The 113,917-nt window shown below is 50.5% G+C and carries 117 protein-coding genes and 3 pseudogenes (2 of these 120 running past the window's edge); 92 read left to right on the top strand and 28 right to left on the bottom strand.

What is annotated here, in order from left to right; translation table 11 throughout:
• Positions 1-159: the 5' portion of a hypothetical protein gene (locus Q0757_RS03970; RefSeq protein ID WP_298784975.1), read on the bottom strand. Its footprint begins 117 nt before the window's first position; the window shows 159 of its 276 coding nt (coding positions 1-159); its start codon is at positions 157-159; the stop codon falls past the left edge of the window.
• A gap of 117 nt (positions 160-276) precedes the next feature.
• On the opposite strand from Q0757_RS03970, the gene Q0757_RS03975 reads away from it, so the two are divergent.
• Positions 277-486: a hypothetical protein gene (locus Q0757_RS03975; RefSeq protein WP_298784978.1), complete on the top strand. Its 210-nt coding sequence runs from the start codon at positions 277-279 to the stop codon at positions 484-486.
• 203 nt (positions 487-689) lie between these two features.
• On the opposite strand, the gene Q0757_RS03980 is transcribed toward Q0757_RS03975, so the two are convergent.
• Both Q0757_RS03980 and Q0757_RS03985 read right to left on the bottom strand, forming a co-directional pair.
• Positions 690-2,069: an acetamidase/formamidase family protein gene (locus Q0757_RS03980; RefSeq protein ID WP_298784980.1), complete on the bottom strand. Its 1,380-nt coding sequence runs from the start codon at positions 2,067-2,069 to the stop codon at positions 690-692.
• A gap of 425 nt (positions 2,070-2,494) precedes the next feature.
• Positions 2,495-3,619, bottom strand: coding sequence for an NADH-dependent flavin oxidoreductase (locus tag Q0757_RS03985; RefSeq protein WP_298784983.1), 1,125 nt, complete (start codon positions 3,617-3,619; stop codon positions 2,495-2,497).
• 195 nt (positions 3,620-3,814) lie between these two features.
• Here Q0757_RS03985 and Q0757_RS03990 point away from each other — a divergent pair, with 195 nt between their 5' ends.
• Both Q0757_RS03990 and Q0757_RS03995 read left to right on the top strand, forming a co-directional pair.
• On the top strand, positions 3,815-4,330 hold the full coding sequence (locus tag Q0757_RS03990) for a DoxX family protein (protein WP_298784985.1): 516 nt from the start codon (positions 3,815-3,817) through the stop codon (positions 4,328-4,330).
• 183 nt (positions 4,331-4,513) lie between these two features.
• Positions 4,514-4,660 carry a hypothetical protein gene (locus Q0757_RS03995; protein WP_298784986.1) on the top strand — a complete coding sequence of 49 codons (147 nt, stop codon included), beginning with the start codon at positions 4,514-4,516 and terminating at the stop codon, positions 4,658-4,660.
• 54 nt (positions 4,661-4,714) lie between these two features.
• Here Q0757_RS03995 and Q0757_RS04000 read toward each other — a convergent pair whose 3' ends face one another.
• The 3 genes from Q0757_RS04000 to Q0757_RS04010 form a co-directional block, all read right to left on the bottom strand.
• On the bottom strand, positions 4,715-5,044 hold the full coding sequence (locus Q0757_RS04000; protein WP_298784988.1) for a DUF3243 family protein: 330 nt from the start codon (positions 5,042-5,044) through the stop codon (positions 4,715-4,717).
• A gap of 188 nt (positions 5,045-5,232) precedes the next feature.
• A complete protein-coding gene (locus tag Q0757_RS04005) occupies positions 5,233-5,982 on the bottom strand; it encodes a GNAT family N-acetyltransferase (protein ID WP_298784989.1) in 750 nt (249 codons plus the stop codon).
• A gap of 38 nt (positions 5,983-6,020) precedes the next feature.
• Positions 6,021-6,728 carry a Na-translocating system protein MpsC family protein gene (locus Q0757_RS04010; RefSeq protein ID WP_298784991.1) on the bottom strand — a complete coding sequence of 236 codons (708 nt, stop codon included), beginning with the start codon at positions 6,726-6,728 and terminating at the stop codon, positions 6,021-6,023.
• A 279-nt stretch (positions 6,729-7,007) separates the two neighbouring features.
• Here Q0757_RS04010 and Q0757_RS04015 point away from each other — a divergent pair, with 279 nt between their 5' ends.
• Positions 7,008-7,253 carry a hypothetical protein gene (locus tag Q0757_RS04015; protein WP_298784993.1) on the top strand — a complete coding sequence of 82 codons (246 nt, stop codon included), beginning with the start codon at positions 7,008-7,010 and terminating at the stop codon, positions 7,251-7,253.
• A 58-nt stretch (positions 7,254-7,311) separates the two neighbouring features.
• Here Q0757_RS04015 and Q0757_RS04020 read toward each other — a convergent pair whose 3' ends face one another.
• Positions 7,312-7,935: a uracil-DNA glycosylase gene (locus Q0757_RS04020; RefSeq protein ID WP_298784995.1), complete on the bottom strand. Its 624-nt coding sequence runs from the start codon at positions 7,933-7,935 to the stop codon at positions 7,312-7,314.
• Between the two features lie 92 nt (positions 7,936-8,027).
• On the opposite strand from Q0757_RS04020, the gene Q0757_RS04025 reads away from it, so the two are divergent.
• From Q0757_RS04025 to Q0757_RS04035, 3 genes are all read left to right on the top strand, one after another.
• Positions 8,028-8,756 (top strand): VC0807 family protein, encoded by a 729-nt coding sequence (locus Q0757_RS04025; RefSeq protein WP_298784997.1) that lies wholly within the window; start codon positions 8,028-8,030, stop codon positions 8,754-8,756.
• A gap of 137 nt (positions 8,757-8,893) precedes the next feature.
• Positions 8,894-9,658 carry a TSUP family transporter gene (locus Q0757_RS04030; RefSeq protein ID WP_298784999.1) on the top strand — a complete coding sequence of 255 codons (765 nt, stop codon included), beginning with the start codon at positions 8,894-8,896 and terminating at the stop codon, positions 9,656-9,658.
• Positions 9,659-10,039: 381 nt separating this feature from the next.
• Entirely contained in the window at positions 10,040-10,675 is a 636-nt protein-coding gene (locus Q0757_RS04035) for an NAD(P)-dependent oxidoreductase (RefSeq protein ID WP_298785001.1), read from the top strand.
• Positions 10,676-10,729: 54 nt separating this feature from the next.
• Here the strand turns inward: Q0757_RS04035 and Q0757_RS04040 are convergent, their stop codons facing one another.
• The 4 genes from Q0757_RS04040 to Q0757_RS04055 form a co-directional block, all read right to left on the bottom strand.
• On the bottom strand, positions 10,730-11,848 hold the full coding sequence (locus tag Q0757_RS04040) for a 5-methyltetrahydropteroyltriglutamate--homocysteine S-methyltransferase (RefSeq protein ID WP_298785003.1): 1,119 nt from the start codon (positions 11,846-11,848) through the stop codon (positions 10,730-10,732).
• Between the two features lie 73 nt (positions 11,849-11,921).
• Positions 11,922-12,218: a hypothetical protein gene (locus Q0757_RS04045; protein ID WP_298785005.1), complete on the bottom strand. Its 297-nt coding sequence runs from the start codon at positions 12,216-12,218 to the stop codon at positions 11,922-11,924.
• Between the two features lie 177 nt (positions 12,219-12,395).
• Positions 12,396-13,400, bottom strand: coding sequence for an aldo/keto reductase (locus Q0757_RS04050; RefSeq protein ID WP_298785007.1), 1,005 nt, complete (start codon positions 13,398-13,400; stop codon positions 12,396-12,398).
• 143 nt (positions 13,401-13,543) lie between these two features.
• Positions 13,544-14,191: a hemolysin III family protein gene (locus Q0757_RS04055; RefSeq protein ID WP_298785009.1), complete on the bottom strand. Its 648-nt coding sequence runs from the start codon at positions 14,189-14,191 to the stop codon at positions 13,544-13,546.
• A 155-nt stretch (positions 14,192-14,346) separates the two neighbouring features.
• Here Q0757_RS04055 and Q0757_RS04060 point away from each other — a divergent pair, with 155 nt between their 5' ends.
• Entirely contained in the window at positions 14,347-15,363 is a 1,017-nt protein-coding gene (locus Q0757_RS04060; protein ID WP_298785011.1) for a zinc-binding alcohol dehydrogenase family protein, read from the top strand.
• 49 nt (positions 15,364-15,412) lie between these two features.
• On the opposite strand, the gene Q0757_RS04065 is transcribed toward Q0757_RS04060, so the two are convergent.
• Positions 15,413-17,002, bottom strand: coding sequence for a solute:sodium symporter family transporter (locus Q0757_RS04065; RefSeq protein ID WP_298785383.1), 1,590 nt, complete (start codon positions 17,000-17,002; stop codon positions 15,413-15,415).
• A 339-nt stretch (positions 17,003-17,341) separates the two neighbouring features.
• On the opposite strand from Q0757_RS04065, the gene Q0757_RS04070 reads away from it, so the two are divergent.
• Positions 17,342-18,559 carry an MFS transporter gene (locus Q0757_RS04070; protein WP_298785013.1) on the top strand — a complete coding sequence of 406 codons (1,218 nt, stop codon included), beginning with the start codon at positions 17,342-17,344 and terminating at the stop codon, positions 18,557-18,559.
• Between the two features lie 50 nt (positions 18,560-18,609).
• Here the strand turns inward: Q0757_RS04070 and Q0757_RS04075 are convergent, their stop codons facing one another.
• Positions 18,610-19,608 (bottom strand): LLM class flavin-dependent oxidoreductase, encoded by a 999-nt coding sequence (locus Q0757_RS04075; RefSeq protein ID WP_298785015.1) that lies wholly within the window; start codon positions 19,606-19,608, stop codon positions 18,610-18,612.
• A gap of 94 nt (positions 19,609-19,702) precedes the next feature.
• Between Q0757_RS04075 and Q0757_RS04080 the strand changes: the two genes are divergently transcribed.
• Positions 19,703-20,602, top strand: coding sequence for a hypothetical protein (locus Q0757_RS04080; RefSeq protein WP_298785017.1), 900 nt, complete (start codon positions 19,703-19,705; stop codon positions 20,600-20,602).
• 8 nt (positions 20,603-20,610) lie between these two features.
• On the opposite strand, the gene Q0757_RS04085 is transcribed toward Q0757_RS04080, so the two are convergent.
• Positions 20,611-21,153, bottom strand: a complete 543-nt coding sequence (locus Q0757_RS04085) for a GbsR/MarR family transcriptional regulator (protein WP_298785020.1) — start codon at positions 21,151-21,153, stop codon at positions 20,611-20,613.
• A 257-nt stretch (positions 21,154-21,410) separates the two neighbouring features.
• Between Q0757_RS04085 and Q0757_RS04090 the strand changes: the two genes are divergently transcribed.
• The 3 genes from Q0757_RS04090 to Q0757_RS04100 are packed head-to-tail and all read left to right on the top strand — an operon-like array spanning position 21,411 to position 24,446.
• On the top strand, positions 21,411-22,607 hold the full coding sequence (locus tag Q0757_RS04090; protein ID WP_298785022.1) for a glycine betaine/L-proline ABC transporter ATP-binding protein: 1,197 nt from the start codon (positions 21,411-21,413) through the stop codon (positions 22,605-22,607).
• A complete protein-coding gene (locus Q0757_RS04095; protein ID WP_298785023.1) occupies positions 22,600-23,439 on the top strand; it encodes a proline/glycine betaine ABC transporter permease in 840 nt (279 codons plus the stop codon). Before Q0757_RS04090 ends, Q0757_RS04095 begins: the two co-directional genes overlap by 8 nt.
• Before the next feature lie 59 nt (positions 23,440-23,498).
• Entirely contained in the window at positions 23,499-24,446 is a 948-nt protein-coding gene (locus tag Q0757_RS04100) for a glycine betaine ABC transporter substrate-binding protein (RefSeq protein WP_298785025.1), read from the top strand.
• A 256-nt stretch (positions 24,447-24,702) separates the two neighbouring features.
• On the opposite strand, the gene Q0757_RS04105 is transcribed toward Q0757_RS04100, so the two are convergent.
• Positions 24,703-24,942, bottom strand: coding sequence for a DUF362 domain-containing protein (locus Q0757_RS04105; RefSeq protein ID WP_079475396.1), 240 nt, complete (start codon positions 24,940-24,942; stop codon positions 24,703-24,705).
• Between the two features lie 226 nt (positions 24,943-25,168).
• Here Q0757_RS04105 and Q0757_RS04110 point away from each other — a divergent pair, with 226 nt between their 5' ends.
• Together Q0757_RS04110 and Q0757_RS04115 are read left to right on the top strand one after the other, a co-directional pair.
• Positions 25,169-26,947, top strand: a complete 1,779-nt coding sequence (locus Q0757_RS04110) for an SLC13 family permease (protein ID WP_298785034.1) — start codon at positions 25,169-25,171, stop codon at positions 26,945-26,947.
• 62 nt (positions 26,948-27,009) lie between these two features.
• The gene (locus Q0757_RS04115) at positions 27,010-27,525 is read left to right on the top strand and encodes a VanZ family protein (protein ID WP_298785036.1); all 516 of its coding nucleotides are present in this window, start codon (positions 27,010-27,012) and stop codon (positions 27,523-27,525) included.
• 82 nt (positions 27,526-27,607) lie between these two features.
• On the opposite strand, the gene Q0757_RS04120 is transcribed toward Q0757_RS04115, so the two are convergent.
• Both Q0757_RS04120 and Q0757_RS04125 read right to left on the bottom strand, forming a co-directional pair.
• Positions 27,608-27,994 (bottom strand): single-stranded DNA-binding protein, encoded by a 387-nt coding sequence (locus tag Q0757_RS04120; protein WP_298785038.1) that lies wholly within the window; start codon positions 27,992-27,994, stop codon positions 27,608-27,610.
• Positions 27,995-28,012: 18 nt separating this feature from the next.
• Positions 28,013-28,585: a transposase gene (locus Q0757_RS04125; RefSeq protein WP_298785040.1), complete on the bottom strand. Its 573-nt coding sequence runs from the start codon at positions 28,583-28,585 to the stop codon at positions 28,013-28,015.
• Positions 28,586-28,925: 340 nt separating this feature from the next.
• Here Q0757_RS04125 and galU point away from each other — a divergent pair, with 340 nt between their 5' ends.
• A complete protein-coding gene (galU, locus tag Q0757_RS04130; RefSeq protein WP_298785041.1) occupies positions 28,926-29,813 on the top strand; it encodes a UTP--glucose-1-phosphate uridylyltransferase GalU in 888 nt (295 codons plus the stop codon).
• Positions 29,814-29,894: 81 nt separating this feature from the next.
• On the opposite strand, the gene Q0757_RS04135 is transcribed toward galU, so the two are convergent.
• A complete protein-coding gene (locus Q0757_RS04135; protein WP_298785043.1) occupies positions 29,895-30,830 on the bottom strand; it encodes an accessory Sec system S-layer assembly protein in 936 nt (311 codons plus the stop codon).
• 221 nt (positions 30,831-31,051) lie between these two features.
• Here Q0757_RS04135 and Q0757_RS04140 point away from each other — a divergent pair, with 221 nt between their 5' ends.
• From Q0757_RS04140 to Q0757_RS04150, 3 genes are all read left to right on the top strand, one after another.
• On the top strand, positions 31,052-32,167 hold the full coding sequence (locus Q0757_RS04140; RefSeq protein ID WP_298785045.1) for a CAP-associated domain-containing protein: 1,116 nt from the start codon (positions 31,052-31,054) through the stop codon (positions 32,165-32,167).
• Positions 32,168-32,174: 7 nt separating this feature from the next.
• Positions 32,175-33,053, top strand: coding sequence for a ribokinase (gene rbsK, locus Q0757_RS04145; protein WP_298785047.1), 879 nt, complete (start codon positions 32,175-32,177; stop codon positions 33,051-33,053).
• 137 nt (positions 33,054-33,190) lie between these two features.
• Positions 33,191-34,492, top strand: a complete 1,302-nt coding sequence (locus Q0757_RS04150) for a UDP-glucose/GDP-mannose dehydrogenase family protein (RefSeq protein WP_298785049.1) — start codon at positions 33,191-33,193, stop codon at positions 34,490-34,492.
• A gap of 65 nt (positions 34,493-34,557) precedes the next feature.
• Here Q0757_RS04150 and Q0757_RS04155 read toward each other — a convergent pair whose 3' ends face one another.
• Together Q0757_RS04155 and Q0757_RS04160 are read right to left on the bottom strand one after the other, a co-directional pair.
• On the bottom strand, positions 34,558-35,769 hold the full coding sequence (locus tag Q0757_RS04155; protein WP_298785051.1) for an LCP family protein: 1,212 nt from the start codon (positions 35,767-35,769) through the stop codon (positions 34,558-34,560).
• 243 nt (positions 35,770-36,012) lie between these two features.
• Positions 36,013-36,651 carry a YigZ family protein gene (locus Q0757_RS04160; RefSeq protein WP_298785053.1) on the bottom strand — a complete coding sequence of 213 codons (639 nt, stop codon included), beginning with the start codon at positions 36,649-36,651 and terminating at the stop codon, positions 36,013-36,015.
• Between the two features lie 239 nt (positions 36,652-36,890).
• Here Q0757_RS04160 and Q0757_RS04165 point away from each other — a divergent pair, with 239 nt between their 5' ends.
• The 13 genes from Q0757_RS04165 to Q0757_RS04225 all read left to right on the top strand — a co-directional run bounded on the left by Q0757_RS04165 (position 36,891) and on the right by Q0757_RS04225 (position 47,803).
• The gene (locus Q0757_RS04165; RefSeq protein WP_298785055.1) at positions 36,891-38,015 is read left to right on the top strand and encodes a sensor histidine kinase; all 1,125 of its coding nucleotides are present in this window, start codon (positions 36,891-36,893) and stop codon (positions 38,013-38,015) included.
• A gap of 59 nt (positions 38,016-38,074) precedes the next feature.
• On the top strand, positions 38,075-38,791 hold the full coding sequence (locus Q0757_RS04170) for a response regulator transcription factor (RefSeq protein WP_298785057.1): 717 nt from the start codon (positions 38,075-38,077) through the stop codon (positions 38,789-38,791).
• Between the two features lie 135 nt (positions 38,792-38,926).
• Positions 38,927-39,784, top strand: coding sequence for a DegV family protein (locus Q0757_RS04175; RefSeq protein WP_298785059.1), 858 nt, complete (start codon positions 38,927-38,929; stop codon positions 39,782-39,784).
• Positions 39,785-39,845: 61 nt separating this feature from the next.
• On the top strand, positions 39,846-41,303 hold the full coding sequence (locus tag Q0757_RS04180; RefSeq protein ID WP_298785061.1) for a DEAD/DEAH box helicase: 1,458 nt from the start codon (positions 39,846-39,848) through the stop codon (positions 41,301-41,303).
• On the top strand, positions 41,296-42,009 hold the full coding sequence (locus Q0757_RS04185) for a ComF family protein (RefSeq protein ID WP_298785062.1): 714 nt from the start codon (positions 41,296-41,298) through the stop codon (positions 42,007-42,009). Before Q0757_RS04180 ends, Q0757_RS04185 begins: the two co-directional genes overlap by 8 nt.
• A gap of 59 nt (positions 42,010-42,068) precedes the next feature.
• Positions 42,069-42,473, top strand: a complete 405-nt coding sequence (locus Q0757_RS04190) for a TIGR03826 family flagellar region protein (protein ID WP_298785064.1) — start codon at positions 42,069-42,071, stop codon at positions 42,471-42,473.
• A 133-nt stretch (positions 42,474-42,606) separates the two neighbouring features.
• Complete coding sequence (gene flgM, locus Q0757_RS04195; protein ID WP_298785067.1) at positions 42,607-42,873, top strand: flagellar biosynthesis anti-sigma factor FlgM; 267 nt, start codon at positions 42,607-42,609, stop codon at positions 42,871-42,873.
• Between the two features lie 48 nt (positions 42,874-42,921).
• Positions 42,922-43,407 carry a flagellar protein FlgN gene (locus tag Q0757_RS04200; protein WP_298785069.1) on the top strand — a complete coding sequence of 162 codons (486 nt, stop codon included), beginning with the start codon at positions 42,922-42,924 and terminating at the stop codon, positions 43,405-43,407.
• A 33-nt stretch (positions 43,408-43,440) separates the two neighbouring features.
• Complete coding sequence (flgK, locus tag Q0757_RS04205; RefSeq protein WP_298785071.1) at positions 43,441-45,042, top strand: flagellar hook-associated protein FlgK; 1,602 nt, start codon at positions 43,441-43,443, stop codon at positions 45,040-45,042.
• A gap of 18 nt (positions 45,043-45,060) precedes the next feature.
• Positions 45,061-45,960 (top strand): flagellar hook-associated protein FlgL, encoded by a 900-nt coding sequence (gene flgL / locus Q0757_RS04210; protein WP_298785073.1) that lies wholly within the window; start codon positions 45,061-45,063, stop codon positions 45,958-45,960.
• A 114-nt stretch (positions 45,961-46,074) separates the two neighbouring features.
• A complete protein-coding gene (gene fliW, locus Q0757_RS04215; RefSeq protein ID WP_298785075.1) occupies positions 46,075-46,527 on the top strand; it encodes a flagellar assembly protein FliW in 453 nt (150 codons plus the stop codon).
• Positions 46,521-46,748, top strand: coding sequence for a carbon storage regulator CsrA (gene csrA / locus Q0757_RS04220; protein ID WP_022793397.1), 228 nt, complete (start codon positions 46,521-46,523; stop codon positions 46,746-46,748). Before fliW ends, csrA begins: the two co-directional genes overlap by 7 nt.
• A 350-nt stretch (positions 46,749-47,098) precedes the next feature.
• Entirely contained in the window at positions 47,099-47,803 is a 705-nt protein-coding gene (locus Q0757_RS04225; protein ID WP_298785079.1) for a response regulator transcription factor, read from the top strand.
• A 578-nt stretch (positions 47,804-48,381) separates the two neighbouring features.
• On the opposite strand, the gene Q0757_RS04230 is transcribed toward Q0757_RS04225, so the two are convergent.
• A complete protein-coding gene (locus Q0757_RS04230; RefSeq protein ID WP_298785081.1) occupies positions 48,382-48,849 on the bottom strand; it encodes a competence protein ComK in 468 nt (155 codons plus the stop codon).
• Positions 48,850-49,129: 280 nt separating this feature from the next.
• On the opposite strand from Q0757_RS04230, the gene hag reads away from it, so the two are divergent.
• The 6 genes and pseudogenes from hag to Q0757_RS04260 form a co-directional block, all read left to right on the top strand.
• Positions 49,130-50,056, top strand: coding sequence for a flagellin Hag (gene hag / locus Q0757_RS04235; protein ID WP_298785083.1), 927 nt, complete (start codon positions 49,130-49,132; stop codon positions 50,054-50,056).
• A gap of 51 nt (positions 50,057-50,107) precedes the next feature.
• Complete coding sequence (locus tag Q0757_RS04240; protein WP_298785085.1) at positions 50,108-51,232, top strand: flagellin; 1,125 nt, start codon at positions 50,108-50,110, stop codon at positions 51,230-51,232.
• Between the two features lie 94 nt (positions 51,233-51,326).
• Positions 51,327-51,503 carry a hypothetical protein gene (locus Q0757_RS04245; RefSeq protein WP_298785384.1) on the top strand — a complete coding sequence of 59 codons (177 nt, stop codon included), beginning with the start codon at positions 51,327-51,329 and terminating at the stop codon, positions 51,501-51,503.
• Between the two features lie 29 nt (positions 51,504-51,532).
• Positions 51,533-51,886 carry a flagellar protein FlaG gene (locus Q0757_RS04250; protein ID WP_298785087.1) on the top strand — a complete coding sequence of 118 codons (354 nt, stop codon included), beginning with the start codon at positions 51,533-51,535 and terminating at the stop codon, positions 51,884-51,886.
• Between the two features lie 133 nt (positions 51,887-52,019).
• Positions 52,020-52,991 (top strand): annotated as a pseudogene (locus Q0757_RS04255) (VWA domain-containing protein); the annotation flags it as partial.
• Between the two features lie 192 nt (positions 52,992-53,183).
• Positions 53,184-53,452: pseudogene (locus tag Q0757_RS04260) on the top strand (flagellin); the annotation flags it as partial.
• Between the two features lie 49 nt (positions 53,453-53,501).
• Here Q0757_RS04260 and Q0757_RS04265 read toward each other — a convergent pair.
• Positions 53,502-53,717 carry a hypothetical protein gene (locus Q0757_RS04265; RefSeq protein WP_298785089.1) on the bottom strand — a complete coding sequence of 72 codons (216 nt, stop codon included), beginning with the start codon at positions 53,715-53,717 and terminating at the stop codon, positions 53,502-53,504.
• Positions 53,718-53,819: 102 nt separating this feature from the next.
• Here Q0757_RS04265 and Q0757_RS04270 point away from each other — a divergent pair, with 102 nt between their 5' ends.
• The 4 genes from Q0757_RS04270 (at position 53,820) to dgoD (ending at position 57,431) form a co-directional block, all read left to right on the top strand.
• Positions 53,820-54,578, top strand: a complete 759-nt coding sequence (locus Q0757_RS04270) for an IclR family transcriptional regulator (RefSeq protein ID WP_298785092.1) — start codon at positions 53,820-53,822, stop codon at positions 54,576-54,578.
• 125 nt (positions 54,579-54,703) lie between these two features.
• Positions 54,704-55,342, top strand: coding sequence for a bifunctional 4-hydroxy-2-oxoglutarate aldolase/2-dehydro-3-deoxy-phosphogluconate aldolase (locus Q0757_RS04275; protein WP_298785094.1), 639 nt, complete (start codon positions 54,704-54,706; stop codon positions 55,340-55,342).
• Complete coding sequence (locus tag Q0757_RS04280; RefSeq protein ID WP_298785096.1) at positions 55,339-56,286, top strand: 2-dehydro-3-deoxygalactonokinase; 948 nt, start codon at positions 55,339-55,341, stop codon at positions 56,284-56,286. The genes Q0757_RS04275 and Q0757_RS04280 overlap by 4 nt, the downstream gene beginning before the upstream one ends.
• The gene (dgoD, locus tag Q0757_RS04285; RefSeq protein ID WP_298785098.1) at positions 56,283-57,431 is read left to right on the top strand and encodes a galactonate dehydratase; all 1,149 of its coding nucleotides are present in this window, start codon (positions 56,283-56,285) and stop codon (positions 57,429-57,431) included. The genes Q0757_RS04280 and dgoD overlap by 4 nt, the downstream gene beginning before the upstream one ends.
• 161 nt (positions 57,432-57,592) lie before the next feature.
• Here dgoD and Q0757_RS04290 read toward each other — a convergent pair whose 3' ends face one another.
• Positions 57,593-57,889, bottom strand: a complete 297-nt coding sequence (locus tag Q0757_RS04290) for a hypothetical protein (protein ID WP_298785100.1) — start codon at positions 57,887-57,889, stop codon at positions 57,593-57,595.
• A gap of 19 nt (positions 57,890-57,908) precedes the next feature.
• The gene (locus tag Q0757_RS04295) at positions 57,909-58,601 is read right to left on the bottom strand and encodes an aspartate/glutamate racemase family protein (protein WP_298785102.1); all 693 of its coding nucleotides are present in this window, start codon (positions 58,599-58,601) and stop codon (positions 57,909-57,911) included.
• Between the two features lie 555 nt (positions 58,602-59,156).
• Between Q0757_RS04295 and Q0757_RS04300 the strand changes: the two genes are divergently transcribed.
• The 8 genes from Q0757_RS04300 (at position 59,157) to Q0757_RS04335 (ending at position 66,176) form a co-directional block, all read left to right on the top strand.
• Complete coding sequence (locus Q0757_RS04300; RefSeq protein ID WP_298785104.1) at positions 59,157-59,420, top strand: hypothetical protein; 264 nt, start codon at positions 59,157-59,159, stop codon at positions 59,418-59,420.
• Positions 59,421-59,589: 169 nt separating this feature from the next.
• Complete coding sequence (locus Q0757_RS04305; protein WP_298785105.1) at positions 59,590-60,642, top strand: ABC transporter substrate-binding protein; 1,053 nt, start codon at positions 59,590-59,592, stop codon at positions 60,640-60,642.
• Positions 60,635-61,672 (top strand): iron ABC transporter permease, encoded by a 1,038-nt coding sequence (locus Q0757_RS04310; protein ID WP_298785107.1) that lies wholly within the window; start codon positions 60,635-60,637, stop codon positions 61,670-61,672. The genes Q0757_RS04305 and Q0757_RS04310 overlap by 8 nt, the downstream gene beginning before the upstream one ends.
• Positions 61,669-62,697, top strand: a complete 1,029-nt coding sequence (locus Q0757_RS04315; RefSeq protein WP_298785109.1) for an iron chelate uptake ABC transporter family permease subunit — start codon at positions 61,669-61,671, stop codon at positions 62,695-62,697. Before Q0757_RS04310 ends, Q0757_RS04315 begins: the two co-directional genes overlap by 4 nt.
• Positions 62,697-63,506, top strand: a complete 810-nt coding sequence (locus Q0757_RS04320) for an ABC transporter ATP-binding protein (RefSeq protein ID WP_298785386.1) — start codon at positions 62,697-62,699, stop codon at positions 63,504-63,506. Before Q0757_RS04315 ends, Q0757_RS04320 begins: the two co-directional genes overlap by 1 nt.
• Before the next feature lie 417 nt (positions 63,507-63,923).
• A complete protein-coding gene (locus Q0757_RS04325; RefSeq protein WP_298785112.1) occupies positions 63,924-65,021 on the top strand; it encodes a diguanylate cyclase domain-containing protein in 1,098 nt (365 codons plus the stop codon).
• 33 nt (positions 65,022-65,054) lie between these two features.
• A complete protein-coding gene (locus Q0757_RS04330) occupies positions 65,055-65,303 on the top strand; it encodes a hypothetical protein (RefSeq protein ID WP_298785114.1) in 249 nt (82 codons plus the stop codon).
• Positions 65,304-65,327: 24 nt separating this feature from the next.
• Positions 65,328-66,176 (top strand): GNAT family N-acetyltransferase, encoded by an 849-nt coding sequence (locus Q0757_RS04335; RefSeq protein WP_298785116.1) that lies wholly within the window; start codon positions 65,328-65,330, stop codon positions 66,174-66,176.
• Between the two features lie 69 nt (positions 66,177-66,245).
• Here Q0757_RS04335 and Q0757_RS04340 read toward each other — a convergent pair whose 3' ends face one another.
• The gene (locus Q0757_RS04340; RefSeq protein WP_298785117.1) at positions 66,246-66,464 is read right to left on the bottom strand and encodes a hypothetical protein; all 219 of its coding nucleotides are present in this window, start codon (positions 66,462-66,464) and stop codon (positions 66,246-66,248) included.
• A gap of 187 nt (positions 66,465-66,651) precedes the next feature.
• Here Q0757_RS04340 and Q0757_RS04345 point away from each other — a divergent pair, with 187 nt between their 5' ends.
• Together Q0757_RS04345 and Q0757_RS04350 are read left to right on the top strand one after the other, a co-directional pair.
• Positions 66,652-67,311, top strand: coding sequence for an SOS response-associated peptidase (locus tag Q0757_RS04345; RefSeq protein ID WP_298785119.1), 660 nt, complete (start codon positions 66,652-66,654; stop codon positions 67,309-67,311).
• 192 nt (positions 67,312-67,503) lie between these two features.
• Positions 67,504-67,683, top strand: a complete 180-nt coding sequence (locus Q0757_RS04350; RefSeq protein ID WP_298785120.1) for a hypothetical protein — start codon at positions 67,504-67,506, stop codon at positions 67,681-67,683.
• Between the two features lie 20 nt (positions 67,684-67,703).
• On the opposite strand, the gene Q0757_RS04355 is transcribed toward Q0757_RS04350, so the two are convergent.
• Positions 67,704-68,558, bottom strand: coding sequence for a MurR/RpiR family transcriptional regulator (locus Q0757_RS04355; RefSeq protein ID WP_298785122.1), 855 nt, complete (start codon positions 68,556-68,558; stop codon positions 67,704-67,706).
• A gap of 186 nt (positions 68,559-68,744) precedes the next feature.
• On the opposite strand from Q0757_RS04355, the gene Q0757_RS04360 reads away from it, so the two are divergent.
• The 7 genes and pseudogenes from Q0757_RS04360 to Q0757_RS04390 all read left to right on the top strand — a co-directional run bounded on the left by Q0757_RS04360 (position 68,745) and on the right by Q0757_RS04390 (position 76,128).
• Complete coding sequence (locus Q0757_RS04360; RefSeq protein ID WP_298785125.1) at positions 68,745-70,322, top strand: gluconokinase; 1,578 nt, start codon at positions 68,745-68,747, stop codon at positions 70,320-70,322.
• Complete coding sequence (locus Q0757_RS04365; RefSeq protein ID WP_298785127.1) at positions 70,319-71,671, top strand: GntP family permease; 1,353 nt, start codon at positions 70,319-70,321, stop codon at positions 71,669-71,671. The genes Q0757_RS04360 and Q0757_RS04365 overlap by 4 nt, the downstream gene beginning before the upstream one ends.
• 22 nt (positions 71,672-71,693) lie before the next feature.
• The gene (gene gnd / locus Q0757_RS04370) at positions 71,694-72,593 is read left to right on the top strand and encodes a phosphogluconate dehydrogenase (NAD(+)-dependent, decarboxylating) (RefSeq protein WP_298785128.1); all 900 of its coding nucleotides are present in this window, start codon (positions 71,694-71,696) and stop codon (positions 72,591-72,593) included.
• A gap of 136 nt (positions 72,594-72,729) precedes the next feature.
• Positions 72,730-74,745, top strand: a complete 2,016-nt coding sequence (gene fliD, locus Q0757_RS04375) for a flagellar filament capping protein FliD (RefSeq protein WP_298785130.1) — start codon at positions 72,730-72,732, stop codon at positions 74,743-74,745.
• A 172-nt stretch (positions 74,746-74,917) separates the two neighbouring features.
• A pseudogene (gene fliS / locus Q0757_RS04380) lies at positions 74,918-75,292 on the top strand (flagellar export chaperone FliS); the annotation flags it as partial.
• Entirely contained in the window at positions 75,292-75,648 is a 357-nt protein-coding gene (locus Q0757_RS04385) for a hypothetical protein (protein ID WP_298785133.1), read from the top strand. The pseudogene fliS and the gene Q0757_RS04385, both read left to right, overlap by 1 nt.
• Positions 75,649-75,747: 99 nt before the next feature.
• A complete protein-coding gene (locus tag Q0757_RS04390; RefSeq protein WP_298785135.1) occupies positions 75,748-76,128 on the top strand; it encodes a hypothetical protein in 381 nt (126 codons plus the stop codon).
• A 30-nt stretch (positions 76,129-76,158) separates the two neighbouring features.
• On the opposite strand, the gene Q0757_RS04395 is transcribed toward Q0757_RS04390, so the two are convergent.
• Complete coding sequence (locus Q0757_RS04395) at positions 76,159-77,181, bottom strand: DUF6612 family protein (protein ID WP_298785137.1); 1,023 nt, start codon at positions 77,179-77,181, stop codon at positions 76,159-76,161.
• Between the two features lie 523 nt (positions 77,182-77,704).
• Here Q0757_RS04395 and Q0757_RS04400 point away from each other — a divergent pair.
• The 31 genes from Q0757_RS04400 to Q0757_RS04550 all read left to right on the top strand — a co-directional run bounded on the left by Q0757_RS04400 (position 77,705) and on the right by Q0757_RS04550 (position 110,846).
• Positions 77,705-79,132 carry an NAD-dependent succinate-semialdehyde dehydrogenase gene (locus Q0757_RS04400; protein ID WP_298785139.1) on the top strand — a complete coding sequence of 476 codons (1,428 nt, stop codon included), beginning with the start codon at positions 77,705-77,707 and terminating at the stop codon, positions 79,130-79,132.
• A gap of 226 nt (positions 79,133-79,358) precedes the next feature.
• Positions 79,359-79,955 carry a ribosome hibernation-promoting factor, HPF/YfiA family gene (gene raiA / locus Q0757_RS04405; protein ID WP_298785142.1) on the top strand — a complete coding sequence of 199 codons (597 nt, stop codon included), beginning with the start codon at positions 79,359-79,361 and terminating at the stop codon, positions 79,953-79,955.
• A gap of 254 nt (positions 79,956-80,209) precedes the next feature.
• Entirely contained in the window at positions 80,210-82,702 is a 2,493-nt protein-coding gene (gene secA, locus Q0757_RS04410; protein WP_298785144.1) for a preprotein translocase subunit SecA, read from the top strand.
• Between the two features lie 90 nt (positions 82,703-82,792).
• A protein-coding gene (gene prfB / locus Q0757_RS04415) for a peptide chain release factor 2 (RefSeq protein ID WP_298785146.1) occupies positions 82,793-83,897 on the top strand; the annotation gives its coding sequence in 2 pieces (ribosomal slippage) (positions 82,793-82,864 and positions 82,866-83,897; 1,104 coding nt in all).
• Positions 83,898-83,966: 69 nt separating this feature from the next.
• Positions 83,967-84,845, top strand: a complete 879-nt coding sequence (locus tag Q0757_RS04420) for a YitT family protein (RefSeq protein WP_298785148.1) — start codon at positions 83,967-83,969, stop codon at positions 84,843-84,845.
• Between the two features lie 427 nt (positions 84,846-85,272).
• On the top strand, positions 85,273-86,733 hold the full coding sequence (locus Q0757_RS04425; RefSeq protein WP_298785150.1) for a S41 family peptidase: 1,461 nt from the start codon (positions 85,273-85,275) through the stop codon (positions 86,731-86,733).
• Between the two features lie 64 nt (positions 86,734-86,797).
• Positions 86,798-87,991, top strand: a complete 1,194-nt coding sequence (locus Q0757_RS04430) for a PDZ domain-containing protein (RefSeq protein WP_298785152.1) — start codon at positions 86,798-86,800, stop codon at positions 87,989-87,991.
• 192 nt (positions 87,992-88,183) lie between these two features.
• The gene (gene uvrB, locus Q0757_RS04435; RefSeq protein WP_298785154.1) at positions 88,184-90,160 is read left to right on the top strand and encodes an excinuclease ABC subunit UvrB; all 1,977 of its coding nucleotides are present in this window, start codon (positions 88,184-88,186) and stop codon (positions 90,158-90,160) included.
• 7 nt (positions 90,161-90,167) lie between these two features.
• Positions 90,168-93,053 carry an excinuclease ABC subunit UvrA gene (uvrA, locus tag Q0757_RS04440; protein WP_298785155.1) on the top strand — a complete coding sequence of 962 codons (2,886 nt, stop codon included), beginning with the start codon at positions 90,168-90,170 and terminating at the stop codon, positions 93,051-93,053.
• A gap of 105 nt (positions 93,054-93,158) precedes the next feature.
• On the top strand, positions 93,159-94,286 hold the full coding sequence (locus tag Q0757_RS04445; protein WP_298785159.1) for a DUF4097 family beta strand repeat-containing protein: 1,128 nt from the start codon (positions 93,159-93,161) through the stop codon (positions 94,284-94,286).
• Between the two features lie 21 nt (positions 94,287-94,307).
• On the top strand, positions 94,308-94,514 hold the full coding sequence (locus tag Q0757_RS04450; RefSeq protein WP_022793861.1) for a PspC domain-containing protein: 207 nt from the start codon (positions 94,308-94,310) through the stop codon (positions 94,512-94,514).
• The gene (locus Q0757_RS04455; protein WP_298785165.1) at positions 94,514-94,876 is read left to right on the top strand and encodes a phage holin family protein; all 363 of its coding nucleotides are present in this window, start codon (positions 94,514-94,516) and stop codon (positions 94,874-94,876) included. The genes Q0757_RS04450 and Q0757_RS04455 overlap by 1 nt, the downstream gene beginning before the upstream one ends.
• A 202-nt stretch (positions 94,877-95,078) precedes the next feature.
• Positions 95,079-96,014, top strand: coding sequence for an HPr(Ser) kinase/phosphatase (hprK, locus tag Q0757_RS04460; RefSeq protein ID WP_091613440.1), 936 nt, complete (start codon positions 95,079-95,081; stop codon positions 96,012-96,014).
• 39 nt (positions 96,015-96,053) lie between these two features.
• Complete coding sequence (gene lgt, locus Q0757_RS04465; protein ID WP_298785387.1) at positions 96,054-96,881, top strand: prolipoprotein diacylglyceryl transferase; 828 nt, start codon at positions 96,054-96,056, stop codon at positions 96,879-96,881.
• Positions 96,882-96,906: 25 nt separating this feature from the next.
• Positions 96,907-97,563, top strand: a complete 657-nt coding sequence (ppaX, locus tag Q0757_RS04470; RefSeq protein ID WP_298785171.1) for a pyrophosphatase PpaX — start codon at positions 96,907-96,909, stop codon at positions 97,561-97,563.
• Complete coding sequence (locus tag Q0757_RS04475; protein WP_298785173.1) at positions 97,560-98,039, top strand: DapH/DapD/GlmU-related protein; 480 nt, start codon at positions 97,560-97,562, stop codon at positions 98,037-98,039. Before ppaX ends, Q0757_RS04475 begins: the two co-directional genes overlap by 4 nt.
• 198 nt (positions 98,040-98,237) lie before the next feature.
• Positions 98,238-99,425 carry an ATP phosphoribosyltransferase regulatory subunit gene (locus tag Q0757_RS04480; RefSeq protein WP_298785175.1) on the top strand — a complete coding sequence of 396 codons (1,188 nt, stop codon included), beginning with the start codon at positions 98,238-98,240 and terminating at the stop codon, positions 99,423-99,425.
• Positions 99,418-100,059: an ATP phosphoribosyltransferase gene (gene hisG / locus Q0757_RS04485; RefSeq protein ID WP_298785177.1), complete on the top strand. Its 642-nt coding sequence runs from the start codon at positions 99,418-99,420 to the stop codon at positions 100,057-100,059. Before Q0757_RS04480 ends, hisG begins: the two co-directional genes overlap by 8 nt.
• Positions 100,059-101,330, top strand: a complete 1,272-nt coding sequence (hisD, locus tag Q0757_RS04490) for a histidinol dehydrogenase (protein ID WP_298785388.1) — start codon at positions 100,059-100,061, stop codon at positions 101,328-101,330. Before hisG ends, hisD begins: the two co-directional genes overlap by 1 nt.
• Position 101,331: 1 nt before the next feature.
• Positions 101,332-101,922 carry an imidazoleglycerol-phosphate dehydratase HisB gene (hisB, locus tag Q0757_RS04495; RefSeq protein ID WP_298785179.1) on the top strand — a complete coding sequence of 197 codons (591 nt, stop codon included), beginning with the start codon at positions 101,332-101,334 and terminating at the stop codon, positions 101,920-101,922.
• Between the two features lie 20 nt (positions 101,923-101,942).
• Positions 101,943-102,587 carry an imidazole glycerol phosphate synthase subunit HisH gene (hisH, locus tag Q0757_RS04500; RefSeq protein WP_298785180.1) on the top strand — a complete coding sequence of 215 codons (645 nt, stop codon included), beginning with the start codon at positions 101,943-101,945 and terminating at the stop codon, positions 102,585-102,587.
• Positions 102,580-103,311, top strand: coding sequence for a 1-(5-phosphoribosyl)-5-[(5-phosphoribosylamino)methylideneamino]imidazole-4-carboxamide isomerase (gene hisA, locus Q0757_RS04505; RefSeq protein ID WP_298785181.1), 732 nt, complete (start codon positions 102,580-102,582; stop codon positions 103,309-103,311). Before hisH ends, hisA begins: the two co-directional genes overlap by 8 nt.
• Positions 103,311-104,069 carry an imidazole glycerol phosphate synthase subunit HisF gene (gene hisF / locus Q0757_RS04510; RefSeq protein WP_298785182.1) on the top strand — a complete coding sequence of 253 codons (759 nt, stop codon included), beginning with the start codon at positions 103,311-103,313 and terminating at the stop codon, positions 104,067-104,069. Before hisA ends, hisF begins: the two co-directional genes overlap by 1 nt.
• A complete protein-coding gene (gene hisIE / locus Q0757_RS04515; protein ID WP_298785183.1) occupies positions 104,066-104,695 on the top strand; it encodes a bifunctional phosphoribosyl-AMP cyclohydrolase/phosphoribosyl-ATP diphosphatase HisIE in 630 nt (209 codons plus the stop codon). The genes hisF and hisIE overlap by 4 nt, the downstream gene beginning before the upstream one ends.
• A 194-nt stretch (positions 104,696-104,889) precedes the next feature.
• Positions 104,890-105,921 (top strand): tetratricopeptide repeat protein, encoded by a 1,032-nt coding sequence (locus tag Q0757_RS04520; RefSeq protein ID WP_298785184.1) that lies wholly within the window; start codon positions 104,890-104,892, stop codon positions 105,919-105,921.
• 89 nt (positions 105,922-106,010) lie between these two features.
• Entirely contained in the window at positions 106,011-106,955 is a 945-nt protein-coding gene (gene trxB, locus Q0757_RS04525) for a thioredoxin-disulfide reductase (protein ID WP_298785185.1), read from the top strand.
• 157 nt (positions 106,956-107,112) lie between these two features.
• Entirely contained in the window at positions 107,113-107,586 is a 474-nt protein-coding gene (locus Q0757_RS04530; protein WP_298785186.1) for an 8-oxo-dGTP diphosphatase, read from the top strand.
• A gap of 16 nt (positions 107,587-107,602) precedes the next feature.
• Positions 107,603-108,487, top strand: a complete 885-nt coding sequence (gene rapZ, locus Q0757_RS04535) for an RNase adapter RapZ (RefSeq protein WP_298785187.1) — start codon at positions 107,603-107,605, stop codon at positions 108,485-108,487.
• Between the two features lie 2 nt (positions 108,488-108,489).
• Positions 108,490-109,434 (top strand): YvcK family protein, encoded by a 945-nt coding sequence (locus tag Q0757_RS04540; RefSeq protein WP_298785188.1) that lies wholly within the window; start codon positions 108,490-108,492, stop codon positions 109,432-109,434.
• A 20-nt stretch (positions 109,435-109,454) separates the two neighbouring features.
• A complete protein-coding gene (gene whiA / locus Q0757_RS04545) occupies positions 109,455-110,417 on the top strand; it encodes a DNA-binding protein WhiA (RefSeq protein ID WP_298785190.1) in 963 nt (320 codons plus the stop codon).
• Between the two features lie 171 nt (positions 110,418-110,588).
• A complete protein-coding gene (locus Q0757_RS04550) occupies positions 110,589-110,846 on the top strand; it encodes an HPr family phosphocarrier protein (protein WP_298785191.1) in 258 nt (85 codons plus the stop codon).
• Between the two features lie 48 nt (positions 110,847-110,894).
• Here Q0757_RS04550 and clpP read toward each other — a convergent pair whose 3' ends face one another.
• Positions 110,895-111,473: an ATP-dependent Clp endopeptidase proteolytic subunit ClpP gene (gene clpP / locus Q0757_RS04555; RefSeq protein WP_298785192.1), complete on the bottom strand. Its 579-nt coding sequence runs from the start codon at positions 111,471-111,473 to the stop codon at positions 110,895-110,897.
• A 368-nt stretch (positions 111,474-111,841) separates the two neighbouring features.
• Here clpP and rpoN point away from each other — a divergent pair, with 368 nt between their 5' ends.
• The gene (gene rpoN, locus Q0757_RS04560; protein ID WP_298785193.1) at positions 111,842-113,176 is read left to right on the top strand and encodes an RNA polymerase factor sigma-54; all 1,335 of its coding nucleotides are present in this window, start codon (positions 111,842-111,844) and stop codon (positions 113,174-113,176) included.
• Between the two features lie 287 nt (positions 113,177-113,463).
• On the top strand, positions 113,464-113,917 hold the 5' end (the start) of the coding sequence (locus Q0757_RS04565; RefSeq protein ID WP_298785194.1) for a sugar-binding transcriptional regulator. The gene runs 593 nt beyond the window's last position; only the first 454 of its 1,047 coding nucleotides appear in the window; its start codon is at positions 113,464-113,466; the stop codon falls past the right edge of the window.

A 113,917-nucleotide genomic window follows, 5' to 3' on the forward strand; every position in this document is an offset into this window, starting at 1 on the left:
GAAAATCGGACCCAAAGCAAGGAGTCCAAGAATCCCAAATCCTGTGTTATAGGGATAGTATGCCTGCCAGAAGTCATTTGGGAAAATGAGAGGGAGCAGCACTATAACCCCGGTAAGAATGAGCAGCCAGTTGAAAAAGTAAGCAATTTTGGCGAGCAAATATTTTAGCTCCTTTAAATTTTTATGGGAATAGAATAACGTGCAGTAAAAGTACAGCGGTTTGCTAATTTTTTAAGTATTGGCTGCAATTAATTTAACGAACGAAGGTGTTAGTTTATGAGTGAGAAAATGAAAGAATATAAAGGTAAGGTTGTAATTATAGATGGTGTAAAGATGACAGGTCTTACCAATCAAGAGGAAACAAAAGATCTGCAGGAAGAAGAAAATGTTACTGTCCAAATTTATTCGAAGGATGAGATAAACACGCTTATAAACGAAGCTTTCAATAAATATGATAACACGTTCAAAAATTTGGTTGATCGGTAAAGATGTATAATTAGTCATATTAAAGTAGCTTAAATTACAGAACAAGACCTCCGAAATTGATCTTCGGAGGTCGATAATAGCAAAGTGGGTTTTCCAATGAAACTTAATGAGCGAATATTTCCCAATGGGTAACATCACTCAGGATATAAAACGTTGAGGGTCTAAAGAACCAGCAGAAGATTAATTTCTGCTGGTTCTTGGCTTTAAACAGATCGTTTCTTTTGGAATAGCCATAAACCACTTCCAAAGGCAAGTAACGTTCCTAAAAGTATATATAGAATAGTATTTGTGGAAGTATCAGGAAGTTCACCTCCACTTTCTTCCGATTCAGTATGTGCTGTTTCTTCTGCCGGCATTTCATCCTGATTTATTTTTTCATCAAAGTGGGCTTTTTGGATAAGCGCATGAATGCCTTTTGTCTTGTCTACTACTTGAGAAACTTCATAATCTGTTGCAGCACTTAGATAAGCGTAAGCTTTTGCTCTATCCATTCCAAGCTCTTCAGATAGAAAATCGATAGACTCTCTTGTGGATTCTTTCATGGCTTCATCCAAATCTTCATCCAGTCCAATAGGAATCCAATAATCATCTGTTTCTCCAAATGGTTGATCAAATGCGTCATTTTCTCCAGGAATGCTCTCTTCGCCATCTTCTAACACAGTTAATCGAAAAGTGCCTCTAAGGGACCCTTCAAGAGCAGTTAAAGCTACTTCTCCGTCTCCTTGGGCAAAGTGAGGATCTCCGGTATAAAACATAGCTCCCGCCACTTCTACAGGGAGATAAAGGGTGGAGCCGACCCCGAGTTCATTGATATCGATATTACCACCCGTTTCACTTGGGGGAACAGAGTTTACATACTCATCGGTATCTGAAGCAACTCCCATTAAGCCCATAAATGGGTCGATAGGAAAATATACGTCTTCGCCTGGAATCTCTGCCATCCACTCGCCATTTCTTTGTTCTATTGGGGTGAATGTTGATACGTTATTATACAGTTCAGGGTTTTCCGCGCTGGCTCCTTCCTCTGGGCCTTCATTCTCCGGAAACTCGTCTGGGAGCGCTCCTTTATAATGACGATTGGAAATGACTCCGTAAGGCACTCTAGGTGTTAATGACATAACTTCTACTTTTAATACGTCGCCCGGTTCGGCTCCTTCTACTTCGACTGGTCCGGTCACCACGTGAGGACCATGATCTTCAAAGTCGTGTTCGATATTTGAAGCTGTTATTTCCTTGGCTTCTTCGAGCACCTGATCTTCCTCAATACCATGCTGGCTAAAATATTCTACTGGGTCTCTCCCCTGATCTTCAAGTATCCCTTCATGAGAAACAGTATCGAAAGTGACAGTTTCGCCTGATTGAATACTTTCAACCGCCTGGCTTTCACGGTTAGGCAAATCTCCCCAATGAATATTGTCTACTGAAGAAGGCACATAATATTCGCCTTCTGCTTCTTCAGCATCAATTTCATTTAATGGAAAATCTGGTGTCTCCTCAGCATGTGCAGTTGTGCCAAAGGCAGGCATGGCAGCTAAAATTCCTGCGGTAGTCAAAACCCCTAGTCTTCTTTTTACATTCTCCAATTAAATCCCCCCATGTGGCAATATAGCCATTACTTTATCAAAAAAGTAATAGTGAAGGGATTTTTTGTAAGAAAATGTACGCAAGATTTTACGTATTCGGTAATTTATATTGCAACATATTATCTAAGAAAATTGAGTACTAACATTGCTTTGAATCTAAATAAAAAGGCGCCCACAGTGGTGGACGCTATTAACAAATTATAAGTTTGATTTATAAACGTTTTCTTCTTTCATGACGAATATAATATTTTTTTCGTTATTTGCAGAGAATTGAAACTAGAATAGCAAAATATTCAAATATCTTTATTGGTAAAAAAGGTTTTTAGGAAATAGAAACTCACCTCCGGCTAGAACGCTTTAACTTCGCATCGGAGGTGAGTTTTCTTATCCTTTATCTAATTCTCATTGCAAGCCGGATAAAAATATCAGCCGTCATTCCTTGGAAGCGGATAAAATCCGTTGTAGAGCTGCTGCCATAGCGGCTCTGGAACATGGTATTTCGTCGGCTCGTTTGGATCGAAGGTGGCGTTGATCTCGTGCTCGCGGCCCTCCTGGATTTTTCGCACAAACTGATAATCGAGCAGCAATTCCCGTCCGAGGCAGACCAATTCCGTGCCCGTCTCCAGAGCACTCAGGGCATCATCTGCCGTGAAAATGGAGCCGATTCCGACTAATGGAGCACGACCGTCAATCCAGTCATGGATCAGTTGGATCCGTTTCTTCCCATAATACGGGCCTTCCCGGGTTTCGGAATGAATGTCCATCAGGGACACATGGAAATAATCCAGCGGCTGATCGGCCAGCTGATCAATCAATTCCTTCGTTAATTCCATCGTAATTCCCGGAGATTCGGCTTCTTCCGGGGAGAAGCGGTATCCTACAATAAAATCGTCGCCGCCGTGTTCTCTGGCTGAGGCGGTTACCTCGTCCACAACGGCCAGTGGAAACTTGAATGGATCGGCCCATTCGTCGTCCCGGCGATTATAATACGGGGAGACAAACTGCTGAATGAGATAGTGGTTGGCACCGTGGATTTCCACGCCGTCAAAGCCTGCCTGGGCTGCACGTCTCGTCGCTTCCCCGAACGCCTGGATCGTTTCTTCGATCTCTTCTTTTGTGATCGGGCGGGCATGATGCTTTTGTGGCTCGCCAAAGCTTGCCAGTTCAATTGTACTTGGCGCTGCCACATCGCCGCCGGGAGTCAATTTAGGCAGAGACTGGGCCCCGCCGTGATGAATCTGGGCGACGGCTTTTGCACCGTTCTTTTTCATGACAGCAGCTTGCTGGCGCAGGCCTTCGATATCCGAGTCTCTGGCGATCGACGGCTGTCCGGGGAATGCTTTCCCTAAAGCTGTCACATTGCTTGCTGCTGTAATAGCAAGGCCGACATCCTCCGACCGTTTTTCAATGTAAGGAAGCTCCTGGTCGGAAATGGTGCCATCCTCGTTGGAGGACACGTGGGTTAATGGCGCTAATACAAAGCGGTTTCTTAGTGTAACTCCATTCGGTAATGTTAATGGTTGAAATAATGGGGTATATTTTTCGTTCATTGCTTAAGCCCTCCTTCTGCCAAAATACTATAGCACGATCCAAAAGGACTTCGCGAAAATGTTGCTTATCATGTTCATCATCTTTCATATATGAACACTTTGTGTCCATTCATGTGAAAATATTCACAAAAACAGAAAGTGTGATATATTAAAGATAAGAAATATGTGAATACATTCACAAGAGGAGGGTTCACAATGATTATTCGTTTTTTGAAGGAATCGACGATTGCGACGGTACTGTTTCTGATGGCGCGCCTGTACTTAGGCTGGACGTGGCTCACTTCGGGGTTTGGTAAAATAACAGAGGGCTTTAATCCAGGCGGGTTCCTGCAGGGGGCGATTGCTGAACCAGTCATGCAGGGAGGGGGAACAACGCCAGCTTACCCCTGGTACATTGCCTTCCTGGAAAATGTCGCTATTCCGAACGCCGGACTGTTTGGCTTTCTCGTCATGTGGGGTGAAGTACTGGTAGGTGCTGGCTTAATTGTTGGCTTGTTTACAACCACTGCCGCCTTCTTCGGCGGTACGATGAACATGGCATTTCTGCTGGCGGGTACAGTGTCGACTAACCCGGTCATGCTTATTCTTGCCATCCTTATCCTGGTTGGAAAAGGTAATGCCGGTAAAATCGGTCTCGACCGCTTTGCTCCAGCTGTGAAAGAAAAAATTGGACGCAGGCCCAAAGAGCAACAAACGCCAAAAGCCGCATAGCAGTAAATAAAAAGCCCCTGCCGGGGGGCTTTTTTTCCTGTGCGAATATGTAATAATATCGAAATAATACGGAGAAACGTTTACGAAACAGCAGCAGTGGAATGATAAATGTTAGCAGTATTAAAGCAGAAATTATTTAATGATGTTTGATAGATAGCTGTGTTTGGAAGGGAGGCTGTATTCATGGAATTTATTATAGGTATTTTGCTGCTCGTCGTATTCGTTTTCCTGGCTATTCGTATGGCCGGCTGTTTCTTTAAGTTTATCCTGCCGGTGGCCATTGTACTTTTGATCGCTTACTTTATTTATAACGCCATACAGGGCGGATGACATTAAGTAAACGAAAATCCCGCTTTTCAGTACCTACTGAAAAGCGGGATTTTTTTATGCTTCGTTTTCGTCTTTGTTCGTTTGATCGACCATGCGCACAAGCGCTTTGGCAATGGCGTCTTTTTCATCCTTTTCGGCATTCTGCCAGAGCTCGTTCAGCACCTTTTCCTCCCGGTTGCGCGGTTCTTCGTGCTTAGCCAGGTGTTCAGCGACGCGTTTGGTGGCTTTCGCCAGCCCTTTTTCCCCGAGACCGATACTTTCACCCTTTTTTACCTGATCGCCAAGATAATTTTTAAATGTATTAAAGTTCTGCATGATCTGGTCTTTGTCTTCCTGATCCAGCTTATCGACGTACTGTTCTGCTTTTTTTGGATCCTCCGCCATCATTATCTCTCCTTTAAGTTGAGCATTAGTAAACGCTTTCCTTTTTTGATGAAAAGATAAACGCCAAGAAGAAAAGATGCGACATAGTACACAGAGAGTCATGCCGTTACTAATTATCAGACTGCCCGGCGGTAAAAGACCTCTAGCAAAAAGACGCCTTTAGCGGGCGTTTTTTTTATGCACCTATATTATTGAAAAATAGCGGTGTACTGAAAGCCGAGCCGTTCGTAATTCTGCATGCGGTACATGTCGCGGGGAGTGTCCTCCTGATCCGCCACAAGAAAGATTGCTTTACCCGGGAACAGAGTCATGGCAAACTGCTGCAGGGCGTGGCCAATGCCTTTTCGCTGCAGCTCATCGTGCACAAACAGGTTATCCATTTCGACGGCATGGTCACCGGCAATCAGTTCCACGAAGCCGGCCGGACGGCCGTGGTAGTAGGCGATCAGCTGGATAAACGAAGCATCATGAAACTGCTGCTCGAGCATGTGTTGCTTTTGGGCGGCGTACGCTTCGCCGAGAGGGAGATCCTGCTCAAGCTGCATAGCGAGAAATGCGGGCAGGTTTTCAACATCGACACGTTGGATATCGCATCCTTCAGGGGCAGCTTTTCGCGGAAAGTCCTCAGGCCGGATGGCATACAGCTCCATAATGCTTACATCATAGAGGGCGCTGTGCAGATACTGATTTAACGCCTGCGATAACTCTGTATTTGGAGGGAAATGGAATTTTAAATGCTTTAAGCCCCGGGTACTGTGAAAGTCGCGCAGGTAGGCTTCGATCTCCTGAAAGTAATCAGGCGCTGGTATCTGTTTAAATGAAATAAAATTGCTGTCGAAGTGATCCTTCCATTTTTCGGAATGGTAGTGACGGTAATTGCGGTGGTCTTCGATGAGCGTCCCCGGGGTATGCACGTGGTGAAACGTAATAGGAAGCACGGGTATCAGGCCTTTCAATCTTATAATAAAGACAAATATTATTTTGAGGGAGTTGTCACGATAATAATTGTACTTTTGTCTTTTTCAAAATTCCAGTCGATAAAAATGTCCTCCACCTTTGCCCCTAACAGCTCGGTGAAGAGATCTTCTTCCATAAATAATTCTTTTTCGAGCTCGCGCTTGGCAATTTTTAAGACATTATCGTAACCAAGAGCAATCAGCCGCTTCTCGATAGGGACAAGGATACCGGTCCGGACAATCAGCGTCGTCCGGTTGTTCACCTGGACTGAGGAAACGTCGTCGGGCACGCGTTCAGCTTTGTTGCTTGTTTCCCTGATCACCTGCTCGAGCTTTTGTTTGTTTGGATATTCTTTTTCGATTGGTTCGGAGCTCTCACCAGCTTTTTGATAGGATTCGGGCTTTAACCCGATAATGACACCGGAGCGGCGGTCCATGTTCCAGTCGTAAAACAGCTCGTTTAATTCGATGCCGGTTGTGCTCTCCACATAGCGCTTCACTTCGGGAATAATTGTTTTCATCATGCTTTCCCGGAGCTCATGCACGGCTTCGGGACCCTTGTCTTCAAGCAGATGCTCTTCGATCGAAGACATGAATTCGCGCAGAAAAATGATGGCGTGTGTCTCTCCGAGAGTCACATAGGCGGCCTGAGGCCCTCTGCCGAAAGAGTCCCGGAGCAGCCGGCCGACGTAGCTTGCGATGTCCTTTTGTTTTGCCTGAATATCCATCACTGGAATTCTCCTTTATTGTTAAATTTTTATAATATATATCATAAAAAAGGTGGATATTTCATTATTTATATGATAATTTTAATATATTGATAATATGACTGCTGGAAGCACAGCCAACGGTTTGTGACGTTTCCCGTAAACGAAAGCAGTAATGTAAAAATACCTATACCACCGGCCGCATGAGAAAAGACGGAGCGCTTTTTCTTCACAGCCAGTATCAAGAGCTTTCTTGGTGCTGGCTTTTTATTTCACTAACTTCTGGAGGAGATGGAAAATATGGAGCTTCGGTACGCGTATTGGTGCAATAGAAAATTAAGTGAAGTCATTGTCGGGTGGGAAACGGACCTGGATTATTTAAAGAAAAAAGGATACATGATTTATCTCTGCTGTGACAATGCCGAACTGTACAATGCCGTGAAAAGCTACTGGATGCAGGAGTGGATCATTACCGTAGTATCTGAATTACCCGAATTTTCCGAACTTCTCCATCATGAATACGTACGGGAAAATATGCGTGTGTAATACATTATTGCACCCAGTCACTATAACATAGAAAGGGGAAAGAAAATATGCGGCGCTGTCAAAGATTGGAAAGGAGGCGGTTGAGGCCGTAGAAATGCTTTCGGATCACGGCTTCGAGCGAGCGGTTATACAGGCTCGCTGCCGGATGATACAGAGGGAAAATCAGATAATGCTCCCGGCTCCATATGTACCCCTCCCCTGAAGCGCTCACCTGCCTGACAGATGAAGTAAATTGTTTGCCGGCAACATCCGGCATAGGTGGAAAATAGCCCAAAAGCCGCCAGTAAGGGGTGCGCCCCATGGGACAGATAATTTTAGGCGCAGCCGAGCGGATCTCCCAATCCAGAAGCGGTGCATGAGCCATAATTTCCTTTTGGTTTGGCGTCCGGTTGTATTTGCGCGGGACACCTGATGGCGTGTGGCTCCAGCGGTACGGACGGCTTTTGACCGTTCGGGTAACGTAGATGTTTTCCACCGGATATGGAAGAAGCTCCAGATAGGATAGAAACTGCCTGCCGGCACGTCCGTCGTACGGGCCGCCGCCTGTAATTTCTGTTTCCCCCGGCGCTTCGCCTATCATCATAATCAAAGGATCGGGCGGATTTGGCCCGTCGAGAAAGCCTTCACACTGATGTCCCTCCATTCTTTTTTTCGCTTCTTTCACTTCGGCTTCTGGCAGCATATGTATTCCCTCCTGGATACGTCCTGACTTTTCTATACCCGGGCGCGAAATATTCTATACTTGTGATAGGATAGATAAAGGAGGTGGGGCGTGTGCAGCAGAAGCACATTATGTGGTTTGACATTATTTTTTACGTCGTCTTTCCAATCTTCATCTGGAACATGGCGCGGGACTATACAGGTGATTATATAGCGATGCTTATATCCTCGGTACCGGGGATTATTTATACAGTGTACCGCTTCGTACTGCTGAAAAAGGTGAATACGTTCGGGATTTATATGATTGCTACCCTGATCATCGGCACTGTTCTCGATCTTATTGCCGGCGGCGGATTACAGCTTTTGTGGAATAATATTTACTACGATTTTGTTATGGGTGCCTTTTTTATTTTCACCGTCATTTTTATGCGGCCGATCTGGCTCTTTTTCACCGTCGATTTTATGGAGCTGCAGGGCGGAGACCGTAAGCAGCTGAAAAAGCAGTTTTACGTACGCAAATACTTATGGGTATTTCAGGCGATTACGCTTTTTTTCGCTCTCCGGGAATTTATTCTCGCGTTCGTTAAAATCTGGCTTGTGCAGAGCTACGGTGTGGAAGCCTTCGATGAAGGGATTATTCTGCGGCAGGTGCTTTCGTGGACCATGAGCTTTATTGCCGTTGTCGGGTTTATCTTTATTGCCAAGTGGCTGCATGAAGACGGCATCGATGCCGGGGAAATCACAAACACCGGCCAGAATGACGAAAACGAAGAGCAGGACAACGAAGCAAAGGACGAAGCGCCGGAAAACGAGCGGGAAAAAACATCTGATCAAAGAACGTAAAAGCAGCCGCGAATGGCTGCTTTTTTAGTTTGTCAGGCGTGAAGCACCGACGGATGGAAACGGGTGGAAATGATCGCCGGAAATCGGTAAAATAGCAGGGACATCTTTGGTTATTACAGAAAGCGGGCTGCATACATATGGATGAGTTTTCATTATCGATTTTATTGTTTTTGATTGTGATCGGTTTTCTCGCTGCGTTTGTCGATGCGGTAGTTGGCGGGGGCGGGCTGATTGCCATGCCGGCGCTTCTTTTTACGGGCATGTCACCGCAGACGGCGCTTGGTACGAATAAGCTCGCGGGCACCATGGGCTCCGGCACGAGCATGATTTCCTTTCTCCGGCACGGGCAGATTAATAAACGTCTTGTGTTTACGCTTTTTCCCCTGGCGTTTGTGGGGTCGGTCCTCGGCGTCATCGTTGTGCAGCGGATCCCGCCAGATATTCTGGAGCCGATCATTTTAATTTTGCTTGTCGTCGTAACAATTTATACGCTTGCGAACAAAAATCTTGGCACCCTGTCCACCTTTCAGAGCATAACCCGGAAGGTGTGGCTCGTCGGCGCACTTATCGCTGTAGTCCTCGGATTTTACGACGGCTTTCTTGGGCCTGGGACGGGCTCATTTTTGCTGTTTGCCTTTATTTTTCTCGGTTTTAACTTTGTCGAAGCTGCCGGAAACGCCAAAGTGCTGAATTTTGCAAGTAACATTGGCGGACTGCTTGCGTTTATCTGGTTTGATTCGATACATTACGCGTACGGCCTGCCAATGGGGATCGCTATGATTGCCGGCGCATATGTTGGGGCAAATGTTGCCATTAAAAAAGGCTCGGCCTACGTGAAGATGCTGTTTATCATTGTGACTATTGCTTTAATTGCCAAAAATGCCTGGGATTATTTAATGTAAAAAGTCTTCAAACGAAGGCTTTTTTATTTTCTTTTAAATTTTTTTTTAAAAGTGATCCATTTGAAAGCTTTGTGCGTAAACTAAGTAGCTTCTAAACAAGAGCATCATAGCTGTGCTCTTTATCGCTCTCTGATTCTGAAGAATTATCTGTTCCATCCATCGGAACTTTGGCTTTTTGGAGCGGGAGGCAATGCTGTCATAAAAGCTGGACGAATGATTTTGGCAGCAGATTAAGACATCGATGGATATAAAGGAGAGCGATTGAGCAACCGGGGCCTCAATCGCTCTCCTTTTATTTATGGTTGTCCGACTACGGTTGGGTTTGCCCTGCATCTCCGGTACAATGGAAGATGCAGTGTGAACAAGTAGGAGGGAACCAATATGAAAATAGTTGTATTTGGTGCGACGGGCAATACCGGAAAACGTTTTGTTCGAAAAGCATTAAAAGAGGGCAGCGAGGTAGTGGTTTATGCCCGCCAGCCGGAAAAATTATTAATTGATAACGAAAATTTAACTGTTCATGAAGGAAAAATTACGAATTACCAGAACGTTTATGACTCCCTAAAGGGCGCTGACGCAGTGGTCAGCTTGCTCGGACGCAAGGAAGCGGCGAAGGGAACGCCTCTCAGTACAGGCATGTCCCACATCGTGAATGCGATGCAGGAGCGAAGCATCAGCCGTCTCGTGGCAGTCACGAGCTCGGATGTAAAAACCCCGCAGGACGGCGCGTCCAAGCGGTTCAGTCTGCTCACCGCGGGATGGAAAGTGGCGAAGTTTAAAGGCTCAAATGAAAATGCGAATGCCGCTGATATTATCCGACAGTCAAATCTGGACTGGACCCTGGTGCGGGTGCCGGTGCTTTCCGATAAGCCTTCCGGCGAAAATGCGCCGACCGTAGGCTATCCCGGCCGGCATGATCTGAAAAACACTCTCTACCGCCAGACGCTGGTGGATTTTCTGTACGAACAGCTTGAAACGAGTGACTTTTCCAGGGAAGCTCCTGTATTAAGCAACTGAATACGCTAAAAAGCAGGGCCGAAGTTTTTTCGGTCCTGCTTTTTTTATTCTGTATTACCCCTGCCATACATCTTTTGCGATGGCTACGACGTGCTCGAGCTTTTTCCACTGTTCGTCTTCAGTCAGAACGTTGCCTTCCTCTGTCGATGCGAATCCGCACTGCGGGCTCAGGCACAGCTGCTCAAGCGGCACATACTCGGAGGCTTCCATGATTCTTGCTTTCACGTCCTCCGCGTTTTCAAGCTCTCCGCTTTTGGAGGTGATCAGGCCGAGCACGACCTGCACGTCCTCGCGGTTAATGAAGCGGAGTGGCTGGAAATCACCGGCACGGTCGCTGTCATACTCGAGGAAAAAGCCGTCCACGTTGACGCTGCCAAACAAAATATCAGCTACCGGCTCATAGCCGCCGGAAGAGATCCACGTGGAACGGAAATTGCCCCGGCAGATGTGCATTGTAATCGTCATATCCTCCGGCTTGTAAGCAATGGCTTCATTGACCGCGCGTGCGTGGCGTTCGACCAGGGAACGATGGTCGGTGCCCTCCTGGTTCATCCGCTCCACCTGTTCCTCGGAGCACAGGTATGCCCAGGATGTGTCGTCGAGCTGCAGGTAGCGGCATCCAGCATCATAAAACGCCTGAATTGCTTTTTGATACGCCTTCGCCAGGTCTTCGATCATGTCCCCCGGGCCGCTGTAAAGGTCGGTTTCAATCTCGCTTCGAAGGTGCAGCATATTCGGACTTGGGATCGTAAATTTTGCCTCGGTGCTCCCGGTGATCTGATGAAGGTACCGGAAATCCTCGAGCATCGGGTGCTTATCGCTGAAATCAATTTTCCCGGTCACTTTAATACCGCGGGCCTTCGTCTGCACGCCTTCAAACTGGATACCCGAGTCTTTATCGTAGGCTTCCACGCCAATTAAATCTTCAAGAAAGTCAAAGTGCCACCAGGCGCGGCGGAACTCTCCGTCTGTGACAGCCTGAAGCCCTGTTTCTTTTTGCTTCTGAACGATGCGCTCGATTTCTTTATCCTCTACACGGCGCAGCTCGTCTGCGGAAATGGATTCATTCGCATAGTTTTCCCGTGCTTCTTTAATAGCGGCAGTACGCAAAAGGCTTCCTACCTGGTCTGCCCGGTAGGGAGCTTTTGTCCGCCAGGATGCTGATTGTGCCATACTCTCTCTCCTTTAAAAACCATTGATGAAATATCTTGAAGCTTATCAAAATTTTGAATAGAAGTAAATTGCTTCAGAGAGAAACGAGCCGTGAAATAATATATAAAAACAATAAAAATAAAAGAAACAGAGCGATGCTTCCAGCGATCAGCGAATAGAGGTAGCGTTTTTTATTTTTCTCTTCGGTGTAAACAATGAAATATCTCAGCCCTGCCACTGTGAGGCTGACAGGAAGAATTAGGACAAGAGGGTGGGTAATGTAGGCAAGAAGCTCGCTGGAGGTGAAAAAAAACCGGATCATAAGCAGCACGGCGTAGACAGCCAGAACAGCGAGAGCATAATTAATATAGGTGTGGGCGCGTGTCGGCAAGCAAAAACATCCCTTTGGCGTAATTTGTTTTTATTATAACAAATTAATATTCGGCCAGGCATGAGGTTTTACTGCACTTAGTCCGGAAAATAGCTGCAGCATTATGTAACGTAAAAAGAACCCGCCCAATTTTAGGCGGATTCTTTTGCGGTAGATTATTTTTGTTTGCAAATAAAGCTATACGTCTGAACGTTCAGGCGGAGCATAAATATTTAATTGATTGCCCTGAAGCGAAGGAACGTGTTTAGCGAGAATATCTTCAATATGCTCCATTTCCTCCTGATCAAGTATCCAGCCGTCGACACCCTCGGCTTCCTTAATCTGTTCCGGAGTCCGTGCTCCCCAGAGGCACATGCTGATGCCGGGATTTTCAAGCGTCCATCGTGCTGCAAGCTGGGCGATCGTTTTGTTTCGCTCGTGAGCAAACTCCTGCAGCTCTCTGACGGCTGCCAAATAGTAGTTTCTGCTGTTGTTCTGGTACAAAGGCAGACTCGCGCGAATGTCTTCATTTGTAAACGTGCTTTGGGCATCCACCTTTCCGGTAAGAAGGCTGTGGGCGAACGTGCCCCAGGTAATGCCGGCAATATGATTGCGCTCTGCATATTCAAACCATGGCTTTAGTTCCCGCTGGAACATATTGTACTGATTCTGCGTGGTATGCAGCGGCACGTACCGGCGTAATTCTTCCATCTCGTCCGGAGTGAAATTGCTTACGCCAACAGCGCGTATTTTTCCTTTTTCATAAAGCCTGTTCATTACTTCTCCCATTTGTTCCATACCGGTTTCATGATCGGGCCAGTGAATTTGATATAAATCTAAATAATCCGTGTTCAAACGACGCAGTGTGTTATCTATTTCCTTTTCTACTTTATCCGGGCGCATGTCCCGGAAAAGCTCTTTATTTTCGTTCCAGTTAACGCCGGGCTTTCCAAACAGCTGTACCTGCTCCCTTGCGATACCGGCCTGGCTTAATGCTTTGCCGATAAACGCTTCGGAGTTTCCGAGCCCGTAATCCGGTGCTGTATCAATCGTCGTAATCCCTGAATCGATCGCCTGCCGGACCGTTTTCACTGCGGCATCCTCATCCGGCTCATTCTGCCACATTACGCCTCCCATTGCCCATGTGCCTAAGCCTACGCGGGACACTTCTATATCTGTTTCTCCTAATAAAATTCGTTCCATTAATTATTTCCCCCACTCGGGTTGTATTTAATATTAGCTTTTACCCATGCAGAAGAATGATTCAAACAAAGAATAATGCTATAAGGGAATGCTGGTAAAAAAGTCTCCCACCGGCCAGGCCGGGGGAGACAAGGGAATGGTAATTACAAAGGAATGACGTAAAAAAACACGGCAAAGAAATGGGCGGAGGAGCCGGCGAGAACAAAAAAGTGCCAGACGGCGTGATGGTAGGGAAAACTCCGCCACATATAGAAGACGGTGCCGGCGGTGTACAATACGCCTCCAATAACAAGCAGCAGCAGGCCGCCGGTGGGCAGAGCGCTCACGAGCGCCGGCCAGGCAATAATAATGATCCAGCCCATGCCGATGTAAAACACAGTAGACAGAATACGAAACCGTTTAGTGAAGAATGCTTTAAAAATAATGCCGATGATGGCAATGCCCCAGACAATGCTGAATAACACCCAGCTCAGAGTGCCGTGGAGCGCATGAAACAGAAACGGAGTGTACGTGCCGGCGATAAACAGATAGATGGCAGAGTGGTCAAAGACTTCAAATAAATCCTTCAGTCTGCCCGGTGAAAAGCTGTGAAGCAGGGTGGAGCATACGTAGGAGAGAAGCATGGACGTGCCGAAAATAGAAACGCTGACCACATGAAGGGCTGAAGCGTTGAGGGAAGCGAAAACAATCATAATAATAAGCGCAGCAGCGCTCAGCAGAGCGCCGATGCCGTGCGTGACTGCGTTAGCGAATTCCTCCCGTCTGGTAAATGTATGGGTTTGATCCTGCATACGCCGCCTTCTTTCGTTAAGAATAGTTTCTTCATTATAACTTATTTTCCTCAGGGTTTCGAACAGGCATAGATGGCCGCGGATTTGTTTGCCGGATGGAATGGGGCGGGTATGAGAATCCAGAGTGACTTTAACCAAGGAAGGAAGGGACCATAATGAAAGCAATAGGATTTAAAAAGCATCTTCCAATTGAAGAGGATACAAGCTTTGAGATGTTTGATATTGCCAAATCCGAACCAAAGGGCCGGGACCTGCTTGTGCGTGTGCAGGCGGTATCCGTGAACCCGGTGGACACAAAAATCCGCGGAGGAAATGAAGGAACGGAAGAAGCAGAACCGCAGATTCTCGGCTTTGACGCAGCCGGTATAGTGGAATCAGTAGGTGAAGAGGCGTCGTTGTTTCAGCCTGGTGATGAAGTATACTATGCCGGAAGCAATCTGCGGCCCGGCTCCAATCAGGAATATCAGCTGGTGGATGAGCGGGTAGTGGGAAGGCGGCCTGTCCAGCTTTCAATGGCCGAAAGTGCCGCGATGCCTTTAACCGCTATTACTGCGTACGAAGCGTTGTTTGACCGGATTGGAATTGTACCGGAGCGGGACCGCGGTGCGTCCGTACTTGTGTTAAACGGCGCTGGCGGCGTCGGATCCATTGCGATTCAGCTCGCCAAATGGGCCGGTCTTGACGTAGTCGCAACGGCTTCACGTGAAGAAACGACTGCCTGGTGCGAACAGATGGGGGCAGATAAAGTGATTAATCACCATCAGCCTCTGCTCAAGCAGCTCCAGGATGCAGGGTATGACGGGGTCGACTATATTCTCTGCTTCACCGATACGGCCCAGCACTGGTCAGGAATGGCCGAGTGTATTCGTCCGCAGGGAACCATCTGTTCTATTGTAGAGACAGAGGAGCCGCTCCCGCTGACCGACCTGCAGGCAAAGAGCGCCGCCTTTATGTGGGAGTTTATGTTCACACGGTCGATGTATCAGACGGAGGATATGATCCGCCAGCACGTCATTTTGGATGAACTGGCTGATCTGTTTGACCAATCGACCATCAAGCCAACGGTGACGGATACGCTGACACCGTTGAATGCCGAACAGATGAAAGAGGCACACCGGCGGGTGGAATCAGGTAAAATGATCGGGAAAATTGTTCTTGAACACTGGGAGTAAATGAAAAACGCACCGCAGCCGAAGCCTGCTGCGGTGCGTTTTTTTGAGATCAGGAAGCGACTCCGAGAGGGGAAAAGATTACATAAAGAATACCGATGCCGATAACGAGGCCGGCTGCCGCCGGCTTGGCGTATTTCCACGGCACCATATCCACAGGCGCTTCATTTTTGAATTCGAAGGGCTCCTCCATCGGTTTAAATTTCCCGACAACAAGCATGACAATAACGCTGAGGGGAAACAGTACACTCAGTACATAAAGGAAATTGAGTTCTCCAATAAAGACCTTGCTTGCACCATACAAAATAATGTGCACCGGTACAGCCACCTTTGCGGCAAACGGCGACACTTTTTTGGTATAAAAGCCGACGACCATAATGGCAAGCACGGGGATGTTAAAGAAGCCAAACATCTCCTGCAGATAATTGTATAATCCGGAAGGGGCAAACAAAATAAAAGGCGAAATAAAGATCGAGACAATGGCGACAATCATGGCAAACCGCTGCCCGGAACGAACGAGGGCTGCTTCATCGGCATCAGGATGAAACAACGGTTTATACAAATCAAGCGTAAACAGCGTAATGACACTGTTGATGCCTCCGTTAAACGAGCTCAGGACCGCGCCAAACAAAATAGCTGCGAACACGCCGGTCAGTACCGGCGGCAGCAGGTCGGTCACAAGCGTCGGGTAGGCGGCGTCCCCGTTTGCGAGGCTGCTGCCGTACAAATGATAGGCAATCACGCCCGGAAGCACGAGGTAAAAGGCGCCAAACAGCTTAAATAAGGCAGTAATCATAACGCCCTTCTGGCCTTCCTTCAAATTACGTGCCGCGAGCGGGCGCTGAACGATGGCCTGGTTGATACAAAAATAAAAAAGATTGTTAAACAAAAGCCCCATAAATATCGTCGGCCAGGGCACCTGGGCATCATTGCTGCCATCAATGGCGTTTAACTTGTCTGTATGCTCTGAGGTGAGCGTCCCCACTCCGTTAAACATATTGCCATTACCGAGCGCCATAAGCCCGAGCACGAGAATAAGAATCCCGCCGGCAATTAATCCGACTCCGTACAGTGAATCAGCAGAGGCAATAGCCTTCAGACCGCCAAATACTATATAAAGCATGCCGACAAGCCCGATGCCGGCAGAAACAATTAAAACGGTAAAAAACTGGCTCGTGCCGAGCACACTCGAAATATCAAATATCTGGTCGAGCACAAGCGAGCCGGAATACAGAACTGTCGGCAGAAATGATGACGCAAACCCAAGCAGCATGAGCAGCGAAACGATCTGCCTCGTCCGCTGATCATAGCGTTTTTCAAGAAACTCGGTAACGGTAGTTACTCCCGCCCGTAAGTATTTAGGTAAAAACATAAATGCCATAAAAATGAGCGCAACCGGCGTGGTAACCTCCCAGGCCATCGAAGCCATTGAGCCGGTGTAGGTCTGACCGCTCAGGCCGACAAGCTGCTCGGTGGAGAGGTTGGCAAGCAGGGTGGATGAGCCGATGGTGAGCGCCAGCAGGCTGCGGCCGCCGAGAAAATATCCCTCCTGGCTCTGCATATTAATGTTTTTCGTCCGGTAGGCAGCGTAGCCGGCAATAGCGATAGTAATGAGTATGAATGTAAAAAGTGAAAACATGATGTCCCTTCTTTCCTGCTGTAAAAGTATGTCGAAACGTTTTGAATAACGTGCACGAAAAAAGGTTTACCCCTGCCGATTTCCGAGCAAACCCCTGATAAAAGCGAATTGTATAAAAAACATCATAAAGATGGTTTTATAATATAAATACAAAAGTTGATAAATAGGAAATGATAACCCTTACATGATGAAAATAAAAAAATCAATAGAAAAAATGTGACGATTTTGTGTCGTAAGCGTTTTACAGTCTAGACGTATGAAAGGTCAGCCTATAGAATAAGAACCCGTTGTGGAATAAAAAAGTGAAAAATTAATTAACCAATATATCAAGGAGGGATAACAATGATCGTACGCAATGGCCAAACGTTCCGTCCAATGGTGATGATTGCCATGTTTATGATTTCTACGTTCGCTATCGGTACTACTGAATACGTCGCCATGGGGATTTTGTCGAATGTCTCTGACTCCTTTGGCATCACGATTTCCGCTGCAGGTCTGATTGTCAGCATGTACGCACTAGGCGTCGCCGTGCTCTCGCCAATTGCCATATCTCTTTTGGTGAAATTTCCAAGGAAGTATGTATTAATTGGATTGATGCTGTTGTTTATCGGCTCAAGCGTGGCCAGCGCCCTGGCGCCAAATTACACAGTACTGCTGTGGGCACGCGTCTTCTCTGCATTGATGCACGGTCCGTTCTTTGCCATTGCGATGGTTATGGCGAGCGAAGTTGTCCCTCCATCGAAAAAATCGGGGGCGGTGGCTGCCATTAACGGCGGACTGACGATTTCCTTAATGATCGGCGTGCCGTTCGGTGCATATATCGGAGACTTGTTTGACTGGCGCATGGTGTTTGCCGGTATTGCCGGACTTGGCATTATCAGCCTGCTTGGAATCATCCTTTATGTACCAAACATGAATGCTGAAGAACCAACATCCATGAGAAAAGAGCTTGGCGTTTTCAAAAGAAAGCAGGTATTGTTTGCACTAGCTATTACGGTGTTCGGCTATTCAGGTGTTTTCACCGCCTACACGTATATTGAGCCTCTTCTTCAGGATATAACAGGCTTTGGTCCGGCAGGTATAACGCTTTCCCTCTTTTTATTCGGCGTCGGGGGCGTACTTGGAAACATGCTTTCCGGGCGTTTAAACGCCGAGTCCCTGCTGAAGCCGCTGATGGTCGTGATGGCTTCACTGACCGTGATTCTGTCGACGCTCACCTTAACGAGCACCATCCCATGGCTCGCCCCGGTTTCAGTGCTTCTGCTTGGTATGGGCGCCTTTGGTACGGTACCTATTCTGCAGACAACGGTTATCCGGGCAGCGGAGGGGGCGCCTTCGATCGCAAGTGCTTCCGCGGTCTCTGCCTTTAACCTGGCGAACGCCTTTGGCGCCTGGGTTGGCGGTATGGTGATCAGTCTTGGACTTAGCCTGCCGCTGATTGGTATGGCCGGTGCTGTTATTACGCTCTTAGGCCTCATGCTTTCGTGGCTGTCGTTTCGCTCCAGCGAAAAAGAAGTACAGGAAAGCAGACAGGGAGTACCGGCAACAGATTCCTACTAGAAAAACACAAAAATCCGCACGCTCGAGGAGGAGCGTGCGGATTTTTTCATTTAAAGGTTGTCAGCAATACCGGCGGCATATTGGAAAGACTTCTTTTTTGCTTCAAAATCATAAATGTTGGTGATGCCCATCAGTTCATCGAGCCCAAGCTTATCCCGCAGTTCACGCAGCTGTTTCTGAACGGCAGCCGGGGAGCCAATAACAGCTCGCCGCCGATTCTCCCGTACTTTTTCCCTCTCCTCCTGTGTCCAGGAGTCGGGATTTACGCTCTCCGGGGCAGGCACTTTCGTATTAGTGCCCTTTTCGACATTCAGCAGCCACTGATCCTGGCTGAGCGCCAGAAAATCAGCCTCTTCGTCAGTAGCCGCGCAGACAATAAATACACAGGCAGCAGTCACTGGCTGTGGCTGCCGGCTGCTTGGTACAAAGGAGGAGTGGTATTTACGGACCGCCTCGACGCCCTGGTCCGGACTGATAAACTGGCCGAACATGAATCCGGCACTTTGTCTGCCGGCATCCCGCGCTCCGCGCTCGGACAAACCGAGTACCCAGGTTTCGGGCAGGGAGCTGCTCATCGGAGCTGCTTTAATGGAAGCATAGGGATGATCACTGGGAAGGGATCGGTCAATAAATCCCTGAACCTCCTGAAGAAGGCGGGGGAAGGCGGACATGCTTTTTTTATTACCGTCTGTCAAGGCTTCCCGGATCGTGTTGCCCCCGCCGGGAGATCTTCCGATGCCAAGGTCGATCCGGCCGGGAAATAAAGCTTCAAGCACTTTGAAGTTTTCGGCTACCTTGTATGGGCTGTACTGTGGGAGCAGGACGCCTCCCGAGCCGATACGGATGCTTGTGGTGACGCTTGCGAGGTGTGACATCAGAATTTCCGGCGAGGAGCCGGCCAGGCCGCTGGTGCTGTGATGCTCGGCCACCCAAAAGCGGTGAAATCCCCATTTCTCCGCCATTTGAACGAGTTCACGGGTGTGTTCGAAGGCTTTTTCGGGGGTCTCGCCTTCTGCAATCGGTGACTGATCAAGAATACTGATATTCATGTGCGTTCCTCCAAATAAACAGAATGCTTTTCTATGCTAGTCCAGTGTAAAAGAAAAACGAAAAAATCTACAGTAAATGAAATGGGGGCAACAAATGAACACCGAATCAATACGTAATTGGATTTACCAGATGTATGACATAGAAGCAGCTTCGCTTGGACAATGCGGAGCCAGGGGCTGGTGCATAAGGGACAGGAAAGGATCGGAGTGGGTGCTTGTGACCGGCGAGGCTGTGCTGCCGGAGGAAGAGACGGTCCAGTGGCTTGAAGCTGAGAGTGATATCAGCATAAAAAAGACAGTAGAGGGAGATAAACTGGCGGACACCGGGGAGAGAGGCCTGGCCTATATGTATGAGAAGAAGCCGGAAAATCATGGGAGTGCCCGAATGGAAGAATCAGATTACCGGCAGCTTGGCGCCTCTCTGGCAGTAAAGCACCGCAGCTGGCATGAGAAATTACCGATGAACGACAAAAAAAGCATCTCCCTGTCGGAGCAGACCATAAAGGCAGAACACCGCCAGATGGACATGCTGCTTCCGAAAGGCCAGACGATTATCCGGCAAAGTATTGATGCACTTTTTCCTGTAATGCAGCGTGCGGCCCTCCACTCGGATGGCACAGGTTTTGTTTTCAGGGAAATGAATTGGAAGCATGGGGGTCCTGGGAAGGGATTTCTTTTTCCGGGAGCGATGCCTGGGGTTCATGTGAGTTTATACGATCTTGCTGCGCTGCTTCGGGGCCTCTTGCTTTCCTTTTCCGGCATAGAGGACTATCAGCCCTTTGCCCGAATGGTTTTTAATGAACTGCTTGCCGGCTATGACAGCGTAAGGAGCATACCGCTGCCTTCGCTGCAGCAGTTTGCGAATATTTTAGAGTGGCACGACCTGTATCAATATGCTCTTCTCTGGCAAAAACCTGTTGCGGGGACAGAGAAGCCACTCAGAATGAGGGAGCAGCACAGGCTTGAGCACCGGGTTCCGCTGCTTGAAATTTAAAACAGCACTTACTTTGGGGGGATCATCGAAAAAATTTCACCGCTTTCAAAAATGCTTATTACTTCATCAAGCCATTCGTAATAGTGCAGTGCGTAATCGATTTTTTCAAGGTCGTGCTTAAGTATGTCAATAAGATAGGGATCCTCCGCTTCCTCTAAAAATGCTTCGAATTCCTCTTTGGCACGGCGGGCGGCTTTCTGATTATTGTCTGCCGCCTCTCTCCACCGGTTCACAAAAACGGAGGTGAACGATTGATACCAGTCGTCGTGGGACTGGTACAAATCCTTCCGTACCCCTTTTTCCCATACTCGTTCGACCATATCTGCATCCATGAGGGCCCGTATTCCTGTACTCATACTCATTTTACTCATGCCGAGTGCTTCGCTCATGTCATCGAGTGTCATGGGACGCTTGGAAAACAACACGGTGCCGTAAAGACGCCCGTTCGTATCGGAAACGCCGTATAAGCCCATGTTCTGGGCAATTGTGGCAATGAACTGGTGTCTCGATTCGTCCAGCTTGTCCTGAATGTTTTTTTGTTCCCTTTCCATACGGGGCCCCCTTTTTGCATGTATGTTTAAAGTTTAGCAAACTGCTGAACAATAAAAAAATTGAATATTCGGTCGTTAGGTCTTCTAATCAGCAGATATCGATAGATATAAGTATATAATGTATGTACAGTATATACTTTACGGCTAAAACAGCCTCAAATGGCATGATAAAAGTTTTGTATCTTTTATCCTAATACTATATAGTAAAAGAGTGATAATAAATACAGACACAGACATAGTAAACGAGGTGTGAAACGTTGGCGAAGATAGAAGTGGAGAACTTAACCAAGGTCTTCGGCAAACGCCCAAGCCGTGCGATTAAGCTGCTGGAACAGGGGAAATCAAAGGATGAAATCCTGGAAGAGACCGGCTGCACGGTCGGTGTGAACCGAACCAATTTTTCGGTGGAGGCCGGAGAAATATTTGTCATCATGGGACTTTCCGGGAGCGGAAAATCTACTCTTGTGCGACTTCTGAACCGGTTAATTGATCCGACCGAAGGAAGCGTCTTGGTGGACGGCGATGATCTGGCCCGTATGGACGATAAAGGGCTGAGAGCGGTACGCCGGGAAAAAATGAGCATGGTTTTCCAACAATTCGGACTATTTCCCTTCCGTACGATTCTCGATAACGTAGCGTACGGTCTGGAAATACAGGGTCTCGAGGAGCAGGAAAAAAAGAAAAAAGCAGATGAAGCCCTGCAGCTGGTCGGCCTTGGCGGCTACGGCAACATGTATCCGGATGAATTGTCCGGCGGGATGCAGCAGCGTGTCGGCCTGGCAAGGGCACTGGCGGCAGATACGGATATTCTGCTGATGGATGAGGCCTTCTCGGCACTCGACCCGCTGATCCGGAAGGAAATGCAGGATGAACTGCTCGAGCTTCAGGGCCGGATGAAAAAGACGATCGTGTTTATTACCCACGATCTGGACGAAGCGCTCCGGCTTGGCGACCGCATTACGATTATGAAGGACGGACGGGTTGTCCAGATCGGGACGCCGGAGGATATTCTTCAGCACCCGGCTGATGACTACGTCGCCAAATTCGTGGAAGACGTGGATCGCTCCAAGGTATTTACCGCGGAAGCTGTCATGAAACGGCCGGAAGTGCTTACGATCGATAAAGACGGGCCGCGGGTGGCGCTGCAGCGCATGAAAAAGGAAGGCATTTCGAGCCTTTATGTAACCAATAAAGACCGCACGCTGCTTGGTATTGTCCATGCCGATGAAGTATCAAATTTAGTAGAGCAGGGATCCGAAGATATCCGAAGCGTGCTGCATGAAGACGTGCCGACGGTGCAAAAGGATACCGTGGTCAAGGAAATGATCGAGCTGCTTACATACAAAAACACTCCAGTAGCCGTCGTAGATGAAGAACACAAGCTTGTCGGTATCGTCGTCAGAGGCTCCGTCATGGCGCTGCTTTCCGGTAAGGAGGTGTCGGCCGTTGAGTAACATCACCCCGCTGCCGCTTGCTGCCTGGATTGATGCGTTTGTCGAATGGCTGACCCAGGCGGAATTTATTTTTGGCCCCCTTACGAACTTTATTGGCTATATTATCAGCGGCTTTGAATGGTTTTTCGGCATTTTTCCGCCGTGGCTGCTGCTCCTGATTATTGTCGGGTTAACGTTCTGGTTTGCCGGACGGAAAATCGGGCTCACGGTGTTTGTCCTGCTTGGGCTGCTGCTCATCTGGAACCTGGGCTACTGGGAAGACATGGTGCTGACGCTTGCGATCGTTCTGACTGCCGGGGTGATTTCCATTGTTATCGGGGTGCCGGTCGGCATCTGGATGTCCCGGAGCCCGGTGGTCGAGGGCACGATTAAGCCGGTGCTCGACTTTATGCAGACAATGCCTGCCTTTGTGTACCTGATCCCGGCCGTTGCCTTTTTTGGCATCGGGATGGTACCGGGTGTCGTCGCCTCGGTCATCTTTGCGATGCCGCCGACGATCCGTTTTACGAACCTCGGCATCCGCCAGGTGCCGACCGAAATCATCGAAGCCTCGGAGGCCTTCGGGTCCACGGGCAATCAGAAGCTTTTCAAGGTACAGCTGCCGATGGCGAAAACAACCATTATGGCCGGGATTAACCAGACCATCATGCTGGCGCTGTCGATGGTCGTGATCGCCTCGATGATCGGGGCGGACGGCCTCGGGACGGCCGTATACTTTGCAGTCGGCAGAAACGATGTCGGCGGCGGCTTTGAAGCCGGTCTTGCGATCGTAATTGTGGCGATTATTCTCGACCGGCTGACGCAGGGCATTGGAGCAAGTAAACGAAAATAGGTATACCTCCCAAAACAGGGAGTATCCATACAATTAAGAACAAAAGGGGAGTAATTCACATGGAAAAATTATGGAAAAAAGCTGGTTTAGGCGCAGCCGGAATATCAATGGCAGCGGTGATGACTGCCTGCGGCGGTGGAGGCGGAGATTCAGAAGAATCCGGCGGCTCTGACGATTCCGGATCGAGTGAAGAATCCTCTTCCGGTGGAGCATTTGGCGAAGAAGTGGACTACACAATTACCGGTATTGATGCCGGTGCTGGTATTATGTCTCAAACGCAGACAGCGATAGAAGACTACGGTCTCAGTAACTGGAACCTGCAGTCGAGCTCGGGCGCAGCAATGACCAGCGCATTGGGCGATGCGGTTGCAAACGAAGAGCCGATCATTGTTACCGGCTGGACCCCGCACTGGATGTTCTCAGAATATGACCTGAAGTATCTGGAGGATCCGGAGGGCTCCTACGGCGATGGTGATGATATTCATACTGTCGTGCGTCAGGGGCTTGAAGAAGACATGCCGGGGGCGTATCAGTTCCTCGATCAGTTCCAGTGGGAAGCGTCTAATATGGAAGATATAATGGTGGAAATTCAGAATGGTACTGAGCCGGCTGAAGCCGCTGCTACCTGGGTGGATGAAAACGAGGATATGGTGTCTGAATGGACCGATGGCGTGGAAGAGGTTGACGGCGAAGCGATTGAACTCGTATATGTAGCCTGGGATTCTGAGATTGCCTCCACCAACGTGGTCGGGGAAGTACTCACCGATCTTGGGTATGACGTAACTTTAACCCAGCTTGAAGCTGGACCAATGTTTGCGGCTGTTGCTGACGGCGAAGCAGACGGCATGGTTGCCGGATGGTTCCCGAATACACACGCAAGCCAGATGGAAGAGTACGGCGATGACTATGAAGATCTTGGTGCGAACCTCGAAGGCGCGATTACCGGCCTGGTCGTTCCAGAATATATGGACATCGAATCGATTGAAGACCTTGAAGCAGAGGAATAAGTATAACGATAAACCGGAGCTCTCAGGAGCTTCGGTTTTATTTATGTCTTCATACATACCAAATGCCCGCAGGCGTTTGCCTGCAGGCATCAGGAAGTGGCACAATTATGGACCGGGCCAGCAGATAATGCTGGTTTCAAATGGTCCAATAATCGAGGTATGGGGTGGGGTAGTAATGATATACCCGTTTTCCCCCGATTTAATCTGCCTAATTGTAAAAATATAAAAATCCCGCTGATAGAAAGCGGGATTCGATTTATTCTGTACCGAAATATTGTTTTGCTTTTTCCAGGTATGGTTCTGTTTCCGGTGTCAGTTCAGTATCCTCCACGATAGCTTCTACTGGACAAACAACTACACAGGCACCACAGTCGATACAGACGTCGGGATCAATATAAAATTGCTCTTTTCCTTCTTCAATACAGTCTACAGGACAAACATCCACGCATTCCCCTGCTTTTTCCTCTATACATGGCGATGTAATGACGAATGCCATTTTGGTTCACCTCTTTTCAAAGTATTTCAAGAGATTTATGATTACGCGCCGAAAAACTGTCTCTCCATTGAAGAAAGCCAGCGCCTAGTAAGAAACCTCTCTTTCTCTAGTGTAAAACATATAGTGCTCCTTTACAATTACCTGGCGATAAGTATAATAGGTTGTGAATCTAAATTTGATTAAACATATTAAAATACTATGAATTATAAAAAAGGGAGGTGACGGCGTGTCCTGGGAGATTGCGTGGGTGCTGATTATCGTATTGGCGATGATTGGTGCTTTGATGAAAGAAATAGCGCGGCCGGGTATTATTTTTTTATTCGTCCTTTCTCTGCTGCTTATCACAGGGATCATTACACCACAACAGGGACTGAAGGGGTTTGCCAACCAGGGCATGCTGACTGTAGGCCTTCTTTGTATTGTTGCAGGCGCGGTTCAGCAGACCGGCATCGTGGACCGGTTCGTTGAAGGGGTGCTGAGTAAAGGCCGTACCCCTAGAGGGTCGCTAATGAAAATGCTCGTTCCTTCGGCGCTCATGAGTGGTTTTCTGAATAATACGCCGATTGTAGCAACGTTCTCGCCGCTGGTGAAACGGTGGTGCGAGAAATATGATCTGGCGCCGTCCAAATTTCTGCTTCCCTTGTCCTATGCCACGATTATCGGCGGTACGATTACACTGATAGGAACGTCCACCAATCTCGTCGTGCATGGACTCCTGCTGGAGAGGGGCTATGCGGGGTTTCATTTTTTTCAGCTCGCGCTGATCGGCATACCGGCAACAATTGCTGTCACTATCTTCATTTTAACGGTCGGCATAAAGATTCTGCCGGACCGGAAGCCGCCGCTGTTTTATCAGAAGGAAGGCCGGCGGAAATACATGCTCAAGCTCGAAATCACCCCGGATTATAAACATCTCGGGGATACGCTGAAGCGGGCAGGCTTTATTAATGACCCTTCTCTGCAGCTGCTGGCTGTGCTGCCAAACGGCGAATCAGAAGACAGGGAGGTCGGTGAACACCATATTCTTGAGCCGGGAGACTGTCTGATAGTATACGGAGACCTCACCCAGATCGCGATGCTCGAAAATACGGATGGTCTCGATATTAGAACGGAAAAGAGTGAGAAAAAAACGGCTGAAGAGCCGAATGAACGCAAGCTGATGGAAGTAATGGTAACCCACTACTCCAATATTTTATTTACGAAGCTAAAGGATATTTTCTTTGACCAGCGATTTGATGCTGCGATTATCGGCATTCATCGCTATGATGAGAGCTATTCCTCCGAAATGAAAGAAATGGTGGTAAAGCCCGGGGATACGCTCCTGCTTTTGGCCGGACCGGAGTTTGAACAAAGGACGAGTGCCCATAATGACTTTCACGTGCTGAAAAACAGCGTAAATCCTTTTTTAAAGGGGCCGAGGTGGAAAAGCTGGCTGCCGCTCGTCATGATGATGCTCATGGTCAGCCTGGCTGCTCTGCAGGTTGTTCCTATTTTCTATGCAGCGCTGTTCGCCGTCGCCGGACTGCTTTTGACACGTTCACTTTCGCTTAAGGATGCTCACCGGTATCTTCCATATGAAGTGCTGATCGTCATTGCCGCTGCCTTCGGGCTTGGGGAAGCGATGACGAGTACGGGAGCTGCCCCGCTTCTTGCGGAGCGGATGATTGACTGGTTTATGCCGTTCGGAGTGCTGGGGGTGTTTACAGCCCTGTACGTGCTGACAAATGTGTTTACCGAAGTGGTAACCAACAATGCGGCGGCTATCGTTATGCTCCCGGTGGCGCTGGAAACAGCGGATATTTTGTCTGTTTCTCCACTGGCGGCTGCGGTAATTGTCGCGATTGCAGCTTCTGCAAGCTTTATTACGCCAATCGGCTACCAGACGAATCTGTTTGTGTATACGCAGGGCGGCTACCGGTTTACGGATTTTATGAAAATCGGCATTCCGGTGAGTCTGATTGTTATGGTTATTACGATCAGTATTACATGGACGGTATGGGGGTAAAAGCTGGAAAAGGCCCGGCGGGTTTTTTATACTGAAAATAAAGAAGAAAGAAGGTAAGCACCTTGGATATACGTGCAGAAGGTCTGTCCACGCATAAATGGCTGTTTGCACTGCCGCTTGCGGGTGCTGTGCTGACCATTCTCATTTCAACCTCCATGCCGTATCAGCAGCAGGACATTCGCCCTTGGCTTGAGCATATCCCGTTTGAGTGGCTGCAGCCGTATGTGTCCGTGCCCTCCTTTTCCTATGGCGGGGATCCGGTAAGTGTAGCTGCCTCCGGCGTGGAAGGCTATGTGGAATTTTTTATCCGAAAGGCAAGCCACGTGTTTATGTTCACCGTTATATTTCTGGCGGCGCTGCTCGCGGCATATCCGTACCGTCTCCCATTTTGGGGAAAACTCGCCGGAGCGTACGGGTTTGTATTGATGTTTGCCGTGCTTGATGAGTTCCGGCAGCATTTCAGCCCGGACAGGCATGGCATGTGGCAGGACGTTCTCCTCGACATGACCGGGGTGTCCGCTGCGGCGGTGATTGTTGTTTTATGCTGGCTGTGGAGATACGGATCACGCTTTATGTAAAAAGACCCCTGCAGAGGATTGCGGGGGTCCCTGTTTTTATAGAGGGAATAAAGCGGAGAAGGTAATACGGGGGAAAAGACTGCTACATGCCGGCAGGGAAAGGCTCCGTGTTTAAGCCGATGCTTTCCGATGGCGCGTCAGAAGAACCGGTTTGCAGCTTCAAAAAACGGACGTCTTCAGCGTTTACTTCAACCACCTGCACACGCTTGTTATCCTTGTTGTCATAAAGACGGGTATTGATTCTTCCTTTCACACCGACCATAGCGCCTTTGTGGCAGTATTCGCACGTGGTTTCCGCCTGGCGCCGCCATACGGTCACGGGAACGAAATCGGCATCGTATTCCCCTTCCTGGTTGCGAAAGGACCGCTGGACAGCAAGGGTGAAGTTGCATACCGGGGTCCCGTCTTTTGTATAGGTTAATTCGGGATCTCGGGTGAATCTGCCGACAAGCGTCACCTGGTTAAACATGTAATCACTCCTGAATAGTTAGTGGGTCTGGGTTACAGACGTGTGGTATAAAAATCGGTGAAAGTATTCATGTCTGGGAGAAGGAAAAAAGGCAAGAGTGCGTTCGAGGGATAAAAAGGGATGTCTCGGGGCGTATTCGGGCTGCGGCGCAAGGTAGTCACGTGCGCTGCACCACCGGTACGTGCCGGGATAGGGATGATCCAGCTTCTCAGAGGGAAGCAGATGTATCCGGCGGCTCTGCTCAAAAAAAGACGTTTCGTCGGGAAGAAGCTCGGAATGGTAGCGGGCCTGAAAAACGGAGCCGCCGGTTTCGTAATGGCGCCGGTAGTGCATGGCATAGGATGCATGCAGCTCCCGCATAATAGTGGAGATGGAGACGTAGGTGGACTCGGCCAGCAGGTGAATGCTGTCCGGAAGAAGACAGTAGGCGTGAAGATCAAGCTTCGTGGTATTGATTACTTTGGCTAATAAGTATACGTATTGTTTATAGTCTTTTTCGTCGGGAAATAACGTACGGCCGGAAGCTCCAGCTGCAGTAATGGAATAGACGGTGCCTGGAAACCAAAGGCGTTCGTCCCGGGGCACGGGCATACACCTCTTTCGGTAAAAGTTTGTAGGGAATATTTCACCAAGAGGAGGGGATTGGTGAAAATCAGGCCGCAGACAGGGCCTGGGGAGCAGAAAAAAACGCGGTTGCGCCTCCTTTCGTGTTAGAATATAACTACTATACCATATATCCCAACAAAAGGAAGAAGCAGAATGTGACAACATTTTGGGAGCCCTGTCCCTGCTTTTGGAAAATTTAAGCAGAGTGATTTTGTTCCATGTATTTGTAATTCCTATTCATTATGGTATGTTGAATACAGCTTGATTTGTCTTGTATTTGACATGCGTGCGAGGCACGCAGCACAGTTATCAAGGAGGAAAAAAGATGAAAGTACGTAAAGCTATTATTCCGGCCGCAGGGCTTGGAACGCGTTTTCTGCCGGCGACAAAGGCACAGCCGAAGGAAATGCTTCCGATTGTGGATAAACCCACTATTCAATACATAGTAGAAGAAGCGATTGCTGCCGGCATTGAAGACATTATCATTGTAAGCGGGCGCGGCAAGCGTGCAATTGAGGATCATTTCGACGTTTCGTATGAGCTCGAACAGACGCTCGAAAAGAAAAACAAAACGAAGCAGCTTGAGGAAGTCCAGCAGATTTCCAATATGGCAAATATCCACTACATCCGCCAGAAGGAGCCAAAGGGTCTTGGACACGCCATCTGGTGTGCCCACCGTTTTATTGGGGACGAGCCGTTTGCTGTTCTGCTTGGTGACGATATTGTGCATTCGGACGAGCCGTGCATGAAGCAGCTCACAGACGTCTTTGATAAGTACCAGAGCTCGGTGGTCGGTGTCCAGCAGGTGCCGGATCAGGACGTTTCCAAGTACGGCATCATTGATCCGAAAAGCGAAGAAGAGCCGGGCGTTCATAAAGTCCAGGGCTTAAAGGAAAAGCCGGATCTTGCGGATGCGCCGTCCAACTACGCAGTGATGGGTCGCTACGTTTTGACACCGGAAATCTTCGACATTCTCGAAACGCTGCCACCAGGCTCGGGCAATGAGATTCAGCTGACGGATGCGATTACGAAGCTGAATGAAAGCCAGGACGTGCTGGCGTATGAATTTGACGGTGTGCGCTACGATGTCGGCGATAAATTCGGCTTTGTCAAAGCGACAATCGATTTCGCGCTCGACCGGGAGGATCTGCGCGGCCCGCTTGAGGATTACCTGCAGAACAATATTCTGCAAAAAGAAACGGATAAAAACTAGGCATATTAGATGAAAAGGCCGCCGGGCACTGGTCCGGCGGCCTTTTTTGCGTCAAAAAAGAGCCCGCACGGGGCTCTTTCGTTACGCGTTTTCTTCGTTTTTCTTCTTTTTAATCGGATATGCTCTCCATTTGGAAAGATCGATTTCTTCTTTTTTAAGCAGGCGATGTGGAAAGACAAACGTCCATGGCCGGCTTGAGAACGGCTGCACAGCAAAGCTGTCGAGTTTAAATCCGCCCCGGGCGATGACTTCTCCGTGCGCATCCTCCACCTGCAGCGGCACGTTGTCGAGCCTGAGCTCATTGTTGCCACCATTGCGGATAAGAAGCGTCACATGCAGGTCGCCGTTTTCCGACTGCACGGCGCGCATCCCCATAAAGTTAACCTCACCGGCACGCGGCGGCTTCATATCGCGGATCATGTCCTTCAGCTTGTCCACCTGCTGCTCGCTAAGCGCATTTTTCCAGCTGTCGGCCAGGTCGAGGTGGTGTTCGCGCTTTGGTTTTTCCACATGAAAGCCGATTTTCCATCCGTCTTTTGGAAATTCCTGCTGAAGCTGTTCCTTGGGTGCGAAATAAAAGTTCCACGGCCGGGCACTTCTAGGCGGAATATCGCCGACTCCGCTTAAATCCACTTTCTTTTTCGCAATCACCTGGTTGTCATTACTCATCAAAAGCACCGTGGACTGCTTCAAACGGATGGCTTTTTCTGCCCCGTTGCGGATAAAGGCAGTGACAAGCATCAATCCGTTTTCATCCCGCTGGGCGCTTATGCCCGATAAAGCCACCTGTCCGGGCTTCAGCCGGGGCGCTTCGCCGTTTAAAAAGCGCAGGTAATATTCATCCTCCTCCGGAATTTCAGCTTCCGGATGCAGGCTTAGTGTCGTCTCTACGGTCCGGCCGCTGTCGTCGTGTGCTTCGTCGATAGCTTCCTCATCGGCCGGGGTTTGTTCAGCCAGCTCGTCTGGTTTGGCAGCATCGCCCTGGGACGATTGCTTTTTTTTACCGAATAAAGCCATACTTTTTCACCCTTTTATAAATGTCATAGTTATAAAGTTTGTTATATAGATGTACCAGCGTTGAAGATTAGTCTGTACGTCCTTATAGTATATCACTCTGCCGGAGGACTTTTAAGGGAAATCTCCAAATGCAAGTTAATATTCCCCCGGGCCTTTTTCCTGTACAATTACTGTATACAAGTAAAACAAATAATAAATGAACAAATAGAGGAGTTATGCACATGAAGGGTCTGATTGGCACGGCGGTGTTAGTGGCTCTGTTGGCAGCGCTTATAGTTTACAGCCCGGCGGATTCTCCCTGGAGCGGGGTTAAAGACCGTATCGAAGAAGCAGGCGGCACGACATATGAAGGCACGGACACGCAGGGCGAAAGAATGGCGCTTTTTTTATCCAATCTGCTCGGTGAAAACCTGCAGGCGGATGAAAGCAGCCGGGGCGCTCCGGAGGCAGGCACCGTGGAAACGGAAGTGCCTGAAGGCACAGGAGACTGGGAAGTTGCAGGTGTAAGCCTCGGGGACAGCCTTGAAGAGGTGGAGGCGGCACGCGGGGAAGCGAAGGACGTACAGGCCGGAAGCTATTCGTTCGACTGGCATATTTATTACGACGACGATTACGGGCAGTACGCCCAGTACGGGATTGAGGACGGACGTGTGGTGGCGCTTTATTCCAATCAGCAGACTTGGCAGGACGATGAAGGAAACGGCTGGGGCACCGGACGCAGTGCTATCCGGGATACGTACGGAGACTCTATGGAAACGGTAACCCGCGGAAGCATCCGCACGGAAACGAATGAACAGCAGCAGGGCGTTTACGAGGTGGAGGAAGGCTTTGCGACCTTTTTCTACGATGTTCATGAAGAAAACAGGGTGAATGCTCTGCTGCTGGTGGATAAAGAGGTGGAAAGGACTTCTTCCTTTTATGCCGAAGGGTCTGAAGAAGTGCGGAATTCGTATGAACGGCTCGTATGGCACTTAACCAACGCCCAGCGTGTTCAGCTCGGCCGGGACACGCTCGCCTACAATGAGCCAGTGGCAGATGTCGCAAGAGCGCACAGTGAAAACATGGCTGAAAACCAGTTTTTCGATCACGTGAATCCGGAGGGGCAGTCTCCGTTTGACCGTCTGGAACAGGGCGGCATACGGTACGTACAGGCTGCCGAAAACATTGCTTCCGGCCAGCGGTCGCCGCTGTATGCCACGGCCGGATGGATGAATTCATATGAAGGGCACCGCGAAGCGATGCTCGGCAATTACGACGGTCTCGGTGTCGGGGTGGCATTTGACGACGAAAACCGTCCGTTTTATACGCAGAATTTTGTTAGTCCAAGCAGGGAGTGATGGATGAATGCCAGCAAATATAGTGGTTGTGGGAAGTATTAACATGGATCTGGTCACAACAGCAGAACGGATGCCCTCCCGGGGAGAAACAATCCTCGGGGAAGGCTTTCATACATATTTTGGCGGAAAAGGGGCCAATCAGGCGGTGGCCGCTGCCCGCCTCGGTGCCCGCGTATCGATGGTTGGAGCGGTAGGAAACGATGCTTTCGGAATAGAATATTTGGAGCACTTGCGAACTGAAGGCATCAATACAGAGCACGTTCGCATGCGCCCAGGTCCGGCGACTGGTGTTGCCACAATTATTGTATCCGGGGGAGACAACTGTATTATTGTGGCGCCGGGAGCGAACGCTGCTGTCAGTCCTGACGATATCGAAAAAAGCCGTTCGCTCCTGAGAGAGGCAGACATAGTGCTTGTACAGCTTGAAATTCCAGGGCCGGCGGTGGAAAAGGTGCTTCAGACCGCCGAAGAGGAGCAGACGCCGGTTATTTTGAATCCGGCACCGATGCAGCCGCTGTCACCGGTGTATTGGGATAAAGCGGCCTACCTGACACCAAATGAACAGGAATTTGAACAGCTGCGGAGTGAGTACCCAGCGATTGCCGGCAGCCGTGAAAATGTGGTGGTGACGAAAGGAGCGGCGGGAGTATCCATTCTCCGTGCAGACGGCAGGGAGGAAGTAATTCCTGTGCGTACGGCGGACGTGCGCGATACGACAGGGGCTGGTGATACGTTTAACGGAGCGTTAGCCACAGCAGTGGCTGAAGGGATGTCTCTTGAAGATGCCTGCCGGTTTGCCAATGCTGCTTCAGCGGCCTCAGTTGAAAAAGAAGGAGCCCAGAACGGAATGCCGGTACGTGCGCAGATCGAAGGCTGGGACCTTTAACATGTATACAGAAGTGAATGTAGAATAATTGGTAAAATATGATACAATAAAATCTGATAATCACGCTTAAACGCTAAGCGCTCATTCACGCGTATATTAAAGTACGAAAATACATAAATTAAAGGTTGGGAAGACGTATGAAGCTAACAGTAGTAGGTACCGGCTATGTGGGCCTTGTATCAGGAACAAGCTTTGCAGAGCTTGGCAATGACGTAATCTGTGTGGATAAACTTCCGGAGAAGGTAGACCGGCTGAATAACGGAGAGATCCCGATTTATGAGCCGGGGCTGAAGGAATTAGTGGACTCCAACCGTGCAGCCGGACGTCTGCAGTTTACAACAGAGCTGCAGCCCGCTGTCCAGGCGTCTGACGTGGTGGTTATTGCCGTCGGTACGCCGGAATCGGAAACAGGAGCTGCCAACATGTCCTATGTGTACGGCGTAGCGGACGAAATCGGGGAAGCGGTGAATGACGACAAATTTCGTGTCGTGGTAAATAAATCGACTGTGCCCGTGGGAACCGCGGACCGCGTACGCTCGCTGATCGCAGACAAAAATCCGGATGCCCAGGTCGAAGTATGCTCCGTGCCGGAATTTCTCCGGGAAGGGTCAGCTGTTAAGGATACATTTAATCCGGACCGCGTGATTATCGGCACAAATTCCGACAAAGCAGCGGAGATTTTAACAGAGCTGCATCAGCCGCTCACAGAAAACATTGTCGTGACAGACCCGCGCAGCTCTGAAATGATCAAATACGCCTCCAACGCCTTTCTCGCCACGAAGATCTCTTTCGTGAATGAGGTGGCGAACATCTGTGATTATTACGGTGCAGATATCAATGCGGTTACACGCGGAATGGGAATGGACAACCGGATCGGGCCGAAGTTTTTGAACGCAGGCATCGGCTACGGGGGCTCCTGCTTCCCGAAGGACGTAAAAGCAATCAAACACCTAGCGGAGGTTAAAGGCTACTATCCGCAGCTGCTGCAGGCCGTAAACGATGTGAACGAAAAGCAGAGCCTGCGCATGGTGGACCACCTGAATGTGATTTTTAACGAAGATATCCGCAATATTACGGTGGCGCTTCTCGGCCTCGCGTTCAAGCCGAACACAGACGATATGCGGGAAGCCCCGTCGCTGAAAATTATCCGTTCGCTCCAGGAATACGGCGTGAAAGTGCGTGCCTTTGACCCGGTAGCAGAGGATAACGCCAAACAGCTGCTCGGGGGAGACATCTACTTTGCGGAAAACGCGCTCGATGCCTGCGAAGGTGCAGATGCGGCGATGCTTGTGACAGAGTGGGACGAATGCCTGCAGGTGACACCGGAGAAATTAAAAAGCATCATGAACAAGCCGGTGATGATTGACGGCAGAAATGCATTTGAAGCAAAAGAATTTAAGGAAGCCGGCTTTATTTATCACGGTATCGGCCGGAAATAGTTATAGAAAAGCCCGAAAGGAGTAGGCTCTCCTTCCGGGCTCTTTTTATGCGGTTAAGCTTTAGTTTACGGTGTCGTTTCCTCGTAGCCTTCTTCCTCGGCGGGAGCTTCTTCGTATGACTCCTCTTCCGCAGGTACTTCTTCTTCCGTAGCAGGCTCTTCGTAGGACTCTTCCACCGGAGCTTCTTCCTCTGTCGCTGGATATTCCTCATACGATTCTTCCTCTGCAGGCACTTCTTCCTCAGCAGCAGGTTCTTCGTACGATTCTTCCGCCGGCGCTTCATTGTTCACCTGCGTGCCGGGGAGTGCCAGCGGTTTTTCAGAAGCCGGGAGATCGAGCTGTTTACGCAGGCTGTTGGACGTTTCAAGTGTCGCCTCCGGGTTCAACTGGTAGTAATAGATGCCGTTGATCGTAGCATCCGAACCCTGCAGTTGATTGGAATCGATTTTGTCTAATGAATCGGCATACTGCTGCAGGGCAATCATGTTGCCAAACGTGAAGTTGGTGCTCACATTTTCACTGACGCTGTCAAATACGTCATCGTAATTATCGATGGATTCGATGGACCCGGCTTTTTTGATCAGGCTCTCAAGCACTTCCTGCTGGCGTTCACCTCGTCCAAGGTCACCCCGGGGGTCCTGTTTTCTCATCCGTACGTATTTGAGCGCTTCTTCACCGTTTAGTGTTGCCGGTCCTTCTGTAAATTCTGTTCCTTCTTCCGTGAAATCAAACGGCACGTTGACGTCGACGCCGTCAAGATCGTTAATAATGTCGGTAAAGGCCGCAAAATCAGATTTTACGTAATAGTCAATCGGGATGTTCAGCGTATTTTCAACAGTCTGGACCGCTAAATCCGTTCCGCCATAGGCATGGGCGTGTGCGATTTTGTCTTCCCCGTGGCCTTCAATGTTTACGAGCGAGTCTCTCGGGATACTCACCAGCTTCACTTTTTTGGAGTCCTTGTTGAATGTACCGACGACCATCGCATCGGAGCGTCCGTTCATGGATCCTTCTTCGCGGTCATCCACACCCAGGAATAAAACCGAGAAGCTGTCCTCTGACGGGTCAACGGCCTGGTCCCGGAGATCCGATTTTTCCCCGCGTTCGAGCTCTTCCTCTGTATCAGCGGACACGCTGTTGAGCTGCTGGAGAAAGTAAGCGGAAGCTCCCCCGGCAAGCAGGAGAAAAAGTAAAGCAGTGATGGCTGTGGTTTTCCAGATGAAGGATTTCTTTCTTCTCTTACGAAGGCTTCTCCGTTGAGACGTTGAGCTTGGCATGTCGGCACTTCTCCTTTGGATTGTATAATGATCGTGGCATAGAAAACGGCAAAAGCGTCTGTAGACACGCTGTTATATGAAAATCAGCTAAAATGGAAGCATTTTGAAAAATATTGTATTCTTTCATTGTAGCCGAGGCAGAAACGATAGTAAACAAAATAAACATCCGGCACAAAACTATTTCCGCACGGAAACGCAGCTAATAGCGGCTGCTTTGTATTACCGGGGAAATAAATGACAGGACTATGAAGGCTCATCGGCTTCCACGAAGGCCTGTTTTCCTTCTTCAATGCCGGCCTGGCCGCTGCTTATGTTCACAAGCCACTCCCGGCAGGCCTCCACCTCTTCAACCGGTGTATAAAGATGAAGCTTCACCTGCTCTTCGTAGTCAATCGCATCAAGAATATAAACGGATTTCCGGGCTTCGTATTCCAGTTTGCCGAGCAGGCTGTAGTCGGCGGAAACCACGAGCTCCTGCATCAGCGTACGGCGCACGATTCCGATATGGTTCAACGCCTCGGAAACTGAGGAGCCGTAGGCCCGGATCAGGCCGCCGGCGCCGAGCTTGATTCCGCCGAAATAGCGGGTGACAACGACTGCGGTATCTTTCAGCTCTCGTTTTTTCAGCACCTCTAGCATCGGTACGCCTGCGGTGCCGTTCGGTTCGCCGTCATCATTGGCCTTTTGAATATGATCCTGCTCGCCGATCAAATACGCTGAACAGTTGTGGGCAGCGTTCCAGTGCTCCTTTTTTATTTGCTCAATGAATGAATGAGCGGTTACTTCGTCTGCTGCGCGGGTAATGTGGGTAATGAAGCGTGATTTATTTATGGTGAATTCATGATGGCCGCTTTGTTTAATGGTACGATATGAAGTAAGCATACGGTAACATTCCTCCTAGGTAATGTTATTACCGTATAATATGATTGTAATGGTTGCAACATTTTGGCCAGTGTATAACAGGAAATGGGCGAAAATGCAACGAAATTAGAGTTAAATATGTAAATTTGTGATTTTTCATTACATAGCGGAATAGGTCCAAAAGAATATGCTAAACTATTCATGAACCGTTCCAAACGGTATTGAAGATTCGCAGGCAAGTATAGAGGGTGATGGTAGCCTTGCGAAACGCAGCAGACTTAGATCAAATTATTGAGCAAATGCTTCAGACAGTAGAGAAAAGCAAAGAAGAAATTTTTGAAATCAGTGAAACCTCCAGAAAAGAACTTCACACACTCCAGGAAGAGTTGAAGGAAATACAGGAACACATTTCTGAAACGATTGAACGCTCCGATCAGCTGGAGGTTGAAGCCAGGGTGGCAAGAAATCAACTGGCAGAGGTAAGCAAACGGTTTCGGCAGTTCAGCGATGAAGAAGTGCAGAAGGTGTATGAGAAAGCCAACGAGTCACAGGTAAATCTTGCCGTAGTGCGGCAGGAGGAAAAACGCCTCCGCGACCGCAGGGACAATATCGAACGCCGCCTGATTCAACTGGATGAAACCATTGAACGGGCTGAAACGCTTGTATCCCAGGTAGGCATCGTTTATAACTTTCTTGCCGGCGACCTTCAGGATGTCGGGGAGTTCGTCGAAAATGCCCGGGAAAAGCATGAGTTCGGCCTGCAGATCATTGAAGCGCAGGAGGACGAGCGCAAGCGGGTGGCCCGTGAAATTCACGACGGTCCGGCGCAGACGCTCGCGCACGTGCTGCTCCGCTCGGAGCTTGTCGAGAAAATCTCCCGTGAAAAAAGCGCGGAGGAAGCGATCCAGGAGTTCCGGGAGCTGCGTGTTCTGATCCGCTCAAGCCTCGGGGAAGTCCGCAGGATTATCTATGACCTGCGGCCGATGGCGATTGATGATCTCGGTCTCGTGCCGACGCTTCAGAAATATCTTCGTCACCTTGAAGACAACACAGGCATGGTGACGGAGTTTACCACGAAAGGGAAGGAAGCAAGAGTCGCCCCGAACCTTGAGATCGGACTGTTCCGCATTGTACAGGAGGCGGCCCAGAACGCCTATAAGCATGCAAAGCCGGATCTTCTCCGGGTGCAGCTCGAACAAAGACCGACGAGCATTACGATTTTAATCAAGGATGACGGCAAAGGATTCGACGTGAATAAAGAACGGGACAAATCATTCGGCCTTCTCGGCATGAGAGAGCGTGTGAACGCACTTGGCGGGGAGCTGACGATTGATTCCGTGGTCGGGCAGGGCACGAGAGTGAAGGTGTTCGTGCCGGTTCATTAAAAATAAAAACAGCATTAAACAACCAAATGATAAGTGAAGCGAAGAAAGGATGAGAACGTATGCAAGAACGTATCGATGAAAAAATCAAATTGTTGTTGGTTGACGACCATCAGCTTTTCCGTGAAGGCGTCAAACGTATTCTGGATATGGAAGAAAACTTTGAAATTGTTGCAGAAGGCAGTGACGGAGAAGAAGCGTTTACTCTTGTCGACGATTATCATCCGGACGTGGTGCTGATGGATATCAACATGCCCGGGGTCAACGGCGTCGAAGCGACCAAAACGCTGATCGAACGCCACCCGGATTTGAAGGTGCTGATCCTGAGCATTCACGATGATGAATCGTACGTGACGCACGTGCTGAAAACTGGAGCTTCCGGCTACCTGCTGAAGGAAATGGATGCGGACGCCCTGATTGAAGCAGTGAAGGTTGTCGGCTCCGGCGGCGCCTATATTCATCCGAAGGTAACGCAGAACCTGATTAACGAATACCGCCGGCTCGCTCATGAAGGCGACGACCACGGTGCAGACGATACCGAAATTGGCTACAAAGAGGTTGAATACCGCAAGCCGCTTCATATTCTGACGCGCCGCGAGTGCGAGGTGCTTCAGCTGATGACAGACGGCTACAGCAACCGGATGATCGGGGAATCGCTCTACATCAGTGAAAAAACGGTGAAAAACCATGTAAGTAACATTCTGCAGAAAATGAATGTAAATGACCGGACGCAGGCGGTTGTCGAATCAATCAAAAAGGGCTGGGTTAAAGTCCGCTAAATGAGCAAGGGCTGCCGGTTTGATATCGGCAGCCTTTTTACGCTTTGGCATTGACTTCCACCGGGAAGTCCGTAAAATGAAAGCGAACTCATACATATACGCCTGCTGTAGACAGAACGAAAGGAGAGGGCCAGATTGCCAAAAATCGCCATAGTAACCGACAGCACCTCGTACCTGAATCCTGAAGAACTCAGACAGTGGAGCATTCATGAAATCCCGCTCAATGTGGTGGTGAATGAAGAAACGATGCCGGAGACCGACTGGGACGTTGCCACGTATTATCAGGCGATGAGAAATTCGGAGACGCTTCCGACCACGTCGCAGCCGTCACCGGGAAAAATGGAGGACCTGTACCGGGAGCTTGCCTGGGAGGCCGATGAAATTATTTCCATTCATTTAAGCAGCGGCATCAGCGGCACGCACCAGACAGCTGTCGCCGTCGCTGACGATATTAAGGATACGGTCCGCGTGCACTGCTATGACTCGGAAATCAGTGCCCGGGCCCAGGGATATTTTGTATTAACCGCCGCCCGGATGGCCTCGGAAGGATATGATATGGCAGCTATTTTTGCCAAGCTTGATAAAATTAAAGAAACGATGCGGGCGTACTTTATCGTCGAGGACCTGCGCCACCTGCAGCGGGGCGGCCGGCTGAGCGGGGCGCAGGCTATGGTTGGCAGCATGCTGCGTATCAAGCCGGTGCTCGAATTTACCGACAAAAAGATTATACCGTATGAAAAGGTACGCACCTCCAAAAAAGCACTCGCCCGTATTCAGTCCCTTTTTTTGGAGGAAGCCGCCAAGGGGCCGCTTGAAGCGAGCGTCCTGCACGCAAACGCTGAAGAGACCGGGGAGGCATTTCGCAGGCAGCTGCAGGAGGCCTCGCCGGAGTCCCGGATCTCTCTCGAACACCTCGGTCCGGTGATTGGCACCCATCTCGGGGAAAACGCCATCGGGCTCGCCTGGTACCGCCCCGAAACCCTCTCTGAGTAACACCGGCGGCCGGCAGGCCGCCTCCTCTTTTTAAACCCTCCCACGAAAGGAACCACCTCCCATGAATAAGCTATCCAACTGGTTTGCCGGCAGCAAGCGGCCGGATTCCCCCTTTTCCTCCTTATCCTCTGATGCAGAGATTCCCGCTATACCCTTACCAGATTATAAACAGATGCAGGCCCACTGCAGCGGCCGGGCGCTTCTGGCTCAGGAGCTGCCGTACGATCAAAAAATTATTGAAGCCTATGTGCAGGCGGGAATGCTGCAGGAGGTGCCTGCCATCACGCAGCAGGGCCCTTTTTGGCGGTGCCTGCGCTGCAGCAGCCAGACCCCCGGCTTGTTCGGTGCCCACGCATGTGCGTGCGGGCGTAAGCGTTGCGTCTACTGCCGCGAGTGTCTGGAAATGGGGCGGGTGTCGGCCTGCACGCCGCTCTATTATTGGACTGGACCCGAATCCCGCGAAGTGTTCACCGATCCGCTCATATGGAGCGGCCGGCTGTCTTCCGGGCAGGAACGGGCCTCCCGTGCCGCTTACGGGGCCGGGCTGCGGAAGCAGGAGCTGTATATCTGGGCGGTGTGCGGCGCCGGGAAAACCGAAATGATGTTTCAGGCCGTGGCCGGGGCACTCGCCAGAGGCGAACGGGTGCTGTGGACAACGCCACGGACGGATGTCGTGCGCGAGCTGTACCCGCGTCTTTTGGGCGTGTTTCCCGGGGTTCCGGCTGCAGCCTGGTATGCGGGCAGCCCTGATGCCCGGCCGGAGGCGCGTCTTGTGCTCGCAACGGCCCATCAGGTGCGCCGGTTCAAAGGGGCCTTCGATGTAGTGATAATTGATGAGGTGGACGCGTTTCCGTACGTGTTTGATCCGGGCCTCCAGCAGGCCGTGCGGGAAGCATGCCGACGGGAAACCGCAGTTATCTACTTAAGTGCGACGCCCGGAAAGGACGAACAGCGGCGGATGAAGAGCGGGGCTCTCTCGTATGTGAAGGTGCCGCGCCGGTTTCACGGCCAGCCGCTTCCGGTGCCGGAGAGCCGGTGGGCCGGGAACTGGAGGCTGCAGGTCTCTCGCGGGCGTCTGCCGCATGCGCTGCTGCAATGGTGCCAGTCGCGGGACACCGCCTATCCGCTGTTTGTGTTCGTCCCATCGGTAGCGGCTGTTCGCCCGGTGGTGGAAGCGCTCCGGGCGGAGGACTTTCGCTGCGAAGGCGTGCACGCAGAAGACGAAAAGCGCGAAGAAAAAATTACGGCCTTCCGCGAGGGGCATATCGATATTCTGGTGACAACCACAATTCTGGAGCGGGGCGTCACGATACCCAAAGCGGACGTGGCGGTGCTTGGCGCCGACGATGATATTTTCACCGAAAGTGCCCTCGTGCAAATCGCCGGCAGAGCCGGACGGAATCCGGAGCGGCCGGAGGGGGACGTGGTTTTCTTTCACTATGGCCGTACAAAAGCGATGCAGCAGACGATCCGCCATATCCAAACAATGAACCGGGAGGAGGCGGCGCCCGTTGAATGAAACTTCTCTATTATCGTTTGCACGTGGATACTGCCTGTCCTGCCGCGAGCGCCTGCAGACGTCCTGGACGTACAATAACCTGTTTGCGTGGAGAGAAGCAAAGCTCTGCGACACCTGCGCCGGCCAGCTGCCTGCGATCACCGGACCGGTGTGTCCGGAGTGCTCGGCGCCGGGGCACGTGGACGTCTGTTCCGACTGTCTGAGCTGGCGCCGGCATACCGGGGACAAGGGATGGATGAAAAACGTATCGCTGTTTCACTACGACGACTGGATGCAGGCGTGGACGGCCCGCTGGAAATTCCGCGGCGACGCAGTAATGGCCGCCGCATTTTATCACGACCTTCGCCGGGTGTACCGGCAGCATTTCCGTGGTTTTGTACCGGTTCCGGTGCCGCTTGCGCCTGTGCGGATGCAGGAACGCCGGTTTAATCAGGCGGAGGTGCTTGCAGCCGCCCTTAAAGTGCCGTATGTTCTGGCACTCGAACGCCCGGACGGGGAGGTCGGCAAACAAAGCAAGCAGACAAAACGGGAGCGGCTGCAGACGGTGCGCGGATTTACCGTCGCTGCTCCGGATCAGATTTCCGGCCGGAACGTTCTGCTCATTGACGATATTTACACGACTGGTGCAACGGTCCGCGAAGCAGCGCAAGTGCTTGAGGCGGCAGGAGCTTCTTTAACGGCTTCGCTCACATTGATTCGTGCTTAAACTCTCCGTTGGTTGTGCCGATATAATAGGCAAAGTAAACGAGAAGGAGAAGACGAGCTATGGCCGAATTAAAAAACTGTCCGTCATGCGGCAATTTATTTGTACAGGCTCTCCGTGCCGTCTGTCTGGAATGCCACCGGGCGGAGGAGGCACGGTTCCAGAAGGTGTACACGCACGTAAGAAAGAGTAAGCACCGGCAGTCAACGATTACGGATGTTACCGAGGCTACCGGGGTCAGCGAGGAAGATATTTTCCGCTATATTCGCGAGGGACGCCTGAGCCTGGCAAATCTGCCGAACTTCAGCTATCCGTGTGAGGGATGCGGTGAACCAATCCGGGAGTACCGGCTCTGCCGGTCGTGTACCAGCCGTATTTCTTCAGGGCTGAAGGCGGAAGAAAAACAGAGGGAGTGGGAAGCCCGTCAGATTAAGAACAAACGGTCGACGTACCGGTCGCGGGAATAACGAATGAGTCAAAAAGCATGTATGTATGTTAAAATTTAAGTCTTAAGTACCAAGGAAATCACCGGCGGAATGACCGATATAAATAGTAACAAAACAGCCGGAGCAGAACGTCCGGATGGGAGGGACCACACAGATGAAAATTCATTCCGCGCATTCCGCTAATGCCATATACCGCAGCCAGTCCGCCCAGCAGCAGAAGCTGCCGCAGGGAGAGCAGGCGGGGAAAAAAGATTCTGTCGAAATTTCAAGCGCAGCCAAGGAGCTGCAGCAGTCGGAAGCGATCGACCCGGCTCGCAGGGAAAAGGTCGAACAGCTGAAAGCCCAGATTGAAAACGGCACGTACGAAGTACGGGCGGAGCAGACAGCAAAGAAAATGCAGGACTACTGGAACAATCAGTAACAGGCCGCCAGCCGGCCTGTTGATACATATACCTAAAGGAGCGGTTGCATGAGCGTACAGATAGTAGTAGAGCAGCTTGGCGCCCTAATCGAGGAACACCGGGTACTGCTTGGTATGTCCGAACGAAAGACGCAGGTGCTGAAAAAAAATGACGCTGGAGACCTGCAGCAGCTCATCCGCGACGAACGCCGCCAGGTGCAGCGCATTACACGGATCGAGCGGGAGCGCCACCAGCAGGCCGCAGCACTTGCAGGGGCCAATCCCGAAAACGCCGTATCCATCGATGCGTTAAAGCCGCTTGCCGATGATAAGGAGCGCGCACGTCTCGAAGCGCTGCAGTACGAGCTGATTCAGGTGATGACCGCTCTGCAGCACCAGGAGGAGCTGAACCGTGCGATGCTTGAGGACGCCATGAAATACACGCAGGTGATGCTTGGCGCCATGCAGCCGCAGGAGTCGGCGCAGTACGGCCGGCAGGGTCTGGCCCCGCAGCGCACGAAGCGGGAGTACTCGGTCTTTGATTCACGGGCATAAGCAGAAGGTACATAGAAACGGGGAGGAAAATGCATGAGTTCAACATTCATGGGGCTTGAAACAGCGAAACGGGCACTCACTGCCCAGCAGCACGCGCTGCAGACGACAGGACATAACATTGCCAATGCCAATACGCCGGGGTTCACGCGGCAGCGGGTCGACCTGCAGCAGAGTGATGCTTTTTCGAAAGCCGGCATGAACCAGCCGAGCACACCGGGCCAGATGGGCACCGGGGTGGACTCGAACACGGTCGCGCGAATCCGGGACCAGTATCTTGATGTGCAGTACCGGGGCGAAAACGCGAAGCTCGGCTACTGGGAAACGAAAAACGAAAACCTTTCCCGCATGGAGGACCTGATGAACGAGCCAACTGATGAAGGCGTCGCCAATGCGATGGACGAATTCTGGAAGTCGCTGCAGGACCTGTCGGCCAATCCGGAGGACTCCGGGGCACGCTCAGTCGTTCGCCAGCGCGGGGAAGCAATGGTGGACACCTTTTCCTACATATCTAATTCGCTGCAGGCGAACAAAACCGACCTCGACGCCCAGATTGATAACGAAACCGGGCAGTTTAATTCGCTTCTCAGCCAGATCAGCAGCGTGAACGAACAGATCGCGGGCGTGGAGCCGCACGGCAAGGTGCCAAACGACCTGTATGATGAACGGGACCGGCTGATTGACGAGCTGTCGTCCATGGCCACCGTGGAAGTGAAGCGCAATCCGAGCGGCGGGAACGCAAACAGCAACGCTGAAGGCACCGTCGATATTTTCATGACGAGCGATACCGGCGAGCGGCTGCAGAAGCTGGTGGACGGCAATGCTCTTGCGTACCAGGAAGTGAACGTGGAGAAATCCGCCGGCCGTGACGGGCACGTGGAAACGGCCAGCTTTGAATGGGCGAACGGCAAAGCAGGCACAAACATTACCAATCCATCGGACAGTGCCAATGCGTTTATGCAGTCGAGCGGCAGCATGCAGGGCCTGCATGAGGCCTACGGCTACATGGATGAAGCATCTGGGGAGGTAGAGGGTCTGTACACGGACATGCTCGACAGCATTGACACAATGGTTACCACCTTTGCGAACGCGCTCAATGAGACCCACCGGGAAGGGTGGACGATGAACGATGTTGAAGCGGGCACCAAGGGTGCCGGCGTTGACTTTTTCAGCTTCGATCCGGCCGTTCTCGAAAATAAAGGAGCAGCGAGTGCACTTCGTGTGAGCGAAGATGTCAAAGCTGACTTAAACAATATCGCTGCCGCCACGGAATCGGAAAACGGGACCGGCTACGCCGGCAATGGCAGTAATGCGCTGAACCTGGCCAATGTGAAGGACGCGGACCTGAACTTCGGGGAAAACGGCGAAAACTCGACAAGCGTGCAGCGGTTCTACCAGGGCGTGATCGGCCAGATGGCGGTTGATGCAAGCGAAGCGAACCAAAAAACAAACATTACCCAGTCGCTCACCTCAAGCGCCGACGAGCGCCGCATGTCAGTGAGCGGGGTAAGCATGGATGAGGAAATGGCCAACATGATTCAGTTCCAGCACGCCTACAATGCGGCGTCCCGGAGCGTAACGACGTTTGACGAAATGCTCGACCGCATCATCAACAACATGGGTCTGGTCGGCCGTTAAGAAAAGGAGGAAGCCAATATGCGAGTCACCCAGCAGATGATGACCCAGCGCTCCACCGGGCATATCAGCCAGAGCTATGATCAGATGATGAATCTGCAGGACCAGCTGTCCACCGGTAAAAAAATCACCCGGGCCTCCCAGGACCCGGTCGTTGCGATGAACGGCATGCGCTACCGTTCCCAGGTCGGTGAGGTGGAGCAGTTTGAACGGAACGTCGGCGAAGCGCACAACTGGCTCGACTCCAGCGACGCCGCGCTCGGGGAAGCAACCCAGGTGATGCAGCGGGTGCGCGAGCTTGTTACCCAGGCGTCGAACGACACCTACGAAGGTGAACAGCGCGGTAACATCGCCAAAGAGATCAGTGAGCTGAAGGAACAGCTGATCAGCTCCGCCAACTCCAAGATCGGGGACAAATACATTTTTAACGGCTCCAACACCACGAACCCGCCAATTGATACTGACGCGACCGCGGACGGTGTGACGGCAGACAGCTTCACCGGCCACGGCGATGCGGTAGAAATGGAGCTCATGAAGGGCATCAAGATCGATGTCAGCTCCACTCCGGGCGAGGTGTTTAACGAGCAGCTGTTTTCTGAGCTTGAACAGCTGCAGGCCGATCTGGAAAACCCGGACACCACCGGCGAAGATTTGCAGAAATATCTGGGCACGCTTGACGAACAGATGAACAGCATCGTAAACGAGCGGGCCGAGCTCGGCGCCCGGTCCAACCGGATCGAAATGATCGAAAGCCGGCTCGCCGACCAGAAGGTCATCTCCAACAAAATTATGTCCAACAATGAAAACGCCGATCTCGAAGAAGTGATTACCAATTTAACGAACCAGCAGACCGTGCATCAGGCGGCGCTAGCCTCGGCTGGGCGGATTATGCAGACGACGCTTCTGGACTTTTTAAGGTAAAAAATTTATAAAATGTGGGAAAATCTGTTTTATTATGAAGAGCGATTCAGTATACTGGTCTTTGTGACTGTTTATCTGTTTCGTGTACGTATTCAATGATAAGGGGGCAAAGGTGTGGAAATCGAAACGAAGCATTTAGGTGCTGTCACGGTTGAAGAAAAAGATATTACCCGTTTTCCGCAGGGCATTCCGGCGTTTGAAGAGGAACGTGACTTCGTGTTTCTTCCGTTCGATGACAGCGGCAGCCTGTTTATTATGCAGTCGGTGCAGCATGCACATATTGCCTTTATTACCGCTGATCCGTTTGTGTTTTTTCCGGACTACGAGCTTGAAGTCCCGGATGCTGTCACGGAGCAGCTGCACATCGAAAACCCGGAGCAGGTACTTGTGTATGTCACCCTGACGCTTGCGAACACGCTTGAAGACAGTACGGCGAACCTGCAGGCACCGCTGATTATCAATGTCGAACAAAAGCTCGGCAAGCAGTGGCCCATGGCGCAGTCACCGTATGAAACGAAGCATCTGCTGTTTCAGCGGACACAGAAAGAAGGCACAGGATCATGTTAGTACTCACACGAAAGAAAAAAGAATCGATTCGTGTCGGGGACGATATTGCGATCACTGTACTCGGAATTGAAGGGGACCAGGTGAAGCTGGGTATCGATGCTCCGGAGCATATTGATATACACCGCCAGGAAGTATATGTCTCTATCCAGCAGGAAAACCGGCAGTCGCTCGCAGGCGACATTACGCTTTTGCAGAAATTATCGGAAAATATCAAAAAATAATTAAATGACTATTCATTCACTACATACAACTTATGAACTAATAAAAATACTAAAAAATATGTAAATGTATCTAAAAAATGAACAATAAGGAAAAATAATAGTTCTTTATTCATATTTATGATATAATTAATTTACGATAAGTGGAAAATGCCTAGGGTCATAGGGCTTCTTGTCGGAACCTGTGAAGAAAAGGTAGAATTTGTATACGGTCGTTCGAGTTCAGGGGATTGGTTGTCCTGCTGCAGTTTACAGAGAGAAATCAACAGACAAAAACGCAGAGGGCATGCTTGGGGAAAGTGTGTTCAACAAAAATAACATCACTTTCGGTGAGGTCTCAGGAGGAATACATAATGGCCAGGACTTACAGTCGTAACATCCCGGGAAGCAGGGTGCCGATTTTATTTATCGACCTGCAGGGATCAGAAGTACTGCCGCAGGCAGCAGAATCAATGGGGAAGCTGGCTGTGCGCACGAATGGGGAAGAGTGGACCACGCTTATGCAGCGCGGTCTGCAGAAGGACACGCTTTATTACACAGCGTGCAGTGATTTGGATGCGTTTGTGCGGCTTCAGGAAGCAAAACGGGTCGGCTCCACCTGCAGGATTGGTGTGAACCTGCCGGAGCGGCTCAGGCACCTGGTGGATGAATTTATCTGCCAGGAGGTAACGATGCTTTTAGCCGCCGAGCGCGAAGAAGACGACTGGCGCAAGCATTTTATGCGTGCCACGCAGTTTCAGACGTACATCGACCCGGTGTTTCAGCCGCAGGTCGTTGAACGGTACCGCCGCATGAATCAGCTTCAGGAGGAACCACCCGAACAGCAGCTCGAACTCGACGTGCATAAAGCACGCGGCACGCTGTCCGAAGCAGAAATCCGGATTTTGGAAAAAATCCTCGAAGGCAAAAGCAACCGCAAAATTGCCGAAGAATGCTTTCTGGCCGTCGCCACCGTGAACAACCACGTCAGCCACCTGACGAAAAAGATGCAGGCCAACGACCGTACGCACACCATAAAGCGCGCGATCGAAGAAAACTGGGTCGAGTTTATAACGTAAAAGAAAAGCGGAGCCACCCTGAACAGCCGTTCCAGACGGCTGGCGAAAACCTGGTTGGAAGCGTCGACAGACGGTGAAGCCAGGTGAAGCCAATGGACTGGACGGCTGGGTGGCGAAGCTGGACAGCGTGAAAGGCGGAAATATTTACTCACTGTTTGAACAGGCTCGCGGCTTTCGGTCGGCTTGAGACGACGAATTATGAAGTTCGACTAAATTCGTTACATCCTGTAACAATGTCGAACTAACTTTCTTCGTGAAAGTCCCCGAAACAGCGAATGGATCCGGGTGGTAACGCTCGGAGCTGGACAGCGAAAACTTGCCGCTCGAGTCTATTTTAAATAACCCGAGGGTTCGAGCGGCAAAATTCGTGCATCAAAAAATGCCATGCTCTATCATTCAGCACGGCATTATTTTTAGTATTATTAGCGAACATGCTGACGCAGCCTTGAAACGACTTCTTAGAATTATGGCATCGTAGCTAGAAAGCAACGTCGCTGAACTTTTTAGGCATTATACTTTTCTAACCAAGCATAAACAGAGCGGGAGCCCTTGTACTCCCTGCTCTGTTTTTTTGCTTTTTAGGCAGTAAACATGCTCTGACAGTGGCCGGTACGGAACAGCTGCTGCTGGATCATAAAAGTACTCGCTTTTGTCGGAAGCGAAGCGCCGTCTGTAAATCGGATCATTGTTCCATCATCGGAAGTGACAAACTGGCCGGGCTGCACATGATTATAAAAAATCCAGATGTTTTCCGGATCGCGCAGTGACGAAATTGGAAATGCATAAATACCTTCCGACGGATTTACCGGCACCGGCAGCTTCTTGCGGATATGTAAGTAATGCTTTACCGCTTCGCTTCGTCCTTCAAAAGAAGATCCTCCCCGGAGACATCCTCTTTTAATAATAGCCGTAGGCGCACATGAAGCCGGAATACGTGCCCCGTCTTTTTCCCATATAATACTTTTCGCCTCCCCTTCAAAATTAGGTACGATAGCCATCGTGTTTTCATTTACTTCGTACTCATCTAGCACCATTGTCTTCTGCATAACCAAACACCTCTGTTCAAATATTTTCCCAACTGCTCTGACACATAAGTAAGTATACGAATGCCGTGTGAAAATAACTAGTACTTTTTGCATAATATAACTAAAAGAATATTTTTAAGAGAATTACAGAAAATACTAAATACATAAACCAGGCAGTCGATATAAAGAGTGTAAGCAGGAAATGCCAAAACGCAGCGTACGGGCGTCAAAGCAAATTCTGTGATATAGGCTTGCCACAAGGACGTGGAAAGTACTTACACATTCAGGGAGGAATTTTATAATGATTATTAACCACAATCTAGGCGCAATGAATGCCCAACGTCAAATGAGCACAAATCAGAACAATATGGGCGACTCGATGGAAAAACTGTCTTCTGGACTCCGTATCAATCGTGCTGGTGACGACGCTGCAGGTCTTGCGATCAGTGAAAAAATGCGTGGACAAATTCGTGGGCTAGAACAGGCTGACCGCAATGCTCAAGATGGTGTATCGATGATTCAAACGGCCGAAGGAGCATTAAATGAAACACACAGTATTCTCCAACGCATGCGAGAATTAGCAGTTCAATCTTCCAATGATACGAACACCACTAAAGATCGTGATGAAATTCAGAAAGAAGTCGATCAGTTAGCTGAAGAGATTACAAGAATCTCTAATGACACTGAATTTAATAGTAAAAAATTACTTAATGGAGCTGCAGACCAAGGTAATACTGACATTGATACTTCTGAATCAATTACCCTTCATATTGGTGCAAATGAAGGACAAAATATCTCCCTGGACATTGAAGCAATGGATGCAAAATCTCTTGGAGTGACTGGAGATGGTGATGGAGACAACACAGATGACAGTGCAGCAGCAACTGAAACTTCAGGAACTTATACTGCTGCGACAGTAGAGGGAGGTATTAGTGTATCAACCCAAGCAGATGCAGACAAAGCTATTACTGCTATTGATTCGGCAATTGAAACTGTTTCAGGCGAACGCTCTAAGCTTGGAGCCCATCAAAATCGATTGGAACACACCATTAACAATCTAGGCACTTCAGCGGAAAATTTACAGTCTGCAGAATCTCGAATCCGTGACGTAGATATGGCCAAAGAAATGATGAACATGACGAAAAATAACATTCTTTCGCAAGCTTCTCAATCGATGCTTGCGCAGGCCAATCAACAGCCGCAATCTGTGCTGCAGCTTCTACAATAAAAATCAACCATTCACACGGAAGTGAATTGAATATTTCAAGGAGGAACTTATATGATTATTAATCATAACTTAGGCGCCATGAATGCTCAGCGTCAAATGAGTACTAACCAGAACAACATGGGCGATTCTATGGAGAAATTGTCTTCTGGTCTCCGCATCAACCGGGCAGGGGATGATGCGGCTGGGCTTGCGATTAGTGAGAAAATGCGCGGGCAGATTCGCGGTTTAGAACAAGCAGACCGAAATGCGCAGGACGGTGTTTCTTTAATTCAAACAGCGGAGGGGGCGTTGAATGAAACCCATAGCATCCTTCAACGCATGCGGGAATTGGCAGTTCAATCCTCCAACGATACGAATACCTCTACAGATAGAGAAGAACTTCAGAAAGAAGTAGATCAACTCTCTCAAGAACTTTCTCGTATTGGGAATAACACTGAATTTAACTCTCAAAAATTATTAAATGGAGAATTTAGTGGTACGTTCCAAATCGGTGCTAATGAAGGCCAAAATCTATCATTAGATATCAGCGATATGCGTGGAAATGAACTGAGTATGAGTGGAATCACCACGTTCACAAATAGTGATGGTGATACAACTGAACTAAATTCGAGTGGCTTGGAAGCTGGTAATTATACAGTTAGCAATGGCCAGAGTATCACTATCGATGGAGTAGATTTTACTGGAGAAGATATTATTGCAGATGAATCTGGGAAAGCCGTAGCAGTGCACATGGGCAGCGGTGAATATTATGCTGTTGAAGATTTGGAAGATAATTCTAGCACTTTAGCGGTTAAAACTGGTGCTTCAGCTGTATTAACAGATGATGGCGGTACAGCAGGCGCATTAACTGATGGAGATGGAATTTCTGTTAAAGGGATTGACATTTCTTCCCAAACTGCTGCTGATTCTTCAATCACCACTATTAACAATGCAATTGAAACTGTATCAGCCGAACGTTCAAAATTAGGGGCGTATCAAAATCGCTTAGAACATACTATTAACAATTTAGGTACTTCAGCGGAGAACTTACAATCCGCAGAATCACGCATTCGTGATGTAGATATGGCGAAAGAAATGATGAATATGACGAAAAATAATATTCTATCTCAAGCTTCTCAATCGATGCTGGCACAGGCGAATCAACAGCCACAGTCTGTACTCCAACTTCTCCAATAACAAATGCAGCAGGAGGCTCTGGCTTTGCCAGGGCCTTTTTTATACTTTTTCTTAGAAAGGAGGTGATGGTATCGATGTCGGCAGTGTTTCAATCATAAGCAGTCAATTGCAGGCGCAGCAGCAGGCGAACATATCGCTCATGCGCCAGTCGATGGATACGGTGTCGAAGCAGAGCGCCGAGCTGCTCGATGACATGGCTGGCGGTAACCAGGCTGGAACGATGCAGAGCGTGGTTTCCGGCAAAGGCCAGTCGATCGGCGTAAAGGGATAGGGATCATCCCAGGAGGAGGTAGGCGGGAGATGGATGTTTCTATTCGATCAGCCGGAGGCGAGGTAGCTTCGCCCAAACGGGGAGCGGGCGTTATAGACGCATCGAAAGTAACGCCGAACGAATTGGTGGCAGCAGAAACTAATTCCGCGCTTCACGTAACAAAGAAGGAAGTAGAAAAATCAGTGGAAACGCTAAGTGCGATGCTTGATCCGCATTTAACACGGTTGAAGTTCAACGTGCACGAAGAGACCGACCGGGTGTACGTGCAGGTGATCGACCTCGAAACGGAAGAGGTCGTGCGGGAAATTCCGCCCGAGTCGCTTCTTGATTTTAACGCTTCGATCCTTCGTCAGGCCGGGCTGTTGGTAAACGAGAAAGGGTAAGTGGAACGCGTCTTCCTTCGGGGAGGCGTTTTATTATAAGTAAAATAATTACATAAATTAAAGAAATATGGTTTAAAAATTGAATCACTTTCCGATAAAAATAATGAATAATTAATAATCGGGGGCCAAGACAATGATTGCATCTAATTTAGCAGCTTTGAATACTCATAACCAATTGAAAAAAAATCAAACTAATCAATCAAACTCTTTAAATAAATTGGCTTCTGGATTACGTATAAATAAAGCAGGCGATGACTCAGCAGGATTAGCCATTTCAGAAAAAATGAGAGGTCAGATAAGAGGACTGGGGCAGGCCTCGAGAAATTCCCAGGACGGCATATCGTTAATTCAAACAGTAGAAAGCGGGCTTACTGGAGTGCACACTCATCTTCAAAGAATGCGGGAATTAACCATTCAGGCTAAAAATGATACAAACGAAAAAAGCGACCGAAAAGAAATACAAAAAGAGATTGATCAGCTGAATGAAGGAATCAATAGCCTGGCAATGAATACAGAGTTTAATGAAATCTCTTTAATGGGAGATGAGCCGAAGCCATTGGAAGTCGTGTTTTTGATTGATGATTCAGGCACTATGGCAGGACCAATTGATGCTGTTCAGGACGGTATAGCAGAATTTGCCGGGACCTTAAATAATGGTGGTAATTTCCGCATGGCTACTATCAGTGTCGTGGACGAACGAGGCATGACTATTGCTGATCGAAAGATGAATTTTACGGAAGATCCTCAAAAGATTGAAAATCAATTAACCAATCACAGTGCCCTCGGTGGTAATACTGCACCGTATTATTACATGAAAGAAAGTATGCCGGATGCAGGAGCTGGTTTTACATATACGGAAGAAGCAAATAAAGTATTTGTATTGCTTACGGACACCGGAAATGAGCATGGCACTTCGATTCCAGGAGGAGGAAGTGACCCGGATCTCACTTCTGCAAAAATCGCAGAACTGTTAGCAGGCGATCCTTCTACAGAAGAGGATGACATTCCGTTATACGTTTTTGGAGTGGGAAGTTTTACTCAAGGTAGCGAGGGAGCATACCAGCCGATTATAGATGAAGCTGGGGGAGAAATATATCGAGCCACGACTGCTGAAGAAATTGCTTTAACATTAAACGATGATTTACTTGAAGATTTAAGCGATAAAAAACGAGTGAAGGATTTTACTTTGCAGATAGGTGCTAATCAAGGGCAGACGTTAGAGTTTCAATCCAGTGACGTAAGACCTCCTATCTTAGGCACCTCGAAGGTCGACGTAGTTGATAACGATGAAAGGGATAATGCCCTTAGTATAATTGATAATGCTATAGCAGAAGTTTCAAGTGAGCGTGGACGCTACGGTGCTTTACAAATCGATTAGAGCATACAATAAATAACTTAGAGAATTCGGCAGAGAATTTAACATCGGCTGAATCCCGTATTCGTGATGTAGATATGGCTTCCGAGATGATGGAAATGACACGAGCTAATATCCTCTCCCAAAGTTCACAGTCCATACTAGTGCAAGCAAATCAACAACCCCAGCAAATTCTGCAGTTGCTGCAATAGTACATAAATATAAATAGCGAAAAGCGTCTTCCTTTGGAATAGGCGTTTTTCATTCCTCCTCCTGATACTTTCGGAACTTCCGCACGGAACCAACACAGAGAAGCAGGGCAATAGCCGCCGCTACGCTTGCCTTACTGATCATACTTGGAGGTTCGCCGGCAGAAAGACCGTCGATACCAACCAGCATCGCAAACATCACGGCAAAATTGCCGAAAATGCTTGCAACCAGATTCCAATGCTCATCCACGAACACGCGGGAATACATACAAATCTCCCTTCCGTACTTTTCCATTTGTCGTGTAGTTTTATACTAACATACAAGGAAAATATGCTACGATGACAGCAGTACCGAAAGGAGGAAGGCTGCATGAATACTAACGGAGTTCAGTCCGTCGACCGCGCTCTCCGGATTATTGACCTGCTCGCCGAAGCGCCGGAAGGGCTTGGCGTCACAGAGCTTGCGAACCGCCTGGACGTTGCCAAAAGCACGGTACACCGGCTGCTGGCGTCACTTCTGCAGAAGGGCTACGTGAAGCAGGGAAGCGGGCGCGATGTGTATACGCTCGGGTTCACATTCATGGAAATGGGCGAGCGGGTGGCGGAATCCATTGACGTGCGAAAGGCGGCGGGAGAAATCATTCATGACCTCGCGAAAGCCACAGCAAGCACCGCGCACCTCGTGCAGCTTGAAGGCGCCCAGGTCGTCTACATCGATAAAGTGGAAACGTACGCGCGGCTGCGGCTGTTTTCCCGGGTCGGGCGTAAAGCGCCGCTCTACTGCACCGGCGTCGGAAAAGCACTGCTGGCGTTTCAGTCACCGCACGTGCAGGACAAGCTTCTCGACGAGCAGGAAATGGTCCGCCATACGCCGCATACGATCACATCCAAAGAAGCAATGATGCCGGAGCTGGATAAAATAGCACAGGAAGGCGTGGCCTATGACCGGGAGGAGCATGAGCTAGGAGTTACCTGCGTGGCAGCACCGATTTTCGATTTCCACCGGCGGGCGGTCGCGGCAATCAGTGTCACCATGCCGCACATGAACGCGGAAACGATCGACTGGGAAAAAACCGTGCAGCAGGTGCAGCGGGCGGCGGCAGCTATATCACGGGAGCTTGGCCATTAAAAGAACGCTTTCAATCTGCCGCTTGGTCTGCTACACTATAAGCGACATTTCCCGCAGAGGGATTTCTTTTATTCATAATACGGAACATTGTTCCTTAATAAGGAACAAAAGGAGGCCGCAGGCTGATGAGTATTATTCAGACGATTGAACAGGAGAAAATAGTGCCGATCATCCGCAGCAGCGACAAAACGCAGCTGCAGCAGGTGATTGAATCCTTATACGCAGGCGGAGCCCGGGTGCTTGAAGTAACGATGAACACGCCGGGGGCGCTGGCGGCGATTGAATGGGCGAAGGCAACGCACAGCGATCTGCACATCGGCGCCGGCACGGTGTTGGACGCCGAATCTGCACGAACCGCGATTTTGTCCGGGGCGGAGTTTCTGCTAGCCCCGACGCTTGACGCGAAAACCATCGAAACGGGCAGCCGCTACGGAGTTCCGGTCATTCCGGGGGTGCTCACCCCGACCGAAATTCTGCAGGCGACCGAGGCCGGAGCGGAGATGGTGAAAATTTTCCCTGTCCGCGCACTCGGAGCTTCGTATTTGAAAGACGTTCAAGGTCCGCTTCCGCACATACGCGCGATGGCTGTAGGCGGTGTGTCGCTCGACAATATGCAGCAGTATCTGCAGAGCGGATGGCACGCGGTCGGCGTCGGCAGTCAGGTGGTGGATCCGAAGGCAATGGAGCGCGGAGACATGAAGCAGCTGACCCGCAACATGGAAAAGGCCCGTGCTATCCTCCGTGAAGGCGGTGGGGATCAATGAATGTCATCGTGATTGACGGGGGAACCACTAACACGCGTCTCCGGGTCGTAGATGCCGAGACGCTCGAGGTGAAAAAACGCGTCTCGCTTGATCAGGGCGTGCGCAACCAGGCGATGGAGCAGGACTTTTCACTGCTCGAGCGGCTGATCGATAACGAGCTCGATAAGCTGGCCGCTCAGTTTACGTTCCGGGACGTGATCGGCTACGGGATGCTGACGGCGAACATCGGCATGCGCGAGGTGCCCCACGCGCCGTCGCCGCTTACGATGGAGGAGCTTGCTGCGCAAACAGTGCACGAGCGCTACAATGCCCGGCGCTGGCACTGGATTACGGGCATGAAAAACGGCGGGGAGCCGGTTGATGTGATGCGCGGCGAGGAGGTTGAGGCGTTCGGCATGCTGCGCCATACACCGGCTGAAGGAAGCGGGCTGATCATTCTGCCGGGCTCGCATACCAAATACATCCGGGTCGAAGACGGCTCGCGGCTGCTCAGCTGCACGTCCACCCTGGCCGGCGAAACGCTCTCCGCACTTCGGACGTCCACGATTTTATCCGATTCGGTCGGGCCGAAGCTCGTGGAAGCGCTCGAGCCGGAGGTGCTGATGGAGGGCTGGGAGCTGGCGGAAAGGGAAGGATTCACGAGGGCGGCGTATTATGTGCGTCTGCGCCATCTGTTTGCTGATTACACGGAAAACGCCCGGGCGAATCTGTTGCTCGGTGCGGTATTATATGAGGATATGAAAGCATTTGAACACGCCGCTGATGGCGCCGGCTGGCTGTATCTTGGCGGCCACGGAGCGATGCAGGAGGCGTACCGGCACGTGCTGGAACAGAAGCAGGAGCGTCCGGTTCACGTCTTTACGAAAAATGATCTTGAAAAAGCGTCGCTGCAGGGAGCCCTGCAGCTGGCCAATCTGGAACAAACGAAAGGGGAATCCCGATGAAAATCCGATCCTACGAACTATTTCAGGTGCCGCCGCGGTGGCTGTTTCTAAAAATTACAACTGATGAAGGCCTCGAAGGCTGGGGCGAGCCGATCGTGGAAGGGCGCGCTGCTTCGGTCAAGGCGGCCGTTGATGAATTGATGGAATACATGATTGGGGAGGATCCGATGCGGATCGAGGACCACTGGAACAAGCTGTACCGCTCCGGGTTCTACCGCGGCGGACCGATTCACATGAGTGCGCTCGCCGGCATTGATCAGGCGCTCTGGGACATTAAAGGCAAATACTACAATGCGCCGATTTATGACCTGATGGGCGGCGCCTGTCGCGACAACATTAACATCTACTCCTGGATCGGCGGCGACCGTCCGAGCGACGTCGGCGCAGCGGCGAAGGAAACCGTGGATTCCGGCTTCCGGGCAATTAAAATGAACGGCACGGAAGAGATGCAGTACATTGATTCGTTCGATAAAGTCGAAGAAGCGGTCGCGCGCGTAGCGGCCGTAAGGGAAGCGGTCGGCACAGGCGTTGGCATTGGCATCGATTTTCACGGGCGGGTGCACCGGCCGATGGCAAAGGTAATTGCCAAAGAGCTCGAGCCATATCATCCGATGTTTATCGAAGAGCCGGTACTGACTGAAAACATGGAGGCGCTGCAGGAGCTTCGCCAGCATACGCATATCCCGATTGCCACCGGCGAGCGCATGTATTCGCGCTGGGAGTTTAAGCATATTCTCGCGAACGGCTGGGTCGATATTATTCAGCCGGACCTCTCGCACGCGGGCGGCATTACCGAGGGCAAAAAAATTGCCACAATGGCGGAAGCGTATGACGTAGCCCTGGCGCCGCACTGCCCGCTCGGACCGATTGCACTTGCGGCCTGCCTGCAGGTGGACGCCACAAGCCACAACGCCTTCATTCAGGAGCAGAGTCTCGGCATCCACTACAACCAGAGCAACGACCTGCTCGACTACATTGAAGACAAAAGCGTCTTTGCCTATGAAGACGGCGCGGTGAAAATGCCGCAGGGGCCGGGTCTTGGCATTACGATCAATGAAGACTACGTGCGTGAGCGCGCCAGGGAAAGCCACAACTGGAAAAACCCGGTATGGCGGCATAAGGACGGCACGATTGCCGAATGGTAACAAGAAATCCAGCATGCGCGAGGCGTGCTGGATTTTTTACGCTCCGGAGCCGAAAGCAGCCATTGCAAGTTAAAAGGCGGGCCGCTTCCTTGAACATCATAGCGGATGCTTCCGTACGTGGTGAGGATTTCTTTGGTTAAATTCCAGGAAGGGATGAACGTTCACCCCTTTGAAGTTTTTAACGCTTTCCGGATGCCGAGGAGGCATACGCCGGCTCCGGCACCGAGCCATACCATCGCAGCGAGAAACGCGAAGCTGAGGGCAGTCACGGCATCCGGTGCTTCCCACCACCCGTATGCAGCTGCACCTGCCGCACCCAGCAGCAGAAGCGTACAGAAAATAGTCACGACAAGCCCCGGCCGCCGGCGGTTACGGGCGAGCACTCGGCTGAACACGACAAGAAGCGCAGCCGTGAAAAAGACAGCGGTTATCACGCCGTAATGCTGAAACCATTCCATCGTAATCCCTCCATAGTGGTTAGTGACTGAGCGCCTCGTTCACGGCTTCGAGGGCGTGGATGCGGGTCGTATCGATCACCGGCAGATCCGTATCCTCCGAAGCGATCAGCATGCCGAGCTCCGTGCAGCCTAAAACGATGCCCTCCGCCCCGTTTTCTCGCAGCTGCGTCATCACCTCGAGCATATAGCTTTTGGATTCCGGCCGGATCGTTCCGTGGCAGAGCTCCTCAAAGATGATGCGGTTGATCTCCATACGCGCTTCTGGATCAGGCAGCGTCACCTCCAGGCCGCCTGCCCGGAGCCCTTCGGTGTAAAACGGTTCCTCCATCGTATATTTAGTGCCGAGCAGGCCGACACGTGAAAGGTGTTGCCGGTGGATCTCACGAATGGTAGCTTCGGCGATATGGAGCACCGGAATATTTACGCAGCTTTCGAGCGTCCCGGCGACCTTGTGCATCGTGTTCGTGCAGAGCACAATAAAATCTGCGCCCCCGCGCTCAAGGGCCGCAGCCGCTTCCCCGAGCCGTTCTCCGGCTTCCTCCCAGCTGCCTGCAGCCTGCATCTGTTCAATCTCTTCAAAGTCAACGCTGTACAGGAGGCACCGGGCCGAATGCAGCCGCCCCAGCCGGCGGTTCACCTCTTCATTAATCAGCTGGTAGTACAATACGGAGGACTCCCAGCTCATCCCTCCCAGCAGCCCAATCGTCTGCATATTTTCCGTCCCCTTTCTGTTAGATAGCTCACATTTGGTGTTATATGCTTATATTACCATTTTTATCATACTTTATTGGCGTGACGTATTGGCTGTGTTATGATTAAATAACAGAAAATTGTTTTAGCATGAATTTGACAGTTGCAGCTTAAGCCAAGGGCGGTAAACATTCTGGACAAAAGCGCCGGTAATGTACTGCCGTTGAAGAGAAATACTGGTTATATGGATGAGCATATACGATGAACGAAGGCTTGAAAAGCCTGAGCCGGCATTTTGCGGCCGGGCCTTTGGGAAATAAGGAAATGCCTTTAAGTGAAAACAGGCGGGAATCTTCAGACAATCAGCGCTGACAGATAAGCTGCAGAGAGCTCTGCCTCTCTGTGGTTTTTTATATTTATACGTATTAAAAAGCCAGGCCGATGGCCAGAGTACAACATAATACACCGGCAGTAGTTGAAAAGAAGAACGCTTTTCTTCGCAGCCAGTACTAAGGATGCTTCTTAGTGCTGGCTTTTTATCTGCCGGGCCAAATCCTACAGAAAAGAGGCTGAAACGATGAATTCTCCCGCATTTGTTTACTGCTACAATTCAAAAGAACGCGAAGTAATTGTCGGCCGGTGTCAGGACATGGATACTGAAGGATGGAAGCGAAAAGGGTATACGGTTGTGGAATGCAGCGATGAGGAGGAGCTGTATGAAGGAATGAAAGGCTTCCGAATGAACGAGTGGATTGTGACGATTATGTCGAATCTCTCGCTGTTTGAAAAATTTCTGCATGAATCCTCCACTGTCACAGAAAGCAGGCAAAAAAACAGGTAATGTTTTCATCGATACTGAGAAAGCGGGCTGTGCCAACCATTGGCGCAGCCCTTTTTTATAAGCAGAAATATGAATTTGACATTCTCACAAAATTCCTCTATATTTATCGATATTGATAATCATTATCAATATAGCTTTTTATTACATAAACATATGTGGGGGAGAAAATATGGGCATTGTTCAACATCCAAAGCGTTTACTGGGAATGACAGCTGCTTCTATCGGAATCATGGGGGCTCTTGCCGGCTGCTCCGGGCAAAATGATTCCAGCGGCCAGGAATCATCGGTATCGGAAGAAAGCAACGGGGAAGAGGAGATTGTGATTGAGCACGCCTTTGGGGAAACGGTCATTGAAGGAGAGCCGGAGCGGGTAGCAACGGTACAGTGGGGGAACCAGGACACGGTGCTTGCTTTGGATGAGGTGCCTGTTGGGTTTTCTGCCGCCAATTTCGGCGTGACGAATGACCAGGGGCTTCTGCCGTGGACGGAGGAAAAGCTGGATGAACTCGGGGCTGAAGATCCGAATGTATTCCAGGACACGGACGGCCTTGATTTTGAAGCCATATCAGACAGCAATCCCGACGTCATTTTGGCTGCGTATTCCGGCATTACCCAGGAGGATTACGATCTGTTGAGCGAAATTGCCCCGGTCGTGGCCTATCCGGAATCGCCGTGGACGACGTCGTGGCGGGACCAGATTCGTCTGAATTCTAAAGGAATGGCGATGGAAGAGGAAGGCGAAGAGCTTATCACCGAAACGGAAAACCTGATCGAAGAGAAGGCCTCCGAATATCCGGAAATCGAAGGCAAAACCGTCGCATGGGTGAATTTTTCCGCCAACGATCTCTCTGAGCTGCATTTCTACACGCCAGCAGATCCACGAGTGTCCTTTTTAAATGAATTAGGGTTTGAAAACCCGGACAGCGTCACAGAATTAGTGGAGGACGAATCGGCCTTTTCGGTAACGATGAGTGCTGAAAATGCGGATGCGCTTAACGATGTGGATCTTATCATGGGCTACGGGGATGAGGAGCTGTATGAAGCCGTCCGCGCCGATCCTCAGCTGGGACAGATCTCGGCCATTAAAGAGGGCAACGTAGCATTTGTGGAAGACAGCTCTGAACTGGGAGCGTCGGGCACGCCAACGGCGCTGTCGATTCCTTATACGATTGATGACTATATGGAATTGATCGGAGAAGCGCTCAACGAATCCGATGAGTAGTATCGTAAAGAAAAGAAGCGCTGCGAATGTTCATGTGCCGAGGCACCTGACGAGGGTGCTTGCTTTCTTTTCTGTTGCCCTTACTGCCTGTGTGCTGGCGTCGCTCGTGTTTGGCGCGCGGACGCTCACGTGGGAGGAAATAACAGCTGGATTATCCTATTCCAGTACGGACTCGTATGCCGTGAGCGTCGTGCAGGAGAGGGTCCCCCGGACCGTGTTCAGCCTGTGCTGCGGCGCGGCGCTTGGCATCTCAGGAGCGTTGATGCAGGCCGTGACCAGAAATCCGATTGCTGATCCGAGCATCCTTGGGGTGAACACCGGGGCAGCGCTGTTTGTGGTGGCCGGTCTTGCATTTTGGAATATAAGCACGGCCGGTCAGTACATAGGGTTTGCGATTGTAGGAGCCATTTTGACGGCCATTTTCGTGTACGGAATAGGGTCGATGGGCCCGGCCGGCGCGACCCCGTTGAAGCTTGTACTCGCCGGAGCTGCGACAAGCGCTGCTTTGTCTTCGGTCATCAGCATGATTATTCTGCCGCGGTCGAACATTCTGGACCAGTTCCGGTTCTGGCAGGTGGGAAGCGTCGGTTCGGGCAGCTGGAGCAGCATATTAGCGTTTTCCCCCTTTTTAGTGTTTGGGGTAATCCTCGCTGTGCTTTCAGCTTCGGCATTGAATGCGCTCGCCCTTGGGGATGAGGTGGCTACCGGGCAGGGCGTCCGGACCGGGATGCTGAGAATTATCGCCGCCTTTGCGGGGGTCATCCTGTGCGGTGCGGTCACGGCGCTTGCCGGGCCGATAGGCTTTATCGGGCTTATGGCCACTCATTTTATCCGCCTGCTGCTCGGGCCTGATTTGCGCTTGATTATCCCCATATCAGCGATGGTCGGAGCCATTATCCTTACGACAGCGGACGTTTTGGGACGGGTCATCGTCAGTCCCGGGGAGCTTGAAGCCGGTGTTGTGACGGCATTTATCGGCGCCCCGCTGTTAATCTTTTTAGCTATGCGAATGAAAGTGCGGTCGTTATGAATAATGTAATCAATGTAATCATTGCCGAACGGCGGCAGCGGCGCCGGAGATGGCTTATCGTTAACGCGCTTCTGGTAGTTCTGTGTCTCGCACTCTGCGGTGCCATGCTGCTGCTCGGCAATACCATCTATTCTGTGCCGGAGGTGCTCCGGGCACTGACGGGGGACGCGGATGGCGGCGCTTCTTTTGCGGTTAACACGATCCGGCTGCCGCGAATGCTTGCGGGGCTGCTGGCCGGGTTTGCGTTTGGTATCGCCGGTAACGTCTTTCAGACCATGCTGCGCAACCCTCTGGCGAATCCGGAAATACTGGGCATTACCGCTGGTTCGAGTGCGGCGGCGCTTTTTTGCATTCTGATTCTGCATACGAGCGATACGATCGTTTCGGCTGCTGCGCTGGTGGCGGGGCTCGTTACCGTTATTATTATCTATGGTTTCTCGAAGGCGGGCTCGTTTTCCACGGGACGGTTGATTTTAATCGGAATCGGCGTGCAGGCGATGCTCACTGCCTTTATTTCGTATCTCCAGCTGATTGGGCGGCAGGAGGATTTGTCAAAGGCGCTGCAGTGGCTCAGCGGAAGCCTGAACGGTGTGCAGCTTGATTCCATGCTGCCGCTGGGGCTCGGAATTGTTATCTGTGCGCCTGTCGTTATTGGACTCGGGAGGCATTTAAGCATCCTTGAGCTCGGGGAACAGTCGGCCGTCTCTCTCGGGTTGAATACGGATATAACAAGAATCCTGCTTATTCTAAGCTCAGTCTGCATGCTCGCTCTTGCAACATCGGTGACCGGCCCGATCGCGTTTGTGGCTTTCCTCTCGGGGCCCATTGCCAAACGGCTGACAGGAAGCGGCTTTACAAGCGTAGTCCCTGCCGGCCTGGTCGGGACCAATCTGGTGCTGGCTGCGGATCTGCTCGGCCAGTTCGCTTTCGATACAAGATTTCCGGTCGGCATTATTACCGGTGTTCTTGGCGCCCCGTTTCTGTTGTATTTGCTTATTCGAATGAACCGAAAGGGAAGTTTATGATGAAATCAAGCCACCAGTTCCAAACAGAAGATATTGTTGCCGGCTATGAACAGAAAATGGTTCTTGATCACATTAATGTCCAGCTTAGAAGCAACCAGATCAATACGATCATCGGTGCAAATGCGTGCGGAAAGTCTACGCTGCTAAAAACGATGGCCCGTCTGCTTAAGCCTCGTGAAGGGAAAATCACTCTCGACGGCAAAGCCATACATAAAATTCCATCGAAACAGCTGGCGCGGACGCTGGGGCTGCTGCCGCAGTCCCCCATTGTGCCGGAGGGAATCACAGTCGCTGACCTGGTCGGAAGAGGCAGGTTCCCGCACCAGTCTCTTCTGAAGGGGTGGAGCCTGAAGGATTACGAGGCGGTGGCGGAGGCGATGGAGACCATGAATATCACTGAACTCGCGGAGCAAAATATTGATGAACTTTCCGGCGGCCAGCGTCAGCGCGTGTGGATTGCGATGGCCCTGACCCAGCAGACCGATATTTTATTTCTGGACGAGCCTACGACGTTTTTGGATATTACCTACCAGCTTGAAATCCTCGACCTGCTTACCGATCTGAACCGCAGGCATGGAACGACTATTGTAATGGTGCTTCATGACGTAAACTTATCCGCCCGCTACGCTGACCATATTTTTGCCCTCCGCGAAGGCCGGCTTGCGGCAAGCGGAGCACCGTCCGAAGTGATCACGGCAGATATGATGAAGGAGATTTACGGGCTCGATTGTACGGTGATTGAAGATCCTGTATCGCTTTCTCCTATGGTCGTGCCAAAGGGGCGTTATCATAATGAAAGCGAAGGATAATAGCATTAATCACTTTTTTAAATACCGTGCGGCATAGCTGCGATCATTTCCTCCGGAAAAGCTGCCGTGATAATCTTTTTTAATTGAGACTGTTCCTTTAAAACGGGCAGTCTTTTTTGCTTTCACTAATATAGGAAAATTATCACGATAGTGGATAGGTTTATGCATAGAGAAAATTGATTATAAAGGGTTTTATTAACGCATTAAACAGGAATATATAAGAGTTAAGCGCTTCGGGGTAATATTATTTGTTACAAATAGTGAGTAAAGATGAAGAAAAATAATTTCTATTATTGATTACATATACCTAAAACTTAAGGCATGTGGTAAAATGAGTCAATACTACGGCCACTATCGTTTGTTTACATAAATGCTCCAGAAAATATACTAGCGTTCATGAGCAGAACGGGGGATAAAATGAAGCACAAGGAAATAACGCAGATTAAAACCCAGGAAGTGGTGAAGCGTGTCAGTCTGTCGATGCTTGTTTTAATTCCGGTATTTATGCTGGTGAATTTTTATGATGTATTTTTTATGGGCGCACCGCTTGAAAGAGACGGACTGATAATAAGACTGCTGACGGGTATAATTCTTCTGGGGCTCGTGCTCTGGATAATATTTAAGCGCAGCGTGGAGCAGCAGGTGCAGCGGAACTACTACCACGCTTTATTTGACCAGCCGCTTTCCCCGGTATTTCTGCTCAATGACCGCGGCAAGGTGATCGAAGTAAACGAAAAGCTGCTTGAAATGCTGAATAAAGAACGTGATACCGTCATCGGCCTTTCGATGAATGAATTAAACTTTACGGATCATGCTCTGGTCGAAAAGTACACAGACCGGGTCATGAAGGGAAATTCCCAGCATTTCGAAGTAAACCTGCGGCGTCAGGACAATTCGGTCATGGAGCTTGAAGTAATGGCAAGTCCGGTTTTTATGTATAAACGTATTATTGGCATGATCGGCATTATTAGGGATCGTTCCAAGCATAATTCGAATGTCCGCAAGCTTGAGCGTCTCGCGAACGTGGACGGCTTAACGGGCCTCTCTAACCGGAGGGCATTTAATGACGCCTTTGACCGGTACTGGGCTGAAGGGATGGAACGCCAGTCTCCGCTTGCGGTGATGATGATCGATCTGGACGAATTTAAAAATTTCAATGATACGTACGGTCACCTCGAAGGAGATGAATGCCTGAAGCAGATTGCCGGAGCTGTCCACGGGGTATGCATGCGCTCCGGAGGCATGGCCTCCCGCTTTGGCGGAGAAGAATTTGCTCTGCTGCTGCCAAAAACAAACAACAAAGAAGCACGGGCGATTGCCCACTCGATCAGTGAGGAAGTAAGCAGACTGAATATTCGTCATGAAACGTCAAGAGTGAGCTCGAAGGTGACAGTCAGTATTGGTGTGAATGTCGTTGTGCCTGCCCTGCACCGCCACCGGGAGGACATGATGCTCAAAGCGGACCAAGCCCTGTACGATGCGAAAAGCAGTGGGAAAAACATGGTGAAAATATAAGAGAAGCCGGGACTGGATCAAGAGGTGACAGAGATGGACACCAGACAGCAAAAAGCTGTAAATAAAAAATCAATCTATGCAGGGCGCTTAAAGAAGGATCTCTTCGGCAGCGCCCTGCTTCTTTTAGTGACAATTATTCATTGGCTGTCAGCTGATTTCACGGCGGGGACCTATTTGTTTTACGGAGTGGTTTATACGGTCATGGCCCTGGAGGACTTGTACATTTACCGCAAAATGAAGGCAGAGCAGAAATGCATAGAAAAGAGTATGCGGCATAAATGATAAACGAAGGGAGGAAAACGTCAGATGGTACTTACGATACACCAGTTAAATGAAAATGATATCCCGTCACTTGTAGAGCTACCCCTGGAGGTCGGCTGGGACTATGATGAAGCGGAAATGAAGGCGGTGCTCGCTTCCGGGATAGTATACGGACATAAAACTCCGGAGGGCACGGTGGTCTCCAGCTCGGCTGTAATTCCTTACAAAGAAACGGCGGCGCTCGGACTCGTTATTGTCCGGAAGGATTACCGCCGGCGGGGCCTGGCCAGGGAAGCTGTGCAGGCGTGTCTGGATATTTTACCGGCAGATACCGGGGTGATGCTGTTTGCTACTGACGAAGGGAAGCCGTTATACCGCGAGCTCGGGTTTGAAGAAGCAGGCAGGGTGTACAAATATATCGCTCAGGGGCAAGAGATGAAGAAAAACAGCACTGCTCTGCCGAATAACATAGAGGGGTATAAGGGTTCCGACTGGGAGAGCGTGAAGCACTTGGACCGCGAGGCGTTTGGGGAAGGACGGGATGTCTTTTTGCACCACCGGCTTCATCAGGCGCATCAGTGTCTTGTGTTAAAGGATGACCAAAATCATCCGGCTGGCTTTGGTTTGTCGATCTGGCATGAAGATCAGCTGCTGATTGGTCCGGTCACGGCTCCAGATGAACGAGAGGCAGCTGCGTTAATCGAGCAGCTGATAGAGGCGCATCTGGTAAAGGTTCGGATCGATCTTACCGCAGAAAGCAGAATTATTACGTCCATGCTTGAGCAGTACGGCTTTGAAAAGCAAAGCGAGCCGCCTATGATGAAGCGTGGCCCCTGGAATGCAGGCACCCGGAACAGGGGTCTCTACGCTATCGCATCACAGATCTTCGGGTAAGGAGAAGGTCTTTCTTAAAAATAAATTTTCACAGGTGTTGCTGCCTGAAACAGGATTTATGGTGCCAGATTATGTTATTTTATTAGGAGAGAAGTGCGTGGCCATGAACATTTGACCGCCTTTTATTAATGGTGGGAACCGTGGGAGAGATATCATGATCAGTGGACCATTCACAACATCTATACTTCCAGGAATCATAGCCTTCCTTTTCACGCTGTTGTTTGTGCTGAAAGGATGGGCGCTCTGGGTCAAATTGCTGCCGGGCATTATACTTATGGCTTCAGCCATTTCCCTTTTTTATTACGGCTATATGCACGTTCGGGGGTTTGAGGGAGCATCGTATGGCATTCTCGGAGGATTTTTAAGCCTCTTTGCTGTTGTATGCTTTGTAATGGCCGGATGGGATTTGCGTAATAGTAATTTTTTTAAGTAGCAGACGTTAGGGTACATAAGCTGTAAAAGGAGGTCTCTCGTAATGTGCGGAAGATACACCCTTGTTCATTCTAAAGAGGCGTTGGAACAGGCCTTTGGCGCAGCATTTCCGGAAGGGCAGGAAAGCTACAACATAGCCCCGTCCCAGAAAGTGCTGGCGGTAGCTTCCTCCACTGAACAGACGAAAGCCGGCTGGCTGCAGTGGGGGCTGATCCCGTCCTGGGCAGACGATAAAAAAATAGGCCATAAAATGATCAATGCCCGGGCAGAAAGTGTCGATACCAAACCGGCATTCCGCCGCCTGCTTGAGCGCCGGCGCTGCCTCGTGATTGCCGATGGCTTCTATGAATGGGACCGCGAAGGCGGGACAAAGCAGCCGTACCGGATAACGGTCGACAACGAAGAACTGTTCGCGTTCGCCGGGCTGTGGGACAGATGGGAAAGCGAGGAAGAAACGATTACGTCGTGCACGATCATTACGACTGAAGCAAACGATTTAATGCAGAGCATTCACCACCGGATGCCGGTCATCCTGGATGAAGAAGCACGAAAAACCTGGCTCGATCCGCATGAAACCGATAAACAAGTGTTGAAATCGCTGCTGCAGCCATTCGACGATTCCCGGATGACGATGTATCCTGTAAGCACTGAAGTAAACAGTCCAAAGCATAATCATGCCGCTTTAATAGAACGCGTGAAATAAAAGAAACAGCCCGGCTTTTCCTATTTTATAAGGAGAAGCCGGGCTGTTTTTGTATGGGCTCTGCGAAGCAGGTCAGTTCGATGGTGTCACGATAGTGATGTCGTCGAAATTCCTTAAAACAGGGTGGCTCCGCTTTTCTTGTTGTCCAGCTCCGAGCGTTACCACCCGGGTCCATTCGCATTTTCAGATCGTTTGCGACTGCGCCGAAAGCCGACTGAAAACGGCGAGCCGTCCCGGGTGGTAACCGAACGCTCTCCGCTTTTCCTGCTGTCCAGCTTCGGTCCGCAGTCGCTCGTTCCGTTGACCCTGCCCTGCCTTCCTTGTTTAACAACAAGTGCAGGCAGGGCGTGGTCAGCCGTACGAGACTCCTGAACAGCGGACCTCCGCTTTTCTTATAGCTTTTTCCGGGCGACGGCTTTGCGTATTTTGGCGACCGCTTCCTGGGCCTGATCTTTCTTTTTGATGCAGTAATTGACATACAGGCCGTCGAGGAGCGAAAGCTCGGCTAGTCTGGAGGCGAGCGCTTCGGAGCGGTATTCGGTTTCGCGCGAAATGGTTTGCAGCGTCAGGTCGGCCTTTTGGCTGATGGGCGTTTTGGCGTAGCTTGTGATTGCGATAATGCGGGCCCCCTGTTCTTTGGCTACATCCATCGCTTCGAGTACGTCTTCGTTGGCTCCGGAGTGTGAAATCACAATCGCGACGTCGTTTGGCTTTAGCTGGGAAGCGGCCATCACCTGCCAGTGGGAATCGGTATAGGCATGGCTCGGAAGTCCGGTGCGCATAAATTTATGCTGGCCGTCCTGAGCAGTGACGCCGGAGCCGCCGCTTCCATAAAAATGAAGCTCGGACGCTTCAAGCAGGTACTGGACCGTCTGGCGGACCGTGCTTTCATCAAGCACCTCCTGGGTGTAGGTGAGTGCATTTTTATTACTTTGAAATACCTTGGACATAACCTCTGCTTCGGTGTCGTTTTCCTGGATCGTTTCATGAATGTCTTCGATCGGTTCGATAATGTCGGAAGCGAGCGCGATTTTCATCGCCTGATAGCCCTTAAAGCCGAGCCGCTTACAGAAACGGAACACGGTGGCGTCTGCCAGGGAAAGCTGGTCGGCTACCTGATTGATGGTCGAGTGGACGATGGTTTCGGGATTTTGCAGCATATAATCGGCAATTTGCTTTTCTTTGTCGCTAAAACTGTTGTACAGCGACTGGATGCGCTGACGGACGTGAGTCGTTTCGGTAGCCATGAGCATTCCTCCGGTGAAAAAAGTCTTACCTTCATCATAAAGGAATAAATTTCACTTAGCTAATGAAATGTACGAAAAAAATTTTCTTAAAACGCTTGCATAGAATTTTATTTCACGTATAATAACGAAATGAGAAAAATATTTTCATCAATTGAAAGCGTTACCGAAAGCGAGGGAGTAAATGTTATGGCTGAATCACTTACAGCCGGCGTGGACATAGGCACCACGAGCACAAAAACGCTGGCGTACGATATAGACGGAAAGATCTGGGCGGAACGGGAGCTTGAATATCCAATTTATTCTCCGGACCCGGCCTGGAAGGAGCAGGACCCTTACGAAATTCTTCGCGCCGTCGAACAGACGCTGAAAAACGTCGTTGAAGACGTCGCGAAAGAAGGAAAACATATTGGCACAATTGGCTTCAGTGCAGCGATGCACAGCATACTCGCTGTGGATGAAAATGGCGAGCCGCTTACACAGGCACTCACCTGGGCAGACCAGCGGTCGGTGCATGAAACCGAAACAGTAAAAGCCGAAAACGGGCAGGACATTTTTGAACGCACGGGCACGCCGATCCATCCGATGGCGCCGCTGACCAAGATTATGTGGTTTCAGAAGCACCGGGAAGAAATTGCCGTAAAGGCGGCGAAGTGGATTTCGGTGAAGGAGTTTCTGTTCCATAAATGGTTCGGGGAATACATCGTTGATTACTCCATCGCTTCTGCCTCCGGCCTTTTCAATATTCATAAAAAGCAGTGGGACGATAGAGCGCTTGGGCTCGCCGGTATCACGGAAAACCATTTATCCTCTCCGGTAAGCACGACCTATCAGCGCAGCGACTTACGCAAAGAGGTCTGTAAGCGTCTGGATCTGCAGGAAACGACAACAGTCGTGATCGGAGCAAGCGACGGTGTGCTTGCAAACGTCGGATCCGGAGCACTCGAGGAAGGCGTGGTTGCCTGCTCGATCGGTACAAGCGGAGCGATACGAACCGTCATCGACCGGCCGTACACGGATCCGAAGGGACGGATATTCTGCTACGCGCTGACCGATGAGCTGTGGGTGATTGGCGGCCCAATCAACAACGGCGGTATTGCGCTGCGCTGGATGCGGGATAAAATCATGCCGGACCTAAAGGAAGAATGCCGGAAAAATGGTACAGATCCGTACGATGTTCTGACGGAAATGGCGGAAAGCGTGATGCCTGGCTCCGACGGTCTGCTGTTTCTGCCGTATATGACCGGCGAACGTGCTCCGTTCTGGAACAGCGACACAAAGGGCGTGTTCTTCGGACTGACGCTGCACCACGGACGTGAACAGATGGTCCGGAGCGTTATGGAAGGCGTCATGATGCAGATGTACGCCGTCGTCGTAGCGCTGATTGAGGCCGGCATCAACATTAAGGAATTCCGTGCCAATGGCGGATTTGCCCGCTCCGAGCTCTGGAAGCAGATGATGGCAGACATATTCGAAAGCGACATTGTTGTTCCGGACAGCCATCAGAGTGCCTGCTTCGGTGCTGCCTGGCTCGCCATGACTGCAACCGGGCAGAAGGAAAGCCTGGACACGATTCACGAGCTGATTCCAATCGAAACACGGCAGTCACCGATCATGGACAATGTGACGGCGTACCGCGATTTAAAGCCGATTTTCCTACGGCTTGCACGCAATCTTCAATCGGAATTTTCCGCGATTGCCGACGTGCAGCGTGCACACGCAGAGGGCAAACGCACACTATCAACTGAAAAAGGAGAAATACTATGACGACTTCAGCACCGTGGCTCATTATTGTAGCCGTTTTAGCAATTGTTGCACTGTTATTTTTAGTGATGAGGACGAAGCTTCAGGCCTTTATCGCCTTGCTCGTCGTCAGTTTCCTCGTCGGTATTGCCGTTGGCATGCCCCCAGGCGAAATTATAACGACCATTGAAGAAGGGATGGGCGGCACCCTTGGATTTATTGCCGTCGTTATCGGCCTTGGGGCCATGTTTGGGGAAATGCTCCGGGTGTCCGGCGGCGCCGAGCGCCTGGCGCTGACACTCGTTGATAAATTTGGAGAAAAGAACGTCAGCTGGGCGCTTGCGCTTACAGGCTTTATCGTATCTATTCCCGTCTTTTTGGACGTTGCACTTGTTATCTTAATTCCAATTGTATACAGCCTTGTCCGTAAAACGAAAAAATCACTCGTGTACTACGGCATTCCGCTTGTAGCGGGTCTTGCCGTAACGCACAGCTTTATTCCGCCAACGCCGGGACCGATTTCGGTTGCTTCGATTATCGGCGCTGACCTTGGCTGGGTTATTCTGTTTGGTACACTTGCCGGTCTTCCGGCAGTAGCGATTGCCGGCCCGATGTTCGGGAAATACATGGCGAAAAAAATCGACATCGGTGTTCCGGAATACATGATGGAGCAGATGAGAAACGTCGAGTACGACCGTGAGCTGCCGAGCTTCCGCAGCGTTATTGCAATCATTCTGCTTCCGCTAGTGTTGATTTTGCTTAATACAGGATCCGGAGTTTTCCTCTCGGAGGAAAGCACAGCGTATGCCGTCCTTTCCTTTATCGGGGATCCGTTCTTTGCCCTGACCGTGGCGGCGCTTTTAACCTTTTATGTATTCGGTATCCGCCGGGGTTATTCGAAGGAAGAAGTTCAGCAGATTACGACGAAAGCCCTCGAGCCTGCCGGGATTATTATTCTTGTTACCGGTGCCGGTGGTGTGTTCGGTGAAATGCTGATCCAGTCCGGTGTCGGCGACGTGCTCGCAAACGCAATGGAAAATGCGAACATGCCAATTCTTGTCTTTGCCTTTATCACAGCTGTTCTTGTCCGTGTAGCCCAGGGCTCTGCGACCGTGGCGATGGTAACTGCCGCCGGACTTGTAGCACCGCTGCTTGAAACATATGACGTCAGCGAGCCGATGCTCGGGCTGCTCGTTATTACAATTGCTTCCGGTGCGACAGCCTTCTCCCACGTAAACGACTCCGGGTTCTGGCTGGTCAGCAGGTACTTCGGCCTGAATGAAAAACAAACGCTGCAGACATGGACCGTCATGGAAACAATTATCGGATTTGTCGGCTTTGGTGTAGCACTGATTTTAAGTATCTTCGTATAAATAGAAAAGAGGAGTGGAGAACATGAAAGCAGGAATTATTGGGTTAGGAAAAATGGGGTATAATATCGGCCTGCAGATGCTTGATAAACATCACGACGTTGTTGCCTATGATCTGTCCGAAGAGTTTCGCGAAAGCTTTAAAGGTGATGGAGGCGGCACGGCGTCGTCCCTGCAGGAGCTCGTGGATCAGCTGCCGAAGCCGCGTATCATCTGGGTGATGGTGCCGGCGGGAGACGCCACGGACCAGGTGCTTACCGAAACGGCATCGCACCTTGATGAAGGAGACATTTTAATTGATGCCGGCAACTCCCACTACAAGCGGACGCTTGCTCATTATGAAGCGCTTGAAGCAAGAGGCGTCCACTTCTTTGACGTCGGTACAAGCGGCGGCATTTCCGGTGCCAGAAACGGCGCCTGTCTGATGATCGGTGGACGCAAGGACGTCTTCCCGGTGCTTGAGCCTCTGATGGAGGACCTGTCGGTGGAAAATGGCTATCACTACACCGGGGAAGGCGGCAGTGCCCACTATTTGAAAATGGTGCATAACGGCATCGAGTACGGCATGATGGCTGCGATGGGCGAAGGCTTTGAACTGCTTGAAAAAGGGCCGTTTGACTATGACTACGAGCAGGTAGCCCGTGTCTGGAACAACGGATCGGTCATCCGCGGCTGGCTGATGGAGCTGATGGAGGAAGCCTTCCGCGGCGACGCCAGGCTCGATGATATCCGCGGCGTGATGCACTCGTCCGGCGAAGGCAAGTGGAGCGTAGAATCCGCACTCGAATACGAGGCAACGACTCCGGTCATTGCGCTCTCGCTCATGATGCGCTACCGTTCGCAGGAAACCGACACCTTTAACGGCAAAGTGGTGGCAGCCCTTCGTAAAGGGTTCGGCGGCCACGCCGTGGAAAAAAGTGAATAGCAATGTCTCAGAGGCCCGGATGGTATCCGGGTCTTTTTTCGTATTTTAGAAAAAATGCGGCAAATGCTTCAACTGGCTCAAGGTATTTCCGATAGTAAGAGTAACGAAGAAAACGGCAGAAGGGAGCCTATCATTCATGCGAGTATCCGGGTTTGCTTCAGGAATGGACATTGACCAGACGGTGAAGGATTTAATGCGGGCGGAACGCCAGCCAATCAACAAGCTGAATCAGCAGAAACAGACGCTCGAGTGGCAGACGGAAATGTATCAGGATGTAAACAAACAGTTTTTTGATTTCCGGAACACAATTTTTGATTCGATTATGAAAAAGTCATCGATGACAGACCGCTCGGCCACCTCCACCAACGACAGCCGGGTGAGCGCCACGGCGTCAGCGGATGCCGGCAATGCCACCTATTCGATCAGCGAGGTCAAGCAGCTGGCCAAATCAGCGTCGCAGAGCAGCTCCGAACGGGCGACAGGTCCTGATTTCTCTGCCTCGGAGGCTGTCGGCAGCCAGTCATTTGCGACCGGAAAATCTCCGCAGTGGAGTGAAGGCGTGATTCAAAGCAAAACGATTAACGCTGATGGAGGCACGTCCTACAGCGTGGAAGGCAGCAATCTTAAAACAAACACGGACGATATGATCGTGAAGGTAAGCGGCAAGCAGTATGAGGTGGTGACCGGCGAAGACCCGCTCGAAGCCGGTCAGGTGCGTGCCAGCTTCAGCGACGGCCAGATTGATTTAGAATTTGGTTCGGCGGTGACTAGCGGCAAAAGCATCAATGTGCAGTATGCAGCGGACAATGAAACTAAAACAATTAACGCGGCCGCTCCGACTTCTACTTTTTCACTCGGTAAGGGAGCGATTAATCCGGACACCCTGGATATCAGCGTGAACGGAGGCGCCAAGCTGACGATTGTGACAGATCCCGAGCAGGAACTTGCAACAAACGAAGCCTACGTGGATACGAAAACCGGCAGGGTCAGGCTCGGCGAAGCAGCGACCGGAACCATTGCAGCGAAATTTACCCAGCAGTATTCCACCAACACGATTACCACCTTTGATAAAGACGGCAATGAGCAGAAAAATAAATTCACGTTCACAAGCGCGCAGTCGATGAATAACATTATGAGCACGATCAGCTCCTCAGGAGCGGGCGTGAGCGCATTTTACGATGAGTATTCCGGCAAAGCGGCACTCACCCGGTCGGAGACCGGCGACTTTAACAAAGCCGGCGATGAGATGCTTTTTTCAGGTGACTTTTTCAATAATACCCTGGGGCTGAAAAATGCGGGCGGGTCCAGCCAGGGCGAACAGAATGCCGTGTTTACGATGAACGGGCTCGAAACCGAGCGCGCGAAAAATACGTTTGATGTCAATGGAATGAGTATTACGCTTAAAGAAACGTTCACTGAAGCGGACGGTGCGGTAACGCTCGGGTCGGATACAAATACCGACGGCGTCATGGATACGATTAAAGGCTTCGTTGAAGAATACAATAAAATTGTTGAAGAGGTGAACGGGAAGCTCAATGAAAAGGTGAACCGGGATTTTAAGCCGCTCAGCGATGAACAAAAAGAAGAAATGAGTGAAAAAGAAATTGAGCTGTGGGAGGAAAAAGCCCGAAGCGGCCTGCTCCGCAGCGACAGCTCCATATCGAATGTCATGAACAATATGCGCTCCCTTTTATACGAACAGGTGGATGGCACCGATTCTGCGTACAATACGCTCTATTCGATCGGCATTACGACAAGCTCGAGCTACACGGATAACGGTAAGCTTGAAATCGATGAAGACCAGCTGCGCCAAGCGATTGAAGAAGATAGCGAAGGCGTGTACCAGCTGTTTGCAGCGAGCGGATCGACAACCGAAACCCAGGGTCTTGCGCGACGGATGAGAGAGACGCTCGACAATGGGGTGTCCGCTCTTGCCGAACGGGCCGGTGGCTACAAAGGCAAGCTGCTGCCGCATCAGTTTACGCTCGGGCGCAACATGGAAAACATTGAGGACCGCATCGCTCAGTTTGAGGACCGGATGGTATCAGTGGAAAACCGGTATTACCGTCAGTTTACAGCGATGGAGCAGGCGATGAGCCGCGCGAATTCACAGTCCAACTACTTGATGCAGTTTATGAACAACGGTCAGTAAGACAGCACCTTCTTGAGGAGGAAGAAAACATATGAGTTTTAACCAGGCACAGGCAATGTACCAGCAGGCAATGAAGCAGACGGCCGCACCGGATAAAGAGAAGCAGCAGAAAACATTCAGCCCAAAACAGGCAGCACCTGCTCCGAAGCCGGCGCCGGTCAAAGCTAACCCTTACCAGCAGCAGGCGATGCAGACCGCCTCGCCGGGAGAGCTCACGCTTCTTTTATACAACGGCTGTTTGAAATTTCTTCAAAAAGCGGAAAAAGCGATGATCGAAGGAAAGGTCGAAGAAAAAAATAAGCTGATGATCCGGGCGCAGAATATTATCGGTGAGCTGATGATTACGCTGAAAACGGACAGCGAGCTTGGCAGCAGCATGATGCAGATGTATGACTACATGTACCGCCGGCTGATCGAAGCCAATGTCAGTAATGACACCGGTGCTCTGCAGGAAGTGTACGGCCTTGGCGAAGAGTTTCGCGACACATGGAAGCAGGCGATGCAAAAGGACCGGGAGAGCCGGTTCCGTGAAGGCGGCCGGGCGTAATGAGTGTAGTCCGTGAACTGTATGTCACCACCCGAAAACTATACGAAAAAGTAACGCAGCCCATGCCGGATAATGAACAGCCGAGGGATGAGTACATTGAGAGCGTGGATCTTTTTCTGCAGGCAAGGGACCGGCAGCTGAAAGACCTGCAGCCTGTGGAGGAATGGTCAGAGGCCGAGCGGCAGCTCGGGGAAGAAACGGTTAAAATGAACCGTTATATTGACGTCCAGCTTGGCAATTGGAAACAGGTGATCCAGGAAGAGCTGCAGGGGACTCGTCACAAACGCCGTCATATGGGGAAGTATGAACAAAAGAGTGCGACAGCGTCCGCTTATTTTTTCGACAGCAAAAACTAGCATACAAAACCTTCAGGCCCAGTCCTGAAGGTTTTTATGTGTATGAGTGCCTGGATTATGTTATAAACGGCTTAAAGGATAAAAAAGGGGCAGGTAACGATGAGCGAGCATCTCCGCCGGGCGGAAGCAACGTTTCTCCAGCAGTACAGTGACTGGCTGGAGATGGTGCAGGAAAGCATGGTACAGGTGACGGGCTTTTACCGGGAAGGGTTTGAAGAAAACGGGGACCGGCTGCTCGACAGCACGACCAGAGAATCCTCGCTGTTTTCCTCGCAGACAGTGACGATGGCGTATCTGTTTGGACAGGAGGAAGAATGGAAGCAGGATCTGGAAGCCTTCGAGCAGGCAACCGAAGAAGTGCGGAGCCTGATAGAAGCAGAAACGATGGGCAGCGCCGAGAAGATGCGATACGTCGCCTCGGTATATATGCCGGTGCTTGAACGCTGGAAGCTCCGGGTGACATCGCTCACACGCAAATAAACAGGCAGGGATACGGCTCCCTGCCTGTTTTTATTCGTCACTGCCCTGTTCGGAAAGAGGAGGCAGCCCAAGCCTCTGTTCAAGTGTCGGCAGAGACCCGTGCTCAATAATCCAATTCGAAGGCTGACGGTCAGGATACATGAGCTCGGAAATACTCTGCCCTTCAATCTGGCTGAACCGCTCACCTTCCTCCCACTCCTGAAGGTTTTCAAAGTTCAGCTCCTCCGCCGTAGCGACGACATTGGAGGGCGCGCTGATCGTCTGCTCATTGTTTATCTCATTATAGGCAAACGTGAGGGACTGGGTGGAGGAAGTAGTCTGTGGGCTCTGACTGTTATTCATGGCAATTTGAAAATCTGCCTGAATGCTTTTTGTCTGCATCGAGTCTTTATCAATAGTAATAGTGTAGAGCGTATCCTCCAGGCTTCCGGTAAACAGCATATCGTCAATTAAGCTGTCAAAGTCTTCGTTAGTGAAGCCGACCGTGCTTTTAACGAGCTCACGCATTTGATCGGAACGGCCACGTGCCTCAATCACATATTCCGATTCCTTTTCCTCCAGCTGAAAATCTGCAGCATAGGCCTCGACCAGCTCCAGCACAGCCGCCGGTTCACCGATGGACTGGCTTGAAGCACTCAAATCGCCGGTGAATTCATCCGGATACTTGATCCACTTTTCTTCTGCAGAATCATAGGTGAAGAAGCCTTCGGCCGTCAGGTAGCGCTCGATTTCCTTTGGCTCCTGGGCGGTCGTCTGCAGTGTCGAAGACTCATGGTAGGCAAACGGGTCGGTACCAACATCTACGCGGGAGGTAAGTTCATTGGTGACCGGGTCTTCCTGGGCCGTGCCGATTGTCTGGTCCATGTTTATATCTATAGAATAACGGTTTAATTCGTGCATATAGTCAATACTTTCAGAAAGAACCTCATCAGAAGCCGGTTCCTCATCTGAAGCTTGGTTTTCCGTTGGATCTGGTTCATTGTCAATGGATGAACATCCTATCGGAAGGACGAGACTTAAAGAAACGAGAAGTACGCCAAATGACTTCCTCATGGAACCTCCGACCTCCATCTAAAATTCGTTTTACATATTTTCTAAGAATACCACACTTTTACACAAAAAAGAATAAGACCTGGTTCATGGTTGTCTTCCACCGCTTTCCAGAGAGGGGAAGTGGCGAAGGCTGCCTGAAGGAAAGATCTGTGAAAAGTAAGAGATCATAAGAAAGAAACCCGGCGGATGCCGGGCTTCTGGTGCCCGGGGCGGCCGCTTAGACAAGGGGAGCGGCGCCCGGGCGGACAGAACAGTGTGGGAGGTTGCTGCTGTCAGAGGTATAAGGGGAAATATGTAGAAGAGTGGGCAGCCGAAGTGCTGCTGCCTGGTACTATCATATGTCCCGGCACACCGGAATACAAGGGGGCGCGCCCGTTTAGGCTTTATTTTAAAATAGGAATGCTCTCACGTGTCCTATTCTAAAATAGGCTGCGGCCGATTTATGAATGAGCAGAATAATAATTGGAAATTGCGGGTATAGAACGAACGATGCATATTCCGTATGAAAGGGAGTAATGATTGTATGTTTGGAAAAATATATATTAATGGCGAATGGAAACAGGCAGACGAAGGCACCATTGACGTTGTGAATCCGGCAAACGGGGAAGTCGTGGGGGAAACCGCAAACGCAGGCGAAGCGGAAACGAAGGAAGCAATCAATGCTGCCCATGAAGCATTTGATTCCTGGTCGAAGACGACGGCGTACGAGCGCGCAGACATTCTCCGCAAGATTCACGGCCTCATGATGGAGCGCCAGGATGAACTCGGGGAGCTGCTCACAAAGGAAATGGGCAAACCACTGGCGGAGGCCAAAGGGGAAGTGGCCTATGCGGCTTCTTTCATTGAATGGTATGCGGACGAAGCGAAACGGGTCTACGGCGAGACCATTCCATCCGGCTCGGAAAACAAGCGGCTGATGGTCATTCACCAGCCCGTCGGCGTTGTCGGCGCGATTACGCCGTGGAACTTCCCGCAGGCGATGATCACGCGTAAAGTAGGACCGGCCCTTGCCGCAGGCTGCACAATCGTACTGAAACCGGCAAAGAATACGCCGCTGTCCGCCGTGCGTTTCGTGGAGATCTGCGAAGAAGCGGGCGTGCCAAAAGGCGTTATCAACCTGGTGACCGGCCAGAGCTCGTCAGCGATCGGCAATGAATTGATGTCGAACGAAAAAGTCCGCAAGGTCACCTTTACCGGCTCCACCGAAGTCGGAAGCAGCTTAATGGAGCAGGGTGCGCAGGATATTAAAAAGCTGTCGCTTGAACTCGGCGGCCATGCGCCGGCACTCGTCCTGGACGATGCGGACATCGACAAAGCGGTCAACGGTGTCGTAGCGTCGAAATTCCGTGCGTCGGGACAGACGTGCATCTGCGTTAACCGTGTGTACGCCGATGAAAAGGTATATGAAGAGTTTGTCGAAAAATTTGCGGATGCCTGCAAGGATCTGAAGGTCGGCGACGGCATGGACGAAAACGTAAAGGTCGGCCCGCTGATTGATAAAGACGCTTACGACAAAGTCGAGCGCCACGTGCAGGATGCCGTCGATAAAGGCGCGAAGGTTGTAACCGGCGGCAGTGGTTTTGAAAAGGACGGCGGCTACTACTTTGAACCTACCGTGCTCCGCGACGTGAACCATGACATGATCATCATGCACGAAGAAACGTTCGGACCGGTTGCGCCGGTGCAGAAAATCACGAGTGATGAAGAGGGTGTCAAGCTCGCGAATACCACGCCGTTTGGTCTTGCTTCCTATTTCTTTACTGAAAACATGTCCCGGGGCATGAAAGTGGCTGAAGGACTCGAATACGGTATTGTTGGCTGGAACGATGGCGGACCATCGGCTGCCCAGGCGCCGTTTGGCGGCTGGAAGCAGAGCGGGGTCGGACGCGAAGGCGGCCGTCAGGGCATCATGCCGTTTCTCGAAACCAAATATATTTCAATGGGATTATAATAGAAACAGAGGCTGCGCCGGACCGTTCCGGCGCAGCTTTTTTTATACTGAGTTCCAGATTAAGCTGCCGGTTACATTTAAAAGGGTTTTATCTGTTTCATAAGTCCTGAGACCCTGTTGTTATGGCATGTTCTTTTCACTTTTTAAAAAAATTTTGTTGTTTGAAAAGGATTCCGCAAAAGGAATATAGAAAGTAGACACATAACGATAAGGAGGGGTTCACTTGATGAACTTTAACATTCGCGGGGAAAACTTAGAGGTGACTCCAGCTCTTCGAGGTTACGTAGAAAAGAAAGTGAGCAAGCTTGAACGTTACTTTGATACAACCCCTGTGGCGGACGTCCATGTGAATATGGAAGTTCAAAACAGCGAGAAAATTTTAGAAGTGACCATCCCTATGCCGCAGCTGCTTCTCCGGGCAGAAGAGACGCATACGGATATGTATGCGGCGATCGATCTTGCGACGGACAAGCTCGAACGGCAGATTCGAAAATATAAAACAAAAGTAAACCGCAAGTTCCGCCAAAATGGCAAAACATCGGAAGTATTTAAAGCTAATATTGAAGAATTGAACGAAGAAATTGCCAATGGTGGGGTAAAAGAAGCTCCGTTAACTGATGAAGTGACTGAAGAGGACGACTCCCTTGAAATCGTCCGGACCAAACGGTTTAATTTAAAGCCGATGGATACGGAAGAAGCTATCCTTCAGATGGATATGCTGGGCCACAACTTTTTCGTCTTCGCTAATTCTGTCAGCGGTGACACCTCAGTCGTGTACAAACGTCGGGACGGGCGCTACGGGCTGATTGAGCCGGAAGAATAATTATATGAATCAACAGGCCCTGCGCGGGTAATGCGCAGGGCTTGTTTTAGTTTCGCCGGGAGCACGGGTACTCGTTGTAACAATAACGGAATACTGTTAAAATGTACGGTGATGCTTAGAAATACAACGATTCATTTATATATGCAAAACGACAGATAAATAAGGCCCCGGGCCCCCTATTAACATTTAAAACAACTATGCGCGTCAATCGTATTTCGGCTAGATGGTACGAAAGAGAGGACGATGATTAAACCATGAGAGGTTTATTGAAGAAAGTTATTGGAGATACAAATCAAAAATATGTAAAAAAACTGGAGAAGAAAGCGGAAAAAATTGAGGTTTTTTATGAAGATATCCAGGCTTTGAGCGATGAAGACCTTGCCCGTAAAACCGAAGAGTTTAAAGAACGCTATCAGCAGGGTGAAAAGCTTGAACAGCTGCTTCCGGAAGCCTATGCAGTTGTTGCAGAAGCGTCGACACGCGTAATGGGAATGACTCCCTTCCGCGTACAGCTGATGGGTGCCATCGTGTTAAACGACGGCGATATTGCGGAAATGAAAACCGGGGAAGGGAAAACCCTGGTCGCAACCATGCCGGTCTACTTAAACGCCATTACCGGCAAAGGCGTGCACGTTGTGACTGTCAACGACTATCTGGCCAAGCGTGACAGCGAAACGTTAGGGGAGCTTTACCAGTTCCTCGGATTAACCGTCGGCCTGAATTTAAAGGATATGAGCAAGGAAGCGAAGCGGGAAGCCTATCTGGCTGACATTACGTACGGAACCAATAATGAGTTTGGCTTTGACTACCTGCGGGACAATATGGTTCTGTACAAGGAACAAATGGTCCAGCGTCCTCTTCATTTTGCCCTCGTCGACGAAGTCGACTCGATTTTGATCGACGAAGCAAGAACGCCGTTGATTATTTCGGGCTCAGTGGAACAGTCGACCAAGCTTTACGCAGCGGCTAACGTATTTGTGAGCCGTCTGAAGGAAGAACGGGATTACACGATCGATGAAAAAACCAAAACGGTTCTTCTGACTGATGAGGGTGTTACCCGGGCGGAAAAGGCGTTTCAAATAGAGAATTTGTATGACCAGCAGCACGTGCAGCTGCTGCACCATATCAATCAGGGGTTAAAGGCCCATGTGACGATGCACCGCGATGAGGACTATGTGGTGCAGGACGGCAAAGTGGTCATCGTGGACCAGTTTACCGGACGTTTGATGGCCGGCCGCCGGTACAGTGAAGGCCTCCACCAGGCCATTGAAGCGAAGGAAGGCATGCGGGTGCAGAAGGAAAGCATGACGCTCGCATCAATTACGTTCCAGAACTACTTCCGGATGTATCAGAAGCTCGCCGGGATGACCGGTACTGCGATAACGGAAGAAGAAGAATTCCGCAATATTTACGGCACAGACGTTATTTCGATCCCAACGAACAAGCCGGTTGTCCGCGAAGACAAATCCGATTTGATCTTTAAGACCCGGGAAGCAAAATACCGGGCGGCAGCCGAAAAAATCGCTGAATTGTACGAAACCGGCCAGCCTGTTCTAGTCGGCACGGTAAATGTGGACACATCAGAGCTGATATCACGGTATCTCAAAAAGAAAAACGTACCGCACAACATTCTTAATGCGAAAAACCACGAAAACGAAGCGAAAATCATTGAAAACGCCGGCCAGCGCGGTGCTGTTACTATCGCGACCAACATGGCCGGGCGCGGTACCGATATCAAGCTTGGGGACGGAGTAGCGGACCTCGGCGGACTGTTTGTCATCGGCACCGAACGGCACGAAAGCCGCCGTATCGACAATCAGCTCCGTGGCCGTGCCGGACGTCAGGGGGATCCGGGTGCTTCCCAGTTTTATCTGTCCATGGAGGATGAACTGATGCGCCGGTTCGGCTCTGATAACATGCGCGGCATGATGGAGCGCCTTGGCATGGATGAGGATCAGCCGATCGAAAGCAAGCTGGTCACCCGCGCAGTGGAACAGTCGCAAAAGCGGGTGGAAGGATCCAACTACGACTCACGGAAGCAGATTCTGCAATACGATGACGTTATGCGCGAACAGCGTGATATTATTTATGCCCAGCGGATGGAAGTGCTCGAGTCGGATAATCTGCGTGACATTGTGCTGCGTATGCTTGAATCCACGGTGAAAAACATCGTTGCAGCCTACACCCCGGTGGAACAGGTGCCGGAGGACTGGGACCTTGAGGGCATGCTTCACTACCTGAACACGACCGTACTGAATGAAGGCGATTTGACAGAACAGGACGTTAAAGGTCTTGAACAGGAAGAAGTTATCGAAAAGGTATGGGAAACAGCAAAAGGTAACTACGAAGCAAAAGAGCAGGAATTTGACGAAGAATCCATGCGTGAATTCGAAAAAGTACTGCTCCTCCGGTCGGTGGACCGGAAATGGATGAACCATATCGATCAGATGGACCAGCTCCGCCAGGGTATTCACCTGCGGGCCTACGGCCAGAATGATCCGCTTCGGGAGTACAAATTCGAAGGCTTTAACATGTTCGAGGATATGGTGGCGTCAATTGAAGAAGAAGTCGCTACGTACGTAGTCAAATCGGAAGTAAACGAAGAGAACCTGCAGCGCCAGGAAGTCGCTAAAGGAAAAGCAGTGCGCCAGGACGAGCAGGAAGCAGAAGAAGAGCAGCCGAAAAACAAAAAGAAATCAGCGCCGGCAAACGGCAACCGGAAAATGCCGGTGCCGAACAAACGGTAATAAGAAACGAAAAACGGGAAGGACAGGCCCCGAAGTGCTCAGCTTCGGGCTTTTTCCTTGCCACCTACATTCAGAAAGGGGATTTCTTACATGGATATGGCAGAAATTCGAAACGAACTTGAAAATATGGCTAAGCGATTAGCGGACTTCAGGGGGTCTCTTTGACTTCGATGCCAAGAAGGAGCGCATCAGCGAACTCGAAGAAAAGATGACCCACCCCGGCTTCTGGGATGACCAGGACGCCTCCAAAAAAGTTATTGATGAAAATAATGCGTTAAAAAATATTACTGAAGGCTATCGTGTGCTTGAAGAGCAGCATGAAAATCTTGAGGTTTCCTATGAGCTTGTGAAGGAAGAAGACGATGAAGATTTAAAGGAAGAGCTCGAATCAGGCACGAAGCAGCTGAAAAAAGATATTAACGATTTTGAACTGCAGATGCTTCTCAGCGAGCCGTATGATAAAAACAACGCCATCCTGGAGCTGCACCCCGGCGCCGGCGGCACGGAATCCCAGGACTGGGCGTCCATGCTGCTTCGGATGTACACCCGCTGGGCGGAAAAGAAAAACTATACGGTGGAAACCCTGGATTATCTTCCCGGGGACGAAGCCGGCCTGAAAAGCGTCACCATGATGATAAAGGGCTACAATGCCTACGGCTTTCTGAAAGCGGAAAAAGGGGTGCACCGGCTCGTGCGGATTTCCCCGTTTGACTCCTCCGGGCGCCGGCACACCTCATTTGTCTCCTGCGAAGTTATGCCTGAAATGGAAGACTCCGTGGAGGTAGAAGTGCGGACGGAGGATTTGAGAATCGATACGTACCGTGCGAGCGGTGCCGGCGGTCAGCACGTAAACACGACGGACTCCGCCGTGCGGATCACCCACCTGCCGACAAACATCATCGTTACCTGTCAAAACGAACGGTCCCAGCTGAAAAACCGGGATCAGGCGATGAAAATGCTGCGGGCGAAGCTGTACCAGCGCCAGATTGAAGAACGTCAGCAGGAAATGGATGAGATCCGCGGAGAACAGAAAGAAATCGGCTGGGGAAGCCAGATCCGTTCCTACGTTTTCCATCCGTACAACATGGTAAAAGACCACCGGACGAATGTGGAGATGGGAAACACGCAGTCAGTGATGGACGGCAATCTTGACCCATTCATCGATGAGTACCTGCGTGCAAGCATGAAAGTATAACAGAGGGCACAATCAGCAGCCTGCGTTCGCGCAGGCTCTTTTTACGTCAAATCAAAAGGAGGAAGTGTAATGGTAAACCGAAGAAGAAAACCAATGTCAAAAACGGCGCTGAAATGGGTCAACGGGTTCCAGATCTTTATCGGAACGGCTGTGGTGGCTGTTTCATATAACGCTTTTTTACTGCCGAACTCGATCGCCTCCGGAGGGGTAAGCGGTTTTGCGACCCTGCTGGAGGCCTCACTGAATGTAGAACCGGCTATAACGATAGGGATCACCAACGTCCTCCTTTTCATTCTCGGTCTCCTGCTTCTTGGAGGCCTCCAATACGGGGCAAAAACGATAATCGGAACGCTGTTTTTGCCGTTTATTGTTTATTTTACGAGGAACTGGGACATCGGTATTGATGATCCGCTGCTTGGCGCGTTGTTTGGTGGAATCGGAGTGGGCTTTGGGCTCGGACTGGTGTTTCGGGCCAGTGCTTCGACTGGAGGCACGGATCTTTTAGCTCAAATCATTCATAAATACGCCGGGGGGACGCTTGGTACATCGGTCTTTATTATGGACGGACTGATTGTTACGGGCTCGGCATTCATCTTTGGCCTGGAATTCGCGCTGTATGCCCTTATTTCGTTATTTGTTACGGGTAGAACCATTGATGTTGTGCAGACCGGCCTGGGCTATGCCAAGGTGGCATTTGTGATTACAAAGCATGAAGAAACGGTGCGTAAATCTATTTTAAAAGAAGTGGACCGAGGGGTAACCAAACTCGAAGGACGCGGAGGCTTTACCAATGATGCGCGTCCAGTGCTGATGTGCGTCGTCAACCGTGGGGAGGTTACCCGACTGAAGCGTGTGATCCAGCTGCAGGATCCCGAAGCCTTTGTGGTCGTCAGCAACGCTTCGGAAGTGCTTGGCCAGGGATTTGAGAATCAGGGGAACTCTGTGTAAAAAAGCGGAAGCGCCAACATTGTGTTTCAGAAACACAGAAGTTCATGCTACACTAAAGAAAAGCGCAGAGCGTTCGTTTATCACCCGGGACGGCTCGCCGTTTTCAATCGGATTGGGACGAAGTCGCAAACGATTTGAAAATGCGAATGGACTCGGGTGGTAACGCTCGGAGCTGGACAGTAAGAAAGGTGGAGCCACCCTGAACAGCTGGGTGACGGAACTGGACAAAAAGAAAAGCGTAGAGCGTTCGTTTAAAAAAGGAAGTTCGATGAAGGGTGTCACGGTTGTGACACCATCGAACTGACCTGCTTCGCAGGCCCCGGGACGGCTCGCTGTTTTGATTCGGGGAAAGCAGCCTGTGCAGCTGATTCCTCTTTCGTATAGTCTGGGATTTGATTATGACTTTAATAAAGCTGGAGTGAAATAGATGAAGAAAAACATCAAAGTGACGGCAGCAATTCTGGTCACAGCAGCGGCAGCCGGGACCGGGGGTGCAGCCGTAGGTGCTTCTGTCTGGGGAGGAGATTCGGGAGCGTCCTCCTCCGCCTTGTCCGAATCCGGTTCGGACAGTGGAGCGCAAAACGTGTCAGAAGAGGACTTAAACAAAATCAGTTCAGTGTATGATCTGATTGACTCCGAATACATGAGAGAAGTGGACGATGATGCGTTGGTGCAGGGGGCAATCGAAGGAATGATCGGAGAACTCGATGACCCTCACTCCAGCTACATGAGCGAAAGCACAGCACAGGAATTCACGCAGTCGCTGGATTCGTCCTTTGAAGGCATCGGAGCTGAAGTAAATAAATCCGGGAACGCAGTAACGATCGTTTCTCCAATTGACGATTCCCCGGCAGAAGCCGCCGGCCTGCAGCCGAATGATGATATTTTGGAAATTAACGGAGAAAGCACAGAAAACCTTGAACTTAATGAGGCAGTTCTGAAAATCCGGGGAGAAAAAGGAACGAATGTAAATCTCACTGTCCAGCGTGGAAGCAGCGAGCCCTTTAATGTTGAAGTGGAGCGCGATGAAATTCCGATCGAAACCGTAGAGGGTGAAGTGATCGAGCAGGATGGCGAAAGCATCGGTTATCTGAATATATCGTCATTTTCTGAAAATACAGCCAATGAGTTCGAAACCCAGCTCGAGCAGGTGGAGAGTGAAAACATTGACGGACTGGTGATTGATGTCCGGGGAAATCCGGGCGGTTATTTGAATGCGGTGGAGGATATCGGCAGCATGATTATTCCTGGCGGAGAGCCGATAGTTGAAATTGAAGACCGTGAAGGTACGATTTCAGAAGTGACTTCTTCTTTAGAGGAGAACAAGGATTATCCGGTAGTTGGCGTGGTTGATCAGGGAAGTGTATCTGCTTCTGAAATTCTGGCAGCTGCAATGAAGGAGGCCGGAAACTTTGAGCTGGTAGGGCAGACAACCTATGGCAAAGGAACGGTTCAGCAGGTGATGGAGCTAGATGATGGAAGTGACGTGAAGCTCTCTGTCTCTAAATGGCTGACGCCGGAAGAAAACTGGATTAATGAAGAAGGCGTGGAACCGACCATTGAGCAGGAGCAGCCCGATTATTTCCAGGCATCTATTTTATCCATTGATGAAGCCCTGGAGCCGGATACGACGGGTGAAAATATTGCCACTGCACAGACGCTCTTAAAAGGAGCCGGGTTCGATCCGGGACGTGAGGACGGGTACTACAGCGAAGAAACAGAAGCGGCAGTACAGGATTTCCAGGAGGAACAGAAGGATCTGGAAGCCACTGGGACGCTGACGCCGGAAACAGCAGACGCGCTGAATGATTTAGTGCTTGAAAAAGTCCAGAACAGAGACAATGACAAGCAGCTGCAGCGCGCGCTTGATACAGTCACAGAGCAATAAATGAAGGCTGGATGATGCCGGTGGCCGGGTTCTGCCCGGTCCGAAGAAAAGGGGGAAATAGTGGATGCAGGGAATAATCGGTGAAATTGGTCCTGCGTTAGCGTGGTTTTTTCTGAACCCGCTGACTTACATAATGATAGCAGCCATGCTTATGATTGGTTATCTTCGGGTGAAAAGAGAACGAAAAATGTTTCATGCAAAAATGTATCCAATGCTGATGGAATTAACAATGAGTGTTATTCCGGCGATAGTAATCGCTGCTTTTGTCTCGGTCATCACCATTGTTACGGGCATTTCACTGCCTCTTGGAGCAGTCCTGCTTGCGATGGTGATCAGTGCCCTGCTGGCAGTGTCAGGCCTGCACCGCTGGCTGACCGCTCTGCACGTATGGGGTACGGCATTTTTAGCCGCTCTGGCGCTTGATGCTGTCGGGATCACAGTACCATTTTTCTCTGTGGGAGCCTGGCTCGGAAACGGCTTTGATGCTTTTTCTCTGATGGTCTGGCTCGCAGTGCTCACGCTCGCGGAAGGAATACTGATTGTCTGGAACGGTACAAGGTTTTTTTCTCCCCTTCGGACGGTCAGCCGCCGCGGCAAGCCGATTGGCGGCCAGATTACGCACCGTATCTGGATGCTCCCGGTATTTCTGTTTATCCCGGGAAGTGCTGTTGAAGCGGGAGGCTGGTGGCCGCTCCTTCCGGGCGGAGCTGCTTTTTCCCTTCTTTTGCTTCCGGCAGTGATCGGCATACGTATGAAAACCTTCGACCGTCTGGCATCTGTACAGGTGCGGTCGGCCGGCTGGTGGGTCGTGCGAATCGCTGTTCTTGCCGGCGCTGGTGCAGCACTTGCTTATTTTTACAGTGGATGGATTATTCCAGTAATTGCGGCTGTCCTGATTCTGCTGCGGGAATGGGTGACCATTGCGGCCGGCAGTTCAGCTAAAAGCAATTTTCTGTACACTCTCCGCAGCGAAGGAATATCTGTACTCGCTGTTTTGCCGGAGTCTCCGGCAGACCGGATGCATATTAAAGCAGGTGAAGTCATCCGGCGGGTGAACAGTGAAAAAGTATATGATGAAGCGAGCCTCTACCGGGCGGTGCAGAAAAATTCCGCCTACTGCCGGCTGGACGTGGAGGATATTAACGGAGAGCTCCGCCAGGCGCAGGCAGCGCTTTACAGCAATCAGCACCATCAGCTTGGAATATTAATGATCAATAAAGAACGAACGGCACCGGAAAGCATCCATACGGCCCAGTAAAACAGAACCCTCTGCCGGGTTCTGTTTTTTGTATAGGTCGGGGAAAATGTCATTTTCTTTGCATTTACAGGGGAGTGGAGTACAATAATAATAGCGAATATACGTTCGTTTTTGTGTTGTTTCTTTCCAATCTTCACGTGGTATAGTAAATAGACATATGACCGGAACGCAGACAGGAAGTGAGGGACTAATATGAACGAAACATTTGAACTGGCGAGTAGATATAATCCGGCCGGCGACCAGCCGCAGGCGATTGAAAAGCTGGTTCAAGGGTTAAAGGACGGAAAAAGATACCAGACGCTGCTTGGGGCGACAGGGACCGGGAAAACGTTTACAGTATCCAATGTGTTAACAGAAGTGAACCGGCCGACGCTTGTTATGGCGCACAATAAGACGCTTGCCGGGCAGTTATATAATGAATTTAAAGAAATGTTTCCAAATAATGCAGTAGAATATTTTGTGAGCTATTACGACTACTATCAGCCGGAGGCCTACGTACCGCAGACAGACCAGTTTATCGAAAAAGACGCGAGCATTAATGATGAAATTGACAAACTAAGGCACTCGGCGACGAGCGCCTTATTTGAGCGGGAAGACGTTATTATCGTGGCCAGCGTTTCCTGCATTTATGGTCTCGGCTCGCCGGAGGATTACAGGGATCTGATGCTGTCACTCCGGACGGGTATGGAGATCGAACGGGATCAGATTCTCCGGAAGCTCGTGGATATTCAATACGAGCGCAACGACATTAATTTCGTGCGCGGAACGTTTCGCGTGCGCGGTGACGTGGTCGAAATTTTCCCGGCATCAAGAGAAGAGCACTGCATTCGTGTTGAAATGTTTGGCGATGAAATCGACCGGATCACCGAGGTGGACGCTCTGACCGGCGAAGTTATCGGTGAACGTTCACATGCTGCCATTTTTCCGGCATCCCACTTTGTGACGAGGGAAGAAAAAATGGAGCGGGCCATTAAAAATATTCAGCAGGAGCTTCAGGAGCAGCTTGAAAAGTTCCGGGCAAACGGCCGGGAGCTTGAAGCGCAGCGGCTTGAGCAGCGAACCAATTACGACCTCGAAATGATGCAGGAGATGGGCTTTTGCTCCGGGATTGAAAACTATTCGAGGCATCTGACCTTCCGGAATCCCGGAGATGCACCGTATACATTGATTGACTATTTTCCAGATGATTTTTTACTCGTGGTGGATGAGTCCCACGTTACGCTTCCGCAGGTGCGCGGCATGTACAACGGGGACCAGGCCAGAAAGCAGGTGCTCGTGGACCACGGCTTCCGGCTTCCGTCCGCGATGGACAACCGTCCGTTGAAATTTGATGAATTTGAAGGGCGGATCAACCAGGCGATGTTTATTTCCGCAACGCCTGGTCCGTATGAGCTCGAGCACGCTCCGGAAGTCATTGAACAGATTATCCGGCCGACCGGGCTGCTCGACCCGACAGTGGAAGTGAAGCCGATTGAAGGACAAATCGATGACTTGATTGGGGAAATCCATGAGCGGCGGGAGCAAAATGAGCGGGTGCTCGTGACGACGCTCACGAAGAAAATGGCAGAGGATTTGACCAACTATTTAAAAGAGCTCGGTATCCGGGTAAAGTATCTGCACTCGGACATTAAAACGCTCGAGAGGATCGACATCATCCGCCAGCTCCGCCTCGGCCAGTTTGACGTTCTGGTCGGTATCAACCTTCTCCGGGAAGGGCTGGACATTCCGGAAGTGTCGTTGATTGGCATTCTGGATGCAGATAAGGAAGGCTTTCTGCGCGCGGAGCGCTCCCTTATCCAGACAATGGGCCGTGCTGCCCGGAACGACCGTGGGCATGTTATTATGTACGCAGACAAAATGACGCGTTCGATGGACGTGGCGATCAGTGAAACGAACCGCCGCCGCGAGATCCAGATAGCGCATAACGAAAAATACGGCATTACACCGAAAACGATCCAAAAAGAAATCCCTGCCCTCATTCAGGCAACGGTCAGCTCAGAGGATTCATCCGATATTGATAAACCAGCTCTTGATAAAATGAGCAAGACGGAGCGGAAAAAAGTAATTGACCAAATGGAAGACGAAATGAAACAGGCAGCCAAAGACCTGCAGTTTGAACGCGCAGCGGAACTGCGCGATATGGTATTAGAACTTAAAGCGGAAGGATGACCAACGAATGGCAGCAGATAATATTAAGATTCAGGGGGCGAGGTCCCACAATTTAAAAAATATTGATGTGACAATTCCGAGGGACCAGCTGGTCGTCATGACTGGATTATCCGGCTCCGGGAAATCTTCGCTTGCCTTCGACACAATTTATGCTGAAGGGCAGCGCCGGTATGTCGAATCATTGTCGGCTTACGCCCGTCAGTTTTTGGGACAGATGGAAAAGCCGGACGTCGATTCCATTGAAGGGCTCTCCCCGGCGATATCAATTGACCAGAAAACAACAAGCAAGAACCCGCGCTCGACGGTCGGCACCGTGACGGAAATTTATGACTACCTGCGCCTTTTATTTGCACGGGTCGGTACGCCTTACTGCCCGTATCATCATGTGCCGATTACCTCCCAGACTATTTCCCAGATGGTCGACCAGATGATGGCTTATGCTGAACGGACGAAAATGCAGATTCTCGCTCCGGTTATTGCCGGCAGAAAGGGAGAGCATGTGAAGGTGATGGACCAGCTGAAGCAAAAAGGACTGGTGCGTATTCGCGTGGACGGGGAAATGCGTGATATTGGAGAAGAAATCAAGCTCGAAAAAAATAAAAAGCACGATATTGAAGCAGTCGTGGATCGTATCGTCATTAAAGACGGTGTGGAGACCCGGCTGGCGGATTCCCTGGAAACGGCCCTCGAACTCGGGGAAGGGAAGGTGCTGATTGACGTTGTCGGTGAGAAGGAAATGCGGTTCAACCAGCATCACTCCTGCCCGGAATGCGGCTTTTCAATTGGGGAGCTCGAGCCGAGAATGTTTTCCTTTAACAGTCCGTACGGTGCCTGCCCGACCTGTGACGGTCTTGGCAGCAAGCTCGAAGTGGACAGTGACCTTGTCGTTCCCGATCCGGACCGGACACTCCGGGAGCATGCCATCGCCGTATGGGAACCGATCAGCTCCCAGTATTACCCGCAGCTGCTCCGTTCGGCCTGCGATCACTTTAATATTGATATGGATAAGCCGTTTAAAGACCTTCCGGCAGAACATAAGGAAATACTGCTCGAAGGCAACGGCCAGCAGAAAATAACCTTCCGCCACAAGAATGAACGCGGTCAGGTCCGGGAACGCCAGATTTATTTTGAAGGCGTGCTGAACAACGTTTCCCGACGCTACCGTGAAAGCGGGTCGGATTTCACCCGTGAACAGATGCAGCAGTACATGAGCAACAAGCAGTGCCCAACGTGTAAAGGCCACCGCCTGAGCCTCGAGGCTCGTTCTGTGCTGGTTGGAAATATTCACGTCGGGGAGCTGACGGATCTTTCGATTCAACAGGCGTATACGTACGTGGAAAACATCGATTTAACGGAAAAGGAAATGGAGATCGCCCGCCTGATTCTGCGTGAAATCAATGAACGCCTCGGCTTTCTCATTAATGTCGGTCTCGATTATTTAACCCTGAGCCGCTCCGCTGGCACATTGTCAGGCGGGGAAGCGCAGCGCATCCGGCTGGCAACCCAGATCGGTTCGGCACTGATGGGCGTCCTTTACGTCCTTGACGAGCCGTCGATCGGTCTTCACCAGCGGGACAACAACCGGCTGATACAGACGCTGCAGAACATGCGTGACCTTGGAAACACGCTGATTGTCGTTGAACATGACGAGGACACCATGCTTGCTGCCGACCATATCATTGACATCGGTCCCGGGGCGGGCCGCCACGGCGGCAATATTATCGCTGAAGGCACCCCGGAGGAATTGAAGGAAAATGATGCCTCCCTGACCGGTCAGTATTTAGCGGGAAAAAGATTTATTGCGCTCCCGGGGGAACGGCGTAAGCCTTCCGACCGCTGGCTGAAGGTGAAAGGTGCTGTGGAAAACAATTTGAAGCGCACGAACGCGGAGATTCCGCTCGGCCTGCTGAGCGCGATCACCGGTGTCTCGGGATCTGGAAAAAGTACACTGATCAACGATATTTTATATAAGGTGCTTTCGCAGAAGCTTCACCGCGGTAAGCAGAAGCCGGGCGCGCACAAAAGCGTGGAAGGCATCGACCAGCTCGAAAAAGTAATTGATATCGATCAGTCGCCGATCGGCCGGACGCCGCGTTCGAATCCGGCGACCTACACCGGAGTATTTGATAATATCCGCGAGGTATTTGCGATGACCAACGAAGCGAAAATCCGGGGCTACCAGAAGGGACGCTTCAGCTTCAACGTCCGGGGCGGACGCTGTGAGGCCTGTAAAGGCGACGGTATTATCAAAATAGAAATGCATTTTCTTCCGGATATTTACGTCACATGTGAAGAGTGTGGCGGCCAGCGGTACAACCGTGAAACGCTCGAAATCAAATACAAAGGCAAAAATATTGCCGACGTCCTGGAAATGACTGTGGAAGAAGCAGTGGACTTCTTTGAAAATATTCCAAAAATCCGCCGGAAAATCCAAACGTTATACGACGTTGGTTTAGGGTATATAAAACTAGGACAGCAGGCAACGACACTTTCGGGCGGGGAAGCCCAGCGGGTGAAGCTGGCTTCCCAGCTGCATCGCCGTTCCACAGGCAAATCCCTGTATATCCTCGACGAGCCGACAACCGGCCTGCATGTGGATGATATCGACCGGCTGCTGAAGGTGCTCCAGCGGCTTGTGGATAATGGAGATACTGTGTTAATCATCGAGCACAATCTCGACGTCATTAAAACGGTAGATCATATCATCGATCTCGGTCCGGAAGGCGGAGCAGGCGGCGGTAAGATTGTGGCCACCGGCACGCCGGAAAAAGTAGCGGAATCACAGGCTTCCTATACCGGCTATTATTTAAAACCGGTGCTTGAAAGAGAACGGGAGCGCATGGCCAGGCAATGGGAAGCATCGGAAGAGGCGGCCCACACCCCATCATCGTAGAAGAATCGACTGAAACGAATAATATTGTTCTTCGTATGTAATAGGAAGCAGAAGGCTGATAGTCCACGTACCGGTTCTGATATATTACTGAAGGAGGAACATGAAATGGATGAAGAACGTCAGCGAATACTGAAAATGATGGAAGACGGCATTATTTCGCTTGAAGAAGGAGAACGGCTGCTCCGGGCTAAAGGATCAGATGCCTCCTCCGGCCCGCAGACAGACAGCAAGGAACACGGGGAAGGCCACTCCTCCGAATCCCGGAGAAGCGGCGCCTACCGCACAGATAAGAAAGCGGGCAGCGGCCAGAAGAGAAAAAACAAGGAGGATCCGTTTGCGATGCTCTCCGGCTTTTTTGACCATGCGCTTGACCGCGTCAAACGGTTTGACCTCGACTTTAATTTCGGCCCGTCCGTGGATTTCCAGCATACGTTTGAACATGATGAAAGCGACATTCGTTCGCTCGACATGTTTATCCAAAATGGAAGCCTTATCTGTCAGAAGTGGGAAGGGAACACCATCCGTGTTGCCTGCCAGGTAAAAGCTTACACAGAAGAAAGTGAAGATGCAGCCCGGCGAGAGTTTATCGAAGGCACTGAGTTTGACTCCCGGAGCGGAAAGCTCCGCTTTGCTTCAAGGTCCGGCAATTATAAAGTTCAGGCGGTCGTTTATGTGCCGGAAAAATCCATGGATAAAATGGATGTATCCACGTTTAACGGAGACGTCAGAATTGACGGAGTTCAAACAGACAATCTGTACGTTAAAGCAAGCAACGGGGCAATCACAGTACTGCATGCTTCCGCCGGCTATCTGGCAGTGGAAACGGCCAACGGGGCCGTGGAGCTGAAGGAAGGCAGAATCGGCAGCGCCGACGTCAAAACGTGGAATGGCTCGATTCATTACGACGGATCGCTCTCAGATATTGAGGCAGAGGCGCTGAACGGAGCGATTACAGCCCGGTATACGTCACTGAGTGAAAGGAGCCGGGCACTTCTTTCCACTAAGACGGGGAGCATCAAGGTGATTACACCTCGGGATATCCGAACGGAGGGCGTGCTCCGGACAAACGTCGGGAATTACAAGTGTCTGCTCGACAATATCGAAGTAAAAGAAGAAAAAAGCGAATTCATGCAAAAATATTATCAGTTTGTATCCAATCCCGACGCGACTCCAACGCTGAGGCTTGAGGCTTCGGCAAAGACAGGTGCGATAACTGTACAGGATCACGAATAAAAAACTGAAAGGGTGATCAGGTTGGCAAAGAAGAAGTTGTATAAATCCCGTGAAGACCGGAAATTAACAGGCGTGTGTGGCGGATTGGCAGATTATCTCGGCTGGGATTCATCCTTAATACGGATTATCAGTGTGGTGCTTGTTATCCTTCCCGTTACCTCCTGGGTACTGCTGATTTATCTCGTATTAGCCGTGCTTCTCCCTAATGAAGAGGACGCCGTCTCCTGATGGGCTGTTTAGTACCGTTTATTGTTAACACCATTGCATTGATGGTAGTAGCCGGGTTTTTCCCCGGCTTTACTATTGACGGCTTTGGGGCAGCTATAGTGGCCGGTTTGGTGTTGACGCTGATTAATCTCGTGATCCGCCCGCTATTAATTTTTTTCACCCTCCCGCTTTCTGTCGTAACATTCGGCTTGTTTATTTTTGTGATCAATGCGCTGATGCTGATGCTTACGTCGGCGGTGATGGGAGAAGCCTTTAACATGTCCGGCTTCGGTATGGCTTTTCTTGCCGCTGTAGTGATCGCTGTTTTAAATATGCTGATGTACAATCTTTTCGTAAACCCGCTGAGCGGAAGAAAAACATGAGGTTCTTCCGGAGGCCGGGGAAAATAATAAGAGGTAAAAATTGGCCCGCCTGCCGGCGGGTCTTTTTCGTGCAGCAGTGAAACTGAAATCCTCTGGAGCAGGTTCCATCTTCTTTTGAAAACGTGCTACAATAACAACGTACGAAAAGAGAAAGCAAACGCATTCAAAAAACGACAGAGCGATTTTTGAGGGAGGCAGCACGATGGCAAAAGTGACGGCAACGGATTTAAAGGAGCGGTTTCAATTAGAGCTGCTCGCCGGGGAAGAAGGGCTGTACCGGGCGATAACCACGAGCGATATTTCCCGTCCGGGAATAGAAATGGCCGGTTTTTTTACATATTATCCTGCCCGGCGGCTGCAGCTGCTTGGGCGGACAGAGCTTTCTTTTTTTCAACAGCTCCAGGACGAAGAAAAGCAGGAACGCATGGAAAAGCTGTGTACATACGACACTCCGGGCATTGTCATCTCGCGTGGGCTGGTAGCTCCGCCGGAGCTGATTGAGAATGCGGAAAAGACCGGTGTTCCGATCATGCGCTCGCATCTGGCAAGCACGCAGCTGATCAGCCAGCTGACGAACTATCTCGATACGAAGCTGGCCAAATCGACAGCGATGCACGGCGTGCTGGTGGATATTTACGGCATCGGTGTGCTGATTACCGGGGCGAGCGGCGTAGGGAAAAGTGAAACGGCGCTTGATATCGTACGCCGGGGCCACCGGCTTGTAGCGGATGATTCTGTCGAAATCCGTCAGCAGAACGGTGACACCCTTGTTGGCACAGCACCGGAGCTGATTCAGAACCTGCTTGAAATCCGGGGTCTTGGCATTATCGATGTCATGACGCTGTTTGGGGCAGGGGCTGTCCGACCATATAAACGCATCTCGCTGACCATTCACCTTGAGCTCTGGGATGAACAAAAAGCGTACGACCGCCTCGGTCTTGATGAAGAGACGCTCCAGGTGCTCGACACGGAGATTCAGAAGCTGACCGTTCCGGTGCGGCCGGGACGAAACCTTGCCGTTATTATTGAAGTGGCGGCGATGAACTTCCGGCTGAAACGGATGGGCGTGAACACAGCTCAGCAGTTTTCGGACCGGTTAAAACAGATGATTGACGACGGTGATAAAGAAGAATTTTAATTATTATACATTTAGCAGTCAGGAGTGGCAGGGGATATGATTTATTCATCGATGCAGCCGATCGACCGGGTCGCCTTTGAAGTCGGGTCTGTGCCTATTTACTGGTACGGGATTCTCATTGGCCTCGGCGCTCTGCTTGGGTACATTTTAGCTTCCTATGAAGCAAAAAAACGCGGGCTCCCGGAGGATATTTTCGCGGATCTGCTCATTTTTGCCATACCGATTTCGATTATCTGCGCCCGGTTGTATTACGTGATTTTTGAGTGGGGCTATTACGCCCAGAATCCGGGAAGTATTCTGGCGGTATGGGAAGGCGGTCTTGCCATACACGGCGGATTGATTGGTGCCGTGCTTACGGGCATTGTCTTTTCGAAAATCAAACGGGTTTCCTTTTGGAAGCTGGCTGACATTGCCGCACCGAGCATTATTTTAGGGCAGGCGATTGGACGCTGGGGCAATTTTATCAACCAGGAAGCCCACGGCGGCGAAGTGAGCCGATCGTTTTTAGAGGGGCTGCAGCTGCCGGAATTCATTATTAATCAGATGTATATTGAGGGAGCCTACTATAATCCCACGTTTTTGTACGAATCGCTTTGGAATATCGCGGGATTTTTACTTCTTTTAGGACTGCGCCGGGTCAATCTCCGCCGCGGGGAGCTGTTTTTAACGTATGTTATCTGGTATTCCTTCGGACGCTTTTTCATCGAAGGAATGCGGACCGACAGCTTAATGCTGTTTGATACGATCCGGGTGGCACAGCTGATTTCAGTGCTTTTGATCATCGCAGCCGTGAGTCTGATTTTATACCGCAGACAGGCAGGCCTTGCCAAAGCAAGATACTTAAGTAAAGACGGTCCCGGCATATAAGGATAAAAGCGAAAGGGGAAGCCTCATGACCAGATGGAATACACTGCTGTTTGATTTAGACGGCACGCTGATTGATACCAATGATTTGATCATTTCTTCTTATGAACACGTGCTGACGTATTATGCCCCGGACCAATACAGCAGGGATGACATCATCAGCTGGATCGGGGTGCCGCTGGCGGATAACTTTTCAAGCATCAGCAGCAACCCAAGCCAGGTGGAACAGATGATTGACACGTACCAATCCCACAACCTGGCAAACCATGAAACGCTCGTCCGGGAATACGACGGCGTGTATGACACTATTAAAAAGCTGTACGAGCGGGGCTATTCCCTCGGTATTGTAACGACAAAGAGAAGGGAAGCGGCGGTCAAAGGAGCCGATATGCTCGGGCTGCTTCCTTTTTTCTCGACGTTCGTTACAGTGGATGATGTTGAAAACCCGAAGCCGCATCCGGAGCCGCTGCAAGTAGCCATGACACAGCTGAATGCCCGTCCGGAGGAAACCATTATGATTGGGGACAGCCAGTTTGATATTATGGCAGGAAAAAATGCCGGTGTTCACACAGCGGGAGTGGAATGGACCATCAAGGGTGCATCGTTTCTGAAAAATTATGAACCGGACTGGATGCTCACCCGGATGAGCGATCTGCTCGATATTGTCGGGGAACCAGAGGAATGAGAAAAACAGATCGTTATTTCCCGGGTAATAATACCAATGCTCTGTGGCAGATGTACCGTACGGTCCCTTTTTTGAAGGCCTTCAAAAATACGGCGGTTATTGAAGCTTCGCGGGTCGTGCCGTTTGTGTCGGTAAAGCGGTGGATGTACCGGCAGCTGCTTGGAATGGAAATAGGTGAAAAAACGGCGCTTGCGTATAAGGTCATGCCGGATCTCATGTTTCCGGAGAAAATTCATATTGGCAGCAATTCTATTATTGGTTATCAATCGACGCTTTTGACCCACGAGCATTTAATTGATGAATACCGGCTCGGCGATATTGTAATCGGAAACGAGGTTATGGTCGGTGCCAACGTGACTATTCTGCCCGGGGTGACGATTGGCGACCGGGCGGTGGTGGCAGCAGGAACGGTCGTGCATAAAGACGTGCCTCCGCGGGCCTTTGCCGGCGGCAGTCCGATGCGGATAAGAACATAGGCTTCAAGCCGGCTTTTTGAAGGCCGGCTTTTCGCTTTTCTGGAAGCGTAAAAGGCTGATAGGGCAGTGAATATTGTTATAATGAAAGCAGAAAAGGAAAATTGACGGTGTAAAAAAAGATGTGTAAACTATGATTATTCTTTATTTTGTTAGTACATTAGCGAACTAAAGCATCGTGAAGAGAAAAGGAGAGAGAGTATGAGTAAGCTTTTTATGTTTGAAAAGCCGCTTGGGATGCGCGATGCGCTTCCGGGATATTTTCAGACAAAACGGAACGTACAACGGGTCATTAACGATGAATGGGAAAGCTGGGGGTACCTGCCTGTCGAAACGCCGACACTGGAGTATTACGATACAGTGGGGAGCGCGTCGGCGATTCTTGATCATCAGCTGTTTAAACTCCTCGATCAGCAGGGACGGACGCTGGTGCTGCGTCCGGACATGACAGCACCAATTGCCCGGGTGACGGCATCCGGGCTGCAAAAGCAGCATTTTCCCATCCGTTTGGCTTATCATACTAATGTCTTCCGCGCGCAGCAGCTTGAGGCCGGACGTCCGGCAGAATTTGAACAGCTCGGGGTGGAATTGATTGGAGACGGCACTTCAAGTGCGAACGGGGAAGTCGTCTCTCTTATGATTGAAGCTCTGCGAAAAACCGGGCTGACCATGTTTCAAATTACGGTCGGGCACGTCGGGTACGTGAACGCGCTGCTTGAAGAGGTGCTCGGAAATGATGAACGTGCTGATGATCTGCGCCGGTTTTTATATGAAAAAAACTATGTCGGCTATCGCCAGCACGTGGAAAATCTCCCGCTTTCCTCTCTTGATAAGAAAAAGCTGAACAGCCTGCTGCGCCTCCGGGGCGACTGGCGGACCCTGGACGAAGCATTGAATCTGGTTCAGACACCGGCAGCAAAGGAAGCGCTCGAGGAGCTGCAGGAGCTGAAAACGGTGCTTGAACACTATGACCTGTCCGATTACATTAAGCTCGACTTTAACTTATTTATGCATATGAGCTACTACACCGGCATCGTATTTGAAAGCTACGGCAACAACCTGGGTGTGCCGCTTGGAAGCGGCGGCCGCTATGATGAACTGCTGCAGCAGTTTAACCGTCCGGCCCAGGCTGTCGGATTCGGTCTCCGGCTTGATCTGCTGGTCGAAGCTCTTGGCCTTACGGGAGCGGTACCTTCCCAGACGTGTATTTTATTCAGCCCGGAGCGCCGCCCGGAAGCAGTGGAGCACGCGCGTAAGCTCCGCGAAACCGGAAAACGGGTCGTGCTGCAGGATATCCGCGGCGTAGAGGACGTGGATCAGCTGAGCGGGTCCTATGAGGATGTTGTATCCATGATCGGAAAAAAGAAGGAGGGAGCTTCGCATGAATGAATGGCTGACAATCGCGATGCCAAAGGGACGGATTTTCGAAGAAGCGGTGCAGCTTCTACGTAAAGCCGGATTTCCCATTCCTCCGGAATTTGAAGAATCCAGAAAGCTGATCGTCGACGCCCCGGAAGCAAATATGCGTTTTATCCTGGCGAAGCCGATGGATGTGCCAACCTATGTTGAACACGGGGTGGCAGACATTGGGGTCGCCGGCAAGGATACAATGATTGAAGAAGAGCGTGACGTGTATGAAGTGCTGGATTTGAAAATCAGTGCCTGCTACCTGGCAGTGGCCGGTCTTCCAGAGTATGAAAAGTCCGATGTAAATCCAAAGGTGGCGTCAAAGTATCCGAATCTGGCGACGCAGTACTTTAAGCAGCAGGGCGAACAGGTGGAAATTATTAAATTAAACGGATCGATTGAACTGGCACCGCTTGTCGGTCTGGCAGACCGTATTGTAGACATTGTTTCCAGCGGCCAGACGCTGAAGGAAAATGGTTTAATAGAGCTTGAAACGATTGTGCCGATTACCTCCCGGCTGATCGTCAATCCGGTAAGCTATCGTTTGAAGGATACCGTTATTGATGATCTCGTGGAGCGTGTCGCCCAGGTGATAGGAGTGGAAGAACAGGTATGATGAAAGTGACCCCTTTGGATAAATCAGTAACGCTTGAACGCACCATTGAAGGAGGAACCGAAAAGCAGCGGGAATCGGTCTCCTCCATTATTGAAAAGGTGCGGGAAAACGGAGATAAAGGACTCATGGAGCTGACCGAGATATTTGACCGCGTGACCCTCGATGAGCTGTTTGTCCAGCAGGAAGAAATAGATGAGGCGTATAAGCAGGTGGACGATAAAGAGCTCGAGGCGATCCGCAAAGCGATTGAAAACATCCGTGATTTTCATCAGCGCCAGCTCCGGCAGTCGTGGATGGTAACAAAAGAAGACGGGACGATGCTCGGCCAGCGGATTATTCCGTTTGACCGCGTCGGTATTTATGTGCCGGGAGGCAAAGCAGCCTACCCGTCGACTATTATGATGGATGCCATCCCGGCAATCGCTGCAGGTGTGAAAAGCATTACGATGTGTTCGCCTCCCGGAGAGGACCAGCGCCTTCATCCGATGGTGCTCGTCACTGCCAGTGAGCTTGGCATTAAACGTATCGCGAAAATTGGGGGAGCACAGGCGGTAGCTGCGCTTGCCTATGGCACGGAGAGCATCCAGAAGGTGGATAAAATCGTCGGGCCCGGCAACATTTATGTTGCGCTGGCTAAACGCGAAGTGTTCGGTCAGGTGGCGATCGACAGTATCGCCGGACCAAGCGAGATCGTCGTGCTTGCTGATGAAACAGCCCGGGCGGATTATATTGCAGCCGACATGCTTTCCCAGGCGGAGCACGATGAACTCGCCTCGGCTGTACTTGTAACCACCTCGGAGGAGCTCGGCAAAAAAGTGGCGGAAGAGCTTGAGCGTCAGCTGGAGGACCTTCCACGCAAAAAGATTGCGGAAGAGTCTCTTGATAAGCACGGAGCCATTTACTTAACCGAAACGATGGCGGAGGCAGTGGAGGCTGTAAACCGGCTTGCGCCGGAGCATCTGGAGATCATGACCGCCCAGCCGGATAATCTGCTCGGCTCCATCCGTCACGCCGGTGCTGTCTTTTTAGGGCCTTACAGTGCCGAAGCGGTCGGTGATTACTTTGCCGGCCCGAACCACGTGCTTCCGACGAGCGGCACGGCCCGGTTCTCGAGCCCGCTCGGTGTCGATGATTTTGTGAAACGCTCCAGCGTGATTTCCTACAGCAAAGAAGCACTCGAGGAAAACGGGGAATACATTTCTGCGATCGCCCGGATTGAGGGCCTTGAAGCACATGCGCGCGCAGTGGATATCCGGAAGGGGGAGAAGTAGAATGGCAGAACGCAGAGGAAGCGTTGAACGCAAGACGGGAGAAACATCCATCCGCCTGCAGTTTGGCATTGACGGCGAAGGGGACGGGGTCATACAGACGAACGTTCCGTTTATGAGCCATATGCTCGACCTGTTTAAAAAGCACGGCCATTTCTCTCTCGACGTGCAGGCCGAAGGCGATGTGGAAGTGGATGATCACCATACGACCGAGGATATCGGTATCTGCCTCGGCGAAGCCTTCGGACAGGCGCTCGGCGATAAAAAAGGCATTCGCCGCTACGGCCAGGCCAAAATTCCGATGGACGATGCGCTCGCAGAGGTCATTGTGGATTTAAGCAACCGCCCGCATCTTGAATTCCGGGCAGAGCTGCCGGCAGCCAAGGTAGGAACATTTGATACCGAGCTCGTCCATGAGTTTTTGTGGAAATTCGCGGTGGAGGCCCGGATGAACCTTCACGTAGTCGTCCATTACGGACACAACACTCATCATATTATTGAAGCGGTATTTAAAGCGATGGCACGGGCTCTTGACGAAGCAACCCAGCTGGACCCGAGAGTGAAGGGCGTTCCTTCAACCAAAGGAATGCTGTAAAGAAAAGGAGTGGAGCGCTTGTGATAGGAATAATCGATTACGGCATGGGTAACCTGTACAGCGTGAAAAAGGCACTGGAACGACTGGATATTCCTTATTTTGTCTCTGAGCATACGAAGAAGCTTGCGGAAGCGGACGGCCTGATTCTCCCGGGAGTCGGTGCTTTTCGGGACGCGATGAATTTAATCCGGGAAAACGGGCAGTTTGAGTTTATTGAACACTGGGCGGCTGACGGCAAACCGCTGCTTGGCATCTGTCTTGGCATGCAGCTGTTGTTTGAAGGCAGCGACGAACACGGGGAAACAGAAGGGTTCGGCTTTCTGCCCGGGCATGCCCGCCGGTTTTCCGGAAAAGACAGCCAGGGAAGAAGACTGAAGGTGCCGCACATGGGCTGGAACTCGCTTACGTTTCATCAGCCGGACCACCCGCTATTGAAAAACGTAGAGGAAGGCCATGCATATTTTGTGCATTCCTACGTGATTGAAACTGCCGATCCGGACGTTTTGATTGCGACAAGCGATTACGGCGAAACCGTACCGGCGGTGGTTGGCCGTGGCGAAATCATGGGCACGCAGTTTCATCCTGAAAAAAGCAGCAGAATCGGCATTGGTATGCTTGAAAATTTCGGGGCGATTGTCCGTGAAAGGAGTGGGGCCCATGAGTGATTTTATTGTATACCCGGCCATCGATATTCGGGACGGTAACTGTGTCCGCCTTTTTCAGGGCGACTATAATCAGGAGACTGTCTACGGCGATTCGCCGTTTGAGATGGCTGCTTCATTTGCCAAGGCGGGAGCAGCCTGGATTCATATGGTTGATCTTGACGGGGCAAAAGAAAAACGGCGCATCAATCATGCCCACGTGGTCCGTGCTGCACGGGAGCTTGATGTCCGTATCCAGGTCGGCGGAGGGATCCGGACCGAAGAGGATGTGGACTATTACTTATCCAACGGCGTGGACCGGGTGATACTCGGCAGTGTTGCCCTCCAGTATCCAGAGTTTGCACGGGATATGCTTGAAAAATACGGTGGGCGCATCGCTATCGGTCTTGATGCAAGAGATGGGTACGTGGCCGTTAACGGCTGGCTCGACACCTCGGAAGTAACCGCGGTCGAGCTTGGACAGGAAATGGCTGCCCACGGGGCGGAGACATTTATATTCACCGATATATCCACCGATGGGACGATGACCGGACCGAACGTAGAGGCGACAAGGCAGCTCGCAGAAGCGACCGGCGTAAACGTCATTGCTTCCGGTGGCATCGGCACTATGGAGGATGTCCGGAATCTTGCGGAGAAGCGTAACAAAGGGATATCGGGTGTCATTGTCGGAAAAGCGATATATACCGGCAAAGTGGATGTGGCAGAAGCCGTGAAGGAGGTACAGTAATGCTTACGAAACGGATTATTCCATGTCTGGATGTGAAAGAAGGACGGGTCGTGAAGGGCACACAGTTTGTGGAACTGAGGGACGCCGGCGACCCGGTGGAACTCGCTGCGTTTTATGATGAGCAGTGGGCGGATGAGCTTGTGTTTCTCGATATTTCCGCCTCGCATGAAGGACGGAAAACGATGATAGACGTCGTGGAGCAGGTGGCTGCAAGCATTGCCATTCCGTTCACGGTAGGTGGTGGCATCAGCTCGGTCGATGATATGCGCAACATGCTCCGCGCCGGCGCGGATAAAGTGTCGCTTAATACGGCCGCGGTCAAAAACCCAGAACTGATTACTCAGGGGTCCACCTATTTCGGCTCGCAATGTATTGTCGTAGCGGTGGATGCCAAGTACGATGAGTCGATCGGATCCTGGAGAATCTATACCCACGGCGGCCGCACGCCCACCGACTGGGAAGTCGTCGACTGGGTCAAAGAAGTCGCCGCCCGCGGAGCCGGCGAAATTCTTCTGACGAGCATGGATCAGGACGGAGCGAAGACCGGCTTTGACGAGGCGTTGACACGAACGGTCAGCGAAGCAGTGGACGTGCCTGTTATTGCCTCCGGAGGCGCTGGCGCCAAAGAGCATTTTGTGGATGTATTTGAAAAATCAGGGGCGGATGCGGCACTAGCTGCTTCAATCTTTCACTATAAAGAAACATCGATTGAAGAAGTTAAGGCTTTTATCCGGGAGAGAGGAGTCTTAGTACGATGAACGTCGACGAACTAACTTTTGATGAAGCAGGTCTGATTCCGGCCGTAGTGCAGGACGCCGTCAGCAAAGAGGTGCTGACGCTTGCCTATATGAACAAAGAATCGCTGCAGAAAACAATCGATACGAAGGAAACCTGGTTTTACAGCCGCTCCCGCCAGGAGCTCTGGCATAAAGGAGAAACCTCGGGAAACAGGCAGCAGGTGACAGACATCCGGTACGACTGCGACAGCGACGCGTTAAACGTGCTTGTGGAACCGGCAGGTCCTGCATGCCATAAAGGAGACTACAGCTGTTTTTCCCGTTCCCTGCTGTCGGATGAAAAGCAGTCAGCCGACGGCCGGCGGTTTGCGATTATTAATGAACTCGAGCAGGTCATTGCCACCCGCGAGGCGGAAATGCCGGAGGGCGCCTACACGACGTACTTGTTTACCGAGGGCGTGGATAAGATTTTGAAAAAAGTCGGTGAAGAAGCCGGAGAAGTAATTATTGCTTCGAAAAACCGGGATCACGAAGAATTGAGCTGGGAGACAGCTGATCTTCTTTACCATCTGCTCGTGCTTTTGCGGGAACAGAAGCTTCCCCTTGATGAGGTGCTGCGGGTGCTTGAAGAAAGACATCGTTCGTAATAAAGGCTGAGCACAGAAAAGACCGTCCTTCCGGGCGGTTTTTTCTTTGGTCATTCTCCTCCGTGGTTTTTGAATGCTGAAAAAACATGCGGGCTGCTGAGAGTTTTCATGAAGCAGAGGGCGTGTTATAATGTCACAATTGATGTGGAACGTGAAGGAACAAAGAAAAACAAACGAAGGAAGGATGAAAGGAATTGGGCTCAAAACAAAAAAACGAAGACGCAATTATTCCTTTCCTGCAGTCAGGTGAATACTTCTTTCAACGGGGCGTGGTGGCTTATCAGAAAAATCACCTGAAGCGTGCCGTTCTCTTTTTGGAAAGAGCTGTCGAGCTCGAACCTTCCAAGGGATTGTTTCAATGCCAGCTTGCCGCAATATATACAGACATGGAATGGTTTGATCGCTCCAACAACATTCTCGACCGGGTGCTTAAAGAGGTGGAGCCGGAACGCTCCGAATGTTATTTCTTTCTGGCTAACAATTACGCCTTCCAGGGTAATTTTGAAAAAGCAGCGGAAACGGCCGGGTATTATATGAAAATCGCCCCGGAAGGCGACTTTGCAGAAGAAACGAAGGAACTGCTCGAAATGATTAAAGAAAATGAACCAGGTCTTCTGGAGCACCCAGGGGATATGACTATTTATGAACAGGCAGTGGAGCAGGCAGATAGAGGCCGGGTCCAGGAAGCCCGGGAATTGTTTGAAAAACTGCTGAAGCAGGAGCCTGATTACTGGGCGGCTTACCATCAGCTGGCAAAGCTCCACCAGCACAGCGGAGATACCGAGCAGGCGGTGAAGCTGCTCAAAACGGTGCACCAGGAGGGCGCTTACGTGCCGGCGAGCTGCCAGCTCGCCGCATTGTATGAAAGCAAGGGGGAGCATGAGCGTTCGAAGGAAGTAATGAGTGTGCTTACAGCGATCCTTCCGATCGACCGGGAGTCCCTTCACTGGATCAGTGCTGTCTGTACGTACCTTGGCTATTACGAAGATGCCTGCCGTTACGCCCGTCTTTATCATAAACGGTTCGTGATTGAACGCGGATCGGTTGCGTTTTATCATGGAGCGGCGTTATATTTGCTCGGTGAAACGGAGCAGGCGGCCAAATGGTGGAAACAGAACCGTCAGCTCGATCATCCGGAAGTGAAAGAGCTTTACCGGGAATATGAACAGAATATATTAACCGGTCAGAGGGTAAGAGAAATGGTACAGGACGATTTTCAGCAGTAAGCAGAGTACTGGACGCCGAAATGCGGCTGCCATACAATAAGTACAGATGCCATAAGAAAGCGATATTTAAAGTAAGGGGAGTGTCCTTTATGACGGAAGAACGGATTTATGATGTGATTATCGCGGGCGCCGGCCCGGCCGGCATGACCGCGGCGGTGTATGCCTCCCGGGCGGAAATGGACACGCTCATGCTCGAGCGCGGCGTGCCCGGCGGCCAGATGGCCAACACCGAGGACGTGGAAAACTACCCGGGCTTTGACCATATTCTCGGGCCCGACCTGTCGACGAAAATGTTCCAGCACGCCCAGAAGTTCGGGGCGGCGTACGCCTACGGCGACGTCTCCCGCGTCGAGGACGGCAAGGAATACAAAACGGTCTACGCCGGGAACAAGGTGTATAAAACACGCGCGCTGATCATCGCGACCGGCGCGGAGTACAAGCAGCTCGGGGTCGAGGGCGAAAAAGAGCTCGGCGGCCGCGGCGTGTCCTACTGCGCGGTGTGTGACGGTGCCTTTTTCCGCAACAAGGAGATTGTGGTCGTCGGCGGCGGGGATTCCGCCGTCGAGGAAGCGGTGTATCTGACCCGGTTTGCCGATAAGGTGACCGTCATTCACCGCCGCGACGAGCTGCGGGCGCAGAAGATTCTGCAGCAGCGCGCGTTTGTGAACGACAAGATCGACTTTAAGTGGAGCACGGTCGTGAAAACGATCAACGGGGAAAACGGCAAGGTCGGAAGCGTCACGCTGACGGACCTGAAAACCGGCGAGGACTACGACTTCGAAACGAGCGGCGCGTTCATCTACATCGGGCTGCTGCCGCTGAACGGGGCATTTCTCGACCTCGGCATCACGAACGACGAGGGCTATATCGAAACGAACGAGGAAATGGAAACGAAGATTCCGGGCGTATTCGCCGCCGGCGATATCCGGGACAAGTTCCTGCGCCAGATCGTGACGGCGACCGGCGACGGGTCGCTTGCGGCGCAGACGGCGCAGCAGTACGTGGAAGAACTGAAAAACGCGGTCGAAGCATAGGCCCTCCGGCTGAAACGGCGACGCACAGGCGCAGAAAATCATTTCTGCGCCGTTTTTTTAGTGCAAAGAGCAGAAAACGCGGAATACTTTCTTTTGTAAATTGTCTGAACCATCGAAGGATAGTATACTGGAGAAAGGTATATGTGAGGTGGTACACATGCAACGGGTGACAAATTGTTTTTTACAGCAGAACGATCAACTGCTTATGCTCAAGAAACCAAGCTACGATTGGTGGAATGCCCCGGGCGGAAAAATGGAGCCGGGGGAGTCGGTGTATGATTCCGTCCGGCGGGAGTTCCGTGAAGAAACGGGCCTTTCGCTTGAACGTCCGCACCTGCGGGGCATTTTCACCTTTATTACGATGGAGAACGGACTTACAGCGAATGAGTGGATGATGTTTACATTTGAAGCTTTTGGCGCCGGGGGCAGGCTGCTTAATGAGTCTCCGGAGGGCATCCTTGAATGGAAGGAAAAGCAGAAAGTGACGTCTCTTCCCATGGCTGAAGGCGATAAAGCCATTGTCGAGCATATTTTGAATAATAAAGGAACGGTGTATGGTACGTTCCGCTATACGAAGGACCGCCGGCTTTTGGAGAGCCGGTTTGAGCAGTCAACGCCATACTTTATGTAAAAGAGGGATGCGGATTATGGAACAAGAGCGCAAATCGATTCAGGTTGAAATCATTACAGGGATGTCGGGGGCCGGGAAGACGGTGGCCATCCAGTGCTTTGAGGATCTGGGCTATTATTGTGTAGACAATCTGCCTCCTTCGTTGATCCCGACATTTATTGATTTAATTGAAACGACTGAAAACAAAACCGATAAAGTAGCTTTTGTAGTGGATCTTCGGACAAGGGAGTTTTTTGACCATCTGTTTGCTTCCATAGACCAGCTTGATCAGCGCAGAGAGCTCTCAACACATATTTTATTTTTGGACGCAAAGGATCAGGTGCTTGTCAGCCGCTATAAAGAAACAAGGCGGTCGCATCCGCTTGCAAGTGAGGAGACGCCGCTTGAAGGTATTCAGCTTGAGCGGGAGATGCTGCAGGAGCTAAAGGGCCGGGCGCGTCATATTATTGATACGAGCAGCCTGAAACCGAGAGAGCTGAGAGAGCGTATATTAACTGATTATGCTGAAAAAAATCAGTCGGTTTTTAATGTGAATGTCATGTCCTTCGGATTTAAGTACGGAATGCCGATCGATGCGGATTTGGTTTTTGATGTTCGTTTTCTGCCGAACCCTCACTACGTGGAACATTTGGAGCCTAAAACCGGCCTCGAAGAAGAAGTGTCTTCGTACGTGTTAAAATGGACGGATACAAAGGAATTTATTAATAAACTGGTGGATATGCTTGAATTTATGCTTCCGCTGTATAAGCAGGAGGGCAAGTCACAGCTTGTGGTTGCGATTGGATGTACAGGAGGCAAGCACCGTTCCGTAACGCTGGCTGAATATATTGCTTCTTACTTTTCAGGGAAATATGAGACGAATGCCAATCACCGGGACATTGAGGAAGGAAGGAAAAAATAGACGTGGAGGACCCGAAGGTTGTAGTGATGGGCGGTGGCACAGGTATAGGCGTTCTGCTCCGGGGGCTGAAGCAGTTCCCGGCAGACATTACGGCGATTGTGACTGTCGCAGACGACGGAGGAAGCTCCGGGCGCTTACGGAAAGAGTTTAATATTCCACCGCCCGGGGACGTAAGAAACGTACTGGTGGCGCTTGCGGAAGTCGAGCCTTTAATTGAAGAACTGTTCCAGCACCGCTTCACGAGCGGGGAGGGGCTGACCGGTCATTCCCTCGGGAATTTGCTGGTAGCGGGTATGACCTCCATTACCGGAGACTTTGCCAAAGGAATTACAGAGCTCAGTACCGTGTTAAACGTACGCGGCAAGGTTCTGCCGGCCTCCAATCGGAGTATTGAACTGTTTGCAAAAATGAAGGACGGATCCACAGTCTACGGAGAGTCCCTGATCCCTAAAGCCGGCAAGCAGATTGACCAGGTATTTATTCATCCGCCGGATGCTGAAGCACTGCCGGAAACCATTCGCGCCATTGAACAGGCGGATGTCATTGTCATTGGTCCCGGGAGCTTGTTTACAAGCATCATGCCGAATCTGATCGTTCCTGGTATCCGGGATGCCCTTAATCGTTCAGAGGCGCGCAAGGTATATATTTGCAATGTAATGACGCAGCCGGGGGAAACGGACGGCTTTTCGGCAGCCGATCATCTGCATGCCATTGAAAAGCATACAGGAAGCGCTTTTGTGGATACTGTCCTTGTGCATAACGGAGAGATCCCTGCTCCGGTGCTTGCAAACTACGAAAAACAGCAGGCGTTTCCCGTGGAGTGTGATTATGAAAGATTAGAACAGATTGGGTGCCGGGTAGTAACAGATACATTTATGCACTATGACGGCCTTGTTCTTCGTCATAATGCCAAAAAAGTATCTGAAGCCCTGCTTGCCCGTGATTGACAGAAAGGCGGTGAAGATGGATGTCTTCATTTGCGGCTATAACTAAAAAAGAATTAACCCAGATTGAAGTGGAAGATACGAGCGCCAAAGCGGAGCTTGCGGCATTAATCAGGATGAACGGCTCCATTTCATTTGGAAATGGCCAGCTGATTTTAGACGTTTCCACTGAAAATGCTGCCATCGCACGACGGATCTATTCGTTAATCAAGCGTATCTATAAGGATATGGTGATTGAGCTGCTTGTTCGAAAAAAGATGCGTTTAAAAAAGAATAATGTCTATGTAGTCCGGATGGCCGAAGAAACGAAAGAAATGCTGAGTGACCTTGCCATTATGGAAAACGGCTACCAGTTTAACCGTTCGATTGCAAAGGACGTGATTCCGGACACGGACAGCCGCCGGGCGTATTTACGCGGAGCTTTTTTAGCCGGCGGATCGGTTAATCATCCGGAAACGTCCTCGTATCATCTGGAAATTTATTCGATGTATGAAGAGCACAACCGGGCGCTCCGGGAGCTGATGGAAACATTCCGGCTCACATCGAAAAGCCTTGAACGGAAAAAGGGTTACATTCTTTATATTAAAGAAAGCGAAAAAATTACCGAGTTTTTAAATATCATCGGTGCCCACCAGGCTCTGCTGTATTTTGAAGATGTACGGATTATGAAAGATATGCGCAACTCGGTGAACCGCCTGGTGAACTGCGAAACAGCGAACTTAAACAAAACCGTAGGAGCTGCGCTGAGGCAGGTGGAAAACATTCAGCTTGTCCAGGCAGAGGTCGGGCTCGAAAACCTTCCCGAAAAAATCAGGGAAATGGCCATTCTGCGTGTCCAGCACCAGGACGTCACGCTGAAGGAGCTCGGGGAAATGGTGCCGAGCGGCAAGGTAAGTAAATCCGGAGTGAACCACCGGCTGCGCAAGATTGATCAGATTGCCGAGCGCATCCAGGCTGGAAAGCCGCCAATTCCGGAAAAAATTTAATTGCTAAAGGCAGGCGCCTGTGGCAGCAGAGGGTTCTTCTGTTCCTGCAGGCGCCGTATTACAGCAGTCATTAAAGCGCTTGCTTGAAAAACGTTCCAAATTGAATTACGTTATGTGTACATGAAAAGCGGGTACCGGTTGAAGACAGATAGAGAAAGGAAGATAATAACTATGGTCGAAAAAACAGTGGAAGTAAATTTGCGTACAGGGCTTCAGGCCCGGCCGGCAGCATTATTCGTACAGGAGGCAAACCGGTTTCATTCCAATATTTTCCTTGAAAAGGATGATAAAAAGGTAAATGCTAAAAGCATTATGGGCGTTATGAGCCTCGCTGTACGTACCGGCGCCTCCGTAAAGCTTTTAGCTGAAGGAGCGGATGAAGAGGAAGCCGCCGAATCGCTGACGGAATTTATGAAAAAAGAAATGTGAACATAAAAAAGTCAGGATGGCATGACGCCGTCCTGACTTTTTTGTATCCTATTGTCCCATAACCTGGTCAACAAGACCGTATTCTTTTGCCTGTTCTGCGCTCATGAAATTATCACGGTCCGTGTCGCGCTCGATGACTTCAAGCGGCTGGCCGCTGCGGTCTGCAAGGATTTGATTGAGTTTTTCACGCATTTTGATGATGCGGCGGGCGTGAATTTCAATGTCCGTAGCCTGTCCCTGTGTGCCGCCGAGCGGCTGGTGGATCATTACTTCACTGTTTGGAAGGGCATAACGTTTGCCTTCCTGGCCGGCAGTGAGAAGAAAAGCACCCATCGATGCTGCCATGCCGACGCAGATCGTAGAAACCTGGGGTTTAATGTGCTGCATTGTGTCATAAATAGCCATGCCGGCTGTAATGGAGCCGCCCGGACTGTTGATATAAAGAGAAATATCCTTCTCCGGATCGTCGGCTTCAAGGAAAAGAAGCTGGGCTACGATCGAGTTGGCTACGTTGTCATCGATGCCTGAGCCAAGCATAATAATGCGGTCCTTCAGCAAACGCGAATAAATATCGTATGCACGTTCGCCCCGGTTGGTTTGTTCAATAACTGTTGGTATCAAGTTCATGAAAAGCGTCCTCCTTTAATGAAATGTATGCCTACATTCATGGTAGTTGTATGGAAAATAGTTTTTCCTTCCGCGTTGCTGTTATTATCATAACGCTTTGGTCAATTAAGGTCAAATAAAAAGTCTGACCCAATTCCATATGGCTGCACGCCAACTTCCATTCCCTTTATTTTCACAAACATAAACGTCTCGTGCAAATGTTTCACTTCGTTATAAATCGTAATTTAGATGAAAAATCATCTGACAAACAAATAGAATGCCCAAGTCTATTTTTATATAATGACAGTAAGTGAACAAGAAAAAGGGATCGATTCATGAAAGAAAAATATGATATGATGTAAGAAAGCGTTTTCAAAACGGAGGTGGAGATGATGGGTTTAGGGCTTGAATTGCAGCAGAAGCAGGAAATGAGTTTGGTGATGACGCAGGAGTTAAAGCAGGCAATTGCTCTCTTGAAGCTCTCCTCGCAGGAATTATCCGACTATCTGCAGGATGAGGCACTGGAAAACCCTCTAATGGAGTTAACGCTCCCTTCTATAACTGATGGGTCCTCGCTTTCTGCATCCTCCCGGCCCGATGCTCCGGTCCATAATGCGGCATCTGCCGGGGAACAGCTGGACTGGCGTGAGCCGGCGGGAGAAACCCTCGAGGAGGCACTCAGGGAGCAGATTGCCTGCGGCTCTTATAGTGGAACTGAACGGGAAATACTTTTGTTTTTAGCCGGAAGTGTGGACGAGCGCGGGTACTTAGAGGACGTCGAATGGGAGATGGAACGAAAATTCGGCCTGGAAAGAGAAGAAAGCAATCAGTATATTTCGATGCTTCAGCAGCTCGAGCCGGCAGGGGTTGGGGCCAGAAATTTAAAAGAATGTCTTCTGCTGCAGCTTGAACGCTGCCTGGATACAGATCCGTATATTGATCAGGTCGTGGCCGAAGACCTCGAAGCGCTGGGAGCGAAAAAATGGCGCTACCTGCAGCAAAAGTATCAGCTCACTAAAGAGCAGCTCCAGGAAATCTATACATGCCTGCAGAAGCTTTCCCCGTATCCGGGGGAGGCGTACAGGCAGGAGAAAACAATTTCCGTATCTCCGGATGTGCGCGTGGAGGAAATTGACGGAGAATGGGCTGTTACCATTCTGAACGACCGGCTTCCAGAGCTGCAGATGAATGAGAAATACTGGCGCCTTTTAAATCAGGATACCGATGAAGAAGCCAGGCAGTACGCTATGGAAAAATATAAGCAGTTTCTATGGATTGTTAAAAGTGTGGAACAACGCCAGCAGACGCTTCAAAAAGTATCGGAGGTGATCGTCGAAGCGCAGAGCGAGTACCTAAAATACGGCGAAGAAAAGCTTCGTCCTTTGACGCTGCGGGAGGTGGCTGAACAGGCGGATGTGCACGAATCCACCGTTTCAAGGACGACGAGTGGGAAATATATGCAGACGCCTCACGGTCTCATAGAACTGAAGCATTTCTTTTCTTCAAAAATCACCCGCCCGGATGAAGATGCTTCAAGCACTGGAGTAAAAGCTATGATGAAAAAACTGATTAAAGACGAAAATAAAGAAAAGCCTCTTTCAGACCAGAAGCTTGCGGATCTGCTCCAGCGAGAGCAGCAGTGTACGATCTCAAGGCGGGCGGTGGCAAAATACAGAACAGAGCTTCGTATTCCGTCCTCTTCCCAGCGGAAACAGCCGGTGTAGCCAAAATCCTCTCTTCGGAAAAGGGAGGATTTTTATGCATATAATAAGTGGAATCCGGGTAATACAAAAGTATAAGTCAGCATAAAAAACGCGGAGAACATTTGCGTTGATTTTCCAAATATAGATTGCTACAATGAAATTGTGAACAAATCGTTCATTTTTTTATAAAATGAGCGGGACAGAAAATGTCTCTGCGGGACCTTGATTGTCCCGCATGGAACAATAAAGATCAATGATGAGGAGTGGCTTGAAATAAGCTGCTGCCGCAGGTTCGGTGGTGTAGCAGTATGTTACGTGACGTATTGGAGATGCAGAGGAAACTGCAGCCTGATGTACTCGAAACATTAGGGAAAAGGTACCGCATTTTGCAATACATCCGCCTGATGCAGCCGATTGGAAGAAGAACCCTTGCCACTCAGCTATCCACCTCAGAGCGGGTTCTGCGCAGTGAAACTGATTTTTTAAAGCAGCAGGGGCTTATCCTGATTCAAAGCGCAGGGATGCTTTTAACAGAAGAAGGAAATAAACTGCTTGAAGGACTCGAGCATACAGTCAAATATGCTTTTGGGCTCGAGGAGCTGGAGCGGAAGCTGGCAGGTTACTTGTCCGTTCCGAAGGTTATCGTCGTTTCAGGGGACAGCGATGAGCTTCCGGTAGTGAAAAAAGAACTCGGCCGGGCCACGGTACAGCAGATGAAAAACCGTGTCAGCCCCGGGGACGTGATCGCAGTAGCCGGAGGCA

This window comes from uncultured Marinococcus sp. (assembly GCF_947493875.1).
GTDB lineage: Bacteria > Bacillota > Bacilli > Bacillales > Marinococcaceae > Marinococcus.

What these genes read in the sequence shown, in the direction of transcription:
- Q0757_RS04085 (WP_298785020.1), bottom strand. Translation starts at nt 21,153, where the DNA reads ATGGAAAGGGAACAAAAAAACATTCAGGACAAGCTGGACGAATCGAGA.
- Q0757_RS04125 (WP_298785040.1), bottom strand. Translation starts at nt 28,585, where the DNA reads ATGCCCGTGCCCCGGGACGAACGCCTTTGGTTTCCAGGCACCGTCTAT.
- Q0757_RS03990 (WP_298784985.1), top strand. Translation starts at nt 3,815, where the DNA reads ATGATTATTCGTTTTTTGAAGGAATCGACGATTGCGACGGTACTGTTT.
- ppaX (WP_298785171.1), top strand. Translation starts at nt 96,907, where the DNA reads ATGACCAGATGGAATACACTGCTGTTTGATTTAGACGGCACGCTGATT.
- Q0757_RS04420 (WP_298785148.1), top strand. Translation starts at nt 83,967, where the DNA reads ATGGTAAACCGAAGAAGAAAACCAATGTCAAAAACGGCGCTGAAATGG.
- hag (WP_298785083.1), top strand. Translation starts at nt 49,130, where the DNA reads ATGATTATTAACCACAATCTAGGCGCAATGAATGCCCAACGTCAAATG.
- Q0757_RS04060 (WP_298785011.1), top strand. Translation starts at nt 14,347, where the DNA reads ATGAAAGCAATAGGATTTAAAAAGCATCTTCCAATTGAAGAGGATACA.
- Q0757_RS03975 (WP_298784978.1), top strand. Translation starts at nt 277, where the DNA reads ATGAGTGAGAAAATGAAAGAATATAAAGGTAAGGTTGTAATTATAGAT.
- Q0757_RS04475 (WP_298785173.1), top strand. Translation starts at nt 97,560, where the DNA reads ATGAGAAAAACAGATCGTTATTTCCCGGGTAATAATACCAATGCTCTG.
- dgoD (WP_298785098.1), top strand. Translation starts at nt 56,283, where the DNA reads ATGAAAATCCGATCCTACGAACTATTTCAGGTGCCGCCGCGGTGGCTG.
- uvrB (WP_298785154.1), top strand. Translation starts at nt 88,184, where the DNA reads ATGAACGAAACATTTGAACTGGCGAGTAGATATAATCCGGCCGGCGAC.
- Q0757_RS04365 (WP_298785127.1), top strand. Translation starts at nt 70,319, where the DNA reads ATGACGACTTCAGCACCGTGGCTCATTATTGTAGCCGTTTTAGCAATT.
- Q0757_RS04325 (WP_298785112.1), top strand. Translation starts at nt 63,924, where the DNA reads ATGAAGCACAAGGAAATAACGCAGATTAAAACCCAGGAAGTGGTGAAG.
- Q0757_RS04455 (WP_298785165.1), top strand. Translation starts at nt 94,514, where the DNA reads ATGGGCTGTTTAGTACCGTTTATTGTTAACACCATTGCATTGATGGTA.
- Q0757_RS04340 (WP_298785117.1), bottom strand. Translation starts at nt 66,464, where the DNA reads ATGGCTGAAGCCATAAGTATAATGCCCGGCAGCAATTTGACCCAGAGC.
- Q0757_RS03995 (WP_298784986.1), top strand. Translation starts at nt 4,514, where the DNA reads ATGGAATTTATTATAGGTATTTTGCTGCTCGTCGTATTCGTTTTCCTG.
- trxB (WP_298785185.1), top strand. Translation starts at nt 106,011, where the DNA reads ATGACGGAAGAACGGATTTATGATGTGATTATCGCGGGCGCCGGCCCG.
- Q0757_RS04280 (WP_298785096.1), top strand. Translation starts at nt 55,339, where the DNA reads ATGAATGTCATCGTGATTGACGGGGGAACCACTAACACGCGTCTCCGG.
- Q0757_RS04290 (WP_298785100.1), bottom strand. Translation starts at nt 57,889, where the DNA reads ATGGAATGGTTTCAGCATTACGGCGTGATAACCGCTGTCTTTTTCACG.
- Q0757_RS04010 (WP_298784991.1), bottom strand. Translation starts at nt 6,728, where the DNA reads ATGGATATTCAGGCAAAACAAAAGGACATCGCAAGCTACGTCGGCCGG.
- Q0757_RS04425 (WP_298785150.1), top strand. Translation starts at nt 85,273, where the DNA reads ATGAAGAAAAACATCAAAGTGACGGCAGCAATTCTGGTCACAGCAGCG.
- Q0757_RS04100 (WP_298785025.1), top strand. Translation starts at nt 23,499, where the DNA reads ATGGAAAAATTATGGAAAAAAGCTGGTTTAGGCGCAGCCGGAATATCA.
- Q0757_RS04400 (WP_298785139.1), top strand. Translation starts at nt 77,705, where the DNA reads ATGTTTGGAAAAATATATATTAATGGCGAATGGAAACAGGCAGACGAA.
- Q0757_RS04335 (WP_298785116.1), top strand. Translation starts at nt 65,328, where the DNA reads ATGGTACTTACGATACACCAGTTAAATGAAAATGATATCCCGTCACTT.
- Q0757_RS04320 (WP_298785386.1), top strand. Translation starts at nt 62,697, where the DNA reads ATGAAATCAAGCCACCAGTTCCAAACAGAAGATATTGTTGCCGGCTAT.
- Q0757_RS04035 (WP_298785001.1), top strand. Translation starts at nt 10,040, where the DNA reads ATGAAAATAGTTGTATTTGGTGCGACGGGCAATACCGGAAAACGTTTT.
- Q0757_RS04225 (WP_298785079.1), top strand. Translation starts at nt 47,099, where the DNA reads ATGGCCAGGACTTACAGTCGTAACATCCCGGGAAGCAGGGTGCCGATT.
- Q0757_RS04200 (WP_298785069.1), top strand. Translation starts at nt 42,922, where the DNA reads ATGAGCGTACAGATAGTAGTAGAGCAGCTTGGCGCCCTAATCGAGGAA.
- Q0757_RS04135 (WP_298785043.1), bottom strand. Translation starts at nt 30,830, where the DNA reads ATGGCTTTATTCGGTAAAAAAAAGCAATCGTCCCAGGGCGATGCTGCC.
- Q0757_RS04430 (WP_298785152.1), top strand. Translation starts at nt 86,798, where the DNA reads ATGCAGGGAATAATCGGTGAAATTGGTCCTGCGTTAGCGTGGTTTTTT.
- Q0757_RS04530 (WP_298785186.1), top strand. Translation starts at nt 107,113, where the DNA reads ATGCAACGGGTGACAAATTGTTTTTTACAGCAGAACGATCAACTGCTT.
- Q0757_RS04140 (WP_298785045.1), top strand. Translation starts at nt 31,052, where the DNA reads ATGAAGGGTCTGATTGGCACGGCGGTGTTAGTGGCTCTGTTGGCAGCG.
- Q0757_RS04445 (WP_298785159.1), top strand. Translation starts at nt 93,159, where the DNA reads ATGGATGAAGAACGTCAGCGAATACTGAAAATGATGGAAGACGGCATT.
- clpP (WP_298785192.1), bottom strand. Translation starts at nt 111,473, where the DNA reads ATGAACTTGATACCAACAGTTATTGAACAAACCAACCGGGGCGAACGT.
- Q0757_RS04030 (WP_298784999.1), top strand. Translation starts at nt 8,894, where the DNA reads ATGGATGAGTTTTCATTATCGATTTTATTGTTTTTGATTGTGATCGGT.
- Q0757_RS04305 (WP_298785105.1), top strand. Translation starts at nt 59,590, where the DNA reads ATGGGCATTGTTCAACATCCAAAGCGTTTACTGGGAATGACAGCTGCT.
- Q0757_RS04055 (WP_298785009.1), bottom strand. Translation starts at nt 14,191, where the DNA reads ATGCAGGATCAAACCCATACATTTACCAGACGGGAGGAATTCGCTAAC.
- csrA (WP_022793397.1), top strand. Translation starts at nt 46,521, where the DNA reads ATGTTAGTACTCACACGAAAGAAAAAAGAATCGATTCGTGTCGGGGAC.
- Q0757_RS04120 (WP_298785038.1), bottom strand. Translation starts at nt 27,994, where the DNA reads ATGTTTAACCAGGTGACGCTTGTCGGCAGATTCACCCGAGATCCCGAA.
- Q0757_RS04270 (WP_298785092.1), top strand. Translation starts at nt 53,820, where the DNA reads ATGAATACTAACGGAGTTCAGTCCGTCGACCGCGCTCTCCGGATTATT.
- Q0757_RS04070 (WP_298785013.1), top strand. Translation starts at nt 17,342, where the DNA reads ATGATCGTACGCAATGGCCAAACGTTCCGTCCAATGGTGATGATTGCC.
- hisB (WP_298785179.1), top strand. Translation starts at nt 101,332, where the DNA reads ATGGCAGAACGCAGAGGAAGCGTTGAACGCAAGACGGGAGAAACATCC.
- rpoN (WP_298785193.1), top strand. Translation starts at nt 111,842, where the DNA reads ATGATGGGTTTAGGGCTTGAATTGCAGCAGAAGCAGGAAATGAGTTTG.
- Q0757_RS04080 (WP_298785017.1), top strand. Translation starts at nt 19,703, where the DNA reads ATGAACACCGAATCAATACGTAATTGGATTTACCAGATGTATGACATA.
- Q0757_RS04000 (WP_298784988.1), bottom strand. Translation starts at nt 5,044, where the DNA reads ATGGCGGAGGATCCAAAAAAAGCAGAACAGTACGTCGATAAGCTGGAT.
- Q0757_RS04105 (WP_079475396.1), bottom strand. Translation starts at nt 24,942, where the DNA reads ATGGCATTCGTCATTACATCGCCATGTATAGAGGAAAAAGCAGGGGAA.
- Q0757_RS04170 (WP_298785057.1), top strand. Translation starts at nt 38,075, where the DNA reads ATGCAAGAACGTATCGATGAAAAAATCAAATTGTTGTTGGTTGACGAC.
- Q0757_RS04190 (WP_298785064.1), top strand. Translation starts at nt 42,069, where the DNA reads ATGGCCGAATTAAAAAACTGTCCGTCATGCGGCAATTTATTTGTACAG.
- hisIE (WP_298785183.1), top strand. Translation starts at nt 104,066, where the DNA reads ATGAACGTCGACGAACTAACTTTTGATGAAGCAGGTCTGATTCCGGCC.
- hisF (WP_298785182.1), top strand. Translation starts at nt 103,311, where the DNA reads ATGCTTACGAAACGGATTATTCCATGTCTGGATGTGAAAGAAGGACGG.
- whiA (WP_298785190.1), top strand. Translation starts at nt 109,455, where the DNA reads ATGTCTTCATTTGCGGCTATAACTAAAAAAGAATTAACCCAGATTGAA.
- flgK (WP_298785071.1), top strand. Translation starts at nt 43,441, where the DNA reads ATGAGTTCAACATTCATGGGGCTTGAAACAGCGAAACGGGCACTCACT.
- flgL (WP_298785073.1), top strand. Translation starts at nt 45,061, where the DNA reads ATGCGAGTCACCCAGCAGATGATGACCCAGCGCTCCACCGGGCATATC.
- secA (WP_298785144.1), top strand. Translation starts at nt 80,210, where the DNA reads ATGAGAGGTTTATTGAAGAAAGTTATTGGAGATACAAATCAAAAATAT.
- Q0757_RS04295 (WP_298785102.1), bottom strand. Translation starts at nt 58,601, where the DNA reads ATGCAGACGATTGGGCTGCTGGGAGGGATGAGCTGGGAGTCCTCCGTA.
- Q0757_RS04150 (WP_298785049.1), top strand. Translation starts at nt 33,191, where the DNA reads ATGAAGCTAACAGTAGTAGGTACCGGCTATGTGGGCCTTGTATCAGGA.
- Q0757_RS04330 (WP_298785114.1), top strand. Translation starts at nt 65,055, where the DNA reads ATGGACACCAGACAGCAAAAAGCTGTAAATAAAAAATCAATCTATGCA.
- Q0757_RS04275 (WP_298785094.1), top strand. Translation starts at nt 54,704, where the DNA reads ATGAGTATTATTCAGACGATTGAACAGGAGAAAATAGTGCCGATCATC.
- uvrA (WP_298785155.1), top strand. Translation starts at nt 90,168, where the DNA reads ATGGCAGCAGATAATATTAAGATTCAGGGGGCGAGGTCCCACAATTTA.
- Q0757_RS04020 (WP_298784995.1), bottom strand. Translation starts at nt 7,935, where the DNA reads ATGCTGCCAGAAGCCGAAGTGAAAGAAGCGAAAAAAAGAATGGAGGGA.
- Q0757_RS04395 (WP_298785137.1), bottom strand. Translation starts at nt 77,181, where the DNA reads ATGAGGAAGTCATTTGGCGTACTTCTCGTTTCTTTAAGTCTCGTCCTT.
- Q0757_RS04180 (WP_298785061.1), top strand. Translation starts at nt 39,846, where the DNA reads ATGAATAAGCTATCCAACTGGTTTGCCGGCAGCAAGCGGCCGGATTCC.
- Q0757_RS04315 (WP_298785109.1), top strand. Translation starts at nt 61,669, where the DNA reads ATGAATAATGTAATCAATGTAATCATTGCCGAACGGCGGCAGCGGCGC.
- raiA (WP_298785142.1), top strand. Translation starts at nt 79,359, where the DNA reads ATGAACTTTAACATTCGCGGGGAAAACTTAGAGGTGACTCCAGCTCTT.
- Q0757_RS04310 (WP_298785107.1), top strand. Translation starts at nt 60,635, where the DNA reads ATGAGTAGTATCGTAAAGAAAAGAAGCGCTGCGAATGTTCATGTGCCG.
- Q0757_RS04480 (WP_298785175.1), top strand. Translation starts at nt 98,238, where the DNA reads ATGAGTAAGCTTTTTATGTTTGAAAAGCCGCTTGGGATGCGCGATGCG.
- rapZ (WP_298785187.1), top strand. Translation starts at nt 107,603, where the DNA reads ATGGAACAAGAGCGCAAATCGATTCAGGTTGAAATCATTACAGGGATG.
- Q0757_RS04360 (WP_298785125.1), top strand. Translation starts at nt 68,745, where the DNA reads ATGGCTGAATCACTTACAGCCGGCGTGGACATAGGCACCACGAGCACA.
- Q0757_RS04075 (WP_298785015.1), bottom strand. Translation starts at nt 19,608, where the DNA reads ATGAATATCAGTATTCTTGATCAGTCACCGATTGCAGAAGGCGAGACC.
- fliD (WP_298785130.1), top strand. Translation starts at nt 72,730, where the DNA reads ATGCGAGTATCCGGGTTTGCTTCAGGAATGGACATTGACCAGACGGTG.
- Q0757_RS04250 (WP_298785087.1), top strand. Translation starts at nt 51,533, where the DNA reads ATGGATGTTTCTATTCGATCAGCCGGAGGCGAGGTAGCTTCGCCCAAA.
- Q0757_RS04355 (WP_298785122.1), bottom strand. Translation starts at nt 68,558, where the DNA reads ATGGCTACCGAAACGACTCACGTCCGTCAGCGCATCCAGTCGCTGTAC.
- Q0757_RS04050 (WP_298785007.1), bottom strand. Translation starts at nt 13,400, where the DNA reads ATGGAACGAATTTTATTAGGAGAAACAGATATAGAAGTGTCCCGCGTA.
- Q0757_RS04160 (WP_298785053.1), bottom strand. Translation starts at nt 36,651, where the DNA reads ATGCTTACTTCATATCGTACCATTAAACAAAGCGGCCATCATGAATTC.
- Q0757_RS04230 (WP_298785081.1), bottom strand. Translation starts at nt 48,849, where the DNA reads ATGCAGAAGACAATGGTGCTAGATGAGTACGAAGTAAATGAAAACACG.
- Q0757_RS04345 (WP_298785119.1), top strand. Translation starts at nt 66,652, where the DNA reads ATGTGCGGAAGATACACCCTTGTTCATTCTAAAGAGGCGTTGGAACAG.
- Q0757_RS04040 (WP_298785003.1), bottom strand. Translation starts at nt 11,848, where the DNA reads ATGGCACAATCAGCATCCTGGCGGACAAAAGCTCCCTACCGGGCAGAC.
- hprK (WP_091613440.1), top strand. Translation starts at nt 95,079, where the DNA reads ATGGCAAAAGTGACGGCAACGGATTTAAAGGAGCGGTTTCAATTAGAG.
- rbsK (WP_298785047.1), top strand. Translation starts at nt 32,175, where the DNA reads ATGCCAGCAAATATAGTGGTTGTGGGAAGTATTAACATGGATCTGGTC.
- galU (WP_298785041.1), top strand. Translation starts at nt 28,926, where the DNA reads ATGAAAGTACGTAAAGCTATTATTCCGGCCGCAGGGCTTGGAACGCGT.
- Q0757_RS03985 (WP_298784983.1), bottom strand. Translation starts at nt 3,619, where the DNA reads ATGAACGAAAAATATACCCCATTATTTCAACCATTAACATTACCGAAT.
- Q0757_RS04385 (WP_298785133.1), top strand. Translation starts at nt 75,292, where the DNA reads ATGAGTGTAGTCCGTGAACTGTATGTCACCACCCGAAAACTATACGAA.
- Q0757_RS04390 (WP_298785135.1), top strand. Translation starts at nt 75,748, where the DNA reads ATGAGCGAGCATCTCCGCCGGGCGGAAGCAACGTTTCTCCAGCAGTAC.
- Q0757_RS04015 (WP_298784993.1), top strand. Translation starts at nt 7,008, where the DNA reads ATGGAGCTTCGGTACGCGTATTGGTGCAATAGAAAATTAAGTGAAGTC.
- hisD (WP_298785388.1), top strand. Translation starts at nt 100,059, where the DNA reads ATGAAAGTGACCCCTTTGGATAAATCAGTAACGCTTGAACGCACCATT.
- flgM (WP_298785067.1), top strand. Translation starts at nt 42,607, where the DNA reads ATGAAAATTCATTCCGCGCATTCCGCTAATGCCATATACCGCAGCCAG.
- Q0757_RS04155 (WP_298785051.1), bottom strand. Translation starts at nt 35,769, where the DNA reads ATGCCAAGCTCAACGTCTCAACGGAGAAGCCTTCGTAAGAGAAGAAAG.
- Q0757_RS04300 (WP_298785104.1), top strand. Translation starts at nt 59,157, where the DNA reads ATGAATTCTCCCGCATTTGTTTACTGCTACAATTCAAAAGAACGCGAA.
- Q0757_RS04240 (WP_298785085.1), top strand. Translation starts at nt 50,108, where the DNA reads ATGATTATTAATCATAACTTAGGCGCCATGAATGCTCAGCGTCAAATG.
- Q0757_RS04550 (WP_298785191.1), top strand. Translation starts at nt 110,589, where the DNA reads ATGGTCGAAAAAACAGTGGAAGTAAATTTGCGTACAGGGCTTCAGGCC.
- Q0757_RS04265 (WP_298785089.1), bottom strand. Translation starts at nt 53,717, where the DNA reads ATGTATTCCCGCGTGTTCGTGGATGAGCATTGGAATCTGGTTGCAAGC.
- hisG (WP_298785177.1), top strand. Translation starts at nt 99,418, where the DNA reads ATGAATGAATGGCTGACAATCGCGATGCCAAAGGGACGGATTTTCGAA.
- gnd (WP_298785128.1), top strand. Translation starts at nt 71,694, where the DNA reads ATGAAAGCAGGAATTATTGGGTTAGGAAAAATGGGGTATAATATCGGC.
- hisA (WP_298785181.1), top strand. Translation starts at nt 102,580, where the DNA reads ATGAGTGATTTTATTGTATACCCGGCCATCGATATTCGGGACGGTAAC.